This is a genomic window from Phaeobacter sp. JH20_26, from assembly GCF_048056275.1.
In the GTDB taxonomy this organism is placed as follows: domain Bacteria; phylum Pseudomonadota; class Alphaproteobacteria; order Rhodobacterales; family Rhodobacteraceae; genus Phaeobacter; species Phaeobacter bryozoorum.
Genome location: NZ_JAYMWL010000009.1, coordinates 114,758 through 225,796, shown reverse-complemented (window position 1 = coordinate 225,796; position 111,039 = coordinate 114,758). Strand labels below are relative to the sequence as shown.

Genomic DNA, 111,039 nt, shown 5'->3' with positions numbered 1-111,039 from the left:
ATTTTTCTCGATGCTTGATCAAGCCTTTGGCGTGTTATTGCGCCTGCGCGATGACGTACCGTCAGAGTAGACAGCCCCCGTAAAAACAGCGCTCATCCTCTGGCAGCTGGGGAGAGCTGTTCGTGCTGGACATGGGGGAGAGCGTGATGGAGGCGGATTATGTGATCGTCGGCGGAGGCTCTGCGGGATCGACGCTGGCTGCCCGACTAAGCGAAGATCCAACCGTCACGGTCTGCCTGCTGGAAGCCGGCGGGCGCGGTGACGGGCTTTTGGTTCGCGCTCCTGCCGCTGTGGTCGCGATGCTACCGGGACGCCCCAAAATCAACAATTGGGCCTATGAAACCGTGCCGCAACCGGGGTTGAACGGGCGACGCGGATATCAGCCGCGCGGTAAAGGCCTGGGCGGCTCCAGTGCGATCAATGCTATGCTTTATATTCGCGGCCACGCCAGCGATTACGATGAGTGGGCCGCATTGGGATGTCCCGGTTGGGATTGGAACTCGGTGCTGCCCTATTTCCGAAAAGCCGAAAACAACGAACGCGGCGGCGATGATCTGCATGGTGCAGCCGGCCCCTTGCAGGTCAGCAACCAGAAATCTCCCCGCCCGATCACCGATGCCTTCATCAAGGCCGGCCAATCCCTGCAGATCCGACACTGCGAGGATTTCAACACAGGCGACAACGAGGGCATCGGCCTTTATCAGGTGACGCAATTCCACAGAGCTGACCGCAACGGGGAGCGCTGCTCGGCGGCGGCGGCCTATCTACACCCGGTGATGGACCGCGCGAATCTGAAGGTGATCACGCGGGCGCAGGCATCCCGGATCATATTCGACGGCAAACGTGCGGTTGGCGTCAGCTACCGGCTGCGCGGCACTGAGCATAGTGTCCGCGCCCGCCGCGAGGTGGTGCTCTGCGGTGGAGCGTTCAACTCGCCGCAGCTGCTGCAACTCTCCGGCGTTGGTCGACCCGAGGATATCCGCCCGCACGGGATCGACATGGTCCATGAGCTGCCCGGGGTGGGGCAGAATCTGCAGGATCATCTGGACTTTACACTGGCTTATAAATCCAAGGATCGCGACAATTTCGGCATTTCCCTGCCCGGCAGTATCTCACTGTTGCGCCACATATGGAACTGGCGGAAAACCGGGCGTGGTATGATTGCGACTCCCTTTGCGGAAGGGGCCGCGTTCCTGAAAACGGACCCATCCCAAGAGCGTGCCGATGTGCAGCTGCATTTTGTGATTTCCATCGTGGATGATCACGCCCGGAAGCTGCACATGGGGCATGGGTTCAGCTGCCATATCTGCGTGCTGAGGCCAAAATCGCGCGGCACGGTCGGCCTGACCAGTGCCGATCCCACATCACCGCCACGGATTGATCCGCAATTTCTCGCTGATCCCGATGATCTGGCCGTGCTTATCAGGGGGGTGCGCAAAACCCGGCAAATCATGGCGGCAGAACCGCTGGCGGGCTATATTCACAAGGAGCTGTTTATCGACGGCGAGGTCGATGACGCCGCATTGGAACAGCATATACGCGCGCGGGCAGATACGATTTATCATCCGGTTGGCACCTGCAAAATGGGAACCGACCCGCTTGCGGTGGTGGATCCCGCGCTCCGGGTCCATGGTTTGGAGGGGCTGCGGGTGGTTGATGCGTCGATCATGCCGCGCCTGATTGGCGGCAACACCAATGCGCCAACCATCATGATCGCGGAGAAAGCGGCAGATATTATACGCGGTGCCCTGGCCCGCGCCTGACATTTCAATTCGGAGAAGACAAAGATGCTTGGCAAGATGATGCACAAACAGCTGACCATAGGCTCGCTGATAGAACATGCAGGGCGGTTCCATAGCGGGACCACGGTCACATCTGTCGAGACTTCGGGCGAAACCGTGCATGTCACCTGGGGAGACATCGACGCCAACGCTCGCAAGCTGGCGGCCGCCCTGGGGCGGCTGGGCATCGCGCAGGGCGCCCGTTGCGGCACCATCGCCTGGAACAATCGTCGCCACCTCGAAATCTATTTCGGCGTCTCCGGGGGTGGGTTTGTCTGCCACACGATCAACCCGCGACTGACACCGGAGCAGCTGATCTACATCATAAACCACGCAGAGGATCAGGTCCTGTTCATCGACACCACCTTTGTTCCGGCTGTGGCACAGCTGCGCGCGCATCTGACCACCGTGCAGAATATCGTGGTGATGGGGCCGCCGGACGCCGAGATCGCAGCCCAGATCGAAGACGTGCTGTTCTACGATGCGCTCCTGGACATGGAAACAACCCCGTACTCCTGGCCTGATCTGGATGAAAACCTGCCATCGAGCCTGTGTTACACCTCCGGCACGACTGGCAATCCCAAGGGGGTTGAATACACCCATCGCACCAGCGTTCTGCATACGCTTGGCGGCAACCAGCCCGACGGTATCGCCCTGCGGGCGCGGGACACCGTTCTGGCAGTTGTTCCGATGTTCCACGTGAATGCCTGGGGGACGCCCTACATGACCGCGGCGGTTGGGGCAAAGCTGGTACTGCCCGGGCCGCATCTGGATGGGGCGAGCCTGGCCAAGCTGATTGATGCGGAAAAGGTCACCGTGGCGCTGGGTGTTCCCACCATCTGGATGGGTTTGCTGAAAGGGCTGGAGGAGACCGGATGCACCGCCGAGAGCCTGGAACGCACCATTGTCGGCGGCTCTGCCCTGCCAACGGTCATGATCCCCACATTTCGTGACAAATACGGCGTTGATCTGGTGCATGCCTGGGGCATGACGGAAACAAGCCCAATCGGAACGCTGAACCAGCTGCTTCAGAAACACAATGAGCTGGACGCCGAGCAGCAGGCGAAGCTGCGCGAAGGACAGGGCCGCCCCATGTATGGTGTCGATCTGCGCATCGTAGACGACAGCGGCGCTGTTCTGCCTCATGACGGACAGACGCAGGGCAATTTGCAGATCTGCGGTCATTGGGTGATCGACAGCTATTTTCGCGCCGAGGATACAGCGCTGACGGCAGATGGATGGTTCGATACCGGTGACGTCGCCACAATTGATGCCGATGGCTATATGATCATTCGTGATCGCTCCAAGGACATCATCAAGTCTGGCGGCGAATGGATCTCGACCGTCGAGCTGGAGGATATCGCGATGTCCCATCCCGGTATCGCTCAGGCAGCGGCAATCGCAGCCAGACACCCCAAATGGGACGAACGTCCGGTGGTGATCGCTGTAAAACGCTCCCCCGACGTGACCGAGGACGATCTGCGCGAGTATTACCAGGGCAAGGTAGCAAGCTGGCAGATCCCCGACCGTGTCATCTTTGTCGATGCGCTGCCGCTAGGTGGCACCGGAAAGGTGCTGAAAAACAAGCTCCGCGACTCTTACGACGCGATTCTGCTAGAGGCCTGATGCACTGCACCGCCGCCAATATTGCATCTGGTGGCGGTGCCCATTTCACGAAATGGGCGCGGAATCCGTCCGAATTACGGGTAAAAGAGGGGCTTTGGCGGCCATAACTGCCGGCAAATTTATCTGTTAAGCCTCACTTAAGACACCGCCTGATATCCCGGTAGTGGGTGAAAATAGGTGGTGGATTATGAGCGCACAAGGAAATGTGGCGCCCATTATCATCAAGAAGAAAAAGTCAGGTGGTGCCCATGGTCACCACGGTGGAGCCTGGAAGGTCGCCTATGCGGACTTCGTGACGGCTATGATGGCGTTCTTCATGTTGATGTGGCTGCTCAATGCAACGACTGAGAAACAACGCAAAGGGTTGGCGGATTATTTCTCGCCATCCATTCCGCTGAGCCGGGTCTCCGGCGGCGGCAACGGGGCGTTCAGCGGGGACAGCATGTTCACCGAGGAAATCCAGCCCCAGAACGGTACCGGTGCGACCGATGTGAACCCCGCAGACGCCCAGCAGGCCAAGGGTGACTCCGGCGTCGAACAGGACAAGGACCGCGAGGCTGCCGATGAGCAGTTCCGAGCCCTGGAAGAGCAGCTGAAGGGGCGTGGCGGCGAAAGCATGGTCTCGATCGAGATGGCGCAGCACATCATTACCCGCGTCACCGACGAAGGCCTTGTAGTCGAACTCTTCGACACCGAGGATTCGCCGCTGTTCAAAGATGGTACAGCCGAACCGACCCTCCTGTTCCGCGACATCGTGAAGATGGTTTCACGCGTCACCGGCGTTGTTGAAAACAACATCGCGATCGGCGGTCACATCAGATCACATGCGGTCGTTGTCGCCAATAATCCGGTCTGGGAACTGTCCCATGCACGGGCTGACGCGACCCGGGTGATGCTCGAATCAGGTGGAACGAAGTCCAAGCGCATGCACCGGGTGACGGGACATGCCGATCGGAAACTGGCGGATAGCAATCCGATGGCAGCGCGAAACAATCGGGTCGAAATCATCCTTCTGCGCAAATAACCCATGGATCCCCAAAAATGGGCGGCGAACAGATCAGACAATTTTATCTGTTAGCCGCCCGTTAATGGGCAATCGGCTAGCTGTTGCATCAAGAAAGATTCGATGCAGCAGAAAGGCGTATCCATGACGATTTCTTCCTCGCTTAATGCCGGTGTTGCCGGGCTTACCGCGAATGCCAGCCGACTGGCCTCCATTTCCGACAACATCGCAAACTCCTCAACCGCCGGCTACAAGCGGGTCCAGACCGATTTCCACTCGATGGTCATGAGCTCGTCTGGCGGCACCTATTCGGCCGGGGGCGTGCGGACAACCAACGTCCGCCTGATTGATGAGCGGGGCCCGCTGGTGTCGACCAGCAATGCGACTGACCTCGCGGTCCGAGGCCGCGGTATGCTGCCGGTGACATCCATGAACGAGGTCGAGACAGGCGCTGCGAACCCGCAGATGATGCTGACCACCACTGCATCGTTCCGGACCAACGCCGATGGCCTGCTGGCCACTGAATCCGGTCTCGTCCTGATGGGCTGGCCCGCACAGTCCGATGGTACGATCCCACCCTACCCGCGCGATACCTCCGATGCGCTTGAACCGGTTCGTTTCAATGTAAACAAACTGTCTGGTGAGCCGACAACCGAGATGTCTCTGGGTGTCAACCTGCCTGCGACCGCAACCGAATCCACGTCGGCTGGCACCAGCGAAAACCTGTCGATCGAGTATTATGACAACCTCGGCAAGTCGGAGAGTCTGCAGATCGAATTTGTTCCCACCGTTCCCGCAACAGGCGAGTCGAACGAGTGGACGATGATCATTACCGATACTGCTATCGGCGCCACTGTGATCGGTGAATATACGCTGACCTTTGATGACAACCGGACCTCCGGCGGCGCTCTCAATGCTGTCACGGCAACGACAGGTGGGGCCTATGACCCGGCAACCGGCTCGATCATCGTGTCTGTTGCAGGCGGCCCGATGGAGATCAATATCGGCACCTTGGGGGATGACAACGGCCTTACCCAATTGTCGGATACCTTCGCACCCGCCTCCATTTCAAAGGACGGCGCCCCGGTCGGTAACTTCACCGGCGTGGAAATCGACGAAGCCGGATATGTGCATGCCAATTATGACACCGGCGTCAGCCGAGTGGTCTATCAGGTGCCTCTTGTCGATCTGCCCAATCCCAACGGTATGATCGCAATGGATCGCCAGACCTATATGCCATCCAGCGAAAGCGGCTCCTATTTCCTGTGGAATGCAGGTGAGGGTCCGACAGGCGATATCCTGGGCTATGCGCGTGAAGAGTCCGCAACCGATGTTGCGGGGGAACTGACCAACATGATCCAGACCCAGCGCGCCTATTCGTCGAACGCAAAGGTCATTCAGACCGTGGATGAGATGTTGCAGGAAACCACCAACATCAAGCGCTGATAAGCGCCTTCTCCTTTGATCCACATTCGCGCAAAGGCTGGATGATCCATGTCCATTACAAGTGCTCTCAATTCCGCAATGACCGGGCTGACGGCGGCTGGCCGCTCAACCTCGGTTGTTTCCGAAAACCTGTCGAATGTCCTGACACCAGGATATTCACGCCGGAGTCTGGCGCTCACCAGCGCCGGCGACGGTTTCAGCGGGGTGAAGGTCGGCAACGTCCAGCGGATCAACGATCCGGCGTTGCAGTCCAGCGTGCGATCCGCCAATTCAGAGGTCGGCGTTGCCGAGGTGAAATCCGCCTTCTTTGGTCGTATGACCGAGCTGGTGGGCAGCGCCGACGACCCCTATTCCATCACACAGCGGCTGACCGACTTTGACTCCGGTCTGATCGAGGTGATTTCCCGTCCGGATTCAGGGCCGCGCTTGAACGATCTTGCGATCCAGGCTGAAGAATTGGTGCGGTCGATTTCCGATGCGGCCGAAGGGCTGCGCAATCGGCGCACAGCCGCCGACAGGGCCATCGACGTGCAAGTTGATACCGTCAATCAATCGCTGGAAAAGCTGCAAAGACTGAACGCAAAAATTGCAGTCAGTCAGTCCACCGGATCCGATTCCGCATCGCTTCTCGATCAGCGTGATCTGTTGATCGACGAGGTGAACCAGATTATCCCGGTCAAGGTTGTGAACCGTGACCGTGGGCAGGTCGCCCTGTTCTCAGAAGGCGGCGCCGTGCTTCTGGATGGTCAGGCCGCTGAGCTGAGTTTTGATGGCAAGGCCGATACCCTGCCTTACATGACCCTCGGCAACGGGTTGCTCTCCGGTCTGCAAATCAACGGTATCGACGTTGCAACCGGCCCCGGCGGGCCAATTCGCGGCGGGACTCTGGCGGCCCATTTCGAGGTGCGCGACGTTCTGACCGTGGAAGCTCAGGAAGATCTTGATGCGATGGCAAAAGATCTCGTCGAACGCTTCCAGGATCCAACCTTGGATCCGACTTTGGGCGCCACCGATCCCGGGATTTTCACCGATCAAGGTGCGTTCTTTGACCCTGCCAATACTGTTGGCATCGCCAACCGTATTGAATTGAACGACAAGATCGCGATGCAGGGACAGGCTGAAACCTGGCGGTTGCGGGATGGTCTCAATGCAGCGGCGCCCGGGAATGCCGGCGATGCAACGCTTCTGCGCGGATATGCCGATGCGCTCGACGCCAAGCGCTTGGTATCGTCCGTCGGCCTCGGCACCGCAAATCTGGATGCCAGCACGCTGAGCGCGAATCTGCTGTCGCGTTTTGCACAGAGTGAAAATTCCGCAGAACAGAATGTCGCCTTCGCGGCGGCAACCTATACCGAAATGTATCAGCGCGAATTGGCGCAGGGCGTCGACAGTGATGCTGAACTGCAAAACCTTATCGTGATTGAAAAAGTCTATCAGGCCAACGCCAGAATGATCTCCGTCGTTGATGAGCTGATGGAAACGCTTCTGAGGATTTAACGAATGATTATGAACTCATATGGGGACATGGCTCAGCATCTGTTCCTGCGCAATCGGTCGGTGGGTCTGAAGAACGACATCTCGACCCTGACGCAGGAATTGAGTTCGGGTAAAACCTCGCAGCTGACACAGAAACTAGGTGGCGATCTCACCTATCTGTCCGACGTCGAACGAAGCCTTGACCGGCTCAAGTCCTTTCAGGTGGCAAATACCGAGGCCGCGCTGTTCGCATCCTCGATGCAGAACAATATTGAGCTGATCTCCGATAACGTCATCACGCTGACCGGTGACATCTTCTCCGTCACCACCTCGCCGAATGACGAAACGTCGAAGCAATTGTCCAACCAGGCAGAGGTGTTCCTGACGGAAGCCATCCGGTCGCTGAACGGAGAAGCGGCCGGCCGCAGCCTGTTTGCCGGCAATGATACCGAAGCCAAGCCTCTCGCCGACCTCAACACCTTGATGTCCTCACTGGTGACCGAGGTATCCCTGCTGAGCACCGCCCCGGATATCGTGCAGGCCGTCAAGGACTGGTTTGCCGATCCTCTGGGATTTGATGCCGTGATGTACCAGGGCTCTTCGGATTTGATGGACCCGGTGAGAATCGGGCCCAACGAAGAGGTCACGGTCTCTCTGAAGGCCAATGATGCTGCGTTCAAACAGACATTGCAGAGCCTCGCGATTGCGACACTGGTAAATGAACCCGGCCTGAGCCTCAGCTCGGACGTGAAATTCGAACTGTTGCGTAGCACCGGGGTAGAGCTGCGTGAAAGCCAGGTTCAACTGACGCAGATGCAATCGGATCTTGGTTTTGTTGAAGGGCGCATCGAGCAGACGGCAACACGCAATGGCGCGGCGCAGACCAGCCTGAGCCTGGTGTTCAATGAACTCGTCCAAGCCGACCCATATGAGACCGCAACCCGTCTCGACGAGGCGCAGTTCCAACTGGAAAGCCTGTTTACTGTCACCGCGCGAACATCACAGCTGTCTCTGATGAGGTTCCTGTCATGATGCAGCTCATTCGACTTCTGCTGACGGTGCTGATGCTGCCTGCGATGGCACAGGCCAATGCCATCCGGCTGAAGGACCTGGTCGAGTTTGACGGCGTTCGTGGCAATGATCTGGTCGGCTACGGTCTTGTGGTTGGTCTGAACGGGACCGGCGACGGTCTGCGCAACTCACCGTTTACCGAAGAGATCATGTCGAACATCCTCGAAAGGCTGGGCGTCAATGTCACCGGTGAGCAGTTTCGGCCCAAGAATGTTGCGGCGGTGTTTGTCACCGCGACTTTACCGCCTTTTGCCCGTGTTGGCGGCACCGTCGATGTGACGGTGTCCGCAATTGGCGATTCGAAAAGCCTACTGGGCGGGACGCTGGTCATGACGCCGCTGAATGCCGCCGATGGTCAGATCTATGCCGTTGCCCAAGGGACCATTCTGGCTGGTGGCGCGGTCGCGGAGGGTGAAGGTGCCTCTGTCACCCAGGGGGTGCCGACCGCCGGTGTTATTCCATCGGGGGCCAGGGTCGAGCGCGAGATCGACTTTGATCTCTCGTCACTGACGTCCATGCGCCTTGCCCTGCGGGAGCCAGATTTCACCACCGCTGGCCGTATCGAGCGGGCGATCAATGCGGAATTTGGTCGAAACGTCGCTCTGATGCGGGATTCCGGGACCGTGGAAATTGACGTGCAGCGCACCAATAGCCGGTCAACGGCCCATGCAGTTGGTCGGATCGAGAATATCCTGGTCGAACCGCAGCGCAAGGCGCGTGTGGTTGTGGATCAACGCTCCGGCACCATTGTAATGGGCAGCGATGTCCGTATTTCACGTGTCGCGGTTGCGCAAGGCAATCTGACCCTGCGAATCGAGGAAACACCCCTCGTGGTTCAGCCCAATCCATTTGCAGATGGCGAAACGGTTGTCGTCCCACGCACCGGTGCCGCCATTGAAGAGGAGGAGGGCATACAGCTGGCGGAAGTTCCGGAAACAACCTCCTTGTCCGAAGTGGTCGCCGGGCTAAACGCCCTGGGCGTATCGCCGCGGGACATGATCGATATCCTCAAGAGCCTGAAGGCAGCCGGTGCCCTGCATGCCGAATTTGTAGTTCGATAGCAGCGAGGCCCCAATATAGACAAGACCAGCACCCCCTGAAGCCACGTGGCTTCGGGGGGTGCTTCGTCGTAAGGGAGCTGTTGCGGATCCGCGATTTGCAGATGCGCTGTCACTGAACTCTACCTTCGTGATTGTCACAACCTGGAGGTCTGGGAGATGCGGTCCTGGACATTTCAGCGCATTGCCCGAGATGACAGCACGGCTCGCTCTCCGCGCATTACATCAGCGGGGCCGGAGATCCAGATCACTAAATCTAAGGGAGAGGGAGAGGAAAGCCCGGTCATCAACCCTCAAGGATGTGCTGAAGGATGAGGGCGACCGCGGTATATGGCAGCGCTCAGGGTGATGGCACAGAAAAACCCCCGGCCGCAATGACGACCGGGGGATTAGGAAGGCGATATCCAACTACGGGAAGTAGCTGCGCACCAAAGCACTCGCGATAAGGCTCCAGCCGTCGGCAACGACAAAGAACGCGAGTTTGAACGGCATGGACACAACGGCCGGTGGGACCATCATCATACCCATCGACATCAGAACCGCCGCGACCACCAGGTCGATCACCAGAAATGGCAGAAAGACAAGAAAGCCGACCTGAAACGCGCGGGCGATTTCTGACAGCATGAAGCTGGACACCAAGGTCGACAGCGGCGCATCGGCGGTTGGGTCAATACCCGCAGTGGCCGGGCGTAGATCCGCTATCGCGTAGAATGTATCGGGATCAAGGCGCGCCGCCATGAAGACACGGAACGGCTGCAAAGCACGTTCAAGCGCGGTTTCAACATCCAGCCGTTCCTCGATCAGCGGATTGATCCCGGTGGTCCAGGCCTCGGTAAAGACAGGCTCCATGACGAAATAGGTTAGAAACAGCGCGAGGCTGATCATCAACATATTCGGCGGCGCCTGCTGCAAACCGATGGCCTGCCGCAGGATCGACAAGACCGTCACAAGAAACGGAAAGCATGTGATCATGATCAGCAGCCCCGGCGCGAGGCTGAGGACGGTGATCAGCAGGATCAGCTGGATCGAACGGGCGGAGATTGACTGACCATCGCCCAATGACAGGCTGAGATCCTGCGCGCTTGCAGGGTCCGGCAGACCGAGGGCCAGCATAGCCGCCAGCGCGACGGCAAAAAGGGCAGTGCGTGTCATCCCAGGCCGCTTTGCAAATCCGCGATTTCCGTCAGGCGCACAGCCAGTTGACCTGCTTGCTCGCCTTCCAGCTCTTCCAATTGGCCTCTGGCGACCAGGCGGTCGCCGACATAGAGATCCACGGGATCCTCCACCCGTTTGTCGAGCGTCAGAATCGCGTTCTCGCCCAGGTTGACAAGATCACGGATCAACGGCCGCGCCTTGCCGACCGATACGACGACCTCAACGGGTACCGACACAAACGGATTGCCTGCATCGCCAGATTTCCGGTTCATTTCAGCAGACTTATCCATATTTGCTGTCCTCTGTTATGTGAAAGGAGAAGGCCTCGATCGAATCCTGGATAGAGTCGATCAGGGCCGAGCTGTTGATTTCCCGCTCAATGCCGCCGACCTTGAGATAGGCTTGACCCGGGCTCAGGATGACATCCTCGCGCACCTGAACCGGTACAGCAAAACTCTTGGTCAGAAGCGCACGCACCGTCGCCCCCTCGCCGGGGGAGACGACAATATTGATCGCTTGATCCGCCTGGCTCTTGGCCATGTCGGTGAGCTGATCAACTATGTGATGTCCAAAGCTCGCAGCCATTGCGTCGGGCAGGACAGCGCTTGTCAGAACCTTGAACATCGGATCCAGCGATTCGAGCAGTTGCGTCTGCGCCTCGTGGAAGGTGAAGCTGAGATCTTCGAGCGAACTGGCCAGTTCCGAGGAGACATGCTTGCTCTCCTTGTCCTTGGCTGTCACCGCATCATCCCAACCGGCGCTGTAGCCCTTTTCGTAGGATTCCAGACGCTGTTCTTCCAACAATTCCTCGTTGACTTCGACAACCGGCACCGCCGGTGTATCCATGGCAAAATCTTCAAGAAGATGGGCAATGGTCATCAGGCTCTCTCCTCATTTTCTTCCAGCCAGCCGCGCAGAATCTGAACAGTTTCCTCCTGGCGTTCGCCAATCATCGAGCGCAGGCGATCAACGGGGTTGTCGCTGCCACCGCCAAGGGCAGGCAGGCCACCCATATCGCCCAATCCGCTCATGTCACCCATGCCCATGCCGCTGCCCATGCCCATGCCACCCATGGGTTCGAACTGGCCGGTTTCATTGTTCTCGATCTCACCATCCAGCGCGAGATCGGCGCCGAGGTTCGGATTGGACATGAAACCGCCTCCGCCAAGTGCCGGCAATTCGTCCATGGCGTCGCCTGTCGGTGCCCCCAGGGCCGGAACGCTGGCCTGGTTCGAAAGGATCGGACGAATGACAAAGAGACCAAGGATCAGCGTCACCAGTGCCAAGGCAGCCATCTGGATAAGCGACATTGCATCCAGATAGATGTTGTCAAAGATGGAGGCGCTGACAACGGTTCCTTGCGGCTCTACCGTAGGCATTTCCATCGATTTCAGCGTAATGACATCCCCGCGCTCCTCGCTGAAGCCAACCGCGGCAGAGATCAGCTCGCGCAGCGCGCCAAGCTCTTCTTCCGGGCGGGGTTCCATCACTGTTTCGCCGGTTGCCGTGGTTGTCTGGACGCCATTCAGCAATACAGCAACGGTCAGTCGTTTAATCGCACCCGGTCCACGCAGAATCTCTTTTTCTGTCTCAGAGATTTCATAGTTGACCCGTTCACGAGTGGCACTGGTGCTGGCTTTCGACCCGTCGCCAGAGGCCCCGTCTCCGTCCGGGATATTTGACGCAACCGTCACTTCGCCAGATTGGTTCTGAGACGAATCCGCGCGTTCTTCCACGTCGGTGCTGATTGCGACACGGCTTTCGGGATCAATGCGCTTTTCCCGGATGGATTCGGTATCTGTTACCGTTTCGACGCTGACTTCGACCACAGCATTACCATGACCAACGCGCGCTTCGACCAGGCGCATGACCCGTTCGCGAATCGACTGCGAGCGATCATCCGTACCCGCGCCAACAGCTGCGGCGGCCTCGGGCGAGCCGATCAGGGCGCCATTGGCATCGATCACCGCAACATTCTCCACCGCGAGACCTGTCACGGCAGAGGAAATCAGAAACCGAATCGCATTCGCCTGGGCCGGCGTGATGGGCGAGCCCATCGGGACAACCGACACAGAGGCAGTCGGTTCGGCCGTGCGCTGGAACGGGTTCGAGCCCGTATTGGCAATATGCACCCTTGCCTGGGTCACATGCGGGCTGGCCACAATCGTACGGGCCAATTCCCCTTCTTTTGCGCGCCAATAGGCGGCGTCAAACATCTGTGATGTTGTTCCGAAGCCGCTGAGCGAATCGAGCAGCTCATATCCGCGTCCGCCGTTTGCCGGCAGGCCTTCGCTTGCCAGTGTCATGCGAAGTTCGTCGCGCGCAGAGGCCGCAACGTAAATTGACCCCCCGCGGACTTCATATTCTGTGCCGCGCTGTTCAAGCGCGCGCACCACATCCCCAGCCGAGCCGCTTTCCAGCCCGGCGTACAATAATTGCATCGTGGGTGTATTCGCCACACGGGACATCGCCAGGACGCTGAGAATCACGATCACCGTGGCCCCCACGGCAATCAGGCGCTTTCGCGTGTCCAAACCTGCCCAGACATTCTTGATCTGCTGCACATTAACCTCCGTAGCACCGGCATTCTGTCCGATGTGCAACCCTTTTGCCGGATTGCCCTTAACATTCGGTTAGTGTCCGCAAGCTAAGAAGATGAGGCACGACGTATTAGGGATAGTCATGACAGACGCTGTAGTAGACACAGAACAGGACGCCCCGGCCAACAAGAGCAAGCTGCCCCTTATCATTGGGGTTGTTCTTGCGCTTGCTGGTGCCGGTGGGGGATTCTTCGCTGTCCAGTCAGGCCTTCTTCCCTTTGGTCAGAGCGCAGCCCCAGAAGGGGTGGATGCGACCGAAGTGGCGCCAGAAGGCGTGGACAACGGTGAGACGGCGGAGGATATCGCCAATCTCGCCTTTATCGAAATGGAACCGATTGTGATCACCTTGCGCAAGGCAAGTGGGCTAAAACACCTTCGATTCCGCTCTCAGCTGGAGGTTGATCTCGCCCATCGGGCCGAGGTCGAAAAAATCCTCCCGCGTGTTGTCGATGTTCTCAACAGCTATCTCAGGGCACTGGAACTGGAGGATCTGACCGATCCGATGGCCTTGCCGAAACTGCGCGCACAGATGCTGCGGCGGATCAATATCGCAACCGGCCAGGGCCGGGTGCGTGATCTGCTGATTATGGACTTCGTATTGAACTAGGAGAACGGGATGGAACTGATTGCAGATATCCTGCTTGCGGCCGGGGCCATGGGGGCAGGCTTTTATTGCCTGGTGCTCTCGCGACGGCTGAAGCGTTTCAACGACCTGGAGAAAGGTGTGGGAGGAGCGGTTGCCGTGCTCTCCGCCCAGGTCGATGACCTGAATAAATCACTGCTGGCAGCACGCCATGTATCGGATGGATCGAGCAAGGCTCTGGACCAGCTGACCGGCCGGGCCGAATCGGTTGCACAACGCCTGGAACTGATGATGGCATCCATGCACGACATGCCCGAAGTTGCGGCGCCTGAGCCTAAGGCACAGGCACCCGAACCCGCAGCTGCCGAAGAAAACGACGCGCTCGCCGCCGCTTATCAAGCCGACGCCGAGCCAGAAGCGGCACCGGAACCTGAGCCTGCAAAACCTGCAGGGCTGATGTTTGTCCGCCACAACCGTTCGCAGGGCCGGGTAGCATAATGGCCAAGACAGCACAGACCAAAGCCCCGAAGGCAAAACCAAAAAAAGCAACGCGCATGAAGCGGACACGCAGCGGTGCGCTCATGATGCTGGCCTTCTTGCTGATGGGATCCGCTATTGTGCGCCTCGGGCTGGAGGCAGGACCGGCGATCGCCCGGGAAGTTGCAAACCTGCAGGACGAATCGACTCTGAAGGATGAGCCGAAAGGCACCTTGAACGGTAAGTCGATGCCGTCATCGGCAGAGCTCCAGAACATGCTGGCGGCCTTTCAGGAGCGCGAAGCTGCACTGTCTGCGCGCGAGGCCGAGATTGAAGATCGCATGAAGGCGCTCGAGATCGCAGATGATGCAATCGAACAGAAGCTTGTTGCGCTGGAACAGGCGGAGGAAGAGCTGAAATCGACACTGGCTCTCGCCGATGGTGCAACAGAAGGGGATCTGACGCGTCTGACTGCGGTCTACGAGCAGATGAAACCCAAGGAATCAGCAGCGCTGTTTGAGGAGATGGATCCGGCATTTGCAGCTGGTTTCCTCGCGCGCATGCGCCCTGAGGCAGCCGCAGGCATCATGGCCGGGCTCAGCCCGCAGGCAGCCTATACAATCAGCGTGGTCCTGGCGGGTCGCAACGGGTCTGTTCCAAAGGAGTAAGCAAGCGCTGCTCCTCAGGCTTTTTTAACGTGAATCGCCTAAACTTGTAGAAACAAACGAAATTCGGAGTGGACCTAATGCTCGGTATTGTAGGCATCGTGGTTATCTTTGTCATGGTGTTCGGGGGATATCTCCTGGCCGGTGGTAAGATGACAATTATCATCAAGGCCCTGCCGTTTGAATTCATGATGATCGGCGGCGCCGGTATCGGGGCCTTTCTGATCAGCAATGACATCGGCGGCGTAAAACACACGCTGAAGGACATGGGCAAAGTGTTCAAGGGTCCCAAGTGGAAGGCCGACGACTATCGCGATCTTCTGTGTCTCTTGTTCTCTCTGATCCGGATCGCGCGGGCCAATCCCGTTGAGGTCGAACAACATATCGAGGATCCCGAGAACTCATCGGTCTTCAACCGGTATCCCAAGATTCTCGCCGACAAAGAGGCGGTGAACCTGATCAGTGATACCATGCGGTCCGCCTCGATGAACTATGACGACCCCCATCAGGTGGAAGAGGTTCTGGAAAAGCGCATCGAGGCAAATCTTCATCACGCGCTGCATTCCAGCCATGCGCTTCAGACACTTGCAGACGGGCTGCCCGCGCTTGGGATTGTTGCGGCGGTTCTCGGGATCATCAAGACGATGGGCTCGATCGACCAGCCCCCGGAAGTCCTGGGTAAGCTGATTGGTGGCGCGCTTGTCGGGACATTCCTTGGCGTTTTCCTGGCCTACGGTCTGGTTGGCCCCTTCGCCGGCAAGGTGAAGTCGGTAACCGAGGAAGATGCGCATTTCTACTCCCTCATCCGAGAAGTTCTGGTGGCAAATCTGCACAATCATGCCGCAGCGATCTGCATCGAAGTCGGACGTCAGAACACCCCGTCGCATATTCGCCCCGGCTTCTCTGAGCTGGAAGACGCGTTGAAGTCGGTGAAACAGGACGCAGCATGATGTGGCGCGCGCTGACCCTTGCAGCATTTACCCTGGCTGCGGCATCTGTGGATGCCCAGACGGTGGTCGCCCGTTCGGGAGAGCATGACGGGTTTTCCCGGCTGGTCATGCGGCTTCCAAATGGCGCGCCATGGTCGCTGCGTCAGTCAGGCCAATCGGCGCAGGTGGTCATTGAAACGCCAACAGTGGTGTTTGATACATCCCGAATCTTCGATCTTATTCCGCGGACGCGCCTGCAATCTGTGTCGCAGGCCGACCCCGGACAACCGCTAAACCTACAGCTTGGTTGCGCATGTGAGGTGACCTCCTTCGTGCAGAAGGACGGGTATCTGGTGATCGATATCGCCGATGGCCCCGCCGGGGCCGAGCGGCGTGTCATCGCAGGCTCGCCCTTGCCTCTGTTGCCCGGCACGTTCAACAGCGCAGGCTATCGCTTCAATCTAGCGGCGCGCGCCGCTGCTGATGCACGCGCCGCACTCGATCTGGCCGGCGTCACGTCCGGCAGCTCGGCCCGGCCCAATCCGGTACAGCGCCTCCCCGTGGCTGTGGCGGACGCCCCATCAGCCGTGGTGCTGCCCCTTAATCTGAACCGGACACCCCGCACAAACACTGAAGCAAATCCTGCCGGGGGCACAAGTGTTGCCGCCGCGCCAGCCCCGGAACCAACACCGGTCCCGGTACAGGTTGATACCGATATGCTGCTCGACCTGTCAGAAACGGAGCGCGCAGCCACAGTCAACGAATCTGAACAGCGGCTGTTGCAACAGATCAGCCGGGCAACCAATCAGGGCCTTCTGGAGCTTGTTGGTGTAGAAGTTCACGATGGTCCCGCCGGACATATCCTTGACCCGCTGAGCAGCCGTGATCGCCCTCTTAATCCGCTGGACCAGATCTCTGTCACGTCCTCCGTGGATCGCGAAACCGGCCTGGTTGCGCGCCGCTCAGGCGATTCCAATCAGCCGACACACTGCTTGTCGAGCACACAGCTTGCCATCCATGAATGGGGCACTGATGAGCCATTCTCTGACCAGATATCACCGCTTCGGGCTGAACTGGTGCGTGAATTCGACGATGTCGATCCGGCTGCCGTCCTAACCTTGGCGCGGGCCTATCTCTTTTTCGGGTTCGGTGCTGAGGCACAGGCGATCTTGCGTATGATGCCGTCTGGCGCAGCGGAACATGATGATGCCGTCGCGCTGACCGCGATGGGGGCTGTGCTGGACGGTCAGGACCTTGGCGTAAACCACGCCTTCGCCGGGCAACAGGTCTGCGACAGCGAAGTGGCGCTCTGGGCAGCGCTGGCCGATGGCACGATCAAGAAAAACGCAAAGACGGATGCAATCCAGCAGGCCTTTGCCAAGCTGCCACCACATTTGCGGGTCCAGGTCGGTCCGCGGGTCAGCACACTTTTTGCAAAGGCCGGTGACCCTCATCTGGCGGGCGCCACGCTGCGTTCGGTTGATCGTACCGGCGTCGACCACGTGCCCGAAATCAATCTGGCCGAAGCCGAAATCGCCAAATTGGAAGGTGACGTCGAAACCGTGGCTCAGGAGCTGACGGAGGAGGTCGCGGAGCGGACGGAAAACGCCCCCCGTGCCTTGATTGAGCTGATTGATCTCAGCTTTGCCGAGCGCTCTGCGCTGTCGCCGGATGTCCCGGATCTTGCCGCGTCCTATGAGGTCGAGAATCGCGATAGCCCACTGGGCATGGACTTGCGCCGCGCCGTGGTCTCGGCATTGGCCCTGACCGGCCAGTTCCATGACAGCTTCAACGAATTGGATGCCTTGAGCAGACGTGATGGTCCTGCAGCGCGCACTGCCGCGCTGGAACCGCTTCTGACATTGCTGACGGAACGCGCAGATGATGTGACATTCCTGCAGTATGCGCTGGTCATTGCGGCCAATGGTACCCCGGCCGAGGTAGCTCCGATTGCCGATATCGTGGCTCAGCGGCTGCTTGATCTCGGGTTTGCACAGCAGGCACAGTCGATCCTGAAGAAGCTCGCCATGGAACCCGGCAACGCCAAACGACGCCTGCTTCTGGCCAAGGCAGCACTCGCGATGGACAAACCGCACTCCGCGCTGGTGGAGCTGATGGGGCTGTCCGGGTCTGAAGCAAATAAGCTGCGCGCCGAAGCGCTGTGGCGAAACGGTGAATATGCAAGAGCTGGCGAATATCTTCTTGAAGAAGACGAAGAGGATGCGGCGGCGCGCGGTTTCTGGCACTCGGAAGATCGCGAGAATCTTGCAACCATTGATGCTGATGTTGCGCAGCAGTTTGGCGGAGTCGCGCGGGTGACGACACAGATCGAAGAAACTGCAAAAGAACCAAGTGGTTTGCCGCCCCTAGCTCATGCGAGGGCCCTGGTCGAAAGCAGCGAGGGAACACGCGGCGGTATTGCCGATCTGCTGCAGAAGGTGACGCGGCAGCCAGAGCTTTCCGAAGACGGATCATAGCTGACAACGATCTTTTCTGCCACGCTGACAGATACCAGGACCGCCTCACCGGCGGTCTTGGCGCATCTGATGATAACGGTTTGTCAATGCTCTGGTCTTAGGCTCGGACTTAGGGTGAATCCTCATTTGGACAGGCAGAATGCCGAAATTGAGCTTTCTTTTCAGACAACAGCGGCGATGTGCCCGCTGCACAGTCAGTTTGCCAGTATGGTCTGCGCTTTTTTGTGCGGCGCTGGGGCTATTGGTGTTTTTGAAACCGCAGACCGGACATGCGTCCTCGCCGCAGGTTTCGGCGTTATGTGATCTCGCCGCACGGCGCGCGGCACGTGATCAGGGCGTGCCACTGGACGTTCTGCGCGCGATTACCAGAACGGAAACCGGTCGTGGCGGCAAACAAGGGCTTCAGCCATGGCCGTGGACGGTCAATATGGAAGGCGCCGGTAAGTGGTTTCAGACTGAAGATGAGGCGAGAGCCTATGTCTTCTCGCACTTCAAGCGCGGCGCGCGCAGCTTTGATGTCGGGTGTTTCCAGATCAACTTCAAATGGCATGGTCAGGCGTTCGACTCGATTGACCAAATGTTCGATCCACTTGCCAATGCGCAATATGCGGCGCGCTTCCTGCGCGAACTGCATGATGAATTCGGCGATTGGTCCCAGGCGGCCGGCGCCTATCACTCGCGCACGCCGACCTATGCAAATCGCTATACAGCACGTTTCGATCGAGTTCGGGCTGATCTGAAGCCAGTCGAGACCGTTGCCGCGCTGCCGGTGGAGCGCAAACGGGCCACCTTCTCCGCCCCGCAACCGCTCGCCATGCTTCACAATCCCTCACCGCTGATCACCCAAGGCGCAGCGCCCTCCGGCGAAGCTCGATTGGGCTCACTGGTCCCATTAACGGGCAGCGGCGCATCCGCGCAGGCTCTCATTGTACTGAAATAAGGGCTGAATTTCCGTGCCAAATATTGATATACAAAAACTGTTCAGCCCCACCGTGCTGCTCGCACTCGCGCTGATGGCGATTATCGTGATGATGATTCTGCCGATGCCAGCCTGGGTTCTGGATATCGGTCTCGCGGCTTCCTTCGGGCTTGCGATCCTGATTTTCACAATCACCTTGTTTATCGAGCGGCCTCTGGATTTCTCATCATTCCCGACGATCCTGCTGGCCTCTCTGATGCTGCGGTTGTCGCTGAATGTATCATCGACAAAACTGATTATCGGTCAGGGCCATACCGGCACCGATGCCGCAGGCGGGGTGATCGAGGGATTCGCCCAGTTCGTCATGGGGGGCAGTGTATTCCTTGGCCTCGTTGTCTTTGGGGTGCTGTTGATCGTGAACTTCATGGTCATTACCAAAGGTGCAGCGCGGATGGCCGAGGTCGGCGCCCGCTTTGCACTGGACGGGATGCCAGGCAAGCAGCTGGCAATCGACAGCGACATGTCGGCCGGCGCCATTGATCACGCCACAGCGCGCGAGCGTCGCGAGGTGGAACAACGCGAAACAACATTCTTCGGCTCTCTGGACGGTGCGTCCAAATTCGTAAAAGGCGACGCAATCGCCGGCCTGCTGATCACCCTGTTGAACCTGATCATGGGCCTGATCATGGGCGTGCTTGTTCACGACATGCCGGTTGTTTCCGCATTTGAAACCTATGCGATCCTGACGGTTGGCGATGGTCTGGTCTCTCAGATCCCCTCGGTCATCATCTCGATTGCGGCAGCTCTCTTGCTGGCCCGCGGCGGCGCGACGGGCTCGACCGATATCGCGCTGGCCGATCAACTGGGCAAACATCCGGCCGCTCTGGCGACAGTTGCCGTGCTCATGTCGCTGTTTGCGCTGGTTCCGGGTCTGCCGTTTATCCCCTTCATGGTGGGCGGCGCTGTACTGGGATACACCGCCTATAAGATGAGCAAGAACATGAAGGACCGCGAAGAAGCGGATATGGACGAGCGGATCGAAGAAGTCATGGAGCCGAAGGAAAACCGGGCGCTGGGTGACATCCTCGATCTGGACGACCTGCACCTTGAATTCGCACCGGATCTGGTGAGCATGGTTCTGGATGCCGGGACCGGGCTGGATGCCCGCATTGCCAATATGCGGACGCATGTGGCAACCACCTTTGGGCTTATCCTGCCGGAGATCCGCCTGACGGATGAGCCTGAGCTGATGACCGGCACCTATGTGATCAAAGTGCAAGGGGTGGAACAGGTGCGCGGCATTCTGCATCCCGAAATGGTGCTCGCGTTGATGCCCGACAATCACGCAGCCCTGCCGCCCGGCACCGATGTGACAGAACCTGTCTATGGTGCACCTGCGCGTTGGATATCTTCGAAGAGCCAGGAAGATGCAGCGCTCTCAGGAGCCACAATCGTCACCGCACCGGAAATTCTGGCCACCCATTTGCTGGAAGTGATCAAGCAGAACTTCCCGCGTCTGCTGACGCTGAAATCCCTGCGCCGTCTGCTGAACGAAATGACCGAGCTGACAGATGATTTCCGCGCCGAGGCAAATCGCAAACTGCTGGACGAACTGGTGCCGGACAAGGTGCCGATGGACACGTTGCACAGCGTCTTGCGTCTGCTTCTGGAGGAGCGGGTGTCCATCCGCAACATGCCTCTCATTCTCGAATCGATTGCCGAGGCACGCCTCCATACCAACCAGCCCGAGATCATCTGTGAGCATGTGCGCCAACGTCTCGGTTTCCAGCTGGTTGGTGAGATGAAGCGCGAGGATGGAACCATTCCGCTGATCCAGCTGGCCCCGGAATGGGAAGAGACCTTCTCTACCTACCAGATCGACGCTCAGGGTGGCGCCGTCGATATCGCGCTGCCGCCGGATCAGTTCAACCGACTGGCCGAGGGGCTGAGCGACCGACTGAACAGCACGACCGAACAGGGTGTTTTTGCAGCGGTTGTTACCTCGACCCGGCGTCGTCGATACCTACGGACAATCCTGAAATCACGCGGCATCCTCAATCCGGTTTTGTCTTTCGAGGAAATCGGACTTGAGGCCAGACCTGCCTTGGTAGGCATGGTTCCGGCATGAGCATTGGCTTTCTGCCGCCTGAGTTGGTCGCCCTTCTGGGCGCCGGCTTTTGGCATGGGGCCATCGTCTTTCTGCGGGTTGCGGCCATGGTGTCCGTACTACCCGCCTTTGGCGAAAAATATGTCCCGGTGCGGATCAAACTGGCCATTTCGCTGGCGTTCACATTTATCGTGGCGCCGGCCTTGCCGTTGCTGCCGGAACCGGCCAGCCCGCTGCATTACGCCAGTCTCGCGCTGAGTGAAGCCGTTGTTGGTCTGGCCCTCGGGGTCGCGATCCGCATGTTTGTTCATGCAATCCAGATCGCCGGAACAATTGCCGCGCAGTCGACGTCTCTCGCACAGGTTCTGGGCGGTATCGGTGCCGAGCCAATGCCCGCTATTGGTGCCGTCCTGTTGATCTCGGGATTGGCGCTGGCGGTCATGTTGGGTCTTCATATCCGTGTGGCTGAATTCATAATCTACAGCTACATGATGTTCCCGGTGGGTGAATTCCCGGCGGCATCCGGCCTGTCGGATTGGGGTGTACACCGTGTTTCGCGCGCCTTTGCGATGGGGTTCTCTCTCGCTGCACCGTTCCTGATCGGCTCGATGGTCTACAATCTGACACTGGGTGTCATCAACCGCGCCATGCCCGCGCTGATGGTGGCCTTTGTCGGTGCGCCGGTGGTTACCTTCGGAGGTCTCGCAATCCTGATGGTTGCCAGCCCAATGATCTTGGATATCTGGAGCACCGCGCTTATGAGCTTCTTTGCCAATCCGGGTGAGGGGATGCCATGAGCGACGACGACTCAGACAAGTCATATGAACCAACACCGCAGAAGCTTGAGAAAGCACGGAAAAAAGGTGAAGTTCCAAAATCTACCGACCTGTCGGTGGCGGCGTCCTATCTCGGGCTGATCATCGCGATTTACGTGTCGGGGGCAGACGTTGTCGCCGAAATCGGCACGATATTGATGTCGTTTCTCGATCAACCCGACCGGCTGGCAGAATTATTCTTCAACGGCGCCGGCACCGTGCCGGTTGGCGGGATCATGATGGCTGTCGGGACCTCAAGTCTGCCGATCTTTATCGTCCCTATGGCCGCTGTTTTCCTGTCCATTGTCGCCCAGCGGGCCCTGGTTTTTGCTCCCAGCAAGCTGGAGCCAAAACTCTCAAAGATCTCGATCATTTCCAACGCCAAGAATAAATTCGGGCGTTCGGGCCTTTTTGAGTTCTTCAAGAGCACCGTAAAGCTGATCCTCTACTCGGTCTGCATGGGTGTCTACCTGAACTATCGGCTGCCGGATATGATCGCGTCTTCTGCCACCGGCGCTTTTGTCGTCGTGATGATGATGGCGCAGCTGGCATTGGAGTTTCTCATCCTCGCGCTGATCATCGCGCTGGGTATTGGTGTCATCGATGCCGCGTTTCAGCAGGCAGAGCACAATCGGAAAAACATGATGTCCCGCCAGGAAATCATGGACGAAAGCAAAGAGTCCGAAGGCGACCCGCATCTAAAGGGCGCCCGCCGACAAAAGGCCCATCAGATTGCCATGGGCCAGGGCGTCGCAGATGTGGCAAAGGCAGATGTCGTTATCGTCAACCCGACTCATTACGCTGTCGCATTGAAATGGGACCGCGCACCAGGACAGGCGCCTGTCTGTGTGGCCAAGGGGGTGGATGAAGTCGCTGCTATCATTCGCGAAGTTGCAAATGAGAATGGTGTCCCGATCCATAGCGATCCGCCGACCGCGCGCGCCCTGCATGCCGCGGTTCAGATCGGCGAGGAAATTCACGAAGAGCATTATGCGCCGGTTGCCGCCGCGATCCGCTTTGCGGAGAACATGCGCCAACGGGCCAAGGGGATGGTGTGATGAAGCAGAAAATGCTCGATCAGATGGCCGATGTGACCGAAGCCCTGTATCTGCAGGAACATGCCAAGGTAAAGCCGGTTCTGGATGCGGAAGCCCGCGTGCGCGGCCAGCTGACTAAGCTGGACCAGCAGATCAAAGACAGCCGCGATCTGGCCAGCTCCGACCATGCAATGAAAGCGCTTGGTGCCGATCTTCTGTGGCAAGGCTGGCATACCCGCGCCCGTCGAGAGTTGAATATGGAACTGGCGCAGATCACGGCACAGAAACTGCGGGCAATGGACAATCTGCGCAAGGCATTCGGTCGCAAACACGCGGTGGAGACAATGGCGATCGAAGAGCGCCTGAGGATCAAGAAAGACAAGGCGCAAAAACTGCACAATCGCCTGATGAATATGGACTGAGCCACCTGACACAGGATGGCATCCAAGAGAAAGGCCGGTTCAAAATGAACCGGCCTTTCTCTTTTCGGTAGTGCATTGGTCAGACGTCTTGTCGCGACATCTCTACAATCAGGACGTCATAGATATCTTTGCCCAGTTGTTTCTGCGCGGCCTCACGCAGCGCGGTCCGCAGCGGTGTCAACATGTCGGATCGGGTGAAGGCCCCGCGAAAGCCACCCATATTGGCATGATCGAACAGAACCTGCAGAAAGATATCCCGCAACTTGGGTTCATAAGCGTGGATCTTCTCGTTCATGCCAGCCTTGGTTTCCAGGCTGAGCGACACCACCACCAGCGAGGACAGCTGTTCGCGCTCGACAACGGGAACCACGAACTGGTTCGCCATCTTGATGTATTCGCGCTGCTCTTCCTCATCACCCGGCAGCTCCGGAGTGATATCCTCGGCATGTTCGCCGCTATCCTCAGCGTGATCTTCTGGGGCCGGTGCCGGAGCCATCATGATCCCGGCGCCGATACCTCCGGCAGTTCCGACCAGCAGTAGAATGACAGGCAGTAGTTTTGACAGCATGTGCAGGCCTCAGAATGGCAGGATCACGTCCAGCACCTGCTGGCCGTAACGCGGTTGTTGGACATCAGTGATCTGGCCGCGGCCACCATATGAGACCCGCGCGGACGCGATCTTGTCGTAGGTGATCTCATTTTGACGGCTGATATCGTCGGGGCGGACATAACCGGTCACCAGCAATTCGCGCATCTCAAAGTTGACGCGCAGCTCCTGCGTACCGTTGATGGAGAGAACACCGTTCGGCAGGACATCGACCACAGTCGCGGCAACCCGCAGTTCCAGTTTCTCACTCCGTTTCACGGACCCTTTGCCACCCGAGCTGCTGCTGCTGCCGATATCGACGGCATCAGCCATCGTGGCACCGTCCGGCAATTTCCGGTCAATCCGCTGCGGCAGGCCCAGCAGCTGCGGCAGCGCCAGGCTCTCGGACCCGGAGCGGGACCGTTTGGTGTCGTTTGAAATTTCGGCCTCTTCGTCAATCTCGATGACGACCGTCAGGATATCGCCCCGTTTGGTTGCCCGCCGATCCCCAAGCAGCGACTGACGCGAGCCGCTCCAGAGCGAGGCCTGGTCGACCGGACGCTGTGTCTGGGTATCGACCGGCAGCCCCTGAAACAGCATGGCGACATGCTCGGGCGATTCATTTGCCGGGCTGAACGTGGGAGGCTTGCCAACATGGTCGAGCCGTCCGCAGGCGCTGAGCATGATCACACCAGCAAGGGCGGATTTTGCCAAATAAATTCTATTTTTCATCAGTTTACCTCAACTGTTCCATCTGCGGCGATCCGCCCGCTGATGGTTGTGCGTGACGACAAATTCATGACACGTATGGCCTCTCCATCTGCGCCACGGCCAAGCGAGCGGCCCTCGGCGAGGATGGTAAGTCCACCACGTTTGAAACGAATGGTGACCAGATCATTGCGATCGACGATGGCCGGAGGGCCGACATCACCGGGACGCATCGGCCGCCCCGCATAGAGTGCCACGCGCGCCTCCTGCCCGATCACGAGAGCAGGATCTGAGATCGCGCCCAGCACCTCGGCCTGTTTCAGAACCAGATCCTCGGCCGTCACGATTTCCTTGGCGCGGATGGTGCGCACGGGGACCAGTATATCGGCCCAGACAGGCTGGGCGCAGAGCAGCATCATAATGGCGAGGATCGGTTTCATCAGCGGACCTGTGTGGTTGCGCCCATCATCTGATCGACGGCAGAGATGACCTTGGCATTCATTTCATAGCCGCGCTGCGCTTCGATCAGCTCGGTGACCTCGCGCACGGCATCGACGGAACTGGCCTCCAGGTAGCCCTGGCGCAGAGTACCAAGACCATTCTCGCCGGGCGTCGCCACGCTGGCTGCGCCGGAGGCTTCGGTTTCGACAAAGAGGTTGCTGCCCAGCGCTTCGAGACCCTTGGGATTGGAAAAGCCGGCAAGTGTCAGCTGTCCCATCAACTGGCCTTCGGCGGCCTCGTCGAAATAGGCGTAGACCTCGCCCTCGGCATTGATCGACACATTGCGTGCATCGGTCGGGATGGTGATATCCGGCGACACGGTGAACCCGTCGGAGGTGACAATCAACCCTTCGGCCGACCGTTTGAGCGCGCCATCACGGGTGTAGGCGGATTGGCCGGACGGCAGGGTAACCTCCAGATAGCCCTTCCCGTCAATTGCGACGTCCAGATCGTTGCCGGTCTGGGTCAGGGCACCCTGGGCCAGGTGAATGGAAATCGCCGAGGCACGCACACCAAGACCGACCTGCACACCGGTTGGCAGCACGGTTCCATCAGAGGCATTTACCGTGCCGGCCCGCGTCACCTGCTGATAGTGCAGGTCCGCAAACTCCGCACGCCGTGCGTTGTAACCAGTGGTATTCATATTGGCGAGGTTGTTCGAAATCGTCTCTACACGCAGTTGCTGCGCGGTCATTCCGGTTGCGGCGATCTTGAGGGCGCGCATGGGGGTACTCCTACGACTTAGTCAGGTTTTTGATGGCGTTGCGGACACGTTCGTGTTCGGTCTCAAGAAAGCTCTGGCCCATTTCATAGGCACGCTGAATCTCGACCATGCGGGCCAGCTGAGAGATGGCATTGACGTTGGAGCCTTCGAGAAAGCCCTGAAGCACGCGCGCTTCTCCGGCCACTTCGATTTCTCCATCAACACGGAACATGACCCCGTCTTCACGGACCATCTGGTAATTCTCTTCCGGCTTGAAAATGCCGATCTGTCCAAGGGCGCGACCGTCCGCGCTCAGCGTGCCATCGGCGCCGAATTTGATCGACTTGGCATCCCCCGGAATGAAGACCGGCGCCCGGCCCGCATCCAGAACCCGATGGCCATCCATAGTGACGAGATCGCCTTCGGCGTTGGTTGAAAACGCCCCCGACCGGGTCAGGCGCTCACCCATCGGAGTTTCGACCATGAAGTAACCGTCGCCTTCAATAGCGAGATCGAGGTCACCGCCGGATTGGGTCAGCGCCCCCTGTGCCATGGAGGTGTTACGGATGTTGGCCCGCCCCATCGACAGGGATTCCTGGCCGGGGGCAGACTGGATGAACTCCGAGAAGATCAAGCCTTCAGCCCGGTAGCCGGTGGTGGCGGAATTGGCGATATTGTTTGCCACAACACGCATTTCGCGCATCAGACCGGATTGGCGGGACAAGGTGGTGTAACCGGTGTCTCCCATTACAGACCTCCTGAAATCAGCGGCACAACGTGCCCATCAAAAAAGGCGACCAGGGTTTGCGTCATGAACCCCATGGTCATCCAGAAAACGACAAGAATGGCGGTAAGCTTCGGGACAAAGGTCAGGGTCATTTCCTGCACCGATGTCAGAGCCTGAAACAGGCCGATCGCGAGGCCGACGACCAGCGCGACCAGCAGAACCGGCGTCGACATCATGACCGCAGCCCAGAGAGCCTGGCGCAGAGTGTCGTAGAAAAGCCCTTCGCTCATCATCGGCTTACACCGGCATCCGCAGGATTTCCTGATAGGCTTCGACGACCTTGTTGCGCACGGTCACTGCGGTTTCCACGGCAAGCTCCGTCTGTGCCAGTGCCTGTACCAGGGCATGCGGATCGCCGTTGCCGGTCATGGCGTTGACCGAGACCTGCTCGCTTTGTTGGAGCGTGCCGGCAAATTCCTCAAAGCTGGCCTTGATCCGGGCTTCGGCGCTTGTTGGCGCGTGCTCGGGGTCAACTTTGGTTGCGGGACGCGCTGCGGCATAGCCGTTTGTGGCGGAAAGACTGCGAATATCCATTCTGGATCTCCAAGTATGTCAGTGTGTTTCAGAAAATTTCGATGTTATCTGCGCAGCAGTTCCATCAGCGAGGACGACATCTGCCGCCCCTGTTCGAACATCTTGAGGTTGGCCTCGTAGCTGCGCTGAGCTTCACGGGCGTCGGCAATCTCGATCATCAGATCGACGTTGGACCCTTCGTAATGACCGCTGTCGTCAGCCAGCGGATGCGAGGGATCGAAGATCTGCTCCAGGTCTGACCGGTCCAGACGCACCGGACCAACTTCGACCTTCTCGACATCCGTGCGCAGATCTCGCACCGCTTCGAACGGGACGGTCTTCCGGCGATAACCGGGCGTGTCCGCATTGGAAATATTCTCCGACACGTGGCGCAGACGGCTTGCCTGTGCCTTCAGTGCGCTTGCGGAAACGGAAAGGGACTTGGAAAACTCGCTCATGATCTAACCTCCTCAGTTCCGGCCAAGGCTGCTGCGCAAAACGTTCATCGACGATTTGTATATCGCCAAAGCACGATCATGCTGCCGCTTCACCTCGACCCCTTTCAGGATTTCGGTTTCGATCGAGACGGAATTATCGTTGGGGTCAGTGCTGTTGTTGGTCTGGGTCACAGCCCAGTCCATCCCATTGCCTGAGGCACCGTTCAGATGGTTGGAGCGGCTGGCGATCATGTCGCCGGGGCGCGAACCCTGAGCGTATACCTCTTTGAAAGGCTTGATATCCTTGGCATGGTAGCCTGGCGTGTCGGCATTGGCGATGTTCTGTGACACCAATGCCTGGCGCTTCCCTGCGTGGGTCGCCATTGAGTAGGCAATCTTAAAGACGTTCAGTTCTTTAAACACCGGGGCTTCTCCCTCGATCAATTTCAATCAAGGCTTAACCCCAATTCCTTTAGAAATTGTTTTCAGGAACAGTTGGAGACACCAGAACATGATCTCAGCCATCAACGCATTGACTCAGGATTTGGCGAACAAAAGACTGTCTTCGGCGGTGGGTCGGGTGTCGGAAATATCAGGTGGTGCAATCACGGTATCGGGGTTGAACGGCCAGGCACGTATCGGTGACCGCCTGATTCTGCGCAGAGCCGGAAGCGACCCGTTGCAGGGCGAAGTCATGAGAATTTCAGGTAGTGAAGTCAGCATGTTACCTGATACAGCGCCAGATCGCGTGGCGATTGGCGATGCTGTACTTCTGCATCCGACGCCGGATTTTGCGCCCTCTGACAGCTGGATCGGCCGGGTGATTGATCCCTTTGGTGCAGCATTGGACGGACGTCCTCTCATGCGCGGCGAAGCCACGCGGGATCTGATGGCTTCGCCGCCCAAAGCCGCCTCACGTCGCCCGATGGGAGAACGACTCGCCACTGGGCTGGCGGTGTTCAATACGATTCTGCCGATTGTCAAAGGTCAGCGTGTCGGACTTTTTGCCGGATCCGGTGTGGGGAAATCCACGCTGCTGTCAACATTGGCGCAGAATATGGAAGCTGATGTGGTTGTCATTGCGCTCATTGGCGAGCGCGGACGCGAGGTCAACCACTTCGTCAAGGACGTGCTGGGTGCCGAGGGGATGAAGCGTGCGGTGGTCGTCGCGGCCACATCGGATCAGTCGGCGCTGGTTCGCCGTCGCTGCGCCTGGTCGGCTATGGCGGTTGCTGAACACTTTCGCGACCAGGGGAAAAATGTCTTGTTCCTGGCAGATTCGGTGACCCGGTTTGCCGAGGCACATAGAGAAATTGCCGTTTCATCCGGCGAGGCTCCGGCACTGCGTGGATACCCGCCTTCGGTCACTCCGCTGATCACCGGCCTCTGCGAACGAGCCGGTCCCGGGAACGAGAATCAGGGGGATATCACAGCTATTTTCAGTGTTCTGGTTGCAGGCTCCGATATGGATGAGCCGATTGCCGATATTCTGCGAGGCGTCCTTGATGGTCACATCGTGCTCAACCGCGAAATCGCGGAGCGGGGGCGGTTTCCGGCTGTCGACGTTTCGCGTTCCGTCTCCCGTAGCCTGCCCGCCGCTGCATCGCCTGACGAGAATGCAGCAATTCTGGATGTTCGCAAATACCTGGGCGCCTATGAGCAATCCGAAGTTATGATTCGCGCAGGCCTTTACTCCGAGGGCAACGACGTCACGCTTGATCAGGCCGTAAAGCTCTGGCCTGAGTTGGATTCCTTTTTCGGTAGAGCAGACCCGGAAGGGATACAGAGCAGTTTCAACCGCCTGATGCTGATGATGCGACGCGCCGTGGCGATCCGATAGGGCAATCTTGTACCCCGGTTTCTATCGACGGACGCCAGCAGTACGACCGCATAGTCAAGACGACGTCCTGCGAGCAGATGCAGATTGTGAGCAGACTGACGTATGGAGAGGTTTGTGATCCGCACAGGCCGCGCCGGGTTCTGACGGGACGGAGCAGCAGCTTCTCCAGCTGGTTGAAAACTGCGCCAATGCCTCATGTCAGGGATATCGAACCTGCTTCAGACGCCGCGCACGGTCCAGAACAGGGCGCATAGCTATCCTGTGTGCACGCGCTCCAACCAGAAATCTATCCAAGGCGAAGTGATCAGCATCACAGCAATCTGTCGCAGATCAAAGGCCGCCGACATCTGCCATATCGATCAAGCATTTGGAAAAATCCGCCCCGCCGCTACAGATAAGAATGGCGACATTGAGGTGGTCTGGGCGGGCCGCTGCACCACGCAAGTGATCTCATTGATGCTGATGCCGTTAGATGCTGCGTCTGCCAATCGATCCGAGGGACGAGCAATTCGCTCTGAGCCAGCGGATCTGATCGGGATGTCTGCCGTTTGACAGGGGTGTCTGCCGTTATCACCTTATGTACAAGAGGCGAGGCAGAATATTCAAACTCAAGCTCTGTGTGAGACGCCCGCTTTGACGCCCACACCTGGATTGTGCTTCACAGGCCCAAGGCGGCCTGATCATTCTCTGTGATGACAATTCCAGCCGACGATGCCGTTTCCGGCATGATCGGCTGAGAACTCACGATGGGCGCACTGCCATCAACCGGTCTTCGCGTGGCAAGAGGGTGCGCAACGCTTTCAAGCACCGATAATGGTTGTCGGAGAGAACCGCATCAGTGGCCTCTGCCAGCGAGGCGCGACTGTCCGGATCGGTGAAGACCTGGCTCAGCTCTTCAATCCGGCGCAACATCTGCAAGCGATCTTCCTCGCCGTCAACATCGCCAGACAGGACCAGCTGCGCGGCGTAGCAGACGCGACGTACCGGCGTGTTGGCTTCTTCGGGGTGGATGGCATCGCGCAGGCGCAGGATGTTTGCATCCGGAGTTACGATCGACAACCGGCTGCGCCGATCCCCGTTTTCAATTACTGCACCATTCACCAATACCCGCTCTTTCGGGGCAAGTTTCAGGACCAATCCGCTCATATTCAGGACGCTCCGCTGCGAAGGCCACGCATAATGGCCGTGTTGATTTCGACCAGCAGCCGCACGTCCGCTTTGCGGGCCAAGACTTTACTGGTGTGTTGATGGGTAAATTCCCCAAGCGAGAGCAACTGAGCTTTTAGTTCATCCGGGAGTGGGTTCCCTGGACTTGCAACCTCGATTGAAAAGATCGACCAGAGTTTACGGTTATCGGTGAGCGCTGCGGCAAGTTCGGTAAACCCAGGCTTACCTTTCTGTGCGGCCGCAACCATGCGACGTGTTACTCGGGCAATGACTTCATATTCGAGGTTCTTTGCAGTTCGGGTCGGGGCCTTCGCCGCCGAATAGGCGCTCTTCGCCTTTAGAAGGGCATTCACGTGTTATCCTAACATGTAATCTACAGATTCTCTGCGATAGGGGATCTGGGGCGCGCAACAGCGCCCCAGATCAAGCCGTCATTAACGGAACAGCTGCATCAGGGTCTGTGGCGCCTGGTTTGCAATCGACAATGATTGCACCGCCAGCTGCTGCTGGGTTTGCAGCGCCTTCAGCCTTGCAGAGGATTCCTCCATATTCGTGTCGGTCATGGTGCTGACGCCCATTGTCAGGGAGTCGGACAGTTTCGACACAAACATGCCCTGGTCGGACAGACGGTTGGAGTCCGCACCCAGCTGAGCTGCCGCATCAATCGCGTTGCCCAACATAGTTTCGATATCGGTCAGAGCAGTAGCCGCGGTGGCAACGTCGGTAATGGTGGTGATACCGGCTGTGCTGATGTTTGCTGCCGAGTCGATCGAGGTCACAGTGATTGTATCTGCGGTCGGATCCAGTCCACCCAGAACAGTCAGTGCAGTGGTGACCGTATCATCGAGCAGGTTGGCCCCGTTGAATTCAGCAGAGTCGATGATCGATTCGATCTGCGCCGCCTTCTTGGCAATGCTGTCCTGAATCTTAGCATGGTCAACGTTTTCCGAGTTCGCGGAAATCGCCAGCTGCTTCATCTCGGTCAGAGTTTCAACGATCTGCTCGGCACCGGACAGAGCAACAGCAACAGTTGCCTCACCAACGCCCAGGGATTCCTGTACCGACTTGTAGCCGGCGATGTCGGAGTCCATGGTCTTGGAGATCGCCCAAACGGCCGCGTTGTCTTTGGCCGAACCGATACGCTTACCGGTCGAAATCTGGCTCTGCGTTTCGTCAAGGCTGTTGTTCACGGACTGCAGGGTCTGCAGTGCAACCATTGCGCCGTTGTTAGTCAGAATGCTGGACATAGCATGTATTCCTTTGATTAGAGGCGTTTTGACCTCTGGTTTCCCTGCCCCGAAGGGCGCTCTCTGACGTCTTTCTGACTATGCGTTCCGCCGTCCGGCTTCCGCGCCACCCTCTTTGGAAGGTGCAAAGTGACATTGGCCTACTATGTGCTAAAGGAGTGCTAATGCCGGAAATTCCATTGCTAGAATTTTCCCTAAATTGGGCTGGTTATGCCCGTTTTTCCAAGCTGGGTGTGCCCCCGGTCGCAAAGCGGGTTTTCCGCCCCGACTGATCGTAGACATCCAGCCCCTTGCGCACACGACGGAGTTCGGCCATCCGGGCAGCCACCGCCCGAATACCTTCCATCGCGCTATCGAGCAGTACCTGATTGCGCGAAACCTTGCCCTGGACATGCTCCAGAGCCTCGCGCTCCAGATCGGCTGTCATATTCAGCGTCGTGATGATTGCCTCTTTTTTTGCAAGCAGCGGCTCCAGCGCCTGCAGATTGCCACTGACCAATGCCGCGCGTTCGGCATCAAGCAGGGAATCGAGTTCCTCAATCAGTTGTTGCGGTGTCTGATCAGTCATTGGTCTGTGCCTCTTTCAATGCGTGATAAAGTGATTCTGCCAGGCCGATACCGCCTGCTTTGGAGATCTGCTCCGCCTGTGCGCGCACAAGAAAACTGGAAAACTGATCTTCGCCCGCGCCGCCGCCCATGGTTTCGCGGCTTTCGCCAAGGCCTGCGGATTTCAACATTTCTGTAAGAAAGGTCGCCTCAAGTTCCTGAGCTGCTTTGCGCAGCGGGTCTTGTGGCGGTTTGATCGCTTGGGGGCGCTGTAGCGCCGGTAGTTGAGCAATCTGTTCCATGATGTACCTCATTCTGAGACGTCGAAATTGCTTCGATTTTTTCTATTTTGGCGGATGATCGGTTAAAATTGCCGTAACCGATTGGCGTTAAGGTGCATGGATCGAGATAGAATGTCTGGAAGCCAATGTTTATCAACGCACTTACGACTCCCACCTCTGGTGGAGCGCAGGGATCGGAGAAGATCCAGCAAGGCGAATCGGCAAAATCGCGTAAAGGCGCAAGCTTTGACGCGGTTATGGCAGAGACTGCAAAATCTTCGGATAGCGCAGAAACCGCGGTGACCGAGGTTGAGGAACTCGCAGAACAGCAGACCTCAGCGTCCGGCGCTTCGGAAAAAGCGAATCAAACCGTACAGGATGGTGACGCAGAGGCGCCCATCGACGAAGCCCGGCAAGATACGTCGAGCGAAGAACAGATTTCTGAAGACCCCAAAATCGTGATGGTTCAGCCGGAAACGACAGCTGAACAGCATGAGGTGCCCAACGCGCATCCTGCGCCGGTGGCGATCGGCCAGAGCGGCAATCAGACCGATGGATCATCTGATCCCGATGCCGAAAGCGGCAAGCAGGCGATGCAATCCGAAAGAACGGTTGACGGCGCGTCGGATGATAAGGCTGCTAACCTTAAAGCAGCCTCGGATGCTGCAAAAACTGCCGGATCCGCTGCGATGATCCAACAATCTGAAGCTGGGGCACAGGCGGTGGGTGATCCCCGCAACGGAGGGCTTCAAGGGGCGCAGTCTGAGACAGCCAGCATGCCGGAACGCGCCGCGGCAGAGGCGAATCAAAAGCTTGCGCTGAAGGGCGATCCGACAAGCGCCGAAGCCAAGGCGGATCGACAATTGACCGGTGATCACCGCACAGCGACGCCCGAGGTGCCTGGCACCGGTGCAGGGTTGAACCGCCAGCCTGCAGGCACTGATGCCCTTGCGCAGTCCACAGCACGTACTCAGGCGGAGCAAAAAACCGCGCAGTCGCTGGCTGCAACGGCACCGCAGTCTGAAGCGGCAAAGGAGGCGGTTAAACCCCCTTCGGCGCAGCAGACCCAGCCCGTCGAGCAACAGCGGACGGCAACACCGATCCCGGTAGAGGCAGCACCGCCGCCCGTACGAGAGAAATTTGAAGCCCGGCGCGCCGCGTCTGAACAGATACAGCAGAACACAGCCGCTCAGACCGCTGCACATATCCCGCAGGGCACCTATTCGACGGCCCGCTTCGGCCTTGGTGCCGGGGCCCTGACTGCCGCGATGCCTAGCGCCAACGCCACTTCGGCGCTAGCGCTTGATTCGCTGACCTCAGCAGAGGCCGGAGGGGCCAAGGTCACAGGCGGCAGCACAGGAATGGAACTACCAGGCCTGGCGCAATTGCTGACCGAGGCAACCGTGAGCCCGGGAACCGTTCACAAGCCGGAAACCCCTCGTCTGATTGCGAATCAGATGGCCGAAGCCCTCGCGATGAAAGGGGATCGCAACGTTGACGTTGCTCTAAATCCCAAGGAGCTGGGGCATGTGAATATGCGTGTTTCAGTCACGGATACCGGCGTCAGCGTCATGATCCAGACCGAACGCGCCGAAACCGGCGATCTGATGCGCCGCCATATCAACGAACTGGCGGATGAATTCCGGCGCATGGGATTTGAGGATATCTCGTTCCAGTTCTCAGGCGGTGAGACCTCCAATCAGGGCGGTGGCCATGACGCCTCCCATACCCCAGCGGGTCGATCCGCAGGGCGTGGCGACGAAGAGATGGCTGATCTCCCCGTAGAACCGATGACACAATCACTCAACCTCGGTGAGGTTGGGCTTGATATGAGGATGTAAGACGATGACAACTGTATCGGGTGCTGCGGCACCGCAACAGCAACAGGCAGCGACCGCCGCGCCGGAACCGAAAAAAGCCACCGGAATTGCCTCTGACTTTGAGACGTTTCTGAAGATGCTCACGGCGCAGGCGCGATATCAGGACCCTTTGGAACCCATTGATTCGACAGAGTACTCTGCGCAGCTGGCACAGTTTTCCATGGTCGAGCAGCAGGTTCAGGGCAATGAGGTTCTGGAAGGTATCCAGGCCCAATTGGGTCTCGCCAATATGGCAGCTATGTCGGGCTGGGTCGGTATGGAAACCCGGTCTGCGGCGCCTGCCTATTTTGACGGGACCAATCCTGTCACCGTGTCGCCCAATCCAGCCCAGATCGCGGACACTGTTCACCTGGTGGTCAAGGATGATAGCGGCAAGGAAGTTCAGCGGATCAGCCTACCGGTCACTGCCGAGCCGTATCAGTGGCAGGGTATTGACGATGACGGGTACGCGTTTGATGCTGGCAGCTATAGTTTCACGCTGGAAAGCCAGAAAAACGGTGAAATCGTTCTCTCCGATACTGCTGAGACCTATACAAGGGTGAAAGAAACTCAGATGCGGGGCAACGAAGTGGCCTTGATCCTTGAGGGCGGCTCGGCGATTTTGGCGTCATCGGTGACAGCATTGCGTGAACCTACGGCACCTGCAGTCTGACGCATAATGGCACCGAAGACCTGGACTGTGTGGTAACACAGACCATAGCGACGGAGCCTGACCTGCAACATCATCGGACACAGTTCGAAACACGTTTTCTTGCGCATCTCGCTGGCCTCGGCCTGAGCGACGCTGCGCCATGTCCGCTGCTGGGCGGTCGCTCCAACCGGGTCTGGCGGTTGGGCGGTATTGTTGTGAAGCTCTATGGCAGAGGCAATGCCAACCCGCTGTTTGCCAATGATCCCTCACGCGAGCAGGCGGCACTCAGCGCGCTTTACCGCACTGGCATGGTGCCGTCTCCGCTGGCCGCGGGTCAGTTCGAAGGGCGCGACTGGCTGGCCTATCAACACTCGCCCGGGGTGACCTGGTCATCCGGTACCACCCGTGTGGCAGAACTACTGGGACGTCTGCACACACAGCCTGTCATTCCAAATCTACCAAACGGCATATCCGGCAGCGCAGAGATTGCCGCCCAGACCCGCACCATTCTGGGCCATTGTCGCATGGGCAATGACCTGTTGCGGATTGAACCCACGAGACCTGTCGCACCGCTTGGCGTCCCTAGCCTCATCCACGGGGATCCGGTTCCTGGCAACATAGTGACCTGCGATGGGCAGCTGACATTGATCGACTGGCAATGCCCACAGATCGGGGATCCGGCAGAGGACGTCGCGCTATTTCTGTCTCCGGCAATGCAGCAAGTCTATCGCGGTGCACCGTTATCGGCAGTTGAGGAGGCGGCATTCCTGGCGGCCTACCCTGATCCGCAGGTCGTGGCGCGCTACCTGGAGCTGAAACCCTGGTTCCACTGGCGCATGGTGGCCTATTGCCGGTGGCGCGACGAACGCGACGGTGAGGCGGACAGCCGCGCCTATCGGCTGGAACGGGCGGCTCTGGACGCGTGCCTCGCAGCCGCCTGAGGGGCTTTGCGAGAGCCATTTCGCAACAACACCGTCAATCCCAAATTCATTGTTTCCAAATAGCTTACATGGCATATTGTGCGGAATGTCGCTGGCGGTGATGCGGTCGAGTTGACGACAGTCCGACACGGCACCTTTGCAACCGGGGATGGAAGCAGTCTTGAGCCTTTGGGAGTCTTATCGCATGCGGCTGCGGCGGAAACGCCGGATCCTGCGTGCCATGCGCAAGTCCCGCGAATTGTCAGCGGTTCAGGATCAGACCGATCAGATCCGGCCCGGTGACATACTGCTGGTGACAACCCTGCGCAATGAACAGATCCGGCTGCCATATTTCCTCGATTACTATCGCAAACTGGGCGTCAATCATTTCCTCGTCGTAGACAATGGATCGGTCGACGGCACGCGCGAATATCTGCAAGGCCAGCCCGATGTCTCGGTCTGGCACACAGTGGCCAGTTACAAACGTGCCGGTTTCGGCATTGATTGGATGAACCATCTGAAACGTCGCTACGCCCATGGTCACTGGGTGCTGGTCGTCGACCCGGATGAGCTGTTCATCTACCCGTTCTGCGACAGTCGTCCGCTGCGGGCACTGACCGACTGGCTCGACAATTCTGCGATCCGTAGTTTCTCGGCCATGCTGATTGACGTCTATCCAAAAGGGAAACTGGATGCCGTTCCCTATCGCGCCGGACAGGATCCGCTCGAAATCGCCAATTGGTTCGACAGCGGCAACTACTCGATCAAGCGCAATCCGATCTATGGCAACCTGTGGATCCAGGGAGGGCCGCGGGCGCGTGTTTTTTTTGCCGATCAACCAAAGAAAGCACCGGCGCTGAACAAGATCCCGCTGGTGAAATGGGATCGCCGCTATACCTATGTCAGCTCGACCCATGCCTTGCTGCCACGCGGCCTCAATCAGGTCTATGAAACGGATGGTGGTGAAAAGGCCAGCGGCGCCTTGCTGCACACAAAATTCCTCCACACGTTTGTGACCAAGGCCGAGGAAGAGATGCTGCGTGAACAGCATTATGCGGGATCGGCCGAATACAAAGCCTACGCCAAGGCCGTAGAGGATCAGCCAGAACTCTGGTGCAAGTGGAGCGAGAAATATATCAACTGGCGCCAGCTGGAGATCCTTGGCCTGATGTCCAAGGGCAACTGGGCATGAGCACGGTTGGCATCGTCTTGCTGGTCCATACGGCACTGGACCGGGCCGAACAGGTCGCGCGCCATTGGGTCGCAGGCGGGTGCCCCGTTGTTCTGCACGTTGATAAGAAGGTCCCTCAGGCAACATATTCTGCCTTCAAGGCCGCATTTGCAGGTGATCCAATGGTGCGGTTTTCGCGGCGGCATCGCTGCGAATGGGGGACCTGGGGCATCGTCGCAGCCTCTCAATCCGCATCCGGGCTGATGCTGGCAAAATATCCCTCGGTGCGGCATGTGTTTCTTGCTTCGGGGTCCTGCCTGCCGCTGCGCCCGGTGTCTGACCTGGTGGACTATCTTGCCGCTCGTCCCCGCACCGACTTCATCGAAAGCGCGACCACTGCCGATGTGCCATGGATTGTCGGCGGGCTAGATGTGGAACGGTTCACGCTGCGCTTTCCCTTCTCGTGGAAGAAACGCCGATACCTTTTTGACAAATATGTCTCGCTTCAGCGCAAGCTGGGCATCAAGCGCAGGATCCCCGACGGGCTGGTGCCTCATATGGGCAGTCAGTGGTGGTGCCTGACGCGGCAGACACTCTCGGCGATTCTGGAAGACCCAGACCGGCCGCGCTACGACCGGTATTTTCGCAAGGTCTGGATCCCGGATGAGAGCTATTACCAAACCCTCGTTCGGCTCTATTCCAGCAATATCGAAAGCCGGTCACTGACCCTGTCCAAGTTCGATTTTCAGGGCAAGCCGCATAATTTCTACGACGACCATCTGCAACTGCTGCGCCGGTCCGACTGCTTTGTCGCGCGGAAAATCTGGCCTCATGCGGATCGGCTCTATTCGACGTTTCTGGGCGATCAGCCGGATCTGATGAAAACCTCGGAACCCAATCCGGGCAAGATAGACCGGATTTTCTCCAAGGCGGTTGAGCGGCGCACCCGCGGTCGTCCCGGCCTTTATATGCAAAGCCGCCTTCCGGCCAACGGGCTGGAGAATGGCATCACCTGCAACCCCTACTCGATGTTTCAGGGTTTTACAGAGCTGTTCGAAAATTTTGAGGAGTGGTTGACCCAGGTCACCGGCGCAAAGGTTCATGGGCATCTTTTTGCCCCCGAACGGGTGGAATTTGCTGACCGCCAGACGCTGATGAACGGAGGTCTGAGCGACAGTGCCAAGCTACGGGATTATCATCCCAAGGGGTTTCTGACCAATCTGATCTGGAACACCCGTGGTGAACGGCAATGTTTTCAGTTTGGACCGCAGGACAATCAGAGTATCAATTGGCTGGTAGCGCGCGACCCCAATGCACAGGTTTCGGTGATTTCCGGTGCCTGGGCGGTGCCCCTGTTCCGGTCCAACAGGAATTTCTCCGACCTGCGACGTGAAGCGGCACGATTGCAGCAGATCGAGGCAAAACATATCGAAATTCTCCGCTCCAAATACGTAAAGGCGCGTGTGCGGATCTGGTCGATGGCCGAATTTGTCGAATCTCCGATGGAGCCCCTACAAACCATTCTGGATGAATTCGGAGCACAGGCGCAGCGCCATCTGACGACGGCGCCAAGGATGGTGGATCTGGCGGGATTTGGTCAGTTTCTGCAAAATCTAAAGAACCAGGGGATGCACCCTTATCTGATGGGCGATTTCCCGGCGGAACAGGGGCCGTTGAACATGCCGAAGACGCCGCGCAAACCCTATTTGGTGCAATAGCGAACCATGACCCAAGACTTTGACTACTTTGTTGTGTTTGCGGAGATGCGGACCGGGTCCAATTTTCTCGAAGCCAATCTGAACGCTCTTGAGGGCGTCACCTGTCACGGCGAGGCCTTTAACCCCTATTTTATCAGCTATCCCAACCGCGAGACGACGCTGGGCTGGACACAAGCACAGCGCGACAGTGACGTTCTGGGATTTCTGTCGCAGATCCGCGACGCCGAGGGCGCGTTGAACGGTTTTCGCTACTTCCACGACCATGACCCGCGCGTTCTGGACGCGCTGCTTGACGATCCACGTTGTGCCAAAATCATCCTGACTCGGAACCCGGCAGACAGCTATGTCTCGCATAAGATCGCGCGCAGTACCGGCCAGTGGAAATTGACAAACGTGAAACGCCGCAAGGACGGGCTGGCGACGGTCGATGCGGAGGAATTTGCCCATCACGTTGCCGAGCTGCAGGGTTTTCAGCTTACATTGCTGAACCGGCTGCAAAGGTCTGGCCAGACAGCCTTTTATCTGGCCTATGAGGATCTTCAGGATCTGGAAGTGATCAACGGTCTGGCAAAGTGGCTGGGTGTCGATGCCCGGCTGGCGCAGCTTGACGATAGTCTCAAACCGCAAAACCCCGCTGCGCTGGAAGAGAAGGTCGCCAATCCTTCGGAGCTTGACCGTGCGATGGCGCGGCTGGATCGTTTCAACCTCTCTCGGACCCCGAATTTCGAACCTCGGCGCGGCCCGGCAGTGCCTGATTACATCGCGGGGCAGCAGCTGCCGCTATTGTATCTGCCGATCAGCGGTGGTCCGACGGATGTCATACGCAGCTGGATGGCCGGGCAGGAACCAGACGGCGATGGCGCCTTGATTGAGGGGATGAACCAAAAGCAGCTGCGGCAATGGAAGCGCGGCCATCCCGGGTTCCGCAGCCTCACCGTTCTGCGTCATCCGGCGGCCCGGCTGCATCATGTCTTTTGCACGCGCATTCTCGGGTCAGAGACAGGAACATTGCGCCAGATCCGTAATCTGCTGCGCAAACAGTTCAAGGTTCCGCTGCCCAAGGACCCTGCACATGGATCCTATACCCGCGAACACCATCGAACGGCTTTTGCAGGTTTTGTCGAGGTGATTGGTGCCAATCTTTCAGGGCAGACCGGGTTTCGCACCGATGCCTGCTGGGCCACTCAGGCGCAGACAATTGCGGGGTTTTCAGCTGTACAATCGCCAGATCTGATCCTACGCGAAGAGGATCTGGCCACGACTTTGCCTGATCTTGCCCGGTGGCTTGGCCAATCCAAAGCCAGCGCCCCGGACGCACCCGGGGTCGACCAGCCGTATAGTCTTCAGGATATTTATGACGACACGCTGGAGGCGCAGATCGCAACTGTCTACCAGCGCGATTACATATTGTTCGGGTTTGACGCCTGGGCGCGCTGACACGCCCGCCCGCGCGTGTGCGACGTCAGGCCGCCTGAACCGACTGATCCTCGGTCAGGATGGTATGAAGCGTCGCCGGGTCAGGGTTGGCCCGCAGCTTGGTGCAAAAGCTCTGTTCACGAAGCGTGCGCGATACCAGTGCCAGCGCTTTGAGATGTTCAACGCCGGCATCCTCCGGTGCAAAGAGCGCGAAGGCGATATCAATCGGCTGGCGATCCACCGCACCAAATTCCAGCGGAGTCTCCAGCAGCAGGAATACACTGACAACCTTGTCCAGACCATCAAGGCGCGCGTGTGGCAGGGCAACACCGTGCCCCACACCGGTGGGGCCAAGGCTTTCGCGATCCAGCAAAGCCTCGACCGTTGGTTGCGCGGGGAGCCCGTAGGCGAGTTGAGCAACATCTGCAATTTCTTGAAACAGACGCTTCTTGCTGGATGCAGCGCCAAAGACACGTACGGCCTCAGGCTTCAGGATGTTAGAGATCTGCATACTTCAATAGCTCCGCTCAACTCACGTAAAACGCCGTGACAGGTTACGGATCGATCCACCCGATATTCCCGTCTTCACGACGATAGACGACGTTCAGGCCGTCCTTGCCTTCTTTGCGAAACACCAGAACCGGGGCGCCCGCCAGTTCCATTTGCATCACGGCCTCACCAACCGAAAGGGATGGAATTTGCGTTTCCATCTCGGCGACGATGATAGGCTGCAATGATTCTGGTTCAGACTCGGTGCCGGTGTCTTCAGAGGCGAGGATATAAGAGCTTGCGCCAAAGAGTTCAACCGGCTCGCTCCGATCACGGTGATGGTCCTTCAGCCGACGCTTGTAGCGACGCAGCTGCTTCTCCATCTTTTCGCAGCAATCCTCAAATGCGGCATAGATTTCAGTGGCATGCGCTTTTGCTTGCGCGGTCAGACCAGTGGACAGGTGCACGGTCGTTTCACAAACATATTCATGCGCAGACCGCGAGAAGACGACATTGGCGTCCGTCGGGCGTTCAGCATATTTCGCGACCGCCACGCCAAGCTCCGATTGCACATGGGACTGCAACGCTTCGCCAATGTCGATCTGTTTTCCGCTGATTTGGTAACGCATGTGATCTCCTTCACAAATAGACCCTCAAAACCCAGCTCGGGCCAAGCCCGGCTGCTCTCGCTTCAGTTCTGAAAGTGGGATTTAGGCAAGACAGTCGATTGCATTCGTCTGGGCCTTGTTAACAAGGCTGGAGCGAGGACAGCATCGGACTGCGGGTTTGCCATGATTCAATTCGATGACAACCAGGCGAGAGAGTCAATGCAAATCGGCGTCAAACGGTTACCCATTTATGAGTAGGCGGCGGGTTTCCACCTGTTCTCAAATGGTTGACGACGCGCTGCTGTCAACGGCGTGCGGCAAGGCGCCGACCGGGCATGTCACTGTGCAGCTGGACCGTGTCAGTAGGGATCAAGAGATCCGAAAATTGTCCCCGAGATAGACGCGGCGCACATTTTCGTTTTCGACCACTTCGGACGGTGTGCCGGACATCAGCACCTTGCCATCATGCAGGATATAGGCGCGGTCCACGATCTCCAGTGTTTCGCGGACATTGTGGTCGGTGATCAGCACGCCGATACCGCGTTTTTTCAGATCACCAACCAGATGGCGAATATCCCCGACCGAGATCGGGTCGACCCCGGCAAAAGGTTCATCGAGAAGCAGATATTTCGGATCCGCAGCCAGACAGCGGGCGATTTCGACGCGGCGACGCTCACCACCAGACAGCGCCAGCGCCGGCGCCCGGCGCAGATGCTCAATCGAGAAGTCAGACAGCAGTTCTTCCAGACGCTCGCGGCGTTTGTGGGCGTGTTTCACCGCAATATCGAGCACGGAGGAGATATTATCTTCCACCGACAGGCCGCGAAAGATCGACATTTCCTGCGGCAGGTAGCCAATGCCCATACGCGCACGACGGTACATCGGCAGCGTGGTTGCATTCTGCCCATCGATGGTAACCGAGCCAGCCTCAGGGAATACCAGACCAGCAATCGCGTAGAAGCTGGTGGTTTTACCTGAGCCGTTCGGCCCGAGCAGTGCAACGACCTCGCCCCGGTCCAATGACATGGAGACGTCGCGGATGACGACCTTCTTGCTGTAGGATTTACGCAGCTTTTCGATGCGCAGACCTGAGCTGCCGTCGGTGACTGTCAATGCGGGCGCGGCCATCAGTCGCCGCCGCCGTTCAGAATGGTTTTCACCCGGCCAGATAGGCTGGCGGTGCCAGTAGTCAGATTCACAACAAGGCGATTGGACGTCAGCGTCCCGGTGGACTGACTGAGCAATACATTGCCCGTCATCACCACGGTTCCGGAGTCGATGGTGTATTCGGCTCTCTCCGCCTCTGCCGCGTCGGGACCGTTTACAAGGATGACATTGCCGGTGGCTTCCAGCCGTTCGACGCCTGTTTTGCCAGTTTCGTCCTGCTTGTAGATCACCAGAACGTTGTCGGCCGACAATCGCATAACACCCTGAACGATCACAACGTCGCCGACAAACCGAGCTGACCCGTCAGCCTGATTCACGTCCAATGTCTCTGCGGTGACTTCCACCGGTTGCGACGGATCAGCCTTGATCGAGCCGAATGCGATGGACGCGGACTGCGCCGACACCCCCGTTGAGAACAGGGCGACCGGCAGGCAGAACATCAATACACGCAGATACAACACAGGTTATCTTTCTGATTGTTGCGGGTCATATAGCAGCTTGACCCCTTTGTTGAAAACCATATGTACCGGCCCGCCCTCGGTTTTTGTGTCGATCTGCATAGCGCCTGCGGTCAGATCGCCCATCGCACCACTGGCCTGAACGGGTCCTGGGCTGTCCGCCTGCACACCATTGAGAGCGGCGTTTAATTCCTGCGTGATGACCCGCAAACCGTCGCTCGACAGGATTTCAACATCTCCGCGAAAGTTTGCCATATTCTTATCCGGGCGCAAGGCGCCTGTGTCCGAACTCAGCAGGAAGCGGCCGCCACTGGTCATCCTGATCTCGGCTTCGAGGTTCACTGCGGTTGCTGGCGCGTCTGGGCCACCGGGGCGAGCCAGGGCGGCGGTTACCATGATTTCATCACCCTGCGCGGTGGTTCCCGAAAAGAACGGCGCGGTGATCTGCTGTCCGCGGGTGCGATCCTTAAGATCTTCTTGGGCGAAGGGGATCACCGCATCTGTTTCGACGCCGCGTGAAATCAGGAACATGGTCGACATCAGCGCCAGGGCCATCAGCGGCAGCAAGACCTTCAGATAGGCCACAAGGCGGGAATAGCCATCCATGGTTCGCCGCGTCCCCCCTCAGCCAAGCCCGACGCGCAGGCAATCGTGGATATGCAGCAGTCCGACGGCCTTTGCCGTCTCTGCATCGGGATCGACGACAAACAGGCAGGTAATCTTGCGGTCATTCATGATTGCGACGGCTTCTTCCGCAAGCGAGCCGGGAGCAATGGTGGTCGGGTTGTGAGTCATGACATCGGCGGCGGATTTTTCCAGCAGCCCGTCCATATGCCGCCGCAAATCGCCATCGGTTATGATGCCCTGCAGCACACCGCCCGCATCAGTGACACCAGCAACGCCAAATCCTTTCTGGCTGATTTCGATCAGCGCGTCGGGCATTGGGGTTTCGGTGCTGACCAGCGGCAAGGCCGCCCCGTCGTGCATCAGGTCGTCAACCTTCGACAGCCGTGCGCCCAGCTTGCCACCAGGGTGGAAGGCGCGGAAATTTTCGGGTCGGAAATCCCTGTGCTTCATCAGGGCGATGGCCAGCGCATCGCCCATCGCCAGAGTGAGCGTCGTCGAAATCGAGGGCACCATGCCAAAACCGCAGGCCTCGCCCATGGCGGGGATTTGCAGATGCACATCGGCCTCTTTCATCAGGGTGCTGTCCATCCGGCTGGACAGTCCGATCAGCGGGATGCCAAAGCGACGCGTGAACGAAAGCAGATTTGCCAGCTCAGGCGCTTCACCAGAGTTGGAAATCGCCAGCACCACATCACCTTTGGACAGCATGCCGAGGTCGCCGTGGCTGGCTTCGGCGGGGTGGACGAAATAAGCGGGCGTCCCGGTAGATGCCAGGGTCGCGGCGATCTTGTGCCCGATATGACCGGATTTACCGATACCGCTGACGATGATCCGCCCTTCGGCCTGAAGCACGAGGTCTACGGCCTCGGCAAAACGTTCATCCAGACTGTCCGCCAGCGCATCCAGAGCACGGGCTTCGTCGGTGATCACCTGTCGCGCGGTGGCGAGGAATGTCTCTGCGCTGCTCATGAGTGTGCAAAGATATCGGTTTCGGGCCAGCCGTCGAGATCCAGCTTGGCACGCATCGGCAGAAAATCGAAACAGGCCTGCGCCATTTCGCTGCGACCTTCCCGATCCAGACGCTTGTCCAGCGCCGCGCGCAGCCGGTGCAGATACAGGACATCGGACGCGGCATAGTCGAGCTGCGCATCGGTCAGTTGCGGCGCCCCCCAGTCGCTCATCTGCTGTTGCTTGGAAATATCGACACCGATCAGGTCCTGAGTCAGGTTCTTCAACCCGTGGCGATCCGTGTAAGTGCGGACCAGGCGGCTGGCAATCTTGGTGCAATACACCGGTGCCGCCAGCGCTCCAAACGCGTGATACATGGCCGCAATATCAAAGCGGCCAAAATGGAACAGTTTCAGCACGTTGGGATCCTTGAGCATCCGGCAGAGATTGGGGGCTTCGGACTGCCCCTTGGAGACCTGCAAGATATGCGCGTTGCCGTCACCGCCTGACATCTGAATAACGCAAAGCCGGTCCCGATGCGGGTTGAGACCCATCGTCTCGCAGTCGATCGCAACGACTGGCCCGAGATCAAGCCCGTCGGGCAGGTCGTTCTGGTAAAGGTGATTGGCCAAGAGACGCGATCCTTTGTCTGGCAGGTACAACGGGTTTGGCCCCGAGATAGGGGTTTCGGCAGGCAAACTCAACTCTGGCACCGGCAATTGGCTCCGCTTTGGCGTGGAGCAGGCCCAATGCAACAGGGGGTCTCGCAGATATCTGCGGTCTTTTGATTGATCGCGGCTATAGATCGGCCACCGATATTAAGTCGGACGATCCTGCCGCGATGATCTTTTGCCGGTGGTGGTATGGTGCCGCTGAAGGGACTCGAACCCCCGACCCCATCATTACGAATGACGTGCTCTACCATCTGAGCTACAGCGGCGACCAGCGCGGGTCAGGGCCCGCAGCGGTCTGTGCGGCGCGCTTTAGCATTGGCGCGCCGCTTGGAAAAGATCTATTTCGCGCCTTGGAATTTCCCCTTGGGTTCTTCGGAAGCGTCGGATGCTGGGCTGTCTGGATCCGGTACCGCCGCCGGATCGTCACTTTCCAGCAATTCGACCTCGGGGATGTCACTTGTATCAGGTCCGGCGGCCCCTTCCGGCGTGCCTGTGATCAAGGGCAGCACCTGCGCACCAGTGGCGCCGACAATCTCGGGGGCCTCGGGGCGGCGCCAGCTGAGTGTGTCGAAGCTAGAACAGTTTTCACAGACCGGCGCCCATTCCGCGTGGATATGATTGCAGGTATCACAGACCCACTGTGGTCCGCGTGGCGCATTCAACGCCCGTGCCAGCCAGCCCTGGATTACCGCGTCCGAGGCACCCTCGCCCTTCTCGATGGCCGCCATCAAGGTCAGCGCCCGTGCATCGGGATTTCGTTCGACCAAATCGCCCAGCGCACGACGGGCCTCTGGAAAATCCTCCGCGACGATATGCAGCTCGGCCATCACCAGCCGGGTTTCATCATGCTGCGGCGCCAGCCGCGACAGTTGAGCAAAGCGTTTGACCCGCTCCGCGGCGGTTTCATTCGGCTCGACCTCGGCAAAGGCATGTGCCAGATCCGGGTGCGGCTGCGCTTCCCAGGCTTTTTTGAGAACCCGGATGGCGTAGCGCTTCTTGTCGCGCGCCAGATAGGCACGGGCCGCCATGGCCGCCGCGGGGACCAGATCCGGCGAAAGCCGGTTGGCCTCGATCGCCTGTTCCTGCTGTTCGACGGTCGCCCCGTCTTCGACAATCGCGCGAGAGGCGGACAGGGCCAGCACCGCATCGCGGCGCTTGTAGACGTCACGCGGCAGGGTGCCGGTCTTCAACTTCGTCGTTAGCGTCTTGCGCGCACCAGCCCAATCCTGCGCCCGCGCCTGAAGTGTCAGCAGCGTATCCTGCACCTCTTCGTGTTTGGGCCGCAGAGCAAGCGCCTTCTCGGCCAGTTGACGCGCCGTATCGGTATCCCCTTCGGAGAGCTTCTGTTTCATGATGCCGCGCACCCCGACAAAGCGGGTGGACTGGTTGCTCACCAGCCGCTTATAGGCCTCCGCTGCCTTCTTGGTGTCGCCTGCCAGTTCCGCAGCCTGCGCTGTCAGCAGGTCCGTCAGCTCCGGCTTTTCAAGATATTTCTCCGCGCGCGCAGCCTTGGCCATTGCCAACCGCCCTTCGCCAGAAGCCAGCGCCATCAACCCGTCTGATAGCGCCTGATAGCCCTTGCGCTCGCGCCCCTTGTCGAAATAGCGCGAAATCGCGGTTTCATCGCCATTAAGGAACCGTAGCGTCGCCAGAAGAAGTGAGAGAAGTTTGAATGCAACCCAAACGGCAAAAACCAGAACTGCAAGCGCAATGACCGACTGCAATGCGCTCAGGGTGTATTCGGTGCCGGCAACCGTGATCTGAACGCCGCCAGCGGTTTCCGTCAGCAATGTGGCACCAAAGGCGAGCACCGCCACGATGGCGACGAAAACGAGAATCTTCAACAATGACCAGAGCATGGCAGCTTCCTTATTTGGCGTTCAGGCTTTGGGCCAGTTCATTCACGGCAGCAACCGCCGAGAGGCGCGCGCGTGCAGCAGCCTGCCAATCAGCGAGCGGCGCAAGCGCGGTTTCGGGCAGGGCCTCAAGTTCCATCAGTGCGTCCTGCAGATTGCCATTCTGGACGGCTGCCTCGGCACGGGACAGAACGGCATCAGGATCATCCCCTTCGCGCGGTGCGACCGAACGTGCCCCAAGCTGACGCCGCATATAGGCGGCGATACCGCCGGTTCCCTTGGCTTCCTGACGTGCCGCAGCCAGCGCCTCACGTGCAGCCGGGGCAAACCCATCGCGCAGGCTGGAGCGGGTACTGACGCCAGCCTCTGCAGAGCCTGCCAGCGCCTCTGGCGGCGTCACACCAACCGCCCGCAGCTCATCCAGCAGACCGCTGAAGCTCGTCCCCGCATCAAGCGCCGAGCGCAGCCGCGCGACAATTGTTTGCGCACTGGCGATTCGGGCGGCCTCGGCGCTGGCTGCATCCATTGCACGCGCCTCATCGACCATTTTTTCGACCTCGGCCCGCTGTGCAGCCAAGCTGTCCTGAAGCTTGTTCAGTTCCGCCTCAAAGGCAGCAACAGCCTCTGGGCTAGCCGCGTCCGTGATCGGACGGCTTTCCAGCGCATCAACGCGGATCGCCAGACTATCCAGCGCGTCCGCGAGACCGGTATCACCTGCGGCGGTCGCTCCGGATTGCAGCGCGGCCACCTCCTGCTTCAGCGTATCCAGCTGTTCCGCCAGCGGTGCAATATTCAGATCGGCAGCGGTGGCGGCAATCCGGTCTTCCAGCTCGGAAATCCTTGTGTTCAGGCTCTCCTGAAGCTCCTCCAGAGCCGTGGCATCAACCGAAGGGGCGGTGCGCCACGACGGGGGCAGGAAGCCGTCCAGCACATTCGACTGCCCGGCCACAAACCCAAGCCCAGCCGCCACGACCCCTCCCAGAACCGCTGCGCCAAAACCGCCGCGTCTCTCTACGATACGCTCAACCTCGGGCGCCGGTGGGGTGAAGGGGGGCAGATCATCTGCACTGCGCTCCGTAGCGGCGGTCTCCACAGTCGAGGCTTCGGCCAGTTCGGCAGTTTCTGCCTGCTGCGGGTCAAGTTGATCGCGCTGATCATCAGAGACAGCGCCGGTTTCAGCATTTACCGGCTCGCTTGGCTGCACGTCTTCGGCCTCTGAATCCACCTCGGATTTGGAGTCCTCAGCTTGCGTCGCTTCGACCAGCTCGGACGGATCGTCGCCTGCTGCGGTTTCGTCGATGTCCAGCTTGGAGACAGACGACTGGCCCCTCTCGGCCTGCGTCTCATCGGATGTTTTCTTGTCAGCCACGCCGACATCCCCCTCGATTCTAAAAATCTCATAACATCAACTCGGCAATAAACTTACTGTGCCGATGGTCCACCCTCAACCCGCGCCAGACCAGCTGCGGCATCACGCACCAATGCGCACATATCCTTCGCCGTTGGAGAGTTACATATCTGTAAGTCTTTGCATTTCAATACGTTCAAAGGCTCGGCCACTGCTTTGCTGAAGGCGATCAGATGGAGTTCTGCGCGATATGGTGCCAATTTGACGAATTGCAGCGCAGTGCGCGGTGAAAAAAGCGGCACGATCAGCGAGGCTTGCGCATCCAGCGCCGCACGGGCCTGATCGTCGTAGCGCAGCAGAACCTGATCGTAGATCACATGTTCCTGGCAGTTGATACCGGCCTGACAAAGCCGCTTTGCGATATCACCGCGACTGTGGACACCGCGAAGATGAACGAGTGGGGTTTCGGGTGATAACTCTGTCACCGTCCGGACCAGCTGATCGGCATCCTGCCCGCAGCATTTCGCCTGCCACCCTTTTGCTCTGGCGACGTCGGTCGTGCGGTCTCCGATACAATAGGCCCGCTGACCTGACTGAGGCTTAGGGGCAAACCGGACTGCATTGGCGGAAGAAAAAACCACATCCCTAGTATAGAGATCGGTTACGGGCGAAGTCAGTTGCACATCAACGGGCTGCGCATCAAGCAATGGTGCGTAGATCACCTGCATCGTCGAGCGGGTGGATGCCGGAAGATCCGCAACGAACCGTTCCGCCGCCGCGCGGGGGCGTGTCATCAATAGGCCGACCATCACACGCCCCTCGGGATTGTTCGCCACTGCCATAGGTGGTAGCCCCAGCGGGGATATGATGCAACGGTAACGCCATGACACGAGACCTCACCCTGCTGGGATTGGAAAGCAGCTGCGATGATACGGCGGCAGCGGTAGTGCGCCATCCGGGACACGGCCCGGCGGAGGTGCTGTCTTCCATCGTTTTCGGCCAGACCGAGCTTCACAGTGCCTTTGGAGGCGTCGTGCCGGAGATCGCGGCCCGCGCTCATGCTGAAAAACTTGATCATTGCGTTCGGGATGCGCTGGCTGCCGCCGACCTGAGATTGTCGGATATGGATGCCATCGCGGTCACCGCAGGTCCCGGGCTGATTGGCGGCGTCATCTCCGGGGTCATGTGCGCAAAGGGGTTGGCCGCCGCGAGCGGGCTGCCCCTGATTGGCGTGAACCATCTTGCCGGTCATGCGCTGACTCCACGGCTGACCGATGCGGTCCCTTACCCCTATCTGATGCTTCTGGTGTCCGGCGGCCATTGTCAGTACCTGATCGTTCGTGGGCCTGCCGATTTCAGACGGCTTGGCGGCACCATTGACGACGCTCCGGGTGAGGCTTTCGATAAAACCGCCCGCCTTCTGGGTCTGCCGCAACCGGGTGGACCATCCGTACAGGCTGAGGCGGAGACCGGTGATCCTCGTCGTTTCCGCTTCCCCCGCCCTTTGCTGGATCGTCCAGATTGTAACCTGTCCTTCTCCGGCCTCAAGACTGCGCTGATGCGGATGCGCGATCAGGTTGTGGCCGAAAAAGGCGGTCTGACACGTCAGGATCGGGCCGATCTCTGCGCCGGATTTCAGGCAGCTGTCACCGATGTTCTGGCCGAGAAGACGCGCCGGGCGATCCGGCTCTACCTCGAGGAGATCCCCGACACGCGCACGGTTGCCGTTGCCGGAGGTGTCGCGGCCAATACCTCCATTAGAGCCGCGTTAGAGACAGTTTGTGCCGAGTTCGACGCCCGGTTCGTAGCCCCGCCGCTGGCACTTTGTACCGACAATGCCGCGATGATTGCCTATGCCGGACTGGAACGGTTTCGCAATGGCGAGCGCGACGGCATGGACCTTGCCGCGCGACCACGCTGGCCACTGGACCAAAGCAGCCCTGCCATGTTGGGCAGCGGCAAGAAAGGAGCAAAGGCATGAGTGTTTCCGTGCTCGGATCCGGTGCCTTTGGCACTGCTCTGGCGATATCGCTGGCAGCCAACGGGCCGGTCACCCTCTGGGCGCGCGACGCCGACCAGGCGCTGCAGATGCAGGAAACCCGCCGCAACAGTCGGCGCCTGCCAGATGCTGCGCTGCCGGACAAGCTGACGGTGACAAACGATCTGGAACGCGCCGCACAGGCCGAAACGGTGCTGCTTGCGGTGCCAATGCAGACGCTGCGCGGGTTCATAACCGCTCACGCCGCTTTACTGCGCGACCGCGGGCTTGTGGCCTGCTGCAAAGGGATGGAGCTCAAAACCGGGCTTGGTCCATTGGCGGTGATCCGTGACTGCCTGCCCGAGGCCCGAACGGCGCTGCTGACCGGCCCCAGTTTCGCCGCTGACATCGCACGGGGCCTGCCAACGGCCCTTACGCTGGCCTGTGGCAACGCAGAGACCGGCAGGGAATTACAACAACAGCTGACCACCAAGACCCTACGGCTCTATCGCACCACAGATACGATTGGCGCAGAGATTGGCGGTGCGCTGAAAAATGTTATCGCAATTGCCTGCGGCGCCGTGATTGGTGCCGGTCTGGGCGATAGCGCCCGCGCCGCGCTGATGACCCGGGGATATGCCGAGATGCAGCGTATGGCGCTGGCCACAGGGGCCCGCCCCGAGACACTGGCCGGTCTCTCCGGTTTTGGCGATCTGACGCTCACATGCAGCTCTGATCTGTCGCGAAACTACCGCCTGGGGCTTGCCATCGGCCGCGGCGAGGCTTTCGATCCAAATATCACAGTCGAAGGCGCCGCCACGGCACGCGCGGTTCATGCCGCGGCCACGGCGCGGCAACTGGACATGCCTATCACCGCTATCGTCGTCGCCCTGCTCGATCAGCGCTTGACGATTGCCGATGCCACCGCTCAACTGCTTTCAAGACCACTAAAAGAGGAATGACATGCTGATTGCCCTGATCGCGCGCGATAAACCTGATCATTTGCAGACCCGGATGGACAACCGTGCCGCGCATCTGGCCTATATCGAGGAGACCGGCGTTGTTGCGCAGGCGGGACCGCTACTGGATCAAGACGGCGGCATGGTCGGCTCGCTGATCATCCTTGATGTCGAAGACATGGCTGCGGGCCAGGCTTGGGCGGATAGCGACCCCTATGCAAAGGCCGGACTGTTTGAAGCGGTTGAGCTGATCACCTGGAAAAAGGTCGTCGGCTGATGGCCTATTGGCTGTTCAAATCCGAACCCTCCACCTGGGGCTGGGCTGATCAGCTAGCCAAAGGTGGCGCGGGTGAGGAGTGGGACGGCGTCCGCAACTACCAGGCGCGCAACTTCATGCGCGACATGGAAATCGGCGACCTCGGGTTCTTTTATCACTCGATGAAGGAGAAATCTGTGGTCGGGATCGTCGAAATCTGTGCCGAGGCCCACCCAGACAGCACCACGGATGACCCGCGCTGGGAATGCGTCAATATCAAATCGGTGCGCAGCTTCTCTAAACCGGTGACACTTGATCAGATAAAAGCCGATCCGCGGCTTGAAAACATGGTTCTGGTCAAGAACTCCCGCCTCTCGGTACAACCTGTCACCGCTGAAGAATGGGCCCATATCTGCGCGTTGGGGGAGACAGATCCCGGTTGATCTGACAGAATTCTCAGGCTGGCGCTGGTATCAGGGAGAGTGCAATGGAAATACTGAATGTTATCGCAGCCGCGATTGCCGGCTTTGTTCTGGGCGCGGTCTGGTATGGCGTGCTGGCTGAGCCTTGGATGCAGGCGGCAAAGGTGCCTCGCGATGAAAACGGCAAACCGACAGGTGGGCAAACACCGGCGGTTTTTGTTGCTACCTTTGTGCTTCAGCTCATTGTTGCGGGCATGATGCGCCATGTCTTTGCCCTGTCGGGGATTGATACCGTGGGCGGTGGCCTCGTCGGTGGGCTGGGCGTAGGGCTGTTTTTCATCACCCCATGGATCATGATCAATAACCTCTACGCTGTCAGACCGCTGCGCCTGTCAATGATTGATGGCGGCTACGCTACGCTGGCCTGCGGTGCGATTGGTATCGTGCTGACGTTGTTCTGACGCCCTTCGCTGGCGAAACGCTATGCACAAAAAAGGGAAGATCCGATCATATGACAGGATCTTCCCTTTCACCCCACGTGCTCCAATTCCACCACACGTGTTCGTAAATCTGTGATCCTGGCCATCCTGACCGGTATCTAGAAGATAGGCCGACCAGCGGTGATTCCGCAAAGGCAATACAGGTAAAATGCAATACATGTACAACCGGGGCATGTTCCGTGTCGCCGTGATGTCGGTTAATCCCGGTGTCTCCACGAACCAATGACACAACGACTTAGAAGAAGCCGCCCCACCGTACATCATGATATACGAAAAGCGCCCGCCGGGGGTTTCCGACGGGCGATCCTCAGCGGTCTTCAGGCAATCTGATCAGCCGTAGACGGATTCTTTCCCGAAGTGCTTGGTCAGCATATAGTAGACGACTGCGCGGTATTTGTTCCGCTCAGACTTCCCGTAGGTCTCGATCACGCTATCGATTGCAGACATCAGCTCGGGCCCATCGGACAGGCCCAATTTCTTGATCAGGAAGTTATTTTTGACGGTCTCCAGCTCTGCCGGCTGGCTGGAGGCTACGGTGGATGCGTCGGCGTCATAGATGGCCGGACCACAGCCGATGGTGACCTTGGTGAGCAGGTCCATATCCGGATCCATGCCACATTTGGTTTTCAGATCACTTGCATATTGCTCGATCAGATCGTCGCGTTTTCCCAAAACTCTCTCTCCCATGTTACTCAGCGGAACTACTGGTATCGCCAGGCACTGCGCCTGATCAGTTCTTATTCCAGCAGCTTAGTCGCAGAACGGAACAGGGCAACCGGGAATTTCGGCGGTAAACTCTCATTTCTGTGCGAAACGACGAACAATCGCCGAACACGACAGAAATGGCGCCCCTCGGATGAGGGGCGCCAAAGCCATCTCACAACACCTCAATCAGGTGCCGATTCAATGTGGCAGAGTCGCGTTATACGCGGTCACCGATGAGACGATCATCCTGCAGCGGCTTGATCATGTTTTCGTCGATTTCCGGCATCGAGCGCAGAGCCGCCTCGGTGCGTGTGCTCAGCTTCAGCTGACCGTTGCGGGTGAAATCCATGTCGGACAACGGCACGGCAACGGTGTATTCATTCAGGCCAAGGAAACCGCCGACGCCGATCACACCTGCGATCTTACCGTCCTGTTCGATCACATAGTCGATCTCACCGACATTCTCGCCGGTCGCGGAGAAGACGTTTTTGCCGACCAGATCAGCGACGGTCATCTCATCCAGTGGCGGCAGAGGTTCACCAGCGGCATCCGAAGCATCATATTCCCCGCGCGGGATGGTGGTGGAAGCGTCAGAGCTTACATTGACGTTTTCATCGCCATCCGCCGGAGTTTGGCCGTTCACGGTCTCAACGCCGCTATCTACCTTGTATTCACCACGCGGAACGGTGGTGCCTTCGGTGGTGTCGAGCGACACGCTGCCGGTTGTTTCCTGGCCACCAACAGTTTCGATCTGGGTGTCGGCCTTGCTTTCGCCACGCGGCACCGAGGTGCCAGCCTGCGCAATACCAGCGCCAGCCATCAGGGCAGCAGCAGTCACACCAGCAAGAATACGGGTTTTGGTTTTCAGTTCGGTCATGTCGTTTTCTCCTTCGTTTGAAGTACGGAAATCAAACGTCATGCCGCTCGAATACGTTCCCGGATTTTTCCGGAATCTCGACATTAAATTATTGGAACTTTTGAGCGCGAAACAACGTTTTCGCGCGCGGTGCGTGCTAGGTCAGACCTATTAAAAGGCAAATAAAAATCAGTCACATAAAAGAAAGCACCCCACCGATGGCGGGGTGTTCTGTACGTTTACTTCATTCCGAAAATCAGAAGGAAGATAGGATCAGTAGCGATAGTGCTCAGGCTTGAACGGGCCCTCGGGTTTGACGCCGATATAGGCCGCTTGTTCGGGGGCCAGTTTCGACAGTTTCACACCGATCCGGTCCAGGTGCAGACGAGCAACTTTTTCGTCCAGGTGCTTGGGCAGGATGTAGACATCGTTCTTGTAGGCCTCACCACGGGTCCACAGCTCGATCTGCGCCAGCACCTGGTTGGTGAAGGAGGCCGACATCACGAAAGACGGGTGACCCGTCGCGTTGCCAAGGTTCAAGAGGCGGCCTTCGGAGAGCAGGATCAGACGGTTGCCCGAGGGCATCTCGATCATGTCGACCTGTTCCTTGATGTTGGTCCACTTGTGGTTTTTGAGGTTGGCGACCTGGATCTCGTTGTCGAAGTGGCCAATATTGCCAACAATCGCCATATCCTTCATCTCGCGCATATGCTCGATGCGGATGACATCCTTGTTGCCGGTGGTGGTGATGAAGATGTCGGCGCTGTCCACTACATCTTCCAGCAGGACCACTTCGAAACCGTCCATCGCGGCCTGCAGGGCGCAGATCGGGTCCACTTCGGTGACCTTGACCCGGGCACCGGCGCCGCGCAGGGAGGCAGCTGAGCCCTTGCCCACATCGCCGTAACCGCAAACTACGGCGACCTTGCCTGCCATCATCGTATCGGTGGCACGACGGATACCATCGACCAGCGATTCCTTGCAGCCGTATTTGTTGTCGAACTTCGACTTGGTGACCGAATCGTTCACGTTGATCGCCGGGAAGGGCAGCTGCCCTTCTTTCACCAGCTCATAAAGACGGTGAACGCCGGTGGTGGTTTCCTCGGAAACGCCTTTGATCGCCTCACGGGTTTTGGTGAACCAGCCCGGGCTTTCGGCCATACGCTTTTTGATCTGGTTGAAGATCGCTTCTTCCTCTTCGGAGGTCGGAACTTCGATCAGATTGGTTTCGCCAGCCTCTACGCGCGCGCCAAGCAGCACGTAAAGCGTTGCATCGCCACCATCATCCAGAATGAGGTTTGCGCCTTCAGGGAACTGGAACGAGCGATCCAGATAATCCCAATGTTCTACAAGGGTCTGGCCCTTGATCGCAAAGACAGGCGTGCCGCCTGCCGCGATTGCGGCCGCAGCGTGGTCCTGGGTCGAGAAGATGTTGCAGGAGGCCCAGCGCACATCCGCGCCCAGCGCCACCAGCGTTTCGATCAGAACCGCAGTCTGGATGGTCATGTGAAGCGACCCGACAATCCGGGCCCCTTTCAGCGGCTTGCTGTCGCCATATTCGTCACGCAGGGCCATCAGCCCCGGCATTTCGGTCTCAGCGATGTCGAGTTCCTTGCGGCCAAACTCGGCCAGCGCGATGTCCTTGACGATATAATCCCCGGCCATTGCGTGCTCCATTCCGGTTACATTTTGTCTACCGCAGCAGGTAACACCGCAATGGTTTATAAGCAACGAAGATGCCCGAAAGCGCCGGGGCGCAGCGACCGGAGGTCGTGCGCCCCGACCTTCCCAACGGTCCGGGGGGACAGGTCAGCTGGGGGTGCCTTGCGGCCTGGGGTCTTCCGTCAATTGGAAAAACCCGGTGCCGGAGGCCACCACACAGCTCAACCCGTTGGGATGGGAAACCAGCACGGTGAAAGTGCCGGTTGTTGCTGAAGCCCAGAATTCGATCACGGTGGAAACGGGCTGGCTGGCTTGCAGCCCGCCAGCAGTCAACCGCTCGGCGTATGAGGATTGCAAACGATCCACCAGGTGATCGCGGGGACTGCAGCCAGCGGCAAGCACCGGCGGCGCAGTCGCAAGCATCCCAAAGATAAGCGAGGTGCAGGCAAGACGTTTAAACATGACAATCTCCTTTCGCATGTGCCTAAGCGACGAAAGAGGCTTGCCAAGGGGGCAAGAGCCCCTGTCGTACCTATAAATATGGGGCCAGAACCGGCCGGTATCAAATCCCGGCCGGTCAACTGTTCGTGGTGTCCATGTGTGCTCAGCAGGTGATCCTGCCACCACATAGGCTCGAGAACACCGTTGGCGGCCTGCCTTAGGCGCCGTGCCGGCAATTGCGCTGCACGCACTCACCGGCTAGTCAGAACCCACCGCCAAAGGAAGAGACTGACCATGCCCCCCAAACCTCCGCGCGCCTGGCAAAGGATGCTCTCCGGTCGCCGCCTTGACCTGCTTGATCCGACTCCGGTCGATGTCGAAATCGAGGATATTGCCCATGGGCTGGCCTTTGTGGCGCGCTGGAATGGCCAGACCATTGGTGATTTTGCCTATTCCGTGGCAGAGCATTCGCTTCTGGTGGAGACGATCTACGGTCGCCTGAACACGAAGGCGCCGGTGCGATGGAAGCTGGCGGCCCTGCTGCACGACGCGCCGGAATATGTCATCGGAGACATGATTTCGCCGGTAAAGAATGCCGTTGGCCCAAGTTACGGCGAATTGGACCAGCGGTTGACGACGGCGATTCATATCCGCTTTGGTCTGCCTGCCGTATTACCTAAAACGGTCAAGGCCCAGATCAAGAAAGCAGATCGGATCAGCGCCTGGATGGAAGCAATCGAGATCGCCGGATTTTCCCGCAGCGAAGCCGACCGCCTGTTTGGAAAGCCGGATCAAACGCTTATGGAAGGGCTTTCCATCCGCCTGCGACCACCGGTCGAGGTCCGCAAAGATTACATCACCCGGCACGCCGATCTCTTGGCACTGCTCTGATCCCAAGAAAAAAGCCTCTCCCGATCTGGAGAGGCTTTCGCTTCACTTGGGGCTGCGTTTGGCGAGAATGCGCTGAAGCGTGCGCCGGTGCATGTTCAGCCGTCGCGCGGTTTCCGATACATTCCGGTCGCATAGTTCGTAGACCCGCTGAATATGCTCCCACCGCACACGATCCGCACTCATTGGATTTTCCGGCGGCGGCGGCAGCTCTTCTTCATTGGCGAGCAGCGCGTTCATGATGTCCGACGCATCAGCAGGTTTTGACAGGTAATCCGTCGCACCAATCTTCACCGCTGCAACGGCTGTCGCAATGGCACCATATCCAGTCAGAACAACCACTCGGCTGTCGGGGCGGCGCTCTCGCAGGATCTCCACCACATCAAGCCCGTTGCCGTCCTCTAGCCGCAGATCGACCACCGCAAAGGCTGGAGGGCGGGCTGTGGCTATGGCGCTGCCTGCTGCGACAGATCCTGCTGTCTCCACCTCAAAGCCACGTTTTTCCATGGCCTTGGCCAAGCGCCGCAGAAAGGGCTCGTCATCATCGACCAGCAAGAGCGTCTTGTCCGGTCCTATTTCCTGCATAGCAGCTTCGCCCATGCTGTCGGTCTCCCCCGCAATGTTATCAGGTCGTGAGGCTTGATATTACGTCTCGCCTCCGAAACGTCAAACCTTCATCAGGATTACAGGTTTTCCAGAAAGCAGCCGACCTTGTCAGCAACCTGTTCCGGTGTCTCGTCACGGCGAAAGAACTCCACAAATCCCTGCTCGGGCAAAACCAGATAGGAAAAGGTCGAGTGATCAACAAGATAGTAGTCTTCGTCGCCGTCATGTTTCTTGTAGTAGGTCTTGTAGGCGCGGCTGGCGGCCTTAACCTGTTCGTGTGATCCCGTCAGACCAATCATCCGTTCATGCAGATTGGCGGCAAAATCACCCACCACCTCAGGTGTGTCGCGATCCGGGTCGATGGAGATGAACACCGGTGTCACGTCCTGTCCACGCTCATCCAGCAGATCGATGACCTCGGCATTGCGGGCAACATCCAGAGGGCAGACATCAGGGCAGAACGTATAGCCGAAATAGACCAGCGACGGCTTGGTGATCACATCCTTATCCGTCACCGTCTCACCCTTGGCGTTCAGCAGCTCAAACGGTCCGCCGATTGTATCGGACCCTCCGGCAATCTGACTGGCGCGGCATTCGGCGAAGTCATCACCCGCGCCTCCTCCGCGTGTGGCAAACCAGGCTCCCCCTACCAGGGCAGCGACAACAACGGCAGCAAGGATGGCATAGAGACGGGTCATGAGATCACACTTTGCGCAAGAATTAGATGGGTCATCAGGCTGCGCCAGACCTACCAAGAATCTCAGGCGATGCAACGGGCGGAGCGAAGCAGCCGCCGCGCATCGGCCAGAAGTGGTCCAGCGATCCTGCACGGGGGTCGACCTATCGCAGGCCTTACCCCAATGACCAGACGGACAAATCAGCGCAGCCGCGGGCGATCCCGGCGACAGTCACCGTATAAGGAGGCCATCGCCAAAGCAGATCAATTGTCTGTCTGCGCCAGGAATGCGAGGATACTAAGACAGTCTGGTTTCGTCTTGTTCCAGAGCAGGCCATATGTCAGCCAGATCCCGACCGGGGCCAAACAAAATGGCTCCATCCCCTCGGCACGGAGTGCGGTATGAGCGCGACAAATATTGACCTGCTGAGCGGGCAGGAACGGAGCCACTGGATTCGCCTGCGCACGTTGATCCTGCTGCGCTGGGTGGCGATAGCTGGTCAGGTCTCTGCCATCACCGTGGCACAGCAGCTCTATAATCTGCAGCTGGAGCTCGTGCTTTGCTATATCGCGATTGGTGTTTCGGTTCTGGGCAACCTTATTGCGATCATTCTGTTCCCGCAGAACAAACGCCTCTCGGAATTCGAGAACTTCCTGATGGTTCTCTTTGACCTCCTGCAGCTGAACTTCCTGCTCTATCTGACCGGTGGATTGAACAACCCCTTCGCGCTACTGGTGCTGGGGCCGGTGACGATTTCCGCCTCGATGATGCGGCTGCGCTCGACCCTGATTATCGGTGCCACCGCGATCATCCTGGTAACACTGCTTGCGGAATTTCATCTGCCGCTGCGCACGCCGCAGGGGTTTGTGCTGCGGGTGCCGGATATCTTTGTCTTTGGCAACTGGACTGCCATCGTGATCGCGGTCTTGTTCATTGGCGCCTATTCCTACCGGATTAGCGCCGAGATCCGCTCGATGTCGGATGCGCTGGCCGCGACCCAGATGGCCCTGTCGCGCGAACAGAAGCTTACCGATCTGGGCGGCGTTGTGGCCGCTGCGGCCCATGAGTTGGGCACACCGCTGGCCACGATCAAACTGGCCAGCGCAGAGTTGATCGACGAATTGGATGACCGGCCCGACCTGCGCGAAGATGCCGCCCTGATCCGTGAACAGGCGGACCGGTGTCGCGATATTCTCAGAGGCATGGGGCGCGCGGGTAAGGATGATCTGCATCTGCGCCAGGCCCCGCTTTCCACCGTGATAAACGAGGCGGCAGAACCGCATATGTACCGGGGCAAAACCGTGATCTTCGAGGAAGCCCCGGAAAGCGATGGCGATCCCCAGCATCCGACCATCCTGCGCCAGCCGGAAATCATTCACGGCCTGCGCAATCTCGTGCAGAACGCGGTGGATTTTGCCCGAACAACAGTCTGGATCGATGCCAGCTGGAACGATGAGACGATTACCCTGCGCATCAGCGACGATGGTCGGGGCTACCCGTCACATCTGCTGGGCCGGATCGGCGACCCCTTCGTGCGGCGGCGTCGTAGCGACAGCGACCGGCGCCAGCGTCCCGAGTATGAGGGCATGGGTCTGGGACTGTTCATCGCCAAGACATTGCTGGAACGCAGCGGCGCTCAGCTGATTTTCGCAAATGGATCCGATCCCAATCAGACCTTGACCCGTGATCCGGAACGTTGTGGCGCATTGGTGCAGGTCAGCTGGCCCCGAAGCAAGATTGACGCTCTGACAGGCGAAAATGCCGTTCCCATCGGGGAAAATAAACGTATAGAAATTTAACTATTCACTTTTAGGCAACCAATTAAACTTCATTTAACCATTATCGGGAAACATCGGTCGGGAGAGTAAAACACTTGTGGGTAACGGACATCATGCAGCAGATCCTATCGACCGACTGGCTTGTATTGGCAACGCTTTGTGCGGCTACGGCCGCGGCAGCTGTCTGGTGGCTGTCTCCGAATCCCAAACCCAAGGGCTTTGAGCAGGATCTGCTGCAGGGCGATGGGCGCTCTGATGCGGTGTTTCTCTTTGATGACACGACGCTGATCGGCTGGTCCTCCGGCGCGCGCCGGTTCGTGGGCGAACAGGCGGAGAGCTTCAGCTGGGCCAACCTGCGAGAACAATTGGCCCGCAGCTATCCGGGCCTGCCGCAGTCTCCCGGCTTTCTGAAGGATGTCGGACCGCTGGTGCTCTCGGGAACTGCAAATGCCGAAAGCCGCGAGGCGCTCTGCGAATGGATTGATGGTGTCACCCGGGTACAGCTTCGCAGCACGACATCCGAGGAGCATAATCACAGCATCGACCAGGAGCTTACGACCCTGCGTTCAGCCGTGCATCAGGCGCCCTACCCTGTCTGGCTGCAATCCGATGACGGTGCGGTTACCTGGTCCAATCTTGCCTATGACGATCTCAGCCAGAAGCTCCGTGGCCGCAACGTCGATTTCTCGGAACCGCTGTTCACCAATCTTGATGACCCGATGGCCAGCGGCAAACCTGAACGGATTTCGATCCCCATGCCCGAGAGCAAGAAGAAGCTCTGGTACAATATCTCGACCACCGAAACCGAAGCCGGCTGGTTGTGCCACGCGGTGGATGTGAATGCGGTTGTTGACGCCGAAATCGCTCAGCGCAACTTCGTCCAGACATTGGCAAAGACATTTGCCCAGCTTTCTATCGGTCTTGCGATTTTTGACCGGAATCGTCAGCTGGTACTGTTCAATCCGGTGCTGATCGACCTGACCGCCCTGCCCGCCAATTTCCTCAGCTCGCGGCCGAACCTGCTGACCTTCTTTGACCGGCTGCGCGATCAACGCATGATGCCGGAACCCAAGAATTACTCCAGCTGGCGCCATCAGATGGCCGACCTTCTGGAAGCCGCAGCCGAGGGCCGCTATCAGGAAACATGGTCGCTGCCATCGGGGTCAGTCTACTCCGTCTCTGGCCGCCCGCACCCGGATGGGGCGATTGCCTTCCTGTTTGAGGATATCACCGCCGAGATCACCCTGACCCGCCAGTTCCGTTCCGAGCTTGAAATGGGTCAGTCGATCATGGATCAGATGGACGAAGCCATCGCCGTTTTTGCAAATGACGGTACCATGACCTTCTCCAACGCCGCCTATCACGATCTGTGGCAGATGGATCCCGACGGCAGCTTTGCCAAAATCACCATCATGGACTCCAGTCGGGTATGGCAGGACATGTGCGCCGCAACACCGGCCTGGGGAGAAGTTCGCGATTTCGTTGCAGGTAGCGACAGCCGCACCCCCTGGTGGGCAAACGTGCAGCTGCGCAACGGCACCCCGCTGATCTGCAAGGTGACCGCCATCCAGAACGGGGCAACCATGGTCAGCTTCCGCTCCCCCGACCCGGCGCCGACTCCGGTGGACCAACAGCGGTTTGCGATTACCAAGCAGGAAAAATAGCGCTGTAGGCAGCCCTTCGATCAGCAGGAAAGCCCGGTTCGATACCGGGCTTTTTCGATCCGGCTTGCAGCCTTGCGCGCGTGGCGGCATTGTCGCCCCATGACAACCCAGACGCTCGTAATCCCTCTCGCCTCACCCGACCACACCGCCGTGCTTGCCGCCCGTATTGGTGCCCAGCTGCATGGTGGCGATTGCCTGCTGCTGGAAGGCGTCATCGGCGCCGGTAAAACCCATTTTGCCCGCAGCCTGATCCAATCTCAGATGACCGTGCCCGAGGATGTCCCCTCGCCCACATTCACTCTGGTTCAGACCTATGAGCTGCCCGGCGGAGAGCTCTGGCATGCCGATCTTTACCGTCTGTCAGCCCTCGATGAAATCGAAGAGCTGGGTCTGATTGCGGCTTTTGAAACAGCTATTTGCCTGATTGAATGGCCGGACCGCCTAGAGGAACTCACGCCAAGCGACGCGCTGCATGTTTCGTTGGCGCTGGACCCAGACCATGACGATGCCCGCACCGCCACCCTGCGATGGAGCGATCCGCGCTGGGACACCCTGATGAAGCAGATTTCCACATGACCGACCGAAACCATCTCATCTCAACCTTTCTGAGTGATACCCCCTGGCAAGACTGGACGCGCGAGCCGCTGGCCGGCGATGCGTCCAACCGGCGCTATGAACGGCTGCGCCATCACGATGGCACCTCTGTTGTGCTGATGGATGCCCCGCCTGATCAGGGCGAGGATGTTGCTCCATTTGTGGAGATTGCGACCTACCTGCGCGACCAGGGACTGAGCGCACCAGAGATTCTGGCCGAAGACCGCACAAACGGGTTCCTGATCATCGAAGATCTGGGCGATGCGCTCTTTGCGCGTGTGATGCGCGATGATCCGGCACAGGAACGCGCGCTATATGAGGCCGCTACTGATGTTCTGATTGCCCTGCATGACGCCCCGATGCCAGAGCTGGAGCCGCTGGGACCCAGACTGATGGCAGAACTATCCGGCCTCGCATTTGAAAAATACCGGGATGTGATCCGTGAGGAGACGTCGACTGAGCATCTTGCCCGCTTCACCGACCAGTTCGAGGATATCCTGCGCCGCACGATCAAAGGTGACGTTGTTTTGGTTCAGCGGGACTATCACGCGGAAAACCTGATCTGGCTGCCCGAGCGCACCGGCGTCGCAAAAGTCGGATTGCTGGATTTCCAGGCCGCCCGTGCGGGTCATCGGGCCTACGATCTCGTGTCTCTGTTACAGGACGCCCGCAGGGATGTGCCTGCCGCCATCGAGATGCAGATGATGGATCGCTACGTCACCGCGACCGGTGTCGACGAAGGCAGCTTTCGCGCGGCGTATACCGTGCTGGGTGTGCAGCGAAATATGCGCATTCTGGGTGTTTTTGCGCGTTTGGGCAGGGATTATGGCAAACCGCAATACGTCGATCTGATCCCGCGTGTGTGGGATCATTTTCATCGGGGCCTCGACCACCCGGCAATGGCACCGCTTGCGGAGTTCCTGCATCGTGAAATGCCGGTGCCCACCCCTGAGGTCCTCGACCGGTTGCGCGGCTGATGGCAGACCCCAGATATCCCGTCATGATCTTCGCCGCGGGCTTTGGCACCCGGATGCGCCATCTGACCGCAGATCAGCCAAAACCGATGATCCCGGTCGCTGGCCGTCCTTTGATCGATCGCGCTCTGGACATGGCACGAGAGGTTGCACCGACGGTGATAGTGGCCAACAGCCACTATAAGGGCGACATTCTGGCCCGCCACCTTGCCGACAGTGAAGTGGTGATCAGCCCCGAACAGCCACAAATCCTTGATACCGGGGGTGGACTGCGACAGGCCTTGCCGCTGCTCGGCGCACCGGACGGGCCGGTCTATACCGTGAATCCCGATGTGGTCTGGCGCGGGCCAAACCCGTTGCGCCTGCTAAGAGCTGCCTGGGATCCGGAACGCATGGACGCGCTGCTGGCCTGTATTCCCATTGCTCGTACCATAGGGCGCATCGGTGTTGGCGACTTTCATACCGATGGTGACGGGCGCCTGCAGCGGGGCGGCGATCTGGTCTATGGCGGCGTACAACTTCTGCGCACCAACCGATTGGCAGAGATCGAAGAAACCGTCTTCTCACTGAACACACTTTGGGATCTGATGGCACAGGAGGACCGCCTGTTTGCGCTGGAATATCCCGGTCATTGGTGCGATGTCGGCACCCCCGAGGGGATCCCCCTGGCCGAGGAACTGATAGCCCAAGATGAGATTTGAGCCGCAAGACACGCCACGCCTCTTTGCCGTTCCCTGCGGCGTCGATTTCCCGCGCGCCCTTGTTGAGGGGCTAATCACACGCAGCCGAGCCGCACCACCGGAAGCGCTGGCGAAGGTGGAGCTGATCGTCAACACCTCCCGTATGGCGCGCCGGGTGCGGGATCTGTTTGACCAAGGGCCAGCGCTGTTGCTGCCCAAGATTTCTCTGCTCACGGATCTTGATATGCGCGCGACACTTCGTGGTCTGCCGCCAGCATTGCCGCCGCTGCGGCGGCGACTTGAGCTGTCGCAGCTCATCGCCAAATTGCTGGATGCCCAGCCGGATCTGGCTGCGCGATCCTCGCTTTACGATCTCTCCGACAGTCTGGCAGCACTGTTCGACGAAATGCAGGGCGAAGGGGTCAGCCCTGACACCATTCGATCACTCGATGTCTCCGATATGTCGGGCCATTGGGCGCGTGCGCAGCAGTTCATCGCTATCGCAGATGAATTCGCAGAAACCCATGCAAACGCGATGGACGCGCAGGCCCGCCAGCGGCAGGTTGTGCTGGATCTGATCGAAGACTGGCAGGAGCAGCCGCCCGAACACCCTGTCATCCTCGCAGGTTCCACCGGATCGCGCGGCACCACACTGATGCTGATGGAGGCCATTGCGCGGCTGCCGCAGGGCGCCGTGATCCTGCCAGGATTTGATGACCAGCAGCCCCGGCATGTCTGGGAGCATCTTGATGACCCGCTGATGTCCGAGGATCATCCGCAATATCGGTTCTTCAAGATCATGCGCGATCTGGACATGACTGCGGATGATGTTCTCCCATGGGTCGCAACATCACCAGCCGCCGTTGCCCGTAACAGATTGGTATCCTTGGCGTTGCGCCCAGCGCCGGTCACAGATGCCTGGATGCGCGAAGGACCGGAACTGCGCGACATCGACCGGGCCACCGCCGAGATGACCCTGGTCGAAGCGCCCAACCCGCGTGCGGAGGCACTAGCCATCGCGCTGCGCCTGCGCCAAGCCGCCGAGGATGGTCAGACCGCCGCCCTCATCACACCGGATCGTATGTTGACCAGACAGGTGGCCGCAGCGCTGGATCGCTGGGATATTCTGCCGGATGATTCCGCCGGTCAGCCCTTGCAACTGTCGCCGCCGGGCCGTTTTCTGCGCCATATTGCCGAGCTGTTCTGTAAACCGCTTACCTGCGATGCGCTGCTGACCCTGCTGAAGCATCCTCTCTGCCACGATGGGGCAGGGCGCGGCGATCACCTGCGCCACACCCGCGAGTTGGAACTGCGCTTGCGCCGCTACGGACCTCCCTTCCCGGATGCCGACAGCTTTGCCGCATTTGAAGTCGGGCGCGACCTGATGCCCGGATGGACCGGTTGGCTGTCCCAGTGCTTTGCCGACAAACCCATCAGCGGAACGCAGCCACTGTCCCGGTGGGTCGATACCCTGCGGCAGCTGGCAGAGGCGGTAAGTCTGGGCAGTCAGGACGCTGCAAGCGGTGGCCTGTGGGACAAGAAAGCCGGCCGCAAGGCGCTGGAAATCATGGACAACCTGCGCGCCGAGGCTGGATATGGCGGCGAAATGACAGCTCGGGACTTTGCCGATCTCCTGCGGGCGCTGCTGTCGCAAGGTGAGGTCCGCGACCGGGATGCACCCTATGGCTCCATCCTGATCTGGGGCACGCTGGAGGCACGGGTGCAGGGCGCCGATCTGGTGATCCTCGGTGGCCTCAATGAAGGCAGCTGGCCAGAGGCAGCCACCCCCGATCCTTGGCTCAACCGCCAGCTTCGCCATCAGGCGGGCCTGCTGCTTCCTGAGCGGCGTATCGGACTGTCAGCCCATGATTTTCAACAGGCGGTCGCCGCCCCTCAGGTCTGGATGACCCGCGCCGAACGGTCGGATGAGGCGGATACGGTGCCGTCGCGCTGGCTCAACCGAATGACCAATCTGTTGTCCGGGCTGCCGGGGCAGGGCGGCCCGGCGGCACTGGCGGAGATGCGGGCACGCGGGCAGGAATGGCTCGGCTGGGCCGACGCGCTTGAGGCACCGGTACCGACAGATCCCGCAAAACGTCCAGCACCGCGCCCACCCGTTGCTGCCCGCCCGCGGCGCCTGACCATCACTGAAATCCCTCGGCTGATCCGCGATCCATACGCGATATATGCCAAGCATGTGCTGAAGCTGCGCCCACTCGATCCATTGGTACAGGAACCCGACGCCCTGCTGCGCGGCATCGTTCTGCACAAGATCCTGGAAGATTTCATCAAGGCCACTGTTGCCGACCCAAGCCAGCTGACGGTGCCAAATTTTCTCGCAATCGCCGCCTCCCATCTGGAAGCCAAGGTGCCCTGGGCCATCGCGCGCAGCCTCTGGCTGGCCCGGCTGGAACGTATCGCTGACGATTTCATCAATGGTGAGCGCCAGCGGCAGGCCAACGCACGCCCCTCCGGGTTCGAGGTCTCTGGTGCGGTACGGGTGGCACCGTTTGATTTTGAAATTGCTGGCACAGCAGATCGGATTGATGTGGATGAACGTGGAGGCCTGCATCTTTTTGACTATAAGACCGGCGATCCACCATCCGAGAACCAACAGAAAGCGTTCGAGAAACAGCTGCTGATTGAAGCTGCGATGGCGGAACGCGGCGCCTTTGATCGCTATGGTGAGGGCAGGGTGGAGCGCGCCATATTCCTTGGTCTCAAAAGCCCTCTGAAAGAGGTCGCAGCCCCACTTCTGGACGAACCTCCCGGCAAGGTTTGGGAGGAACTGAGCAAGTTGATCGGTGCATATTTTAAGCCTGATCAAGGATATAGCAGCCGTCGCATGGTGTTTCAGGACACTCAGACCGGCGATTATGACCATCTGGCGCGCTACGGCGAATGGGACCGAAGCGCAACGCCGGAACCGGAGATTCTGACATGACCGCCCGCGATGCCGCCTCCGAAGCGCAGTTCCGGGCCGCCCGCCCGGACGCCTCAACCTGGCTGGCTGCAAACGCCGGATCAGGCAAGACCAAGGTGCTGACCGACCGGGTGGCGCGCCTGTTGCTGCGCGGCGTGCAACCCCAGCATATCCTCTGTCTGACCTATACCAAAGCCGCCGCCAGCGAGATGCAGAACCGGCTGTTCAAGCGGCTTGGTGAATGGGCCATGCTCGGCGATGAGGCGTTGACCACGGCGCTTACGGAGCTGGGTGCGCAGGATGTAATCTCTGCGGAGGGAATGGCGCAGGCCCGCACCCTGTTCGCGCGCGCAATCGAGACACCCGGTGGACTGAAGATCCAGACAATCCACTCCTTCTGCGCCTCATTGCTGCGGCGTTTTCCGCTGGAGGCAGGCGTCAGTCCGCAGTTTTCAGAGATGGATGACCGAGCGGCGGTGCTGCTGCGGGCCGAGGTTGTGGAGGCGATCGCAGAAAGCGCCGATCGGTTTGAGGCTGATCTGATTGGTAAGCTGGCCCGGCAAGTGACAGACAGCGATTTCGAGACTCTGACCGCTGCCATATGCCAACGCCGGTCTGATTTTGATGCGCCGCTCGATCGAGCGGGGCTTTTGACGCTGTTTGATCTGCCTGAAGGATTTGACACTGGTGCGTTGGAAGACGGCGTGTTTCTCGGGGGTGAAGGGGATCTTCTGGCGCGAACCTGCACCATGCTGGAGCAAGGCAGCAGCACGGATATCAAGGCAGCAGCCAAGCTGCGCAAGATAACGGAGCCAACCTGTGCGGACCTGCCGATTCTTGAGTCAGTTTTTCTGACGGGGGCGTCAGCCAAAGCGCCCTTCAGTGCCAAGATCGACGCCTTTCCCACTAAGAAGCTGCGCGAAAACAACGTTGCGCTGATGGATCAGCTGGAACCGCTGATGCGACGTGTCGAGGCCGCACGCGCCCAGCGTCTTGCCTTGGCTGCGGTCGATAAATCGCTGGTTTTGCACGATTTTGCTGCGGTATTCCTGCCTGAATATGATCGCCGCAAACAGCTGCGCGGCTGGCTGGATTTCGACGATCTGATCCTGAAGGCCCGGCAGCTGTTGAATGATCCGGCTGTTGCGGCCTGGGTTCTTTACCGATTGGACGGCGGGATTGACCACATCCTCGTCGATGAGGCTCAGGACACCAGCCCGGTGCAATGGGATGTCATCGAAAAACTGGCCCAAGAGTTCACCGCCGGCGAGGGCGCACGATCCGACGTCGAGCGAACCATTTTTGTTGTCGGTGACAAGAAACAATCAATCTACTCATTCCAGGGGGCCGATCCTGACGCCTTCGACCGAATGCAGGCTGAGTTTGCCGACCGGCTAGCGGAAACCGGCAGCGCATTGCAGAATGCAGCGCTGGAGTTCTCCTTTCGCTCCTCCGCAGCGATCCTGGGGCTGGTCGATCTGGTGTTCAAGGACAGCCCTGGCGCAGGTTTTCACCGTGACGCGCTGCACCGCGCGTTCAAATCAGAACTGCCAGGACGGGTCGACCTCTGGCCCGTCGTCGACAAGATCGACACAGAGGAAGAGCGTGACTGGACCGATCCCGTAGATCGCCCCGGCGCCCGCCACCACACGGTCATTCTGGCCGAGCAGATCGCCAATACCATCAAGGAGATGATGGACAACAAGGTCACGCTACCCGAGGATGGCCCTGAGCGCGGCAGCTTTCAGCGCCGCCCTGTACAGGCAGGTGACTTTCTCATTCTGGTGCAGCGCCGGTCCGAATTATTTTCGGAGATCATCCGTGCCTGCAAGAAGGCTGAACTGCCTATTGCCGGTGCCGACCGACTGAAAATCGGGGCCGAGCTGGCGGTAAAGGATCTGGCCGCTTTGCTGTCATTTCTCGCCACGCCAGAGGATTCGCTGTCACTGGCCGCCGCCCTCAAATCACCTTTGTTTGGTTGGAACGAACAGGCCCTGTTCGATCTGGCTCACCGTCGTGAGGGCGGCAGCTACCTCTGGACCGCTCTGCGCGACCGGGCGGCGGAATATCCAGACACGATGGCAATTTTGGACGACCTGCGCGGCCAGACCGATTTTCTGCGCCCTTATGACCTGATCGAACGTATCCTGACGCGCCACGGTGGTCGTCAGCGCCTGCTCGGCCGATTGGGGCCCGAGGCGGAGGATGGCATCAACGCCCTGCTCAGCCAGGCACTCGCCTACGAGCGCACCGATATCCCGAGCCTCACCGGGTTTCTGGTTTGGATGCAGGCCGATGATCTGGAAATCAAACGCCAGATGGGGGCGGCGGGCAATATGATCCGGGTGATGTCAGTGCATGGATCCAAGGGGCTGGAAGCGCCGATCGTGATCCTGCCCGACACAGCCAAACGCAAGCCGCCACGCGACGATGAAATCATGCGCGCCGAGGCCGGGCCGATGTGGAAACTGCCCAGCGCCCTGATGCCGCAAGTGATGCACCGCGCCCGTGAAACGGCGCAAGACAAGGCCAGAAACGAACGGCTGCGACTGCTCTATGTGGCGCTGACACGGGCCGAAAAATGGCTGATCGTCGCCGCTGCCGGCGAGCTGTCCAAAGACGGTGACAGCTGGTACCAGATGGTTGAGCGCGCGTTGAGAGAGGCAGGTGCCAGCCCTTGTCAGACCAGCTATGGTGAGGGGCTGCGCCTGCAACACGGCGATTGGGACGGGCTGCCGTTTCATTCTGCAGCGCCGGTCGTCCCTCTCCAGCCGCAGCTGCCGGATGTGTTCCGACATGCACCCCCCCCTTACACGCCGCCCGTGCCAACGCTAAGCCCATCGGATCTCGGCGGAGCGAAGGCCTTACCGGGCGATCTGGGACAGGATGAAGAAGCGGCCAAGGCGCGCGGCAGCCGACTCCACAGATTGCTGGAACATCTGCCCGGCACCAGCAAGGAGATCTGGCCGCAACTGGCTGAGACGCTGCTGGCAGGTCACGAAGACACCGCTGAACTATTGGCTGAGGCGACGCGGGTCCTGACCACACCGGAATTGCAGGAGATCTTTGCCCCGGATACCCTGGCAGAGGTCGCCGTATCAGCGGATCTGGATGGTCGCCGGATCCACGGTGTGATTGATCGGCTGATTGTCACCCCAAAACGTGTGCTGGCAATTGATTTCAAATCGAATGCCACTGTGCCGAGCCGTCCTGAGACCTGCCCGGAGGGGCTGTTGCGGCAGATGGGGGCCTACGCCCATACTCTGGCCACGCTCTATCCGGATCGGCAGATCGAGACGGCTTTGCTCTGGACCCGCACTGCGTCGCTGATGGCCTTGCCACACGATATTGTGTCATCCGCCCTTAAGCGCCGCGAGATACCTTGACGATCCGTTAAGCCGTTCATAGGTTCACAGCCGAACTGCCACACTCTTAGGGAGACATGCCCATGTCCACCGTCGCCGTAACCGATGCCACTTTTGACGCCGAAGTGAAAAATTCCGAAGTCCCCGTTGTGGTGGATTTCTGGGCCGAATGGTGCGGTCCCTGCAAACAAATCGGCCCCGCTCTGGAAGAGCTGGCCGCTGAGTATGGCGACAAGGTGAAGATCGCCAAGGTCGATGTAGACAGCAACCCGAACTCCGCAGCGGCCATGGGCGTGCGCGGTATTCCTGCGCTGTTCATCTTCAAGGACGGTCAGGTCGTGTCCAACCGCTCAGGTGCAGCGCCCAAGGCTGCTTTGCAGAGCTGGATCGACGAGTCGATCTAAGACCGCCGGTAGGCCGAAGAGATCAGAGGCGTCCCATCGGGGCGCCTTTTTTATGGTTAGGTTTCAACCCAATGGACAGGAGCCGCATCATGGCTGAAACACGGGTACTGGTCGAATTTGGCATGGGCACGTCGCTGCGGCGAAATGACTATACCGAGGCCGCCAAACGAGCAATCAGAGACGCGCTCTGGCATAACTCCGTCAATGTTGCGGAGCTATTCGATTTCCCTAAGGAAGCAATGCGAATCCGCGCTGAAATCGGCGTGCAGAACCCTGAGGCCGTAGATCGGGCGGCGCTTTGTGAGATCTTTCCTTATGGTACACCAGACATCCACGTGAGCGAGGGAGGGCTTGATATTGACAAGCCGGGCGGCGGCCAGACCGTCATCGCCAACGCCGCCATCATCGTTTCATTTGATATGGAGCCGATTGCATGACTGAGAAACGCATTATTCTGGAGATGGGAACCGGCAACGATCTCTACGGGCAGGACTATACCAAAGCCGCCCGGCGCGCCGTGCAGGACGCGCTGCACCACTCATCAATCACGCTATTTGCCAAATTGGGCATTGATCATGCCGAAATGCGTGTCGAGGTTACCATCGGCGTTCAGGAACCGGATAAGGTATATTGCGATCTGGTGGCAGGCGATCTGCCCCGCGGGCGTGCGACAGTGCGCGCCGTACACGGAGGGCTGGATGTGGTTGATGATGCCGATGGCGGCAAACACGTTATTGCAACCGCCGCTATTGAGGCTTGGCTCCCGGATCAGGCAGGGCGCTACCGGCTACGCTCCTGATGGCCTAGTGATCCTACGCAAAAGAAAAAGCCGCCCTGGAAGGAGCGGCCAAATCATCTTTGTGACTGAGGATGAGCGTCCTCAGATCTTTGCGATATCCGCGCGGGTCAGACCGATGTCTTCCAGCTGCGTATCGGTCAGCGCGGACAGAGCCTTGCGGGTGTCACGTGCTTCTTTCCAAGCCACGATCGAAGACTTGGCGTTGTAGACTGCGTCCACCAGGCGGAGTACGGTGACTGCTCCGAGCGGCGCATGGATGTTTGCGGTGGTAGCCATTTGCGCATTCCTTATGAGAACCAGCCGACACCATGTCGGTTGTGAGCCTCATGTAGGGTGGCCTGCCGAGTCCCACAATTGCCGGTTCGACAGCTCCGAATTGCAGTTTTTGCATAGCATGAATTTCGGGCGCTTGGCACAGATAAAGGCAACTCTCCCAGCGCGTTCCAGTCGTGACGAACACCTGTTCCATTTCACCTGAACAAAATACCCGCATCAGGGCGCAAATTGTCGGCTCTGCGATGATCATCAGATGACCACTTGTGAAAACCGTCCGGTCGGTCGTTGCAAGAAGATCATAGCCAGGGCGCGGGCAGGGCGCCTATTCGCTTGATCCCCGGCACCCGCAGCGGATAGCACCCGGTTGAGGTACAAAAGACCAGTGCCCATATAGGCCTGGAAACAAGGAGAACACGATGGCAGACGATCAATTCCCGGGCTGGCACGGTACGACAATCATCGGCGTGAAGAAGGATGGCGAGGTCGTCATTGCCGGCGACGGGCAAGTTTCCCTTGGGCAGACCGTGATCAAGGGAACGGCGCGCAAGGTCCGCCGCCTGTCGCCAGGAGGTTTCGATGTCGTCGCGGGTTTTGCCGGCTCCACTGCCGATGCCTTCACCTTGCTTGAGCGGCTTGAAGCCAAGCTTGAGGCCACCCCCGGTCAACTCGCACGTGCCAGCGTGGAATTGGCCAAGGCCTGGCGCACCGACAAATATCTCCAGAAATTGGAAGCGATGCTGATCGTGACCGACGGGGCAGATATGTTTGTGATCACCGGCGCCGGGGATGTGCTGGAGCCAGAACATGATGTTGCCGCCATCGGATCGGGTGGAAATTTCGCGCTGGCCGCTGCCCGCGGCATGATGGACAGTGACCGCAACGCCGAAGCCGTGGCCCGTGACGCAATGGCCATCGCGGCTGATATCTGCGTTTACACCAATGGACGTCTGACAGTCGAACGGATCAGCCAGAAGGACTGATATGAGCCATATTGATCAAAACGACATTCGGGCTGCGGTTGGTGCCGGCCTTCTCAGCGAGGCGCAGGCCGCCTCGCTTATGGCGCTGGCCCACAGCAGACGCGGTGCGCGTGAAAATCTGGCACCGGGCGATGAGCCGTTTGAGCTGTTCAAAGGGTTCAATGAGATCTTCATCGTGATCGGTTTGATCATTCTGTCGACGGGCTGGGCCGCTGTTACCGGTATCTCCATGGCCGAAGGGTTGGGCGGGCTGGTTGAGAAAGCCACCATGTCCTCCATCATCGGCGCGGTCGTGCTTTGGCTGCTGAGCGAATATTTCATCCGTCGTCGTCGCATGGTGGCGCCGGCGATTGCACTGTCGATCCTCTGGGCGCTGAATGCAGGCGTCGGACTTACGGCTGAATTTTCGCAGGTGTTCATGGTCATGCAAGGTGACTATGGCAGCCTGCCCTTGCCCCTCGGGCTGACAACGGTTGCCATCGCGGTCTACTGGCTGCGCTTTCGGGTCCCTTTTGCCATGGCTCTGATCGCTCTTGGTGTCTTTGCGCTGGCCCTAATGCTGGCCGCAAATCAGTCGGGCAGCCTGACGGGCATTGGCGATCTCTTCCTGCTTTCTGCGTCAGGCCCGTTTGCCTGGGTGACATTGCTGGTTGGTCTCGCTGTGTTTGCCGTCGCGATGATGTTTGACCTGAGCGACCCGCATCGGGTCACACGACGCTCTGCGCAGGGCTTCTGGCTGCATGTTGTTGCGGCGCCGGCGCTGGTTAATACGATCGCGCTCAGCCTGCTTAACAGCGGCACCTCCGAGGCCAATCTGGCGCTGATGGCAGTGCTGTTTGCATTTGCCGTGGTCGCGATCATCATTGACCGGCGCTCATTTCTGATTGCGGCCATCGGCTATAGCGTCACCCTCGCGGCGACAGTGTTTGACGGCGATGGCGCTGCGACCACCATTCTCGTGCTGGGCCTGTTCCTGGTGATCCTCGGCGCGTTCTGGGCGCGGATCCGGGCCCTGCTGATTTCCCCCCTCTCACGGGTGCTGCCGCTTGACCGGCTGCCGCCCGCCCACTGAAACGGACCCCTCATGACTGATCTCACCCCTCGCGAAATCGTTTCCGAACTTGATCGCTTTATCATCGGCCAGACCGATGCAAAGCGTGCCGTTGCCGTCGCGCTGCGCAATCGCTGGCGTCGCAAGCAGCTGGGCGATGATCTTCGGGATGAAGTCTATCCCAAGAACATCCTGATGATCGGGCCCACCGGCGTCGGCAAAACGGAGATTTCCCGTCGTCTGGCCAAACTGGCCCGCGCGCCGTTTATCAAGGTCGAGGCGACAAAGTTCACCGAGGTCGGTTACGTCGGCCGCGACGTAGAGCAGATCATCCGTGATCTGGTGGATATCGCCATTGTTCAGACCCGCGAACACATGCGTGAGGACGTCAAGGCCAAGGCCCGCCAAGCGGCGGAGGAGCGAGTCATCCAGGCCATCGCCGGCGAGGATGCCCGCGACGCCACCCGCGAGATGTTCCGTAAAAAGCTTAAAGCCGGCGAGCTGGACGATACTGTCATCGAATTGGATGTCGCTGACAGCTCGAACCCGATGGGTTCCATGTTCGAAATCCCCGGTCAGCCCGGTGGCAACATGGGGATGATGAACCTTGGCGATCTGTTCGGCAAAGCTATGGGTGGTCGGACGACCCGCAAGAAAATGACCGTCGCAGACAGCTACGACATCCTGATTGGTGAGGAAGCGGACAAGCTGCTTGACGACGAAACCCTCACCAAGGCGGCGTTGGAGTCCGTTGAACAGAACGGGATCGTCTTCCTGGATGAGATCGACAAGGTCTGCGCACGTCAGGATGCGAGGGGCGGCGATGTCAGCCGAGAAGGTGTGCAACGTGACCTGCTACCGCTGATCGAGGGAACGATCGTTTCGACCAAACATGGCCCGGTGAAGACCGACCATATCCTGTTCATTGCCTCCGGTGCGTTTCACATCGCGAAACCCTCCGACCTGCTGCCAGAATTGCAGGGCCGACTGCCAATCCGCGTGAACCTGCGTGCCCTGAGCGAGAAAGACTTCGTCCGCATTCTGACCGAAACCGACAATGCGCTCACTCTGCAATATACGGCGCTTCTGGGGACAGAGGATGTCAACGTGAGCTTCACCGACGATGGCATCGCATCACTCGCCAAGATCGCGGCCGAGGTGAATCAGACGGTCGAGAACATCGGGGCGCGGCGACTCTATACCGTGATCGAACGTGTCTTTGAGGAGCTGTCTTTCAGCGCGCCGGATCGGTCGGGTGAAACGGTCATTGTAGATGCTGCTTTTGTCCGCAAGAACCTCGGTGAATTGACCAAATCGGCTGATGTCAGCCGCTATGTGCTCTAACGGTCGTCAGGGCATCTGCCCGATCTGTGGACATAGCGGCAGGCCGCCAGTAGCCTGCCGCTATTGTTAATAGATGGCCCCTCGCATGAATTTTTCACGAGTCCTGTTCAGCATCAGCATGGTTCTGATCGTGGCAGCAGGCTGCACCGACAGATCCTTTACCCCAACTGTGCCGGAAGCCTTGGAAATCGGCAAAGCCAAGACCATTTTTGGCGCAACGACACGCCGGCCCCTTCCAAATGGAACCTATGGCGCGGAGCGATCCGATACGCTGCGCCTACTGGAACTGACGGTCTCAATCCCGCCGAACCATTCACCGGGACAGCTGGATTTTGCCTATGCTGAACCCGATCCCGAAACGCAATTCACCATGGCGGGCCGGGAAGAGGTTGCCGATATGGCGGAACTGAACAATCGCGTCTCGCGGGAGCTGGATAACTACCCGGTTGGGGAGCGTGATATCACCGTATTTGTGCATGGGTTCAACTCCACCCAGGCTGAAACCGCGTTCCGGGCTGCTCAGCTGAGCAATGATATCAATATCCCCGGCGCCACGATCATCTATTCCTGGCCCAGCCAAGGAAACCCGCTGGGCTACGCCTATGATGGCGATAGCGTGTTGTTTGCACGTGACGGGTTGGAGCAGCTCCTGCGCAATCTGAAGCCTGGTGCGTCAAACCGCGTCGTTCTAGTCGCCCACTCTATGGGATCGCAGCTGGTGATGGAAACCATGCGCCAGATGGAAATCAAAACACCAGGCTGGAGCAGCAAGAACCTCGGCGCGGTGATCCTGATGTCCCCGGATCTCGACGTTGAGGTTTTCCGCAGTCAGATGCGCCGCATTGACCCGGTGCCACAGCCCTTCGTCGTCATGGTTTCGCGCAAGGATAACGTATTGAACCTGTCGCAGCGACTGCGCGGAACACATAACCGCGGTCGGCTTGGCAATCTGAAATCACTGGACGATGTCTCTGAGCTGCCGATCGAAGTGGTCGACACCACCGCCTATGCCGATACGGCGGAATCCGGGCATTTCGTAGCCGCGACCTCGCCGGCAGTGCTGTCGATCTTGAATTCAGCCCGCCAGACCGCAGCAGCCTTTGACCGTGACGCCGTGTCGATTCAGCGGCTGTTCCCCGGTCGTTTGGTTGTCGAAAAGGAAGACAACGCGGTCGAAATCACGCTTTCGGAAAACTATCAGGCCAATGTGTATCGCGGTGAGGATCGCTGAGGCAGTCCACCAATCAGCGATGTCGCCGAAGATAGATGTAATAGGCACCGCCACCACCATGGCTGACATGGGCCGGCGTCACCTGAAGTACGACCTGCGACAGTGGCGGCAGTGACAGCCACTGCGGTACCTGATGACGCAGGACGCCACGCGGAACAGGCATCGGTCCGGGTTCATCTCGATCTTTGCCTTTTCCGGTGATCACCAGAACCAGCCGCTTGCCCGCAGAATGGGCTGACAGGACAAACCGAACCAGCGCAGGGTGGGCTGCATCGACCCGCATTCCATGCAAGTCCAGCTTCCCCTCCGGTTTCAGCTTGCCACGTTTCATCTTGCGGTAGGCTTTGCCATCCATCTGCATCGGCGCAGAAATCAGCCCCCTTGTCACACTGGGCTTAAGATCATGTCTGGTCGGCTGGGATATGGCTTTGGAACCCAGTTCAAACAGCTCTGGCGTGAACCTCTCCTGCGGTGGCAGAGGCGATTTGCTCGGCCTGGGCTTGGGCAGGGGAGCGGTGGCTGGCGCAGTACGTGTTTTAGGGTGCAGCCGCTCGGCCTGACGCGCCACCCGGTGCCAGAGGTCTATTTCTTCGGAGGTCAGTTTGCGGCGGCTCATCAGAAATCCCCCGGCAATAGCGCATAGGCTCGCTGGATCGGAAGCAGCACCACCATGCGACCGGGATCGCGTAGCTTGCCAGCTTCGATCCCCGCCTCATCCCCGCTGCCAAAGAACACATCGGCCCGCTGCGCGCCCTTTATGGCGGAGCCGGTGTCCTGCGCAATCATCAAGCGCCGCATAGGTTTAGCACCATCCTTTTCCAGCCAGACCGGTGCCCCCAGTGGCGTATATTTCGGATCAACAGCCAGGCTGCGCAATGTGGTCACCGACCGGTTCATCGCGCCCAGCGGGCCGGCAGAGGCTGGAATACGGCTCACCTCACGGAAGAACACATAGGAGGGGTTGTGCATCAGCAAATCCTCGCCGGCGAGCGGATTGCGCCGCACCCAGCGTTTGATCACCGCAGCGCTGACCTGATGGATATTATAAATCCCACGGCGAACCAATTCGGTGCCAATGGATCGATATTCATGACCATTGGCGCCGCCATAGCCAACCCGGATCGAGGAGCCATCCGACAGGCGAATTCGGCCGGATCCTTGGATTTGAAGAAAAAACAGCTCGACCGGATCATCGACCCAGGCGATCTCCAGCCCGCGCCCTTCCATGATGCCGCTTGTCAGAAGTTCGCGCCGTGTCAGCCATTGGCTGGAGTTGCGCGCCTCCGGCGGCTGCCGGTAGACCGGATACCGATACCGGGAGCTGGGCCTGCGCGCGCCTGACAGCTCAGGTTCGAAGTAACCGGTAAACAACGCCGGCGTGCCATCCTCGATCAGGACAGGGCGAAAAAGCAGCTGAAAGAACCCACGCGCAGATTGCGGATCCTGTTCACGCGCAAGCGCACAAAGCGCGCGCCAATCCGGATCGTCCAGATCCCGGCAGGTCTGCAGGAAGGCGCCGAGCGCCTCCTGATGATCGTCCTCCGCCCAGCCTTCAAGCTGAGCAAAGGACAACATTGTATAGGTCGTTTCTGCCTGCCCGCCCTGCGGGAACAAATATGCGCCAGCCCCAAGGGCCAGCGCACAGAGTGCCCGCCGGAGCCCGTGCATCATGCGTCCGTGGCGACCAGATGCCAGTTCGGATCCGCACTGCCCATGGTGCGGCCAAAGACCCAGGTGTCCTTCTGGCGTTTCAGGGCCTTGGGATCGCCCTCGACGATATCACCGCCACGGTCCCGCACGACGGAGGTCAGTTCCGCGACAAACCTCATGGTGATTTCTGCATTGCCTGTAGCCGGATCAAAGCTAGTATCGGTCAAGGTCGTTTCACGCACGCCGACAAATTCCGCCTCGATAGTCAGACCTTGATCTTCGCGGTGCGAAACAGCGGTGACAAAGCTCTCAAAGACATCGGGCGCGAGGAACGGTTCGATTTCGTCCAGATCCCCTCGTTCAAACGCCATCAGGATCATCTCGTAGGCACCGCGAGCGCCCTGCACAAAATCCCGTACCTCAAAGGAGGGTTCGGCTTTCTTCATTGCGGCAAGGTCTTTGGCCTGCGAACTATCCTCAGGGACATAGTCAATGATGTCATGGTCCGGCCCACCTTCGATTACCTCGAGCTCGGGACGGCGGCTCTGGCGATCTGACTGAGGCAGGGCCGGCTTTTCGAACCCTTCACGGGTGCCAAGAACGCTCTTCAGGCGCAGGATCAAAAACACGGCAATACCGGCCAAAACCAACAGCTGAATCACGGGCGACTCCATAACAACCTCTACGGTAGATGTTCATGCTTCGTTTGAAACTAAAGCGTTCCAACCTTATGTAGGTGACGGGTCGGCGCAAGTCCACCGTCCCGCGCAAGTTCTGAGGAAACCCCGCATGTATCTTTTTCTGGCCTTCCTGATGGTTCCGATCATCGAAATCGCACTTTTTATTCAGGTCGGTGGCGCGATTGGCCTGTGGCCCACGCTGGCCATTGTGGTCCTGACAGCGGTTTTGGGAACCTGGCTGGTGCGAACGCAGGGTAGGCTGGCATTGGGCCAATTGCGCACGTCTTTTGAACGGTTGAATGACCCCACGGAACCTCTCGCGCATGGTGCGATGATCCTCGTTGCCGGCGCGCTGTTGCTGACACCTGGATTTTTCACTGATGCAGTCGGCTTTGCATTGCTTGTCCCGCAAATCCGTATGGCCGTCTACCGGTACCTGCGTTCCAAAGTGACAGTTGCACGGTTCCAAATGGGTCCTGGGAGCATGCAGGGGCGCAATTACCCCGGCGGTCACTCCTCCGGTCGGCCCGGCGATATCATTGACGGCGACTACGAGGACGTCACTCGGGATAGACCGCGCAATGGCCCATCCGGTTGGGTCGATGACAAGAGGTAAGCGGCTCGCGTGACACCCCGTTGAGATACGTGCGCCAAGCTGCTAAGCACAGGCGAAACATAGTTTAGGAGTAGCTTCATGGCCGAAAACGGCGCAACAGAAGGCGTGCAGCAGCCGCAAGTCCAGATGAATATCCTGGGTCAATTCATCCGCGATATGTCGTTTGAAAACGTCATGGCGCAAAAAGGCGTCGGCGCCGACGCTAAGCCCGATGTGAGCGTACAGGTTGCGCTTGATGCAAAGAAGCGTCAGGCCGAAAATCAGTATGAAGTCATGACCAAGCTGAACATCGAATCCAAGGACAAGGAGGGCAATGCTGTCCTGTTCGTTCTGGAACTGGAATATGTCGGCATCTTCAACATTGTCGGCGTGCCGGAAGACCAGCTGCATCCGTTCCTGCTGATCGAATGCCCCCGCATGTTGTTCCCGTTTCTGCGCCGCATCGTCTCTGACGTGACCCGCGACGGTGGTTTCCCGCCGCTGAACCTCGACAATATCGACTTCGTCGCGATCTATCGCAACGAGTTGGCACGTCGTCAGGCCGACGCAGCTGCCGCCGACAAACCGCAGTAAGCATCATACAGCGGCGTCCTTGGCCCGCTGACAAAAAACGCCGCTGGGAAACCGCGGCGTTTTTTGGCTGGCAGTCGCGCGGGCGCGGGGGGTCAGCTGCCGGAGCTGTTCCACAGTGCTCCGTCACCCATCTTCGCAACAAACGCGTCATGCGCCTCCTGTTCTTCTGCGGTAAGTCGTGCGGGCAGGGGTGTCGGCCTTGCCGTAGGGCGCCAGTCCTCTGTTATCACAGTCCCGCTGCGCGCCTTATCGCTTGATGCTGAAAGGCCGAAATCGGGCTGCCGACCACCAATCAGTTCAAGATAGACATCTGCCAGAATCTCGGAGTCGAGCAGCGCGCCATGCAACGTACGATTGCTGTTGTCGATATTGAACCGACGGCAGAGCGCATCCAGTGTCGCCGGCGACCCAGGAAAGCGCTTGCGCGCTATGGCAAGCGTGTCAATTGCCTGATCCATCGGCAGTTTTGGCAGGCCCATCCAGTCCAGCTCGGCATTCAGGAATTTCATGTCGAATGCGGCGTTGTGGATGACCATTTTGGAATCCCGCACGAAATCCAGAAATTTCTGCCCGACTTTCGAAAATACCGGTTTGTCGCGCAATGTCACCGCACCGGGGCCGGGTTGTTGTGGCGGTTCAAGAAGATCCGGCCCGATGCCGTGCACCTTGAACGCGTCCTGCGGCATGGAACGTTCGGGGTTGATATAGACATGAAAGGTTTCGCCCGTTGGCATGTGATTGAGCAACTCAACCGCACCGATCTCGACGATGCGGTCGCCAGAAAACGGATCAAATCCTGTTGTCTCGGTATCAAGGACGATTTCACGCATCTGCAACCTGCTTTCTGATCTGGGCGAGGATGGCGCGCACCTGATCGCGCGCATGGTCGGGCGTATCGGTCTGGATCAGAAAATCCGACCGCGCTTTCTTTTCCTCTATCGGCATTTGTTTCTGAAGGATCTGTTCAAATTGCTCAACCGACATTGTGCCGCGCTCCATGACCCGGCTGCGCTGCGTCTCAGCGTCGATCCACACGCAGGCCACCGCATCCATACCTGCGTCACCCCCGGTTTCAAACAGCAGGGGAATATCGAAGACCAGAACATCATGCGACGACGATGCTCTGAAAGCCTCGCGGTCAGCGGCGACAAGCGGATGCACGATTGCTTCGATGCGGGGCAGGGCGCTTGCATCGCCGGCGATGATCTCACGCAGACGTGCCCGGTCCACCCGCCCGCCGGCGATGGCCGTCGGGAACAGCGCGCCAATCGGCGCAACCGCAGCTCCATCTGCATCGTATAGGCGATGAACGGCTGCGTCGGCATCCCAGACCGCACATCCTTCATCGGCAAAGATCTGCGCGGTTGCGCTCTTTCCCATTCCGATGGATCCGGTTAGCCCCAGTGCAAAGCTCATGCCAACGCGGCCTCACGTGTGGCTTCATCGACCTCCGGTCGTTTGCCAAACCACCGTTCGAACCCTGGTACAGCCTGATGCAACAGCATCCCCAAACCATCTACCGTGGTACAGCCGATATCCTCAGCCCATTGCAGCATTTCCGTCTTCAGCGGAGTATAGACCAGATCGGTCACAACCGTGCCGGGGCGCAGGCCATCCAGCGGCACCCGCAGGCGCGGCTTTCCAATCATTCCCAGTGAGGTCGTATTCACGAGCAGCGCGGCCTGTTCGACGACGTTGCCAACCTGCACCCAATCCACCACCTGGATCCGCGATCCGAACTCACTGCGAAACTGGTCTGCCCGCTCCCGCGTTCGATTGCTGAGCAGAATTTCGGGGACGCCAGCTTCCAACAGGGAGGCAATCACGGCACGGCTGGCGCCGCCAGCGCCAAAGACGACCGCCGGACCTGATGCTGGATCCCAGTCAGGAGCGGATTGATGCAGATTGGTAATGAAGCCGTATCCGTCTGTATTATCTGCCAGGATTGACCCATCGGGTCGGAAGATCAACGTATTGGCCGCGCCGATCAATGTCGCACGATCCGTCACCTGATCGGCGATATCCATGATTTTCTCTTTATGAGGAATTGTGACGTTGGCCCCAACAAATCCCATCATCGGCAGGCTGCGCACAACAGTTTCCAGCTGATCGGCTTCAACATGCAGCGGAACATAGTGACCGGCAATGCCATGCGTTCTAAGCCAATGGCCATGGACCAGTGGCGACCGCGAATGCGCCACTGGATTGCCAATCACACCAGCCAGAGGGATGCGTGCGTCGCTCATTGTTCTATCACTCCCTGCAGGGCCAAATAGTTGAGCAGCTCGAGGAGGGGTAACCCAAGAACATTGAAGTAGTCCCCTTCGATCGTGCTGAACAACCGCACCCCTTCTTCCTCAAGTTTATATCCGCCAACAGCATGGCGGATACTGTCCCAGTTACGCGCCACATAACCGCGAAGATAGGCATCCGAGCTGGACCGCATCCGCAATCGCACCTGCCCAACATGCCGCCACATCGGTTGACCATCGCGGTAGATGACCGCAGCGGACAGTAACATATGTCGCTGACCCCGCATTATTTTCAGCTGCGCAAAAGCTTCATCCGAATCTTTTGGTTTTGATAACAATTTTCCATCAAACTCGAGCACCTGATCACAGCCCAATACAAGGGCCCCGGGATACTTGGCACTGACTTTGCGCGCCTTCGCTTCTGCCAGCGTATCGGCGATGTCCCGCGGCTTTGCCTCCTCGGCCAGGAGCGCGGATTTGATGGCCTCCTCGTCGATGCGGGCGGCGGCAACCTCGAAAGGAACGCCGGCCTGTCGCAGGAGCTGGGCGCGAATTTGTGACCCAGAGGCCAGAACGATGTGGGTAGACATGTGGAAAACCCCGTGGGCAAGAGTGTGATGGGCCTTGGACGGTTTGTATGAAATTTCGGCCATTTCGCAAGCCGTGGAGAACCTCAAAATCCCCATTTGCTTGCCGGCAGATTCGCCCTGAGAGGATAGGGATAACTTCCAAATCGTGGATATCTCAGTTGCTCCGGTTTCACCCCAAGCTTATCCCCACATCAAACTTAGCTTACCGGCACAGTATTCCTGTTGTTTTTATGGCCTGCCGGCAAGAGTCATCATGTCGCTGGGGGTAAAGCTGGTAAGTTATCCAGAGCAGGGATAAGCCAGTGGATGAGTCAGTTATCCACCGTATTTCAGGTGCACTACTAAAACATCATCCTTTTAAAATACTTATATTTTAAGGGGAGAGAGGGAACCGAGAGGCCGACCATGGATCTGAGCGATCTACTGTTTGAAATTTACCCCTACGCCAAATCGCTGCACATCATGGCCGTGATCAGCTGGATGGCTGGTCTCTTCTATCTACCGCGTCTTTTTGTCTATCACGTGGAACAGGCGGAGAAGGTGCCAGAGAGCCTTCCGATTTTTGTCATGATGGAGGAGAAGCTGCTTCGTATCATCATGCGGCCCGCCATGTACGTCAGCTGGGCAGCAGGCCTCGTAATGGTGTTTACGCCGGGGTTGGTGGACTGGAGCGCTATCTGGCCCTGGAGCAAGGGCCTGAGCGTTCTGGGGATGACCTGGTTCCATCACTGGCTGTTGTTCCGTCACCGGGACTTCGCAAACGGGCAGAACACCCGAACCGGTCGCAGCTATAGAATGATGAATGAGGTCCCGACGCTGCTGATGGTGGTCATCGTCATATCAGTCATTTTCAAGTTCTGAGCGGGGGTTTGACTCAAACGGGATCACCCCTTATGTATGCGCCCTAACGGGCCCGTCCGGGCACTCGTGTCTTCCTTATACCTATGACACCGCTCCCCAGTTAACAGGGGGAGAATAAAGGCCGTATATATATGACCGTTCAATCCCTGAACCTTTCCGATCTGAAGGCAAAAAGCCCCAAGGATCTTCTATCCATGGCTGAAGAGCTTGAGATCGAAAACGCCTCCACGATGCGCAAGGGCGAGATGATGTTCCAGATCCTGCGTGAACGCGCAGATGAAGGCTGGGAAATCGCCGGCGATGGCGTGCTTGAGGTACTGCAAGACGGCTTTGGTTTCCTGCGCTCTCCTGAAGCGAATTACCTGCCGGGTCCTGATGACATTTATGTCTCGCCTGACATGATCCGTCAGTATGCGTTGCGGACGGGCGATACCGTTGAGGGTCAGATTAAGTCGCCGCTGGAAAACGAGCGCTATTTTGCGCTGACAAATGTTACCAAGATCAACTTTGAAGATCCCGAAAAAGCGCGCCACAAGATCGCCTTTGACAACCTGACGCCGCTCTATCCTGATGAACGGCTGAAGATGGAGATCGAAGACCCAACCATCAAGGACCGGTCTGCCCGTGTGATCGATCTGGTTTCGCCGATCGGTAAAGGTCAGCGTTCTCTTATCGTGGCACCGCCGCGGACCGGTAAAACGGTGATCCTGCAGAACATCGCGCATTCCATCGCGAAGAATCATCCTGAGTGTTACCTGATCGTTCTGCTGATCGACGAACGTCCGGAAGAAGTCACGGATATGCAGCGGTCGGTGAAAGGTGAGGTTGTCTCCTCAACCTTCGACGAACCAGCGACCCGGCATGTTGCCGTATCCGAGATGGTGATTGAAAAAGCGAAGCGTCTTGTTGAGCATAAACGAGATGTAGTTATTCTTCTGGACTCCATCACAAGACTTGGTAGGGCCTTTAACACTGTGGTGCCATCGTCTGGTAAGGTTCTGACCGGTGGTGTCGATGCAAACGCCCTGCAGCGCCCGAAACGATTCTTTGGTGCGGCGCGGAATATCGAAGAAGGCGGTTCGCTTACCATCATCGCCACCGCATTGATTGACACCGGCAGCCGTATGGACGAGGTGATCTTTGAAGAATTCAAAGGTACCGGTAACTCGGAAATCGTCCTTGATCGTAAGATTGCGGACAAACGCGTCTTCCCGGCAATTGATATTCTCAAGTCGGGTACTCGGAAAGAAGACCTCCTCGTTGATAAGGGTGACCTGGCCAAGACATTTGTCCTTCGCCGTATCCTCAACCCGATGGGGACCACTGACGCAATCGAGTTTCTGTTGTCTAAGTTGAAGCAAACAAAGACAAATTCTGAATTCTTCGACTCAATGAACACCTAATACCCGGGCCGGCACGAAAGGAAGGTTCCGATGGACACGATCTTTGCGCTGGCCTCCGCTCAGGGGAAGGCCGGCGTTTCGGTTATTCGATTGTCAGGTCCTCAGGCGATCAACACCGCTTCTGTTATCAGTGGCGGTGCTTTGCCGTGTCCTGGGCGTAGTCTGCGGGTGATTTCCGATCAGGCTGGCGCTCGGATTGATGAGGCATTGATCCTGACATTTGCCGGCCCCAACAGCTTTACCGGTGAGGATACGGTTGAATTCCAGGTTCATGGAAGTACAGCAGTTGTAACCGCGATGCTTGAGCTTCTGGGTAGGTTCGATGATGTGCGCCTTGCGGATCCGGGCGAATTCACTCGGCGTGCGCTCGAAAATGGTAAGCTTGACCTTTCTCAAGTTGAAGCGCTGGCGGATCTTATCGAGGCTGAGACGGATGCTCAGCGTGTCCAGGCGCAAGCCGTTCTCGCCGGCGGCTTGGCAGACCTGGCCGAGCGGTGGCGCAAGGATCTCATTCGCGCAGCCTCACTTATTGAAGTGACCATTGATTTCGCTGATGAAGATGTCCCTGTCGATGTAACCGCCGAGGTTGCGGGGCTGCTCGCCGGCGTAGCTGCTGATTTGCAGCCGCAGATTTCAGGTGTTCAAATTGCTGAACGTATTCGGAATGGATTCGAAGTTGCTATTGTCGGCGCGCCAAATGTCGGAAAATCGACTTTGCTCAATGCGCTCGCCGGCCGTGAGGCGGCCATTACTTCTGAATATGCGGGTACGACGCGTGATGTGATCGAGGTCCGGATGGATCTGGCGGGTCTCCCTGTGACGCTACTCGACACCGCCGGCTTGCGGGAGACTGACGACCATGTTGAAGGGATCGGCATCAAACTTGCAAAGAAGCGCGCTCAAGAAGCAGACCTTCGCGTGTTTCTGACCGACGATCCTGCTGCTATTGATATCGACATCGAGCCTGACGATATTGTGGTGGTTCCAAAAGCCGACCTGGCCGAAGAACATCAGGATGTGCTGGCGATATCTGGAAAAACCGGGCAGGGCGTCGAGGCTTTGATAGTGGCTATCACCGATATCCTACAGAACAGGGCCGGAAAAGCTGGTATTGCAACGCGTGCGCGTCACAAGGAAGCGATGCGAACCGCATCTGATCGTCTAAACTCGGCACAGATGATCTTAGCCGATGGACCTGAATACTATGATGTCGCAGCGGAGGATATCCGGTCTGCTATCCGTGCTTTGGAGATGCTTGTGGGACGGGTCGGTGTTGAGAACCTACTGGACGAAATATTCTCAAGTTTCTGCTTGGGGAAATGAGGAGTGTTTCACGTGAAACATCCAGATTATGATGTGATTGTTGTTGGCGGTGGTCATGCCGGCACGGAGGCTGCACATGCAGCAGCCCGCATGGGTGTGAGGACCGCACTCGTGACCCTGACGAAGGAGGGCATCGGTGTGATGTCCTGTAATCCCGCCATTGGCGGATTGGGGAAGGGGCATCTTGTCCGAGAGATAGACGCCCTTGATGGCGTCATGGGGCGTGTTGCAGATAAGGCCGGTATCCAGTTTCGACTGCTGAATAGACGTAAAGGCCCTGCGGTTCAGGGGCCGAGAGCGCAATCCGATCGTAAAATCTACCGCCTGCAAATGCTCGCCGAAACTCAGGATCAGTCCAATCTGGATATCGTCATCGGTGAAGTTATCGACTTTCTTATGACCGGTGACCGCATTCAGGGTGTGCGTCTCGCCGATGATAGTGAAATATTCAGCCAGGCCGTGATCCTGACTTCAGGTACGTTTTTAAGAGGCGTCATTCATATCGGGGACGTCTCCAGGCCCGGCGGCCGTATGGGGGATAAGCCCTCAGTGCGGCTTGCAGAGCGGCTGGACAGTTTTGATCTTCGCCTGGGAAGATTGAAAACCGGCACTCCGCCGCGACTGGATGGTCGGACAATCGCTTGGGATAGACTTGAAGGCCAGCCTGGAGATGAAGATCCCACTCTGTTCAGCTTTTTGAGTAAGTCAATTTCAGCGCCTCAAGTGGTGTGTGGAATCACACACACCAATGAAAACACACATGATATCATCCGGGGTAATCTTGCCAGATCTGCGATGTATGGTGGCCATATTGAAGGGGTAGGGCCCAGATATTGCCCATCCATCGAAGATAAAATTGTGCGCTTTGCCGATAAGACAAGCCATCAGATCTTTCTTGAGCCGGAAGGTGCAGATGATCATACCGTTTATCCAAACGGCATCTCAACGAGCCTGCCGGTAGATGTCCAAGAGCGCTACGTGCGCTCGATAGTCGGATTGGAAAAAACCGAAATACTCCAGCCAGGATATGCAATTGAGTATGACTATGTCGATCCTCGCGCGCTTGGGTTGGATCTGGCGCTGAAATCGCATCAAGGCTTGTATCTAGCCGGCCAGATCAATGGCACGACGGGTTATGAGGAAGCTGCAGCTCAAGGGCTAGTGGCTGGTCTGAACGCGGCGCGCTATGCCAAAGGAAACAATCCGGTCACATTCAGTCGCTCTGAAAGCTATATTGGCGTGATGATCGATGATCTGACAACCAATGGCGTAACTGAGCCTTATCGCATGTTCACATCGCGAGCTGAGTTTCGCCTTTCACTTCGCGCCGATAATGCTGATCAACGGCTGACAGGTATTGGCATCGAGTTGGGTTGCGTGGGAGAACGCCGCCACGCTGCCTTCTCCAAAAAAATGGAGAAGCTTGAGGCTGCGCGGGACGTGATGGATAGCCGTCAATTCACGCCAAAGGAGATCAACGAGGCCGGCGTAATTGTGAACCAGGACGGGAACCGGCGAACTGCCATGGATGTGCTGGCGTTCCCGAATGTCGTTTTTGAAGATATCCTGCGCTTGCTTCCCGAGTTGGAGCAGTGCGAGGAGCCTATTCGCCGACAGATCGAGCGGGACGCACTCTATGCGAATTATATCCTCCGTCAGAAGCGCGAGATCGAGGCGATGAAGCGCGACGAAGGATATCTTATTCCCGCTGATTTTACCTATGATTTCGAAGGGCTTTCGAACGAGTTGCGCGGAAAGTTGGAGCGATCAAGGCCTGAAACCCTCGCGCAGGCTGGTCGGGTGGATGGCATGACACCAGCTGCGCTTGCTTTGATCCTTGCCAGGCTCCGGCGTGGCAGTACTGTGACCCAGGGTAGGACCGCCTGAGATGATTGAAATGCAAATTGGAAAGTCATATGTTTCACGTGAAACATATGATCGCCTTAAGCATTATGAAAGTTTAGTAAAAAAGTGGTCTCCCAAGATCAATCTCGTAGCAAAATCCACTCTGGACAGTGTTTGGGACCGGCATATCGTCGACTCTATCCAGATTTGTGAGCTGACTGAGTTTCCGAAGACTTGGGTCGATATCGGCAGCGGCGGCGGCTTTCCTGGGGTGGTTGTGGCGATCATTGCAGCGGAGCGGGCGCCTGATTGTTCGATCACGCTGATTGAAAGCGATCAAAGGAAATGCGCCTTTCTGCGCACGGCTATTAGGGAATGCGGCGCGACGGCAAAAGTGGTTTCTGAGAGAATTGAAAAGGTTCCATCAATCGGCGCCGATGTCATGTCTGCCCGCGCTCTGGCTGATCTGACGACTCTTCTTGGTTTTGCCGAACATCATCTTCATCCCGGTGGAATTGCTTTGCTTTCCAAAGGAGTGCAATGGAAAAAAGAAGTGGATAACGCGAGGAGCCAATGGCAATTCGACCTGAAATCTACTAGTAGTTGGACTGAACCCGAGGCGGTTATACTAGAAATCAGGGGAGTGACGCGTGTCTGATTTGTCCCGGCCGGCTGGGCCTCGTATTATTGCAGTCGCCAACCAAAAGGGCGGAGTTGGCAAAACCACGACAGCAATCAATTTGGCGGCGGCCTTGGTAGAAACCGGCTACAGGGTTTTGGTGGTCGATCTTGATCCGCAAGGAAACGCGTCTACAGGTTTAGGTATCGAAGCAGCTGACCGAACCCATACGACATATGATCTTCTCGTTGATGATGTCGCATTGAGCGATGTCATTCGAGAGACTGAGATCGAAGATCTTTGCATTATTCCTGCTACCGTCGACCTGAGTTCGGCTGATATCGAGCTTTTCACCAATGAAAAGCGCAGCTTCCTTCTGCACGATGCACTTCGTCAGCCGGCAATGGATGAATACGACTGGGATTATATCCTGATCGACTGCCCACCATCGCTGAACCTATTGACGGTTAATGCTATGGTGGCTTCGGATTCGGTTCTCGTTCCTTTGCAGAGTGAGTTCTTTGCTCTGGAAGGGGTGTCTCAGCTGATGTTGACCATCCGTGAGGTGCGTCAAACCGCCAATCCCAATCTTCGTATTGAGGGGATTGTCCTTACCATGTTTGATCGCCGGAATAATCTGTCTCAGCAGGTTGAGCAAGACGCTCGCGGTCATTTGGGGGAGTTGGTATTCGAAACGAAGATCCCTCGTAACGTACGTGTCAGTGAGGCGCCGTCTTATGCGCTGCCGGTGCTGAACTACGACACAAACTCGCTTGGGGCGAATGCGTATCGCGCCCTTGCAGAAGAACTGATTGCGAGACATCAGAAACTCGCAGCCTGACCACAGCCGGAGGCGCAGTAATGTCAGAAAAGAAAAACAAACCCAGAGGATTGGGAAGAGGCTTGTCAGCTCTAATGGCGGATGTGAACCCGGAACCTGTTAGCACAGAAAAACAGGCAATCAGAAGCACCGAAGTCATGGTGCCGATCGAAAAAGTAATCGCGAACCCGGATCAGCCGCGTCGCCAGTTCCTACAGGAGGATTTGGACGATCTGACGGCGTCAATCAGGGAAAAGGGCGTACTGCAGCCGCTGATCGTGCGCCCGCGCCCAGGCGGTCAATACGAGATTGTTGCCGGCGAACGTCGTTGGCGTGCCGCGCAAGGCGCTCAGCTGCACGAGGTCCCAGTTATTATTCGGGATTACTCGGATGTCGAGATGATGGAAGTCGCCATTATCGAAAACATTCAGCGGTCCGACCTGAATGCGATGGAAGAGGCGCAGAGCTATAAACAGCTTATGGATAAATTTGGCCATACCCAGGAGAAAATGGCCGAGGCATTAGGGAAGAGCCGTAGTCACATTGCAAATCTCGTCCGGCTGTTGCATTTGCCGGATGATGTTCAGACCTTGGTTCAGGAGCGCCGCCTTTCGGCCGGTCATGCTCGTGCTCTGATCACCTCAGACAACGCGTCAGAGCTCGCCAAGAAAATCGTCAAGGGTGGTCTGTCGGTTCGCGCAACTGAGGCTCTGGTGAAGAAGGATGCAGCGGGTCTTCAGGCTGCGACCTCTCGCTCGGCGAAGAAGTCTGCAGAGAAGGATGCCGATACCCGTGCGTTGGAAGCTGATCTATCAGCTGCCTTGCGTATGAAGGTGTCGATTGACCATCGTGCTGGTGGCGAGAGCGGGGTTGTATCTATCAGCTACGCGTCTCTGGATGAGTTGGATGATCTTTGCGGACGTCTCAGCCGTTAGGGCGCGTCCAAATAAAGACCATCACTGCGCTTAGGACAATGGCCTGGATGATCAGGACATGTGAAGGGGCAGACAGTAGAATGGATAGGCTGAAAACGGCGGCAACCGATAGGGTTGCCGCTTTTTTTGCGGCCGGGCGAATCGCTCCTCTTTCGTGCCAGTCCTGAATCATGGGGCCGAATAAGCGGTGACTGATGATCCAGTCATGCAGGCGTTCGGAGGAGTTGGCAAAGAAGAAGCTTGCAAGAAGAAGGAAGGGGACTGTCGGCAGAAGTGGGAGGGCAACACCCAGTAGCGCCAGGCCAACACAGAGCATTCCGAGCGTGGCGTATAGAACCCTCATTCGATCACTCCACCAACAGTTCGCGGAGGACCGCATTCAAGACTGCACGACCGGAATCGGTTGCCCGCAGACGGTTGCCCGAAATCTCGATCATACCGATATCTGCCAAGTCGGAGATACGGTCAGCAGGAAGTGATCGGCCGGAGATTTCCTGAAAACGATCACTATCTAGCCCCTCGACAAGCCGCATGCCCATCATCATGTATTCGGCGCTAGACTCTTCTGATGTCAATTGCGTGCGGCTGGTCTCACCAGTTGTGCGTTCGGCTGCATTGAGCCAGGCACCGGGTTGAAGATAGGTTTCAGTAGCATATCGCTGACCTCCAATGGTGAGGCGTCCATGGGCGCCCGGACCAATACCAAGGTAATCACCATACCGCCAATAGATCAGATTGTGTCGGGACTCCGCACCGGGGCGTGCATGATTGGAGATTTCATAAGCGGGCAAGCCATGACTGTCGCAGATATCTTGTGTCGCTAGATACATGTCTGCTGCGTTGTCATCACTGGGAAGATCCCGCAGCTTGCCCTTGGCATAGCGATCCCCAAAGGCAGTGCCTTCCTCAATTGTCAGCTGGTAGAGAGACAGGTGATCAATGGCCATCGACAGGGCCCGATCAAGCTCCTGTCGCCAGTCGGTGAGTGTTTGGCCCTGTCGGGCATAGATCAGATCGAAACTGACTCTGTCAAAGCAGTTTCGAGCCACATCAAACGCCTTCTGCGCCTCGGCGACGTTGTGCAAACGCCCCAAGCGGCGTAGGTCATCGTCGTTAAGTGACTGAATACCCATAGAAATCCGATTGACCCCGGCATCTCGGTAGCCAGCAAAGCGACCGGCTTCGACCGAGGTCGGATTTGCTTCAAGCGATATCTCTATGTCATTGGAAAACGGCCATATTTCACGCGCCGTTTCGATGATGGAGGCGACAGTATCCGGATGCATCAGCGACGGCGTACCGCCTCCGAAGAAGATAGTGTTCAAGACACGACCAGAAAGCTCTGGAGCAGCGCGCAGCATCTCTGCGCGATAGGCGGCGGCCCATCTGGTTTGATCAATCTGCGCGGTGACATGGCTGTTGAAATCGCAGTAGGGGCATTTGGCCTGGCAGAACGGCCAGTGGATATAAAGCCCAAAACCCCCGTTGCGCCAATCATCCACCGAAACAAGCCTCGACGAATTTAGCAACGGCCTGGCCGCGGTGGCTGATCTTGTTCTTTGCCCAGCGATCCATTTCGGCGCAGGTCTGATCATGACCATCAGGTTGGAACATTGGGTCGTAGCCAAAGCCGTCCTTGCCCCGAATGGGCCAGACGAGTTGTCCGGGCATCACACCTTCAAATACCTCATCATGACCATCTGGCCAGGCCAGAACCAAAGTGCAGCGGAATTGGGCGAGCCGCGGGTGGGGGGCTTGTTTCGCTTCCAGTTCATTATGGGCGCGCGTCATTGCCATCATGAAATCGCGTCCGTCACCGGTTTCTGCCCAGTCGGCAGTATACACTCCGGGGGCGCCGTCGAGCGCATCAATGGTGATACCCGAGTCATCGGACAGGGCGGGTAGGCCGGTCGCCTTTGCGGCGGCATGGGCCTTGATCCGCGCATTTCCGACAAAGGTATCTTCTGTCTCGGCCGGCTCGGGCAGGTCCATTTCGCCGGCACCAATTACCGTGACGCCAAACGGCTGGAGGAGATGCTTCATCTCCTCCAGCTTGCCTTTGTTGTGTGTGGCGACAAGCAGGCGGTCGCCGGCAAACTTGCGTGTCATGCGCAGGCTGCCTTTTGCATCTCGGCCAGTTCAGCGGTGCCTTTGGTCGCCAAATCCATCAGGGTGTTCAATTGCTCACGGCTGAACATGGATCCTTCGGCGGACATCTGGACTTCGATCAACTGGCCCGATCCAGTCATGATGAAATTGCCATCGACGCCGGCTTCGGAATCCTCCGGGTAGTCGAGATCCAGGACAGGCTGGCCTGCATAGATACCGCAGGAAACGGCCGCGACGGGATCAACAAGCGGGTCTATCTTGACCTCACCTGTCTTCATCAGTTTGTTCACTGCAAGCCGCAATGCCACCCAACCACCGGTGATCGACGCACAGCGCGTGCCGCCGTCTGCCTGGAGGACATCGCAGTCGATGCTGATCTGCCGTTCGCCAAGCGCGACGCGGTCAACACCTGCGCGCAGGGCACGACCGATGAGGCGCTGGATTTCGACAGTGCGGCCACCCTGTTTGCCCATTGCGGCTTCACGGCGCATACGGGTGTTCGTGGCGCGGGGCAGCATCCCATATTCTGCGGTGACCCAGCCCAACCCGGTGCCTTTGATAAAGGGCGGAACGCGGTCCTCGATGGTTGCGGTACACAGCACATGGGTGTCGCCCATTTTGATAAGGCAGGACCCTTCGGCGTGTTTGGTGAAGCCTGTTTCGATGGAAACGGCGCGCATTTGGTTCAAGTCTCGTCCAGAGGGTCGCATGGGTCATCCTTTGTTTGCTTACCAATCGGGATAGCGCCCGCAGGGTTGACGATGCAAGCATGATTGACCTTTTGATGCTGCGCTCTTTAATGACAAGGGTAGGGGCGGGCGAAGCCTTGCGCAGAAACGGCAGCGACCACACATAGAGTGCGATGAACAGCAGTAGTGACATTCTGAAGGATATGAACGACCGGTCGCGGGACGTGTTCCGCGCTGTTGTGGAATCCTATCTTGAGACGGGAGATCCGGTTGGCAGCCGTACCCTGACGCGCTCCCTGAACGAGAAGGTAAGCGCCGCCACGGTGCGTAACGTGATGCAGGATCTGGAGCATCTGGGGTTGCTGAACAGTCCGCACACCAGTGCCGGGCGGGTGCCAACACAGGTCGGTTTGCGGATGTTTGTTGATGGTCTGTTGGAGGTTGGTGATCTCAATAATCAGGATCGTCAAAAAATTGATGAAACCATGGGCACGAATTCCGGGACCGGGTCCGCAGGTCTTGCAGGTATGTTGGATCGTGTCGGCTCCGCGCTGTCAGGCGTGACACGGGGAGCATCTCTAGTGCTGACGCCCAAGCACGAGGCGGAGATCCGGCACATCGAATTCGTCACCCTGGCCCATGATCGCGCTCTGGTCGTGCTGGTGTTCTCAGACGGCCACGTGGAAAATCGTCTGTTCACGCCACCGCCGGGGCAAACGCCAAGTTCGATGCGGGAGGCGGCGAATTTTCTGAACGCTTTGATCGAAGGGCGCACATTGGGCGATGTGCGCGGTGCGATACAGGAAGAGATCAAGGCCCGTCAGCAGCAGATCGACGTTCTGGCCCGTGAAATGATCGAAAGCGGTCTGGCGGCCTGGGAAGATGAGGGCAGCGATACGGCGCGACTGATTGTGCGCGGCCGGGCGAATCTGCTGTCGGAAGGGGGGGCGGCTGAGGAGCTGGACCGGATCCGAAACCTGTTTGATGACCTCGAACGGAAGCGCGATATCGAGGAGTTTCTCCAGCTGACCGAGGATGGCGAAGGTGTGCGCATTTTTATCGGTTCGGAGAACAAACTTTTTTCACTTTCGGGTTCCTCTTTGGTGGTGTCTCCCTATATGAACGCGGATCGAAAGATCATTGGTGCGGTGGGTGTCATTGGCCCGACCCGCCTGAATTACGGCCGGATCGTGCCGATTGTGGACTATACGGCGCAACTGGTCGGGAAGCTTCTTTCCGACCGGACTTAGAGGTGAAATATGGCAGAGCCCAAGAACGACGATTTTTTGGACGACATCACAGAAGCCGAAGCGGAAGAGCTCTCTGCGCAGACTGAAGAATATGATGATGCTGCACTGGAATTGGACAGCCTGCGTGCCGAACGGGATGAACTGAAAGACCGTTTCATGCGCGCGCTGGCGGATGCGGAAAACGCCCGCAAGCGCGGCGACAAGGCGCGTCGCGAAGCTGAGCAATACGGTGGGTCCAAACTGGCACGTGACATGCTGCCGGTATACGATAACATGAAACGCGCGATTGAAGCGGCGACCGATGAGCAGCGTGAAGTTTCTGCAGCGCTGATCGAAGGCGTCGAACTCACCATGCGGGCGCTGCTCGGCGTGTTTGAAAAACATGGTATGCAGGTGATCGCGCCGGAAGTGGGCGATAGATTTGACCCGCAGGTGCATGAAGCCATGTTCGAAGCTCCGGTTCCGGGAACCAAAGCCGGCGATATCATTCAGGTATCTGCCGAAGGGTTCATGTTGCACGACCGTCTTCTGCGCCCCGCGCAGGTTGGCGTGTCTTCGACACCGGCAGGTTGATACCGGCGGTCGTAGGCGGGCCTATGGCCCGTGCCTGCGGCGCGAGTATTTTTGGAAAGATGACAAGCGGCCCTTGGTGATCCAAGCTGGCCGCTTTTCGATGTCAGCTCGCGGCCTCCTTCAGGCGGTAGAGTGCCTCCAGCGCCTCTCTTGGTGAGAGATCGTCGGGGTGGATGTCACCCAGGAGCTGTTCCAATTGTGACGGGCCTGCCGGAGCTTTCGGTTGCGGAGGCGGGGCGGCTGCAAACAGCGGCAAATCGTCGATCTGAATTTTGCCGGCGCCACTGCGGCTGCCTTCCTCCAGCATGTCGAGCACATCGCGGGCCCGGGTGACAACGCTTGCCGGGAGCCCTGCGAGCTGGGCCACCTGTACCCCGTAGGAGCGATCTGCTGCGCCTTTCTTCACTTCGTGAAGGAAGATTACATCGCCTTCCCATTCCTTGACTGAAACCGTGGCATTCTCGACGCCAGGCAATTTGCCGGCGAGCTGGGTCAGCTCGTGATAATGGGTGGCAAACAGCGCCCGGGCTCGGTTGACCTCATGCAGGTGTTCCAGTGTTGCCCAGGCAATCGAGAGGCCGTCATAGGTTGCGGTGCCGCGTCCGATTTCATCGAGGATCACCAGCGCCCGGTCATCCGCCTGATTGAGGATTGCTGCGGTTTCGACCATTTCCACCATAAAGGTTGACCGGCCCCGTGCGAGATCGTCTGAGGCACCGACACGGCTGAACAATTGGCTGATCAGCCCGATATGAGCGCTGTCGGCGGGTACATAGCTGCCGATTTGCGCGAGTATGGCGATCAAGGCATTCTGGCGCAGAAAGGTTGATTTGCCGGCCATATTCGGGCCGGTCAGCAACCAGATCGCGGCACCACCGTTGGCCGTGAGTGCACAGTCATTTGCCACAAATGAAGTCCCACCCTGCTGGCGCAGGGCTTGTTCCACAACTGGGTGCCGTCCACCGGTGATGTCAAAGGCTCGGGAGTTATCAACCGATGGTCGTTGCCAGTTCTCACCTAGGGCCAGATCGGCAAGCGCTGTAACAAGATCCAGTTCCGCCAACCCGCGTGCGGCAGCATTCAATCTCGCGGCATGGTCGAGAATAGCGCCGGAAAGCCTTGTATAGAGCCGTTTCTCTATTTCCAAGGCGAGGTTGCCCGCGTTTAGGATGCGTGTTTCGATCTCACTGAGTTCGACAGTGGTGAAACGCACCTGATTGGCGGTGGTCTGACGGTGAATATATGTCTCTGACAATGGGGCAGAGAGCATTTTCTCGGCATGGGTTGCCGTGGTTTCAATGAAGTAGCCCAGCACATTATTGTGCTTGATCTTCAACGAGGTGATACCGGTGTGGTCCGAGTATTTCTTTTGCAGGGCCGCAATGACGGATCGCCCTTCGTCGCGCAGGGTGCGGGCTTCGTCCAGATCGCTGTCGTAGCCTTCGGCAATGAAACCGCCGTCGCGCGCCAAAAGTGGCGGTTCTGCGATCAGCGCTGCGTCAAGGAGGGGGAGGAGATCATCAAACCCGGTCAGGCCAGCGAGTGCCTGCTGCAACAGCTCAGGCATCTCCATCGTCGCGCAGAGATTGGAAATCGCCTCCGCCTGGATCAGCGTATTGCGTACGGCGGCGAGGTCTCGGGGGCCGCCTCGCTCAAGCGCAAGGCGGGAGAGTGCCCGGTCAAGATCAGGTGTCTTGCGCAGGGTGGCCCGCAGAGATTGGCCCAGCTGCGTTTGCTCGACGATGAAGTCTAGAGACGCCAACCGCGCTCTGATCACATCGAGATTGCGGGAGGGGCTGGACAGCCGTTGTTCGAGCAGACGCCCACCGGCGGGCGTCACCGTGCGATCAACCACTGAAAGCAACGAGCCGCTTCGCCCCCCGGTCATCGAGCGGGTGAGTTCAAGGCTGCGGCGGGTTGCGGCGTCAATCTGCACGACGCGGTCTTCGGCTTCCTGTACCGGTGGCTGGAGAAGGGGCAATTTGCCCTTCTGGGTGATATCAAGATAGTCGATCACCGCGCCCATCGCCGAAATCTCGACGCGGCTGAAGGTGCCGTATGCCTCGAGCGTAGAGACCTTGAACAGATCACAGATACGTTTTTCAGCGGCGCTGCTGTCGAAGCTGGACTTGGCCAATGGGGTCACGGGGATCTGGTGGTCGTCAGCTATGGGACGCAGATGATCCAGCGCTGGGCCATCAGCCACAATCAGTTCGGAAGGGGCCAGACGCGCCAGTTCGGGCGATAGTCGCACGGCCGCGACGGGCATCACGTGAAATGCACCCGTCGAGATATCGGCCCAGGCAAGCGCCGCCTGGTCGCGCAATTCGCAATAGGCGGTCAGAAAGTTATGACGACGCGCCTCCAGCAGGGAATCCTCGGTGATGGTGCCGGGTGTGACCAGTCGCACCACATCGCGTTTCACAACGGATTTGGACCCGCGTTTCTTAGCCTCTGCGGGGCTTTCGAGCTGTTCACCGACCGCCACGCGAAAGCCTTTGCGGATCAGCGTCAACAGGTATCCCTCCGCCGCATGGACGGGCACGCCGCACATCGGGATATCCTCGCCTTCGTGTTTACCGCGTTTGGTCAGCGCAATGTCGAGCGCTTCGGCAGCGTTTACGGCATCGTCGAAGAACATCTCGTAGAAATCACCCATGCGGTAGAACAGGAGGGCATCCGGGTACTGCGCCTTGATGTCGAGGTATTGGGCCATCATCGGCGTGACTGTGGACAAAGTTCGGCTCCGTAAAATGGGGGATTTGGTTGGCGCGACCTTACAAATCAGGCGACTGCGACGAAAGGTGAAAACGCAACTTCGTTGAGATGATGCGCGTGCTGAGCTATGACGCTTGGGACAGTGAGAGGACACCCAAAGCCAATGCCCAAAGCCAAGATTACCAACGAAGAGGCGCTTGCCTTCCATCTGGAACCGACACCCGGAAAATGGGAGATCAACGCAACGGTCCCGATGACCACGCAGCGCGATTTGTCGCTGGCTTACTCGCCCGGTGTAGCTGTGCCCTGCGAGGCGATCGCGGCGAACCCGGAGACGGCTTATGATTATACGAACAAGGGCAACCTTGTGGCCGTGATCTCCAACGGGACCGCGGTGCTGGGTTTGGGAAATCTGGGTGCGCTTGGATCCAAACCGGTAATGGAGGGCAAGTCGGTCCTGTTCAAACGATTTGCGGATGTGAATTCCATCGACATCGAGTTGGACACCGAGGATCCGGATGAGTTCATCAAGGCGGTGCGCCTGATGGGGCCGACGTTTGGCGGGATCAATCTTGAGGATATCAAGGCGCCGGAGTGTTTCATTATCGAGCAGAAGCTCAAGGAAGAGATGGATATCCCGGTCTTCCATGATGATCAGCACGGCACCGCTGTGATCTGTGCGGCCGGCCTGATCAATGCACTGCATATCTCTGGCAAGAAAATCGAGGATGTGAAGATCGTCCTCAATGGTGCCGGAGCTGCCGGCATTGCCTGTATCGAGCTCCTGAAAGCTATGGGCGCGCGGCATGAGAACTGTATCGTCTGTGATACCAAGGGCGTGATTTATCAGGGGCGCACCGAAGGTATGAACCAGTGGAAGTCAGCCCACGCCGTCAAGACGGAACTGCGCTCCCTGGAAGAGGCCATGAAGGACGCGGATGTGTTCCTTGGCGTTTCTGTCAAAGGGGCGGTGACACAGGACATGGTAAAATCCATGGCCGACAATCCGGTGATTTTTGCGATGGCAAACCCGGATCCGGAGATTACACCGGAAGAAGCCCATGAAGTGCGCGTTGATGCTATCGTCGCCACAGGCCGATCAGACTACCCCAATCAGGTGAACAACGTGCTGGGGTTCCCATATCTGTTCCGCGGCGCACTGGATATTCATGCGCGCGCCATCAACGACGAGATGAAAATTGCCTGCGCCCATGCCCTGGCAGGTCTTGCGCGTGAGGATGTGCCGGATGAGGTGGCGCTGGCCTATGGGAAATCGCTGTCCTTTGGCCGTGACTACATCATCCCGACTCCCTTTGATCCGCGTTTGATCCATCGCATTCCGCCAGCAGTTGCCAAGGCTGGTATGGACACTGGTGTCGCGCGTCGGCCGATCATAGATATGGATGCCTATGAGCACGGCCTGCGTGGTCGGATGGATCCGACTCAGTCGATCCTTCGCGGATTGAACGCGCGTGCACGCGCAGCGCAATCGCGGATGATCTTTGCCGAAGGTGACGATCCCCGCGTCTTGCGTGCGGCGGTGATGTATCAACGCTCCGGCTTTGGTAAGGCGCTGGTTGTTGGACGCCCCGATGATGTGCGTAGCAAGCTGGAAACAGCCGGGCTGGGGGATGCGGTTCGTGAGTTGGAAATCGTGAACGCGGCCAATACTCAGCATTTCGAAACCTATAAGGACTTTCTTTATGAGCGGCTGAATCGCAAGGGGTTTGACCGTAAGGATGTTCACCGGCTGGTTGGCCGTGATCGCCATGTGTTCTCGGCCCTGATGCTTGCGCATGGGCATGGTGACGGCTTGGTCACCGGGGCGACGCGGAAGTCGGCGCATGTGCTGGACCAGATCAACCATGTGTTTGATGCGGATGCGACAAATGGATCGGCCGGTGTGACCGCACTGCTGCACAAGGGTCGTATCGTTCTGATCGGTGATACATTGGTGCATGAATGGCCGGATGAGAATGATCTCGCCAATATCGCCGAACATGCGGCCGGGGTGGCCCGTCATATGGGCCTGGAGCCACGGGTTGCGTTTGTGAGCTTCTCGACCTTTGGCTATCCGGTCTCCGAACGGGCCGAGAAAATGCACATCGCGCCGGCAGTTCTGGACAAGCGTGGCGTTGATTTTGAGTACGAAGGCGAAATGACGGTCGACGTGGCGCTGAACGCCAAGGCACAGGAGGCATATCCGTTCCAGCGTCTCACTGGTCCGGCCAATATCCTGATCGTGCCTGCGCGGCACTCTGCGTCGATCTCGGTCAAGTTGATGCAGGAAATGGGGGGCGCGACAGTTGTTGGTCCAATCCTGTCCGGTGTTGATAAACCGATCCAGATCTGCTCCACCACGTCGACTGCAAACGACATTCTGAACATGGCGGTTCTGGCTGCCTGCAACATCGGGTGATTTCATGGCGATCTGGAATTTGGGCTCAATCAACGCCGACATGATCTATGCGCTGCCTCACATGCCAGCTGCAGGGGAAACTCTTGCGGCGGAGGGGCTGGAGCAGTTCCTGGGCGGAAAGGGAGCAAATATGTCTGTGGCAGCCGCGCGCGCAGGCAGTCATATCTGCCATCTTGGCGCGGTCGGACCGGAGGGGGCCTGGGCCGTCACGCGGTTGTTGGAATATGGCGTCGACACGCGCCATATTGCGCAGCTGGAGGTGCCGACCGGCCATGCAATCATCGCGGTTGATCCGTCGGGCGAGAACCAGATTATCCTGTTTCCCGGGGCCAACCGTCAGATCGGCGAAGATCAGGTCGGCTCTGCGTTGTCAGAGGCGAGTGCGGGCGACATTTTGGTGATGCAGAACGAGACCAACATGCAGGCCGAGGCTGCACGAATGGGTCGCGATCTTGGCCTGAAGGTTGCCTATGCCGCCGCGCCTTTTGATGCAGAGGCAGTCCAGGCGGTCCTGCCGTATCTCGACTATCTGTTCCTGAACGAGGTCGAAGCTGAACAGCTGCGTGAAGCGACCGGCAAGACGCCCGAAGCGCTGGGCGTGTCAGATGTTATCGTGACTCTGGGGTCCAAGGGCGCGCGCCATTATGCGTGCGAGAGTGGTGAAACCCACGATGTTGCAGCGCATTCGGTTGTTCCGGTCGACACAACGGGTGCCGGAGATACCTTCACGGGGTATGTGCTCTCGGGATTGGACCGTGGCATGCCGATGGCGCAGGCTTTGGCGCAGGCCAGTCGCGCAGCTGCATTGATGGTCACCCGCAAAGGCACCGCCGATGTGATCCCCGACCTGAAAGAGGTGCAAGACGCAAGTTTCTGACCACAGTAATCAGTCAATATGAAAAAGGCGCGGGTTCCACCGCGCCTTTTTCGTGCAGTTATCCATGGTGCCGCACCTAGTGCTGCTTGGCAAAAGGCGCTGCGGCCCCCCATAGCTGCAAGACCCTTGCATCGCGACCACAGGCCTGCCGATATCGCTTATACGCCTCCGATTGACGTTTGGGACCAAATCGCGTGAGCACCAGCCGGTTCCCTTTGTAATAATCCTGATGGTAGGCATCGGCGGGATAGAATGCCGTTGCGGGAAGGATCGGTGTGACGATGGCGTGACCGAGTTCTGCTTGCGCCTTGGCCTTGGCAGCCTCTGCGGCAGATTTCTGATCCGATCCAGAGACGAATATGGCCGTTCTGTAGCTGTCGCCGCGGTCGCAGAACTGACCACCGGCATCTGTCGGATCAACTGACCTCAGGAACATGGACAGCAACTGCTGGCGCGTAACTTTTTGGGGGTCAAACCGGATTTGAACCGCTTCGTAGTGACCGGTGCCGCCGGCGGTGACCTGTTTGTACGTAGGTGATGGCACGCTGCCGCCCGTGAAGCCGGATACTGCCGAGAGAACACCTGGAACGCTTTCAAAATCGCTTTCCACGCACCAGAAGCAGCCACCCGCCACGGTCAGGGTTTCGACGTTCTGGGCATGGGCCTGATGACCTTTCAAGGCCACGGCCAGCACCATGAACAAGGTCAGTACGATTGGTCTAAGGGATTTGGTCGAACGCATCATGGCCTCCATCGTTGCTCTACTGTGGCTCGGGGCTCTTTCGGGCTCAATCACATGACATGGTTTGTCACGGCTTGGTGACGGGAAGTTACCGCTTGGAAATGGGATCCAATGCTTCTAGCGTGCGCCTCGCAGGAGGAGCAGATGACCAAGAAAATGAGTACGCACCAAGCGGAAGAAGATCAGCGCAACGAAGAGATCCTGATCTATCTGAACGGCGAGATTGTTCCGAAAGCTGACGCCAAGGTCAGCGTCTATGACAGCGGTTTCATGCTGGGTGACGGCGTTTGGGAGGGGCTGCGCCTCTATGATGGGACCTGGGCCTTCATGGATGAGCATCTGGACCGCCTGTTCGAGGCCGCAAAGGCGATTGATCTGGATATCGGCATGTCCCCTGATCAGGTCAAACAGGTCGTGCTGGACACGCAGAAAGCCAATGGTATGACCACAGATGCCCATGCGCGGCTGATGGTGACACGCGGCGTGAAAACTCGGCCTTTTCAACATCCCTCGCTGTCGCAGCAGGGACCGACCTTCACCATCATCATGGAGCATTCGCGCCCTCACCTGCCGCGCCCGATCCGGCTGGCAACTGTGCCACATCTGCGCGGACTGCCGATGACGCAGGATCCGAAGCTGAATTCGCACTCCAAGCTCAACTGCATTTTGGCCTGTATCGCAGCCGAGAAGGCGGGCGCCGACGAAGGGCTGATGCTGGACGTGAACGGCTTTGTGAACACGACGAACGCCTGCAATTTCTTTATCGTTCGCAAAGGTGAAGTTTGGACCTCGACCGGTGACTACTGCATGAACGGGATCACCCGACAGAAAGTGATCGACCTGTGCCGCGCCAACGACATCCCTGTCTTTGAGCGCAACTATTCACTGGTGGATACCTACGGCGCGGATGAGGCTTTCCTGACCGGAACCTTTGGTGCGCAGACGCCCGTGGGCGAGATTGATGGTCGCCAGATCGGTGAGGGTGCCATGGGGCCTGTGACCGAGCGGATCCGCTCGCTCTACAAGGATCTCGTCGCGCGGGGGTGCGCCTGATGCGGATCGCGATGTGGTCAGGGCCGCGCAATCTGTCGACGGCAATGATGTATGCCTTTGGCAATCGCGGCGATTGCGCTGTGGTGGATGAACCTTTTTATGCGGCGTATCTGGCGAAAACGGGACTGGAGCACCCAATGCGCGCCGAGATCCTGGAGAGCCAGCCACAGGAGCCGGCAGCGGTCGTGGATTTATTGCTGGGGCCGGTCCCGGCTGCAAAACCGTTTTTCTATCAGAAGCACATGACGCAGCATATGATCGAGGGCATACCCCGTGACTGGATGCGTGAGGTCACAAATGTGTTTCTGATCCGCCATCCGGCGCGGGTCATTGCCTCCTACACGGAGAAACGGGAAAATCCGACGTTGGATGACATAGGGTTTCGCCAGCAGGCGGAATTGCTCGACCTGGTCCAGAGTTGGGGTCAGAGTCCGGTGGTTCTGGACAGCAACGATATTCGCAGAGATCCCGCGCAGATGCTGGAACGGCTCTGCGACAGGATCGAGATGCCGTTTTCCCCGAAGATGCTGTCATGGCCCATGGGCGGACACAAGGACGACGGCATCTGGGCGGCACATTGGTATGGATCTGTCTGGCAGTCGACGAAATTCGCAGGACCAGAAGGACCGTTGCCCGAGGTTCCGGATGAACTGCAACCGGTTCTGCAAGCGGCATTGCCCTATTACGAGCAGCTGCAAACGACAAAGATCTGACGGAAGGGAACGAGGGGGCGCTGCCCCCTCGCGCCTGCGGCGCTTCACCCCCGGAGTATTTTTTGGAAAGATGACAGGCCGCAGGGCTGCGTCGTGATCAGCCGATCAGCTTGCCCAGTTTCATTGCCACCCCCATATCACCTGAAATTTTCAGTTTGCCCATCATCACGCCGGTCATCGGGTTCAGTTTTCCGGTGAGCAGCTTCTTCAGGTTTTCGGTACTGATGCGGATGGTGCAGTCGGTGTCACGGTTTTCTGTCGTGGCATCGCCATCTGCGAGAACGATGACGCCATCGTCGCCGCAATCGAATTTCAACGAACCGTCAAAGTTTTTCCCGGTCAGCCCGGCGCGGATACCATCCGCCAGCGGTTGAAGTGCCATCGTCTCCCCCTCGGTATCTTTGCGCCAAGGGTTAGGCATCCGTCTGTCAGCAGGCAAGGGTGACCAAAGGGGAGGTTACGTCAGCTTTCAAGACAGGGTGCTACGGGTGACCGGGCAGGGGGTTCCGTCGAAAAACGTCTCTAATACTTGTGAAAACACATCTGATGCGCCAGGAACGGCAGCAAAGAGCGTCATTGATGAGCAGAGTTTCCTGGCGTCAGTTTCGCCGAGGATGGACGCGGCGCTGCGGTCTTTGTGGGTGAGCAGCAGCTCGCTCGCCTCGGTCAACCGTGCGTTCAGGACCGGATGGGCCAGATACGCGGTGGCCTCCGTCAGATCCTCGATCCCGTAGAGCTGCGCCATATGGGACTGGCCAAGGTCAGCAAGCTGGGGAAAGACGAACCACATCCAGTGGCTCGTCTTTTTACCGGCGGAGAGTTCGGCGCGGACATCGTTCCAAACGGTGTCCTGCGCCTCGACGAACATCTCCATCTCTTCGGTCAGATCGTCGTCTATATCATCTTCGATATCGACGCGGTCGCTCATTTCTTCAACCGGCGCTCGCGAGCGGCGAGGAGCTTCAGTCGCAGCGCGTTGAGCTGGATGAAGCCTGCTGCGTCCTTCTGATCATAGGCACCTGCGTCTTCCTCGAAGGTGACATGTGCTTCGGAGTAGAGCGAGTGATCTGACCAGCGGCCTACGGTGGATACGGAACCTTTGAACAGTTTAACACGTACGGTGCCGGTGACGTGTTCCTGGCTGCGGTCGATGGCGGCTTGCAGCATTTCGCGCTCGGGCGAGTACCAGAAACCATTGTAGATCAGCTCGGCATATTGCGGCATCAGCTGGTCTTTCAGGTGCATTGCGCCCCGGTCCATCGTGATGGACTCAATGCCGCGGTGGGCTTCGAGGAGGATGGTGCCGCCCGGTGTCTCATAGATGCCGCGGGATTTCATGCCAACAAACCGGCCTTCGACCAGATCGAGACGACCGATGCCGTGCTTGCCGCCGTATTCGTTCAGTTTGGTGAGAATGGTCGCGGGTGACATTGCCTCGCCGTTGATGCTGACGGCGTCACCTTTTTCAAAGCCGATCTCGATGAATTCAGCTTCATTCGGAGCATCCTCCGGGTGGACGGTGCGCTGATAGACATAGTCAGGCGCTGCAACGGCGGGGTCTTCCAGCACCTTGCCTTCGGAGGAGGTGTGCAGAAGGTTCGCATCCACGGAGAAGGGGGCTTCGCCACGTTTGTCCTTGGCCACAGGGATCTGGTGCGCCTCTGCGAATTCTAGCAGACGGGTGCGCGAGGTCAGATCCCATTCGCGCCAGGGGGCGATCACCTTGATATCGGGGTTCAGCGCATAGGCCGCCAGTTCGAACCGGACCTGATCGTTGCCCTTGCCGGTGGCGCCATGAGCAACCGCATCGGCGCCGGTTGCCTCGGCGATCTCGACCAGACGCTTCGAGATCAGCGGACGCGCGATGGAGGTGCCCAGCAGGTAGAGGCCTTCATAGACGGCATTGGCGCGGAACATCGGGAAGACGAAGTCCCGCACGAATTCTTCCCGTACGTCTTCGATGTAGATGTTCTCTGGTTTGATGCCCAGCAGCTCTGCCTTCTGGCGGGCAGGTTCCAGTTCCTCACCCTGGCCGAGATCGGCGGTGAAGGTCACAACCTCACAACCGTATTCGGTCTGCAGCCATTTCAGAATGATTGACGTATCAAGGCCGCCGGAGTAGGCGAGGACAACTTTCTTGGGCGCGGACATGGGATTTCCTCTTGATCAGAACGCCAGCGGCCTATCCGGTTTTTGACAGAAGAGCAAGGTTTTCCCCATATCGGAACCGGAGTGTCCGCATAGTGGTCGCGTGCGACGATTGAGCAGTATTGGAGTCTGAATAAATGATTGGCTGGAAGCTATTTCTACACTCGGTAAGCATGGTGCAGCGGAACGTCCCGCAGCTGATGCGGATCTTTCTTGTTCCCGGATTGATCGTGTCGGCGATCGCCTATTTGGCCATCGGTGGCTTGCTAGGCGATATTGGGCTTCAGGCGCGCGGGTTTGACGGCAACATGTTCTTTTCAGTTCTCTGGCGCATCGTTGGACTATGGCTTGTGATTGGCTTGATTGGCACGTGGACCGTGGTGGCCTGGCATCGCTACATTCTGCTGGAAGAGCATCCTCGCGGCTGGCTTCCAGCTTTGCATAAGGCGGAGATGGGCAGCTATATCTTGGGTCTGATCAAGCTGTTTTTTATCGCTATACTGCTCTACGGTATCCTTGTATCTATCGGGTCTGCATTGGTTCAGAGTATCGGGATGCTTGGCCTATACCTGTTATTGGCCGCTGGCGCGCTGATTGCGATATTCATGTTCAGGTTTGCATTGGTCCTGCCGGCGGCGGCGCTTGGTAAGCCTATTGGTGTGAGCGAGTCATTGGCACTGACCACCGGTGCATTTGGTACGTTGTTTGTCCTTGGCCTCTGTCTTTTTGGTCTGCAGCTCGTGGCTGAACTGATCCTGTTCCTTGTGGCCGATGCTGTACTGATCGCGATGGTTCTTGAGATAGCGTTCTCTGTCGTGCTTGCGATCTTGAATATCAGTGCTCTCACGACGCTTTACGGCTACTACGTCGAGAAACGTGCGATCTGATCTGCGGTATTCTTCAGTATGCTTTGATCCTGCCCCCTTGTCATGGGGGCGGGGTTGGGTCACTCAAGTGACATGAGTGATTTTCATACCCAGGCCCGGGCCGCCGAACAGGCCATGCGCGCGATTTTCCCTGCCACTCCGCTGCAGCGCAGCACGCTGCTGTCGGAACGGTTCGATGCGGATATCTACCTGAAACGAGAAGATCTGAGCCCAGTGCGGTCCTACAAGATCCGCGGTGCGTTTAACGCAATGCGTAAGCAGCTGGACCAGTCGCTGTTTGTCTGTGCGTCAGCTGGAAATCATGCGCAGGGCGTTGCCTTTATGTGCCGCGAGCTGGACAAGCGCGGGGTGATCTTTATGCCGGTGACCACCCCTCAGCAGAAGATCCAGAAGACCCGCATGTTTGGCGGTGACAACGTCGAAATCCATCTGGTTGGCGACTATTTTGACGACACACTGTCGGCAGCTCAGACTTGGTGTGCAACGGAAGGCGGGCATTTTCTGTCACCATTTGATGATGATGATGTCATCGAAGGCCAGAGCTCCATCGCGGTCGAAATCGAGGCTCAGCTGGGCGCCGTTCCCGATCATGTGATCCTGCCGGTGGGCGGTGGTGGCATGTCGTCCGGCGTGGCCCGCTGGTTCGGCGACAAGGTGCATTGTCTTTTTGCAGAACCCTCTGGCGGCGCATGTCTGAGGGCGGCGCTAACTGCTGGACACCCCGTAGCACTGGACCATGTCGACACATTCGTCGATGGCGCCGCAGTTGGCCGCATCGGTGAGCGGCCGTTCGAGGTGCTGAAACATGTGCCCCTGCCGGACGTCCTGTCGATTGCCGAAGATCGGATCTGCACGACCATCCTTGAGATGTTGAACGTCGAAGGTGTGGTTCTGGAACCGGCTGGCGCGCTGGCGATCGAGGCCTTGCGCGATGTACGCTCCTGGATCCGTGGCAAGACGGTGGTCTGTCTCACGTCGGGCGGCAACTTTGACTTCGAGCGGTTGCCAGAAGTGAAGGAACGAGCGCAGCGCTATATGGGATTGAAAAAGTATTTCCTTTTGCGCTTGCCGCAGCGACCCGGGGCACTGAAGGAGTTCCTGGGTATTCTGGGGCCAGAGGATGATATCGCCCGGTTCGAATATATGAAGAAATCAGCGCGCAACTTCGGTTCGGTTTTGATTGGTATAGAAACCAAGCGACCTGAGAATTTCGCTGATCTCTACGTCCGGTTGGATGCTGCCGGCTTTGCCTATACCGACATCACCAGCGATGAAACCCTGGCGCAATTCGTGATCTGAGCAGGTGCTGGCTCAGAGCTTGCTACTCATGTCGCGCAGGAACTCTTCTTTTGACGCCTCATAGCTGGCGATGATCGTGGCTGTGTCCACATCCTTTGCCTCGCCCTGTGCCGAACGGCGCTCGCCTTCCTGACAGAGGCGGGAGAATTGAGAGAAGCCCAAATTGAGGGCGCTGCCTTTCAGGAAGTGCAAGTCCTGTTCCAAGGTGGTCAGATCCGGGGATCTCAGCTTTTCGATGACGCCTTCGACCTCTTCGAGGAAGATCTCGACAACTTCAGAGAAGTCCTCAGCGCCGACTTCCTCGTGCAGCTCCTTCGCGCGTGACCAATCAATCATCTTTGCAATCCTTGTTTTGATATCGCATTTTACGATTGCTTTACTTATAAACTCGTAAATCACCGTTTAACGCGAGGCTAGATCCATATTTCGCAAACTTCACTTCCTGTTAAGCGAAGAGCGCGATAGTGACTTGCGTTTAAGGTATCTTGCGCCGTTTTTTGTGGGGTTCACTCGGTGTTGCCAGACAGTTCGATCGAAATAAACCAAGAGGTTACGACCAATTCGATCCGCCGTGTCCTGGTGGTCGATGACAGCCGTCTGCAGCGACGAATCCTGGTGGCATCACTGAAGAAATGGGGATTCGACGTCGTCGAAGCTGAAAGCGGCGAGGTCGCGATGGAGATCTGCGAGAGCGATCCGCCAGATCTGATCCTCAGCGACTGGATGATGCCGGGAATGAATGGGCTGGAGTTCTGCCGGGCGTTCCGGGCCAAATCGCAGGATAACTACAGCTATTTCATCCTGCTGACCTCCAAGAGTGAAAAGAACGAGGTGGCGCAGGGGCTGGATGCCGGCGCGGATGATTTTCTGACCAAACCTGTCAGTTCGGACGAGCTGCGCGCCAGAATCTCTGCGGGTGAGCGTATCCTGCGGATGCAGCGAGAACTCTCAGAGAAGAACCGGATCGTCTCGGATACGCTGGATGAATTGCAGCGGGTCTATGATGCTATCGACAAGGATCTGATTCAGGCGCGCAAAATTCAGGAATCGCTGGTTCCAGAACTGTCGCGAAAATTCGGGTCATCCACTGTCAGCCTGCTCTTGAAACCCTGCGGTCATATCGGTGGTGATCTGGTTGGCATGTTTTCACCCGGGGTGAATCGGATTGGCTTTTACTCGGTCGATGTCTCCGGTCATGGCATTACGTCCGCAATGATGACGGCGCGACTTGGCGGCTATTTGTCGTCGACCTATTTCGATCAGAACGTCGGCATGGAGAAGCGATTCAACCGCTTTTACGCCCTTCGCCAACCTGAAGAAGTTGCAAGCCTGCTGAATGCCCGGCTGATCGCCGACACCGGGATCGAAGAGTATTTTACTATGGCCTATTGCATCGTCGATCTGCGCAGCGGTGTGTTGAAGATGGTGCAGGCCGGCCATCCGCACCCATTGCTGATCCGCAAGGATGGCAGCACAGAGTTCATCGGGAAGGGCGGCGTTCCTGTGGGGCTGGTGCCAGATATCACCTATTCCCAAGAAGATGTGGTGATGGAGAAGGGCGACAGGCTGCTGCTGTATTCGGACGGTTTTACTGAGGCGCGCTTGGAGAATGGCGAGATGCTTGAGGCCGAGGGATTGGTGGATCTGATCGGCAAGTGCAACTCGGATCAGACCGGCCAGGAATTCCTCGACGATCTCTACTGGAACCTGACACAGGTGATGTCGTCGCAATACGGTTTGGAGGATGATGTATCCGCCACCCTATTCGAATATGAAGGCCCGTAAGCTGAGCCTTCACCGGGTCGCTCGCCAATCTTCGGCCGATTTCTAGCTTTGTCCCATCCATCGCGCGATATATCCGGCAAAGTGGCGATCACCGGCATTACCGAGCATCTCTTGCGCGACATCCGCTCGCATCCAGAGCGCTTCATGCAGTGGTTCGCTCGGGTCTGAGATCTGCCGGGCCGGGCGCGCAATATAGATATGGCAGAGTTTCTCAGCCCATAGATCATACTCCGGCATATAGGCAAATCGGCGGAATGCCCCCAGCTTGCGGGGGGAGGAAATGGTCCAGCCGGTCTCCTCCATCACCTCCCGGTGCAATGCAGGAATAGGTGATTCGCCCGGATCTATGCCTCCTCCGGGCAGCTGAATATCCGGGCCTGGATCCTGCTGACAGGTCACCAGAAGCTTGCCATTTCGCGGCAAGAGAGCGTAGACGCCGGGCCTGCGCCGGTATCTTTTCGATTTATCCGGCGTATCGCCAAAACGTCTGATCACGGCGCTGACCTCTTCACTCTGATGGTGTAAACCCTATATAGGCCCGATATGCCAATCCACGGCGCGTAAGGAAACCCCATGACACTTGTATCGAAAATCGCGTGGGACGATACCGTCCTGCCCTTCCAGCTTGACGTATCGGACATGCGCGGCCGCGTTGCGCGGCTGGACGGTGTGTTGGATGGTATTCTGAAGCAGCATAATTACCCACCTGTCGTCGAGGCGCTG

At 58.3% G+C, this 111,039-nt stretch carries 116 protein-coding genes and 1 tRNA gene (1 of these 117 running past the window's edge); 63 read left to right on the top strand and 54 right to left on the bottom strand.

Annotation, left to right across the window (positions count from 1 at the left end; all coding sequences use genetic code 11):
* Positions 1-146 precede the first annotated feature (146 nt).
* The 7 genes from VWY60_RS04495 to VWY60_RS04465 all read left to right on the top strand — a co-directional run bounded on the left by VWY60_RS04495 (position 147) and on the right by VWY60_RS04465 (position 9,464).
* Entirely contained in the window at positions 147-1,763 is a 1,617-nt protein-coding gene (locus VWY60_RS04495; RefSeq protein WP_416539924.1) for a GMC family oxidoreductase, read from the top strand.
* A gap of 24 nt (positions 1,764-1,787) precedes the next feature.
* Positions 1,788-3,407 (top strand): long-chain-fatty-acid--CoA ligase, encoded by a 1,620-nt coding sequence (locus VWY60_RS04490; RefSeq protein ID WP_416539918.1) that lies wholly within the window; start codon positions 1,788-1,790, stop codon positions 3,405-3,407.
* Positions 3,408-3,594: 187 nt separating this feature from the next.
* Positions 3,595-4,431: a flagellar motor protein MotB gene (locus tag VWY60_RS04485; protein WP_416534391.1), complete on the top strand. Its 837-nt coding sequence runs from the start codon at positions 3,595-3,597 to the stop codon at positions 4,429-4,431.
* Positions 4,432-4,533: 102 nt separating this feature from the next.
* A complete protein-coding gene (locus tag VWY60_RS04480; RefSeq protein WP_340547038.1) occupies positions 4,534-5,856 on the top strand; it encodes a flagellar hook protein FlgE in 1,323 nt (440 codons plus the stop codon).
* Between the two features lie 48 nt (positions 5,857-5,904).
* Positions 5,905-7,353, top strand: coding sequence for a flagellar hook-associated protein FlgK (flgK, locus tag VWY60_RS04475; RefSeq protein WP_340547039.1), 1,449 nt, complete (start codon positions 5,905-5,907; stop codon positions 7,351-7,353).
* A 3-nt stretch (positions 7,354-7,356) separates the two neighbouring features.
* Positions 7,357-8,364, top strand: coding sequence for a flagellin (locus VWY60_RS04470; protein ID WP_416539917.1), 1,008 nt, complete (start codon positions 7,357-7,359; stop codon positions 8,362-8,364).
* Positions 8,361-9,464 (top strand): flagellar basal body P-ring protein FlgI, encoded by a 1,104-nt coding sequence (locus VWY60_RS04465; protein ID WP_340547041.1) that lies wholly within the window; start codon positions 8,361-8,363, stop codon positions 9,462-9,464. Before VWY60_RS04470 ends, VWY60_RS04465 begins: the two co-directional genes overlap by 4 nt.
* Positions 9,465-9,869: 405 nt before the next feature.
* On the opposite strand, the gene fliP is transcribed toward VWY60_RS04465, so the two are convergent.
* The 4 genes from fliP to fliF are packed head-to-tail and all read right to left on the bottom strand — an operon-like array spanning position 9,870 to position 13,180.
* A complete protein-coding gene (gene fliP, locus VWY60_RS04460; protein ID WP_340547042.1) occupies positions 9,870-10,613 on the bottom strand; it encodes a flagellar type III secretion system pore protein FliP in 744 nt (247 codons plus the stop codon).
* The gene (locus VWY60_RS04455) at positions 10,610-10,906 is read right to left on the bottom strand and encodes a FliM/FliN family flagellar motor switch protein (protein ID WP_040175044.1); all 297 of its coding nucleotides are present in this window, start codon (positions 10,904-10,906) and stop codon (positions 10,610-10,612) included. The genes fliP and VWY60_RS04455 overlap by 4 nt, the downstream gene beginning before the upstream one ends.
* The gene (locus VWY60_RS04450; protein ID WP_340547043.1) at positions 10,899-11,495 is read right to left on the bottom strand and encodes an ABC transporter ATP-binding protein; all 597 of its coding nucleotides are present in this window, start codon (positions 11,493-11,495) and stop codon (positions 10,899-10,901) included. Before VWY60_RS04450 ends, VWY60_RS04455 begins: the two co-directional genes overlap by 8 nt.
* On the bottom strand, positions 11,495-13,180 hold the full coding sequence (gene fliF, locus VWY60_RS04445) for a flagellar basal-body MS-ring/collar protein FliF (protein ID WP_416534390.1): 1,686 nt from the start codon (positions 13,178-13,180) through the stop codon (positions 11,495-11,497). The genes VWY60_RS04450 and fliF overlap by 1 nt, the downstream gene beginning before the upstream one ends.
* A 118-nt stretch (positions 13,181-13,298) precedes the next feature.
* On the opposite strand from fliF, the gene VWY60_RS04440 reads away from it, so the two are divergent.
* From VWY60_RS04440 to VWY60_RS04395, 10 genes are all read left to right on the top strand, one after another.
* Positions 13,299-13,823 (top strand): flagellar basal body-associated FliL family protein, encoded by a 525-nt coding sequence (locus VWY60_RS04440; RefSeq protein WP_416539916.1) that lies wholly within the window; start codon positions 13,299-13,301, stop codon positions 13,821-13,823.
* A 9-nt stretch (positions 13,824-13,832) separates the two neighbouring features.
* Positions 13,833-14,297, top strand: a complete 465-nt coding sequence (locus tag VWY60_RS04435) for a hypothetical protein (RefSeq protein WP_416534389.1) — start codon at positions 13,833-13,835, stop codon at positions 14,295-14,297.
* Positions 14,297-14,944, top strand: a complete 648-nt coding sequence (locus VWY60_RS04430; protein WP_340547047.1) for a hypothetical protein — start codon at positions 14,297-14,299, stop codon at positions 14,942-14,944. The genes VWY60_RS04435 and VWY60_RS04430 overlap by 1 nt, the downstream gene beginning before the upstream one ends.
* Positions 14,945-15,021: 77 nt before the next feature.
* On the top strand, positions 15,022-15,891 hold the full coding sequence (motA, locus tag VWY60_RS04425) for a flagellar motor stator protein MotA (protein WP_340547048.1): 870 nt from the start codon (positions 15,022-15,024) through the stop codon (positions 15,889-15,891).
* Positions 15,891-18,347 (top strand): hypothetical protein, encoded by a 2,457-nt coding sequence (locus VWY60_RS04420; RefSeq protein ID WP_416539923.1) that lies wholly within the window; start codon positions 15,891-15,893, stop codon positions 18,345-18,347. Before motA ends, VWY60_RS04420 begins: the two co-directional genes overlap by 1 nt.
* A 139-nt stretch (positions 18,348-18,486) precedes the next feature.
* Positions 18,487-19,287 (top strand): transglycosylase SLT domain-containing protein, encoded by an 801-nt coding sequence (locus VWY60_RS04415; RefSeq protein ID WP_416539915.1) that lies wholly within the window; start codon positions 18,487-18,489, stop codon positions 19,285-19,287.
* A gap of 13 nt (positions 19,288-19,300) precedes the next feature.
* Positions 19,301-21,394, top strand: coding sequence for a flagellar biosynthesis protein FlhA (gene flhA, locus VWY60_RS04410; protein ID WP_416534387.1), 2,094 nt, complete (start codon positions 19,301-19,303; stop codon positions 21,392-21,394).
* Positions 21,391-22,170, top strand: coding sequence for a flagellar biosynthetic protein FliR (locus VWY60_RS04405; RefSeq protein WP_416534386.1), 780 nt, complete (start codon positions 21,391-21,393; stop codon positions 22,168-22,170). Before flhA ends, VWY60_RS04405 begins: the two co-directional genes overlap by 4 nt.
* Entirely contained in the window at positions 22,167-23,246 is a 1,080-nt protein-coding gene (gene flhB / locus VWY60_RS04400) for a flagellar type III secretion system protein FlhB (RefSeq protein WP_416534385.1), read from the top strand. The genes VWY60_RS04405 and flhB overlap by 4 nt, the downstream gene beginning before the upstream one ends.
* A complete protein-coding gene (locus VWY60_RS04395) occupies positions 23,246-23,647 on the top strand; it encodes a hypothetical protein (protein ID WP_416539914.1) in 402 nt (133 codons plus the stop codon). Before flhB ends, VWY60_RS04395 begins: the two co-directional genes overlap by 1 nt.
* Before the next feature lie 79 nt (positions 23,648-23,726).
* Here the strand turns inward: VWY60_RS04395 and VWY60_RS04390 are convergent, their stop codons facing one another.
* Genes VWY60_RS04390 through VWY60_RS04350 form a run of 9 tightly spaced genes read right to left on the bottom strand, consistent with a single transcriptional unit; the run spans position 23,727 to position 28,305 of the window.
* A complete protein-coding gene (locus VWY60_RS04390) occupies positions 23,727-24,215 on the bottom strand; it encodes a flagellar basal body-associated FliL family protein (protein WP_416539913.1) in 489 nt (162 codons plus the stop codon).
* 9 nt (positions 24,216-24,224) lie between these two features.
* On the bottom strand, positions 24,225-24,965 hold the full coding sequence (gene flgH / locus VWY60_RS04385) for a flagellar basal body L-ring protein FlgH (protein WP_340547055.1): 741 nt from the start codon (positions 24,963-24,965) through the stop codon (positions 24,225-24,227).
* On the bottom strand, positions 24,965-25,381 hold the full coding sequence (gene flgA / locus VWY60_RS04380) for a flagellar basal body P-ring formation chaperone FlgA (protein ID WP_340547056.1): 417 nt from the start codon (positions 25,379-25,381) through the stop codon (positions 24,965-24,967). The genes flgH and flgA overlap by 1 nt, the downstream gene beginning before the upstream one ends.
* Positions 25,381-26,166 carry a flagellar basal-body rod protein FlgG gene (gene flgG, locus VWY60_RS04375; RefSeq protein ID WP_340547057.1) on the bottom strand — a complete coding sequence of 262 codons (786 nt, stop codon included), beginning with the start codon at positions 26,164-26,166 and terminating at the stop codon, positions 25,381-25,383. Before flgG ends, flgA begins: the two co-directional genes overlap by 1 nt.
* 10 nt (positions 26,167-26,176) lie before the next feature.
* The gene (locus tag VWY60_RS04370) at positions 26,177-26,893 is read right to left on the bottom strand and encodes a flagellar hook-basal body complex protein (protein ID WP_340547058.1); all 717 of its coding nucleotides are present in this window, start codon (positions 26,891-26,893) and stop codon (positions 26,177-26,179) included.
* The gene (locus VWY60_RS04365) at positions 26,893-27,165 is read right to left on the bottom strand and encodes a flagellar biosynthetic protein FliQ (RefSeq protein ID WP_340547059.1); all 273 of its coding nucleotides are present in this window, start codon (positions 27,163-27,165) and stop codon (positions 26,893-26,895) included. The genes VWY60_RS04370 and VWY60_RS04365 overlap by 1 nt, the downstream gene beginning before the upstream one ends.
* Before the next feature lie 4 nt (positions 27,166-27,169).
* Positions 27,170-27,466 carry a flagellar hook-basal body complex protein FliE gene (fliE, locus tag VWY60_RS04360; RefSeq protein ID WP_416539912.1) on the bottom strand — a complete coding sequence of 99 codons (297 nt, stop codon included), beginning with the start codon at positions 27,464-27,466 and terminating at the stop codon, positions 27,170-27,172.
* Positions 27,467-27,510: 44 nt separating this feature from the next.
* Positions 27,511-27,903 (bottom strand): flagellar basal body rod protein FlgC, encoded by a 393-nt coding sequence (gene flgC / locus VWY60_RS04355; protein ID WP_340547061.1) that lies wholly within the window; start codon positions 27,901-27,903, stop codon positions 27,511-27,513.
* A 12-nt stretch (positions 27,904-27,915) separates the two neighbouring features.
* Complete coding sequence (locus tag VWY60_RS04350; protein WP_340547062.1) at positions 27,916-28,305, bottom strand: FlgB family protein; 390 nt, start codon at positions 28,303-28,305, stop codon at positions 27,916-27,918.
* Between the two features lie 88 nt (positions 28,306-28,393).
* Here VWY60_RS04350 and VWY60_RS04345 point away from each other — a divergent pair, with 88 nt between their 5' ends.
* Positions 28,394-29,722 carry a FliI/YscN family ATPase gene (locus VWY60_RS04345; RefSeq protein WP_340547063.1) on the top strand — a complete coding sequence of 443 codons (1,329 nt, stop codon included), beginning with the start codon at positions 28,394-28,396 and terminating at the stop codon, positions 29,720-29,722.
* A 741-nt stretch (positions 29,723-30,463) separates the two neighbouring features.
* On the opposite strand, the gene flbT is transcribed toward VWY60_RS04345, so the two are convergent.
* The 5 genes from flbT to VWY60_RS04320 all read right to left on the bottom strand — a co-directional run bounded on the left by flbT (position 30,464) and on the right by VWY60_RS04320 (position 32,984).
* Positions 30,464-30,868, bottom strand: a complete 405-nt coding sequence (flbT, locus tag VWY60_RS04340) for a flagellar biosynthesis repressor FlbT (protein WP_014876468.1) — start codon at positions 30,866-30,868, stop codon at positions 30,464-30,466.
* A gap of 2 nt (positions 30,869-30,870) precedes the next feature.
* Complete coding sequence (gene flaF, locus VWY60_RS04335) at positions 30,871-31,242, bottom strand: flagellar biosynthesis regulator FlaF (protein ID WP_340547064.1); 372 nt, start codon at positions 31,240-31,242, stop codon at positions 30,871-30,873.
* Positions 31,243-31,323: 81 nt separating this feature from the next.
* Positions 31,324-32,136 carry a flagellin gene (locus VWY60_RS04330; protein WP_416539911.1) on the bottom strand — a complete coding sequence of 271 codons (813 nt, stop codon included), beginning with the start codon at positions 32,134-32,136 and terminating at the stop codon, positions 31,324-31,326.
* 208 nt (positions 32,137-32,344) lie between these two features.
* Positions 32,345-32,704, bottom strand: a complete 360-nt coding sequence (flgN, locus tag VWY60_RS04325; protein ID WP_340547066.1) for a flagellar export chaperone FlgN — start codon at positions 32,702-32,704, stop codon at positions 32,345-32,347.
* On the bottom strand, positions 32,697-32,984 hold the full coding sequence (locus VWY60_RS04320) for a rod-binding protein (protein ID WP_416538492.1): 288 nt from the start codon (positions 32,982-32,984) through the stop codon (positions 32,697-32,699). Before VWY60_RS04320 ends, flgN begins: the two co-directional genes overlap by 8 nt.
* A 236-nt stretch (positions 32,985-33,220) precedes the next feature.
* Here VWY60_RS04320 and VWY60_RS04315 point away from each other — a divergent pair, with 236 nt between their 5' ends.
* From VWY60_RS04315 to VWY60_RS04290, 6 genes are all read left to right on the top strand, one after another.
* The gene (locus tag VWY60_RS04315; protein ID WP_416539910.1) at positions 33,221-34,804 is read left to right on the top strand and encodes a flagellar hook-length control protein FliK; all 1,584 of its coding nucleotides are present in this window, start codon (positions 33,221-33,223) and stop codon (positions 34,802-34,804) included.
* 4 nt (positions 34,805-34,808) lie between these two features.
* Entirely contained in the window at positions 34,809-35,495 is a 687-nt protein-coding gene (locus VWY60_RS04310; RefSeq protein WP_340547069.1) for a flagellar hook capping FlgD N-terminal domain-containing protein, read from the top strand.
* A gap of 29 nt (positions 35,496-35,524) precedes the next feature.
* Positions 35,525-36,415 (top strand): phosphotransferase, encoded by an 891-nt coding sequence (locus VWY60_RS04305; RefSeq protein ID WP_416539909.1) that lies wholly within the window; start codon positions 35,525-35,527, stop codon positions 36,413-36,415.
* Positions 36,416-36,599: 184 nt separating this feature from the next.
* A complete protein-coding gene (locus VWY60_RS04300) occupies positions 36,600-37,586 on the top strand; it encodes a glycosyltransferase family 2 protein (RefSeq protein ID WP_416534503.1) in 987 nt (328 codons plus the stop codon).
* Positions 37,583-39,283 carry a beta-1,6-N-acetylglucosaminyltransferase gene (locus VWY60_RS04295; protein WP_416539908.1) on the top strand — a complete coding sequence of 567 codons (1,701 nt, stop codon included), beginning with the start codon at positions 37,583-37,585 and terminating at the stop codon, positions 39,281-39,283. Before VWY60_RS04300 ends, VWY60_RS04295 begins: the two co-directional genes overlap by 4 nt.
* 6 nt (positions 39,284-39,289) lie before the next feature.
* Positions 39,290-40,720 carry a nodulation protein NodH gene (locus VWY60_RS04290; protein ID WP_416539907.1) on the top strand — a complete coding sequence of 477 codons (1,431 nt, stop codon included), beginning with the start codon at positions 39,290-39,292 and terminating at the stop codon, positions 40,718-40,720.
* A 25-nt stretch (positions 40,721-40,745) separates the two neighbouring features.
* Here VWY60_RS04290 and VWY60_RS04285 read toward each other — a convergent pair whose 3' ends face one another.
* The 11 genes from VWY60_RS04285 to VWY60_RS04235 all read right to left on the bottom strand — a co-directional run bounded on the left by VWY60_RS04285 (position 40,746) and on the right by VWY60_RS04235 (position 49,602).
* Positions 40,746-41,210: a PTS sugar transporter subunit IIA gene (locus VWY60_RS04285; protein ID WP_340547073.1), complete on the bottom strand. Its 465-nt coding sequence runs from the start codon at positions 41,208-41,210 to the stop codon at positions 40,746-40,748.
* A 43-nt stretch (positions 41,211-41,253) separates the two neighbouring features.
* Positions 41,254-41,817, bottom strand: a complete 564-nt coding sequence (hpf, locus tag VWY60_RS04280) for a ribosome hibernation-promoting factor, HPF/YfiA family (protein WP_416538487.1) — start codon at positions 41,815-41,817, stop codon at positions 41,254-41,256.
* A 348-nt stretch (positions 41,818-42,165) separates the two neighbouring features.
* Positions 42,166-42,924, bottom strand: coding sequence for an LPS export ABC transporter ATP-binding protein (lptB, locus tag VWY60_RS04275; RefSeq protein ID WP_340547075.1), 759 nt, complete (start codon positions 42,922-42,924; stop codon positions 42,166-42,168).
* Positions 42,924-43,403: an LptA/OstA family protein gene (locus tag VWY60_RS04270; protein WP_416538503.1), complete on the bottom strand. Its 480-nt coding sequence runs from the start codon at positions 43,401-43,403 to the stop codon at positions 42,924-42,926. Before VWY60_RS04270 ends, lptB begins: the two co-directional genes overlap by 1 nt.
* Positions 43,404-43,427: 24 nt before the next feature.
* On the bottom strand, positions 43,428-44,027 hold the full coding sequence (gene lptC, locus VWY60_RS04265; protein WP_340547076.1) for an LPS export ABC transporter periplasmic protein LptC: 600 nt from the start codon (positions 44,025-44,027) through the stop codon (positions 43,428-43,430).
* An 18-nt stretch (positions 44,028-44,045) separates the two neighbouring features.
* Entirely contained in the window at positions 44,046-45,017 is a 972-nt protein-coding gene (locus tag VWY60_RS04260) for a KpsF/GutQ family sugar-phosphate isomerase (protein WP_340547077.1), read from the bottom strand.
* The gene (locus VWY60_RS04255) at positions 45,014-45,628 is read right to left on the bottom strand and encodes a ribonuclease D (protein ID WP_416534372.1); all 615 of its coding nucleotides are present in this window, start codon (positions 45,626-45,628) and stop codon (positions 45,014-45,016) included. The genes VWY60_RS04260 and VWY60_RS04255 overlap by 4 nt, the downstream gene beginning before the upstream one ends.
* A 232-nt stretch (positions 45,629-45,860) precedes the next feature.
* Positions 45,861-45,936: transfer RNA gene (locus VWY60_RS04250), tRNA-Thr, on the bottom strand.
* A gap of 72 nt (positions 45,937-46,008) precedes the next feature.
* Positions 46,009-47,529 carry a heme biosynthesis protein HemY gene (locus VWY60_RS04245; RefSeq protein ID WP_340547079.1) on the bottom strand — a complete coding sequence of 507 codons (1,521 nt, stop codon included), beginning with the start codon at positions 47,527-47,529 and terminating at the stop codon, positions 46,009-46,011.
* A 10-nt stretch (positions 47,530-47,539) separates the two neighbouring features.
* Positions 47,540-48,895: a hypothetical protein gene (locus VWY60_RS04240; RefSeq protein ID WP_416539906.1), complete on the bottom strand. Its 1,356-nt coding sequence runs from the start codon at positions 48,893-48,895 to the stop codon at positions 47,540-47,542.
* Between the two features lie 53 nt (positions 48,896-48,948).
* Complete coding sequence (locus VWY60_RS04235; RefSeq protein ID WP_416539905.1) at positions 48,949-49,602, bottom strand: uroporphyrinogen-III synthase; 654 nt, start codon at positions 49,600-49,602, stop codon at positions 48,949-48,951.
* Positions 49,603-49,757: 155 nt separating this feature from the next.
* Between VWY60_RS04235 and tsaD the strand changes: the two genes are divergently transcribed.
* Genes tsaD through VWY60_RS04210 form a run of 5 tightly spaced genes read left to right on the top strand, consistent with a single transcriptional unit; the run spans position 49,758 to position 52,950 of the window.
* Positions 49,758-50,855: a tRNA (adenosine(37)-N6)-threonylcarbamoyltransferase complex transferase subunit TsaD gene (gene tsaD, locus VWY60_RS04230; RefSeq protein ID WP_416539904.1), complete on the top strand. Its 1,098-nt coding sequence runs from the start codon at positions 49,758-49,760 to the stop codon at positions 50,853-50,855.
* Positions 50,852-51,814, top strand: coding sequence for an NAD(P)H-dependent glycerol-3-phosphate dehydrogenase (locus VWY60_RS04225; protein WP_416539903.1), 963 nt, complete (start codon positions 50,852-50,854; stop codon positions 51,812-51,814). Before tsaD ends, VWY60_RS04225 begins: the two co-directional genes overlap by 4 nt.
* Before the next feature lies 1 nt (position 51,815).
* Complete coding sequence (locus VWY60_RS04220) at positions 51,816-52,088, top strand: YciI family protein (protein ID WP_340547084.1); 273 nt, start codon at positions 51,816-51,818, stop codon at positions 52,086-52,088.
* Complete coding sequence (locus VWY60_RS04215) at positions 52,088-52,510, top strand: EVE domain-containing protein (protein ID WP_416539902.1); 423 nt, start codon at positions 52,088-52,090, stop codon at positions 52,508-52,510. Before VWY60_RS04220 ends, VWY60_RS04215 begins: the two co-directional genes overlap by 1 nt.
* A 44-nt stretch (positions 52,511-52,554) precedes the next feature.
* Positions 52,555-52,950, top strand: a complete 396-nt coding sequence (locus VWY60_RS04210; protein ID WP_416539901.1) for a DUF1761 domain-containing protein — start codon at positions 52,555-52,557, stop codon at positions 52,948-52,950.
* 369 nt (positions 52,951-53,319) lie between these two features.
* On the opposite strand, the gene VWY60_RS04205 is transcribed toward VWY60_RS04210, so the two are convergent.
* From VWY60_RS04205 to VWY60_RS04190, 4 genes are all read right to left on the bottom strand, one after another.
* Entirely contained in the window at positions 53,320-53,661 is a 342-nt protein-coding gene (locus VWY60_RS04205) for a DUF2853 family protein (RefSeq protein WP_340547087.1), read from the bottom strand.
* 250 nt (positions 53,662-53,911) lie between these two features.
* Entirely contained in the window at positions 53,912-54,571 is a 660-nt protein-coding gene (locus VWY60_RS04200) for a PRC-barrel domain-containing protein (RefSeq protein WP_416534366.1), read from the bottom strand.
* Between the two features lie 252 nt (positions 54,572-54,823).
* On the bottom strand, positions 54,824-56,215 hold the full coding sequence (ahcY, locus tag VWY60_RS04195) for an adenosylhomocysteinase (RefSeq protein WP_340547089.1): 1,392 nt from the start codon (positions 56,213-56,215) through the stop codon (positions 54,824-54,826).
* 144 nt (positions 56,216-56,359) lie between these two features.
* Positions 56,360-56,674 carry a hypothetical protein gene (locus VWY60_RS04190; RefSeq protein ID WP_340547090.1) on the bottom strand — a complete coding sequence of 105 codons (315 nt, stop codon included), beginning with the start codon at positions 56,672-56,674 and terminating at the stop codon, positions 56,360-56,362.
* A 273-nt stretch (positions 56,675-56,947) separates the two neighbouring features.
* Between VWY60_RS04190 and VWY60_RS04185 the strand changes: the two genes are divergently transcribed.
* Entirely contained in the window at positions 56,948-57,544 is a 597-nt protein-coding gene (locus tag VWY60_RS04185) for a hypothetical protein (protein WP_416539900.1), read from the top strand.
* 42 nt (positions 57,545-57,586) lie between these two features.
* Here the strand turns inward: VWY60_RS04185 and VWY60_RS04180 are convergent, their stop codons facing one another.
* Together VWY60_RS04180 and VWY60_RS04175 are read right to left on the bottom strand one after the other, a co-directional pair.
* Positions 57,587-58,141, bottom strand: coding sequence for an ActR/PrrA/RegA family redox response regulator transcription factor (locus tag VWY60_RS04180; RefSeq protein ID WP_014876423.1), 555 nt, complete (start codon positions 58,139-58,141; stop codon positions 57,587-57,589).
* Positions 58,142-58,224: 83 nt separating this feature from the next.
* Complete coding sequence (locus VWY60_RS04175; protein WP_340547092.1) at positions 58,225-58,845, bottom strand: SCO family protein; 621 nt, start codon at positions 58,843-58,845, stop codon at positions 58,225-58,227.
* Between the two features lie 380 nt (positions 58,846-59,225).
* Here VWY60_RS04175 and regB point away from each other — a divergent pair, with 380 nt between their 5' ends.
* The 10 genes from regB (at position 59,226) to VWY60_RS04125 (ending at position 72,005) form a co-directional block, all read left to right on the top strand.
* The gene (regB, locus tag VWY60_RS04170; RefSeq protein WP_340547093.1) at positions 59,226-60,623 is read left to right on the top strand and encodes a sensor histidine kinase RegB; all 1,398 of its coding nucleotides are present in this window, start codon (positions 59,226-59,228) and stop codon (positions 60,621-60,623) included.
* A gap of 92 nt (positions 60,624-60,715) precedes the next feature.
* Positions 60,716-62,266, top strand: coding sequence for a PAS-domain containing protein (locus VWY60_RS04165; RefSeq protein WP_416539899.1), 1,551 nt, complete (start codon positions 60,716-60,718; stop codon positions 62,264-62,266).
* A gap of 99 nt (positions 62,267-62,365) precedes the next feature.
* A complete protein-coding gene (gene tsaE / locus VWY60_RS04160; RefSeq protein ID WP_416539898.1) occupies positions 62,366-62,842 on the top strand; it encodes a tRNA (adenosine(37)-N6)-threonylcarbamoyltransferase complex ATPase subunit type 1 TsaE in 477 nt (158 codons plus the stop codon).
* Positions 62,839-63,837, top strand: a complete 999-nt coding sequence (locus VWY60_RS04155; protein ID WP_416539897.1) for an aminoglycoside phosphotransferase family protein — start codon at positions 62,839-62,841, stop codon at positions 63,835-63,837. Before tsaE ends, VWY60_RS04155 begins: the two co-directional genes overlap by 4 nt.
* Before the next feature lie 23 nt (positions 63,838-63,860).
* A complete protein-coding gene (locus VWY60_RS04150; RefSeq protein WP_416539896.1) occupies positions 63,861-64,535 on the top strand; it encodes a nucleotidyltransferase family protein in 675 nt (224 codons plus the stop codon).
* A complete protein-coding gene (gene addB / locus VWY60_RS04145; RefSeq protein WP_416539895.1) occupies positions 64,525-67,458 on the top strand; it encodes a double-strand break repair protein AddB in 2,934 nt (977 codons plus the stop codon). The genes VWY60_RS04150 and addB overlap by 11 nt, the downstream gene beginning before the upstream one ends.
* Positions 67,455-70,823 (top strand): double-strand break repair helicase AddA, encoded by a 3,369-nt coding sequence (gene addA / locus VWY60_RS04140; protein WP_416539894.1) that lies wholly within the window; start codon positions 67,455-67,457, stop codon positions 70,821-70,823. Before addB ends, addA begins: the two co-directional genes overlap by 4 nt.
* 62 nt (positions 70,824-70,885) lie before the next feature.
* Positions 70,886-71,206 carry a thioredoxin gene (gene trxA, locus VWY60_RS04135; RefSeq protein ID WP_340547099.1) on the top strand — a complete coding sequence of 107 codons (321 nt, stop codon included), beginning with the start codon at positions 70,886-70,888 and terminating at the stop codon, positions 71,204-71,206.
* An 89-nt stretch (positions 71,207-71,295) separates the two neighbouring features.
* Entirely contained in the window at positions 71,296-71,643 is a 348-nt protein-coding gene (locus tag VWY60_RS04130) for a Lin0512 family protein (protein WP_340547100.1), read from the top strand.
* Positions 71,640-72,005 (top strand): Lin0512 family protein, encoded by a 366-nt coding sequence (locus VWY60_RS04125; protein WP_416539893.1) that lies wholly within the window; start codon positions 71,640-71,642, stop codon positions 72,003-72,005. Before VWY60_RS04130 ends, VWY60_RS04125 begins: the two co-directional genes overlap by 4 nt.
* Positions 72,006-72,086: 81 nt before the next feature.
* Here the strand turns inward: VWY60_RS04125 and VWY60_RS04120 are convergent, their stop codons facing one another.
* Positions 72,087-72,281: a DUF1127 domain-containing protein gene (locus VWY60_RS04120; protein WP_340547102.1), complete on the bottom strand. Its 195-nt coding sequence runs from the start codon at positions 72,279-72,281 to the stop codon at positions 72,087-72,089.
* Positions 72,282-72,697: 416 nt separating this feature from the next.
* Between VWY60_RS04120 and hslV the strand changes: the two genes are divergently transcribed.
* The 4 genes from hslV (at position 72,698) to VWY60_RS04100 (ending at position 76,887) form a co-directional block, all read left to right on the top strand.
* Entirely contained in the window at positions 72,698-73,261 is a 564-nt protein-coding gene (gene hslV / locus VWY60_RS04115; RefSeq protein ID WP_416539892.1) for an ATP-dependent protease subunit HslV, read from the top strand.
* Between the two features lies 1 nt (position 73,262).
* On the top strand, positions 73,263-74,333 hold the full coding sequence (locus VWY60_RS04110; RefSeq protein WP_416539891.1) for a hypothetical protein: 1,071 nt from the start codon (positions 73,263-73,265) through the stop codon (positions 74,331-74,333).
* A gap of 12 nt (positions 74,334-74,345) precedes the next feature.
* Entirely contained in the window at positions 74,346-75,656 is a 1,311-nt protein-coding gene (gene hslU, locus VWY60_RS04105; protein ID WP_416539890.1) for an ATP-dependent protease ATPase subunit HslU, read from the top strand.
* Between the two features lie 85 nt (positions 75,657-75,741).
* Complete coding sequence (locus VWY60_RS04100) at positions 75,742-76,887, top strand: alpha/beta hydrolase (protein WP_416539889.1); 1,146 nt, start codon at positions 75,742-75,744, stop codon at positions 76,885-76,887.
* 13 nt (positions 76,888-76,900) lie between these two features.
* Here the strand turns inward: VWY60_RS04100 and VWY60_RS04095 are convergent, their stop codons facing one another.
* The 3 genes from VWY60_RS04095 to VWY60_RS04085 are packed head-to-tail and all read right to left on the bottom strand — an operon-like array spanning position 76,901 to position 79,211.
* Positions 76,901-77,503, bottom strand: a complete 603-nt coding sequence (locus tag VWY60_RS04095; protein WP_416534352.1) for a Smr/MutS family protein — start codon at positions 77,501-77,503, stop codon at positions 76,901-76,903.
* The gene (locus VWY60_RS04090) at positions 77,503-78,558 is read right to left on the bottom strand and encodes a murein transglycosylase A (protein ID WP_416538464.1); all 1,056 of its coding nucleotides are present in this window, start codon (positions 78,556-78,558) and stop codon (positions 77,503-77,505) included. Before VWY60_RS04090 ends, VWY60_RS04095 begins: the two co-directional genes overlap by 1 nt.
* Positions 78,555-79,211, bottom strand: coding sequence for a Tim44/TimA family putative adaptor protein (locus VWY60_RS04085; protein ID WP_416534350.1), 657 nt, complete (start codon positions 79,209-79,211; stop codon positions 78,555-78,557). The genes VWY60_RS04090 and VWY60_RS04085 overlap by 4 nt, the downstream gene beginning before the upstream one ends.
* Positions 79,212-79,326: 115 nt before the next feature.
* Between VWY60_RS04085 and VWY60_RS04080 the strand changes: the two genes are divergently transcribed.
* The gene (locus VWY60_RS04080; RefSeq protein WP_416539888.1) at positions 79,327-79,833 is read left to right on the top strand and encodes an FxsA family protein; all 507 of its coding nucleotides are present in this window, start codon (positions 79,327-79,329) and stop codon (positions 79,831-79,833) included.
* A gap of 78 nt (positions 79,834-79,911) precedes the next feature.
* Positions 79,912-80,406: a protein-export chaperone SecB gene (gene secB / locus VWY60_RS04075; RefSeq protein ID WP_340547111.1), complete on the top strand. Its 495-nt coding sequence runs from the start codon at positions 79,912-79,914 to the stop codon at positions 80,404-80,406.
* Between the two features lie 92 nt (positions 80,407-80,498).
* Here secB and dnaQ read toward each other — a convergent pair whose 3' ends face one another.
* Genes dnaQ through VWY60_RS04055 form a run of 4 tightly spaced genes read right to left on the bottom strand, consistent with a single transcriptional unit; the run spans position 80,499 to position 83,248 of the window.
* Positions 80,499-81,236, bottom strand: coding sequence for a DNA polymerase III subunit epsilon (dnaQ, locus tag VWY60_RS04070; RefSeq protein WP_340547112.1), 738 nt, complete (start codon positions 81,234-81,236; stop codon positions 80,499-80,501).
* A complete protein-coding gene (coaE, locus tag VWY60_RS04065) occupies positions 81,229-81,822 on the bottom strand; it encodes a dephospho-CoA kinase (protein WP_416539887.1) in 594 nt (197 codons plus the stop codon). Before coaE ends, dnaQ begins: the two co-directional genes overlap by 8 nt.
* A complete protein-coding gene (locus VWY60_RS04060; RefSeq protein WP_340547114.1) occupies positions 81,819-82,652 on the bottom strand; it encodes a shikimate dehydrogenase in 834 nt (277 codons plus the stop codon). The genes coaE and VWY60_RS04060 overlap by 4 nt, the downstream gene beginning before the upstream one ends.
* The gene (locus VWY60_RS04055) at positions 82,649-83,248 is read right to left on the bottom strand and encodes a Maf family protein (RefSeq protein ID WP_340547115.1); all 600 of its coding nucleotides are present in this window, start codon (positions 83,246-83,248) and stop codon (positions 82,649-82,651) included. The genes VWY60_RS04060 and VWY60_RS04055 overlap by 4 nt, the downstream gene beginning before the upstream one ends.
* A 405-nt stretch (positions 83,249-83,653) precedes the next feature.
* Here VWY60_RS04055 and VWY60_RS04050 point away from each other — a divergent pair, with 405 nt between their 5' ends.
* The 7 genes from VWY60_RS04050 (at position 83,654) to VWY60_RS04020 (ending at position 91,054) form a co-directional block, all read left to right on the top strand.
* Complete coding sequence (locus VWY60_RS04050) at positions 83,654-84,109, top strand: CopD family protein (protein ID WP_416538460.1); 456 nt, start codon at positions 83,654-83,656, stop codon at positions 84,107-84,109.
* 131 nt (positions 84,110-84,240) lie between these two features.
* Complete coding sequence (rho, locus tag VWY60_RS04045) at positions 84,241-85,512, top strand: transcription termination factor Rho (RefSeq protein ID WP_416534345.1); 1,272 nt, start codon at positions 84,241-84,243, stop codon at positions 85,510-85,512.
* A 30-nt stretch (positions 85,513-85,542) separates the two neighbouring features.
* Positions 85,543-86,835, top strand: coding sequence for a tRNA uridine-5-carboxymethylaminomethyl(34) synthesis GTPase MnmE (gene mnmE, locus VWY60_RS04040; protein WP_416539886.1), 1,293 nt, complete (start codon positions 85,543-85,545; stop codon positions 86,833-86,835).
* Positions 86,836-86,847: 12 nt separating this feature from the next.
* Positions 86,848-88,722, top strand: a complete 1,875-nt coding sequence (gene mnmG / locus VWY60_RS04035) for a tRNA uridine-5-carboxymethylaminomethyl(34) synthesis enzyme MnmG (protein ID WP_416539885.1) — start codon at positions 86,848-86,850, stop codon at positions 88,720-88,722.
* A 1-nt stretch (position 88,723) separates the two neighbouring features.
* Positions 88,724-89,338 (top strand): 16S rRNA (guanine(527)-N(7))-methyltransferase RsmG, encoded by a 615-nt coding sequence (gene rsmG, locus VWY60_RS04030; RefSeq protein WP_416539884.1) that lies wholly within the window; start codon positions 88,724-88,726, stop codon positions 89,336-89,338.
* Entirely contained in the window at positions 89,331-90,140 is an 810-nt protein-coding gene (locus VWY60_RS04025) for a ParA family protein (RefSeq protein ID WP_340547121.1), read from the top strand. The genes rsmG and VWY60_RS04025 overlap by 8 nt, the downstream gene beginning before the upstream one ends.
* A 20-nt stretch (positions 90,141-90,160) precedes the next feature.
* Positions 90,161-91,054 (top strand): ParB/RepB/Spo0J family partition protein, encoded by an 894-nt coding sequence (locus VWY60_RS04020; protein ID WP_416539883.1) that lies wholly within the window; start codon positions 90,161-90,163, stop codon positions 91,052-91,054.
* Here VWY60_RS04020 and VWY60_RS04015 read toward each other — a convergent pair.
* From VWY60_RS04015 to rph, 4 genes are read right to left on the bottom strand one after another with little or no spacing between them, the layout of a single operon-like run.
* On the bottom strand, positions 91,044-91,397 hold the full coding sequence (locus VWY60_RS04015; protein WP_340547123.1) for a YbaN family protein: 354 nt from the start codon (positions 91,395-91,397) through the stop codon (positions 91,044-91,046). The two genes, VWY60_RS04020 and VWY60_RS04015, sit on opposite strands and share 11 nt — an antisense overlap.
* Positions 91,398-91,401: 4 nt before the next feature.
* A complete protein-coding gene (gene hemW / locus VWY60_RS04010) occupies positions 91,402-92,556 on the bottom strand; it encodes a radical SAM family heme chaperone HemW (protein ID WP_416539882.1) in 1,155 nt (384 codons plus the stop codon).
* The gene (gene rdgB / locus VWY60_RS04005; protein WP_102855694.1) at positions 92,549-93,163 is read right to left on the bottom strand and encodes an RdgB/HAM1 family non-canonical purine NTP pyrophosphatase; all 615 of its coding nucleotides are present in this window, start codon (positions 93,161-93,163) and stop codon (positions 92,549-92,551) included. The genes hemW and rdgB overlap by 8 nt, the downstream gene beginning before the upstream one ends.
* On the bottom strand, positions 93,160-93,873 hold the full coding sequence (gene rph, locus VWY60_RS04000; RefSeq protein ID WP_102855693.1) for a ribonuclease PH: 714 nt from the start codon (positions 93,871-93,873) through the stop codon (positions 93,160-93,162). The genes rdgB and rph overlap by 4 nt, the downstream gene beginning before the upstream one ends.
* A 152-nt stretch (positions 93,874-94,025) precedes the next feature.
* On the opposite strand from rph, the gene hrcA reads away from it, so the two are divergent.
* Positions 94,026-95,102: a heat-inducible transcriptional repressor HrcA gene (hrcA, locus tag VWY60_RS03995; protein ID WP_340547126.1), complete on the top strand. Its 1,077-nt coding sequence runs from the start codon at positions 94,026-94,028 to the stop codon at positions 95,100-95,102.
* A 9-nt stretch (positions 95,103-95,111) separates the two neighbouring features.
* Positions 95,112-95,675: a nucleotide exchange factor GrpE gene (locus tag VWY60_RS03990; RefSeq protein WP_340547127.1), complete on the top strand. Its 564-nt coding sequence runs from the start codon at positions 95,112-95,114 to the stop codon at positions 95,673-95,675.
* Between the two features lie 103 nt (positions 95,676-95,778).
* Here the strand turns inward: VWY60_RS03990 and mutS are convergent, their stop codons facing one another.
* Positions 95,779-98,394 carry a DNA mismatch repair protein MutS gene (gene mutS, locus VWY60_RS03985; RefSeq protein WP_416539922.1) on the bottom strand — a complete coding sequence of 872 codons (2,616 nt, stop codon included), beginning with the start codon at positions 98,392-98,394 and terminating at the stop codon, positions 95,779-95,781.
* Between the two features lie 162 nt (positions 98,395-98,556).
* Between mutS and VWY60_RS03980 the strand changes: the two genes are divergently transcribed.
* The gene (locus VWY60_RS03980) at positions 98,557-100,812 is read left to right on the top strand and encodes an NADP-dependent malic enzyme (protein WP_340547128.1); all 2,256 of its coding nucleotides are present in this window, start codon (positions 98,557-98,559) and stop codon (positions 100,810-100,812) included.
* 4 nt (positions 100,813-100,816) lie between these two features.
* Positions 100,817-101,689, top strand: coding sequence for a ribokinase (locus tag VWY60_RS03975; protein ID WP_416539881.1), 873 nt, complete (start codon positions 100,817-100,819; stop codon positions 101,687-101,689).
* Between the two features lie 76 nt (positions 101,690-101,765).
* Here the strand turns inward: VWY60_RS03975 and msrA are convergent, their stop codons facing one another.
* Positions 101,766-102,431, bottom strand: coding sequence for a peptide-methionine (S)-S-oxide reductase MsrA (gene msrA, locus VWY60_RS03970; protein WP_416539921.1), 666 nt, complete (start codon positions 102,429-102,431; stop codon positions 101,766-101,768).
* Between the two features lie 144 nt (positions 102,432-102,575).
* Here msrA and VWY60_RS03965 point away from each other — a divergent pair, with 144 nt between their 5' ends.
* Together VWY60_RS03965 and VWY60_RS03960 are read left to right on the top strand one after the other, a co-directional pair.
* Positions 102,576-103,484, top strand: a complete 909-nt coding sequence (locus tag VWY60_RS03965) for a D-amino acid aminotransferase (protein ID WP_416538455.1) — start codon at positions 102,576-102,578, stop codon at positions 103,482-103,484.
* Positions 103,484-104,197 (top strand): HAD family hydrolase, encoded by a 714-nt coding sequence (locus VWY60_RS03960; RefSeq protein ID WP_416538454.1) that lies wholly within the window; start codon positions 103,484-103,486, stop codon positions 104,195-104,197. Before VWY60_RS03965 ends, VWY60_RS03960 begins: the two co-directional genes overlap by 1 nt.
* A 97-nt stretch (positions 104,198-104,294) precedes the next feature.
* Here VWY60_RS03960 and VWY60_RS03955 read toward each other — a convergent pair whose 3' ends face one another.
* The 3 genes from VWY60_RS03955 to VWY60_RS03945 form a co-directional block, all read right to left on the bottom strand.
* Complete coding sequence (locus tag VWY60_RS03955) at positions 104,295-104,579, bottom strand: SCP2 sterol-binding domain-containing protein (RefSeq protein WP_416534335.1); 285 nt, start codon at positions 104,577-104,579, stop codon at positions 104,295-104,297.
* Between the two features lie 87 nt (positions 104,580-104,666).
* A complete protein-coding gene (locus VWY60_RS03950) occupies positions 104,667-105,125 on the bottom strand; it encodes a DUF1810 domain-containing protein (RefSeq protein WP_416539880.1) in 459 nt (152 codons plus the stop codon).
* Entirely contained in the window at positions 105,122-106,348 is a 1,227-nt protein-coding gene (locus VWY60_RS03945) for an argininosuccinate synthase (protein WP_416539879.1), read from the bottom strand. Before VWY60_RS03945 ends, VWY60_RS03950 begins: the two co-directional genes overlap by 4 nt.
* 134 nt (positions 106,349-106,482) lie before the next feature.
* Between VWY60_RS03945 and VWY60_RS03940 the strand changes: the two genes are divergently transcribed.
* Together VWY60_RS03940 and ilvA are read left to right on the top strand one after the other, a co-directional pair.
* Positions 106,483-107,232 carry a hypothetical protein gene (locus VWY60_RS03940; protein WP_416539878.1) on the top strand — a complete coding sequence of 250 codons (750 nt, stop codon included), beginning with the start codon at positions 106,483-106,485 and terminating at the stop codon, positions 107,230-107,232.
* 72 nt (positions 107,233-107,304) lie between these two features.
* On the top strand, positions 107,305-108,531 hold the full coding sequence (ilvA, locus tag VWY60_RS03935; protein ID WP_416539877.1) for a threonine ammonia-lyase IlvA: 1,227 nt from the start codon (positions 107,305-107,307) through the stop codon (positions 108,529-108,531).
* Positions 108,532-108,543: 12 nt separating this feature from the next.
* Here the strand turns inward: ilvA and VWY60_RS03930 are convergent, their stop codons facing one another.
* On the bottom strand, positions 108,544-108,867 hold the full coding sequence (locus tag VWY60_RS03930) for an Hpt domain-containing protein (protein WP_340547137.1): 324 nt from the start codon (positions 108,865-108,867) through the stop codon (positions 108,544-108,546).
* A gap of 177 nt (positions 108,868-109,044) precedes the next feature.
* On the opposite strand from VWY60_RS03930, the gene VWY60_RS03925 reads away from it, so the two are divergent.
* The gene (locus tag VWY60_RS03925; protein ID WP_340547138.1) at positions 109,045-110,316 is read left to right on the top strand and encodes a fused response regulator/phosphatase; all 1,272 of its coding nucleotides are present in this window, start codon (positions 109,045-109,047) and stop codon (positions 110,314-110,316) included.
* A 42-nt stretch (positions 110,317-110,358) separates the two neighbouring features.
* Here the strand turns inward: VWY60_RS03925 and VWY60_RS03920 are convergent, their stop codons facing one another.
* Positions 110,359-110,811 carry an NUDIX hydrolase gene (locus tag VWY60_RS03920; RefSeq protein ID WP_340547139.1) on the bottom strand — a complete coding sequence of 151 codons (453 nt, stop codon included), beginning with the start codon at positions 110,809-110,811 and terminating at the stop codon, positions 110,359-110,361.
* Positions 110,812-110,889: 78 nt separating this feature from the next.
* Between VWY60_RS03920 and VWY60_RS03915 the strand changes: the two genes are divergently transcribed.
* Positions 110,890-111,039, top strand: the 5' portion of a protein-coding gene (locus VWY60_RS03915; protein ID WP_416539876.1) for an Hsp33 family molecular chaperone HslO. Its footprint extends 852 nt past the window's final position; only the first 150 of its 1,002 coding nucleotides appear in the window; its start codon is at positions 110,890-110,892; its stop codon lies beyond the right edge, outside the window.

Excerpts from the sequence above, each read along its gene's own strand:
- VWY60_RS04495 (WP_416539924.1), top strand. The coding sequence starts at position 147 with ATGGAGGCGGATTATGTGATCGTCGGCGGAGGCTCTGCGGGATCGACG.
- VWY60_RS04490 (WP_416539918.1), top strand. The coding sequence starts at position 1,788 with ATGCTTGGCAAGATGATGCACAAACAGCTGACCATAGGCTCGCTGATA.
- VWY60_RS04485 (WP_416534391.1), top strand. The coding sequence starts at position 3,595 with ATGAGCGCACAAGGAAATGTGGCGCCCATTATCATCAAGAAGAAAAAG.
- VWY60_RS04480 (WP_340547038.1), top strand. The coding sequence starts at position 4,534 with ATGCAGCAGAAAGGCGTATCCATGACGATTTCTTCCTCGCTTAATGCC.
- flgK (WP_340547039.1), top strand. The coding sequence starts at position 5,905 with ATGTCCATTACAAGTGCTCTCAATTCCGCAATGACCGGGCTGACGGCG.
- VWY60_RS04470 (WP_416539917.1), top strand. The coding sequence starts at position 7,357 with ATGATTATGAACTCATATGGGGACATGGCTCAGCATCTGTTCCTGCGC.
- VWY60_RS04465 (WP_340547041.1), top strand. The coding sequence starts at position 8,361 with ATGATGCAGCTCATTCGACTTCTGCTGACGGTGCTGATGCTGCCTGCG.
- fliP (WP_340547042.1), bottom strand. The coding sequence starts at position 10,613 with ATGACACGCACTGCCCTTTTTGCCGTCGCGCTGGCGGCTATGCTGGCC.
- VWY60_RS04455 (WP_040175044.1), bottom strand. The coding sequence starts at position 10,906 with ATGGATAAGTCTGCTGAAATGAACCGGAAATCTGGCGATGCAGGCAAT.
- VWY60_RS04450 (WP_340547043.1), bottom strand. The coding sequence starts at position 11,495 with ATGACCATTGCCCATCTTCTTGAAGATTTTGCCATGGATACACCGGCG.
- VWY60_RS04440 (WP_416539916.1), top strand. The coding sequence starts at position 13,299 with ATGACAGACGCTGTAGTAGACACAGAACAGGACGCCCCGGCCAACAAG.
- VWY60_RS04435 (WP_416534389.1), top strand. The coding sequence starts at position 13,833 with ATGGAACTGATTGCAGATATCCTGCTTGCGGCCGGGGCCATGGGGGCA.
- VWY60_RS04430 (WP_340547047.1), top strand. The coding sequence starts at position 14,297 with ATGGCCAAGACAGCACAGACCAAAGCCCCGAAGGCAAAACCAAAAAAA.
- motA (WP_340547048.1), top strand. The coding sequence starts at position 15,022 with ATGCTCGGTATTGTAGGCATCGTGGTTATCTTTGTCATGGTGTTCGGG.
- VWY60_RS04420 (WP_416539923.1), top strand. The coding sequence starts at position 15,891 with ATGTGGCGCGCGCTGACCCTTGCAGCATTTACCCTGGCTGCGGCATCT.
- VWY60_RS04415 (WP_416539915.1), top strand. The coding sequence starts at position 18,487 with ATGCCGAAATTGAGCTTTCTTTTCAGACAACAGCGGCGATGTGCCCGC.
- VWY60_RS04405 (WP_416534386.1), top strand. The coding sequence starts at position 21,391 with ATGAGCATTGGCTTTCTGCCGCCTGAGTTGGTCGCCCTTCTGGGCGCC.
- flhB (WP_416534385.1), top strand. The coding sequence starts at position 22,167 with ATGAGCGACGACGACTCAGACAAGTCATATGAACCAACACCGCAGAAG.
- VWY60_RS04395 (WP_416539914.1), top strand. The coding sequence starts at position 23,246 with ATGAAGCAGAAAATGCTCGATCAGATGGCCGATGTGACCGAAGCCCTG.
- VWY60_RS04390 (WP_416539913.1), bottom strand. The coding sequence starts at position 24,215 with ATGCTGTCAAAACTACTGCCTGTCATTCTACTGCTGGTCGGAACTGCC.
- flgH (WP_340547055.1), bottom strand. The coding sequence starts at position 24,965 with ATGAAAAATAGAATTTATTTGGCAAAATCCGCCCTTGCTGGTGTGATC.
- flgA (WP_340547056.1), bottom strand. The coding sequence starts at position 25,381 with ATGAAACCGATCCTCGCCATTATGATGCTGCTCTGCGCCCAGCCTGTC.
- flgG (WP_340547057.1), bottom strand. The coding sequence starts at position 26,166 with ATGCGCGCCCTCAAGATCGCCGCAACCGGAATGACCGCGCAGCAACTG.
- VWY60_RS04370 (WP_340547058.1), bottom strand. The coding sequence starts at position 26,893 with ATGGGAGACACCGGTTACACCACCTTGTCCCGCCAATCCGGTCTGATG.
- VWY60_RS04365 (WP_340547059.1), bottom strand. The coding sequence starts at position 27,165 with ATGATGAGCGAAGGGCTTTTCTACGACACTCTGCGCCAGGCTCTCTGG.
- fliE (WP_416539912.1), bottom strand. The coding sequence starts at position 27,466 with ATGGATATTCGCAGTCTTTCCGCCACAAACGGCTATGCCGCAGCGCGT.
- flgC (WP_340547061.1), bottom strand. The coding sequence starts at position 27,903 with ATGAGCGAGTTTTCCAAGTCCCTTTCCGTTTCCGCAAGCGCACTGAAG.
- VWY60_RS04345 (WP_340547063.1), top strand. The coding sequence starts at position 28,394 with ATGATCTCAGCCATCAACGCATTGACTCAGGATTTGGCGAACAAAAGA.
- flbT (WP_014876468.1), bottom strand. The coding sequence starts at position 30,868 with ATGAGCGGATTGGTCCTGAAACTTGCCCCGAAAGAGCGGGTATTGGTG.
- VWY60_RS04330 (WP_416539911.1), bottom strand. The coding sequence starts at position 32,136 with ATGTCCAGCATTCTGACTAACAACGGCGCAATGGTTGCACTGCAGACC.
- flgN (WP_340547066.1), bottom strand. The coding sequence starts at position 32,704 with ATGACTGATCAGACACCGCAACAACTGATTGAGGAACTCGATTCCCTG.
- VWY60_RS04320 (WP_416538492.1), bottom strand. The coding sequence starts at position 32,984 with ATGGAACAGATTGCTCAACTACCGGCGCTACAGCGCCCCCAAGCGATC.
- VWY60_RS04315 (WP_416539910.1), top strand. The coding sequence starts at position 33,221 with ATGGCAGAGACTGCAAAATCTTCGGATAGCGCAGAAACCGCGGTGACC.
- VWY60_RS04310 (WP_340547069.1), top strand. The coding sequence starts at position 34,809 with ATGACAACTGTATCGGGTGCTGCGGCACCGCAACAGCAACAGGCAGCG.
- VWY60_RS04300 (WP_416534503.1), top strand. The coding sequence starts at position 36,600 with ATGCGGCTGCGGCGGAAACGCCGGATCCTGCGTGCCATGCGCAAGTCC.
- VWY60_RS04295 (WP_416539908.1), top strand. The coding sequence starts at position 37,583 with ATGAGCACGGTTGGCATCGTCTTGCTGGTCCATACGGCACTGGACCGG.
- VWY60_RS04290 (WP_416539907.1), top strand. The coding sequence starts at position 39,290 with ATGACCCAAGACTTTGACTACTTTGTTGTGTTTGCGGAGATGCGGACC.
- VWY60_RS04285 (WP_340547073.1), bottom strand. The coding sequence starts at position 41,210 with ATGCAGATCTCTAACATCCTGAAGCCTGAGGCCGTACGTGTCTTTGGC.
- hpf (WP_416538487.1), bottom strand. The coding sequence starts at position 41,817 with ATGCGTTACCAAATCAGCGGAAAACAGATCGACATTGGCGAAGCGTTG.
- lptB (WP_340547075.1), bottom strand. The coding sequence starts at position 42,924 with ATGGCCGCGCCCGCATTGACAGTCACCGACGGCAGCTCAGGTCTGCGC.
- VWY60_RS04270 (WP_416538503.1), bottom strand. The coding sequence starts at position 43,403 with ATGTTCTGCCTGCCGGTCGCCCTGTTCTCAACGGGGGTGTCGGCGCAG.
- lptC (WP_340547076.1), bottom strand. The coding sequence starts at position 44,027 with ATGGATGGCTATTCCCGCCTTGTGGCCTATCTGAAGGTCTTGCTGCCG.
- VWY60_RS04260 (WP_340547077.1), bottom strand. The coding sequence starts at position 45,017 with ATGAGCAGCGCAGAGACATTCCTCGCCACCGCGCGACAGGTGATCACC.
- VWY60_RS04245 (WP_340547079.1), bottom strand. The coding sequence starts at position 47,529 with ATGCTCTGGTCATTGTTGAAGATTCTCGTTTTCGTCGCCATCGTGGCG.
- VWY60_RS04235 (WP_416539905.1), bottom strand. The coding sequence starts at position 49,602 with ATGCAGGTGATCTACGCACCATTGCTTGATGCGCAGCCCGTTGATGTG.
- tsaD (WP_416539904.1), top strand. The coding sequence starts at position 49,758 with ATGACACGAGACCTCACCCTGCTGGGATTGGAAAGCAGCTGCGATGAT.
- VWY60_RS04225 (WP_416539903.1), top strand. The coding sequence starts at position 50,852 with ATGAGTGTTTCCGTGCTCGGATCCGGTGCCTTTGGCACTGCTCTGGCG.
- VWY60_RS04220 (WP_340547084.1), top strand. The coding sequence starts at position 51,816 with ATGCTGATTGCCCTGATCGCGCGCGATAAACCTGATCATTTGCAGACC.
- VWY60_RS04215 (WP_416539902.1), top strand. The coding sequence starts at position 52,088 with ATGGCCTATTGGCTGTTCAAATCCGAACCCTCCACCTGGGGCTGGGCT.
- VWY60_RS04210 (WP_416539901.1), top strand. The coding sequence starts at position 52,555 with ATGGAAATACTGAATGTTATCGCAGCCGCGATTGCCGGCTTTGTTCTG.
- VWY60_RS04200 (WP_416534366.1), bottom strand. The coding sequence starts at position 54,571 with ATGACCGAACTGAAAACCAAAACCCGTATTCTTGCTGGTGTGACTGCT.
- ahcY (WP_340547089.1), bottom strand. The coding sequence starts at position 56,215 with ATGGCCGGGGATTATATCGTCAAGGACATCGCGCTGGCCGAGTTTGGC.
- VWY60_RS04190 (WP_340547090.1), bottom strand. The coding sequence starts at position 56,674 with ATGTTTAAACGTCTTGCCTGCACCTCGCTTATCTTTGGGATGCTTGCG.
- VWY60_RS04185 (WP_416539900.1), top strand. The coding sequence starts at position 56,948 with ATGCCCCCCAAACCTCCGCGCGCCTGGCAAAGGATGCTCTCCGGTCGC.
- VWY60_RS04180 (WP_014876423.1), bottom strand. The coding sequence starts at position 58,141 with ATGGGCGAAGCTGCTATGCAGGAAATAGGACCGGACAAGACGCTCTTG.
- VWY60_RS04175 (WP_340547092.1), bottom strand. The coding sequence starts at position 58,845 with ATGACCCGTCTCTATGCCATCCTTGCTGCCGTTGTTGTCGCTGCCCTG.
- regB (WP_340547093.1), top strand. The coding sequence starts at position 59,226 with ATGAGCGCGACAAATATTGACCTGCTGAGCGGGCAGGAACGGAGCCAC.
- VWY60_RS04165 (WP_416539899.1), top strand. The coding sequence starts at position 60,716 with ATGCAGCAGATCCTATCGACCGACTGGCTTGTATTGGCAACGCTTTGT.
- tsaE (WP_416539898.1), top strand. The coding sequence starts at position 62,366 with ATGACAACCCAGACGCTCGTAATCCCTCTCGCCTCACCCGACCACACC.
- VWY60_RS04155 (WP_416539897.1), top strand. The coding sequence starts at position 62,839 with ATGACCGACCGAAACCATCTCATCTCAACCTTTCTGAGTGATACCCCC.
- VWY60_RS04150 (WP_416539896.1), top strand. The coding sequence starts at position 63,861 with ATGATCTTCGCCGCGGGCTTTGGCACCCGGATGCGCCATCTGACCGCA.
- addB (WP_416539895.1), top strand. The coding sequence starts at position 64,525 with ATGAGATTTGAGCCGCAAGACACGCCACGCCTCTTTGCCGTTCCCTGC.
- addA (WP_416539894.1), top strand. The coding sequence starts at position 67,455 with ATGACCGCCCGCGATGCCGCCTCCGAAGCGCAGTTCCGGGCCGCCCGC.
- trxA (WP_340547099.1), top strand. The coding sequence starts at position 70,886 with ATGTCCACCGTCGCCGTAACCGATGCCACTTTTGACGCCGAAGTGAAA.
- VWY60_RS04130 (WP_340547100.1), top strand. The coding sequence starts at position 71,296 with ATGGCTGAAACACGGGTACTGGTCGAATTTGGCATGGGCACGTCGCTG.
- VWY60_RS04125 (WP_416539893.1), top strand. The coding sequence starts at position 71,640 with ATGACTGAGAAACGCATTATTCTGGAGATGGGAACCGGCAACGATCTC.
- VWY60_RS04120 (WP_340547102.1), bottom strand. The coding sequence starts at position 72,281 with ATGGCTACCACCGCAAACATCCATGCGCCGCTCGGAGCAGTCACCGTA.
- hslV (WP_416539892.1), top strand. The coding sequence starts at position 72,698 with ATGGCAGACGATCAATTCCCGGGCTGGCACGGTACGACAATCATCGGC.
- VWY60_RS04110 (WP_416539891.1), top strand. The coding sequence starts at position 73,263 with ATGAGCCATATTGATCAAAACGACATTCGGGCTGCGGTTGGTGCCGGC.
- hslU (WP_416539890.1), top strand. The coding sequence starts at position 74,346 with ATGACTGATCTCACCCCTCGCGAAATCGTTTCCGAACTTGATCGCTTT.
- VWY60_RS04100 (WP_416539889.1), top strand. The coding sequence starts at position 75,742 with ATGAATTTTTCACGAGTCCTGTTCAGCATCAGCATGGTTCTGATCGTG.
- VWY60_RS04095 (WP_416534352.1), bottom strand. The coding sequence starts at position 77,503 with ATGAGCCGCCGCAAACTGACCTCCGAAGAAATAGACCTCTGGCACCGG.
- VWY60_RS04090 (WP_416538464.1), bottom strand. The coding sequence starts at position 78,558 with ATGATGCACGGGCTCCGGCGGGCACTCTGTGCGCTGGCCCTTGGGGCT.
- VWY60_RS04085 (WP_416534350.1), bottom strand. The coding sequence starts at position 79,211 with ATGGAGTCGCCCGTGATTCAGCTGTTGGTTTTGGCCGGTATTGCCGTG.
- VWY60_RS04080 (WP_416539888.1), top strand. The coding sequence starts at position 79,327 with ATGTATCTTTTTCTGGCCTTCCTGATGGTTCCGATCATCGAAATCGCA.
- secB (WP_340547111.1), top strand. The coding sequence starts at position 79,912 with ATGGCCGAAAACGGCGCAACAGAAGGCGTGCAGCAGCCGCAAGTCCAG.
- dnaQ (WP_340547112.1), bottom strand. The coding sequence starts at position 81,236 with ATGCGTGAAATCGTCCTTGATACCGAGACAACAGGATTTGATCCGTTT.
- coaE (WP_416539887.1), bottom strand. The coding sequence starts at position 81,822 with ATGAGCTTTGCACTGGGGCTAACCGGATCCATCGGAATGGGAAAGAGC.
- VWY60_RS04060 (WP_340547114.1), bottom strand. The coding sequence starts at position 82,652 with ATGAGCGACGCACGCATCCCTCTGGCTGGTGTGATTGGCAATCCAGTG.
- VWY60_RS04055 (WP_340547115.1), bottom strand. The coding sequence starts at position 83,248 with ATGTCTACCCACATCGTTCTGGCCTCTGGGTCACAAATTCGCGCCCAG.
- VWY60_RS04050 (WP_416538460.1), top strand. The coding sequence starts at position 83,654 with ATGGATCTGAGCGATCTACTGTTTGAAATTTACCCCTACGCCAAATCG.
- rho (WP_416534345.1), top strand. The coding sequence starts at position 84,241 with ATGACCGTTCAATCCCTGAACCTTTCCGATCTGAAGGCAAAAAGCCCC.
- mnmE (WP_416539886.1), top strand. The coding sequence starts at position 85,543 with ATGGACACGATCTTTGCGCTGGCCTCCGCTCAGGGGAAGGCCGGCGTT.
- rsmG (WP_416539884.1), top strand. The coding sequence starts at position 88,724 with ATGATTGAAATGCAAATTGGAAAGTCATATGTTTCACGTGAAACATAT.
- VWY60_RS04020 (WP_416539883.1), top strand. The coding sequence starts at position 90,161 with ATGTCAGAAAAGAAAAACAAACCCAGAGGATTGGGAAGAGGCTTGTCA.
- VWY60_RS04015 (WP_340547123.1), bottom strand. The coding sequence starts at position 91,397 with ATGAGGGTTCTATACGCCACGCTCGGAATGCTCTGTGTTGGCCTGGCG.
- rdgB (WP_102855694.1), bottom strand. The coding sequence starts at position 93,163 with ATGACACGCAAGTTTGCCGGCGACCGCCTGCTTGTCGCCACACACAAC.
- rph (WP_102855693.1), bottom strand. The coding sequence starts at position 93,873 with ATGCGACCCTCTGGACGAGACTTGAACCAAATGCGCGCCGTTTCCATC.
- hrcA (WP_340547126.1), top strand. The coding sequence starts at position 94,026 with ATGAACAGCAGTAGTGACATTCTGAAGGATATGAACGACCGGTCGCGG.
- VWY60_RS03990 (WP_340547127.1), top strand. The coding sequence starts at position 95,112 with ATGGCAGAGCCCAAGAACGACGATTTTTTGGACGACATCACAGAAGCC.
- mutS (WP_416539922.1), bottom strand. The coding sequence starts at position 98,394 with ATGATGGCCCAATACCTCGACATCAAGGCGCAGTACCCGGATGCCCTC.
- VWY60_RS03980 (WP_340547128.1), top strand. The coding sequence starts at position 98,557 with ATGCCCAAAGCCAAGATTACCAACGAAGAGGCGCTTGCCTTCCATCTG.
- VWY60_RS03975 (WP_416539881.1), top strand. The coding sequence starts at position 100,817 with ATGGCGATCTGGAATTTGGGCTCAATCAACGCCGACATGATCTATGCG.
- msrA (WP_416539921.1), bottom strand. The coding sequence starts at position 102,431 with ATGCGTTCGACCAAATCCCTTAGACCAATCGTACTGACCTTGTTCATG.
- VWY60_RS03965 (WP_416538455.1), top strand. The coding sequence starts at position 102,576 with ATGACCAAGAAAATGAGTACGCACCAAGCGGAAGAAGATCAGCGCAAC.
- VWY60_RS03960 (WP_416538454.1), top strand. The coding sequence starts at position 103,484 with ATGCGGATCGCGATGTGGTCAGGGCCGCGCAATCTGTCGACGGCAATG.
- VWY60_RS03955 (WP_416534335.1), bottom strand. The coding sequence starts at position 104,579 with ATGGCACTTCAACCGCTGGCGGATGGTATCCGCGCCGGGCTGACCGGG.
- VWY60_RS03950 (WP_416539880.1), bottom strand. The coding sequence starts at position 105,125 with ATGAGCGACCGCGTCGATATCGAAGATGATATAGACGACGATCTGACC.
- VWY60_RS03945 (WP_416539879.1), bottom strand. The coding sequence starts at position 106,348 with ATGTCCGCGCCCAAGAAAGTTGTCCTCGCCTACTCCGGCGGCCTTGAT.
- VWY60_RS03940 (WP_416539878.1), top strand. The coding sequence starts at position 106,483 with ATGATTGGCTGGAAGCTATTTCTACACTCGGTAAGCATGGTGCAGCGG.
- ilvA (WP_416539877.1), top strand. The coding sequence starts at position 107,305 with ATGAGTGATTTTCATACCCAGGCCCGGGCCGCCGAACAGGCCATGCGC.
- VWY60_RS03930 (WP_340547137.1), bottom strand. The coding sequence starts at position 108,867 with ATGATTGATTGGTCACGCGCGAAGGAGCTGCACGAGGAAGTCGGCGCT.